Below are 107,567 nucleotides of genomic sequence, written 5' to 3'. Positions count from 1 at the left end.
ATTTTACCCCTCATCGCTTACAAAAGATGCAAAATGCCTGGAATGCATCCTCTTGATAAACATTGTAACATTTGGTAAGCCGTATGCCTTAATAGGGCACGTACGGTTTGATAAGGGGGAAGCCTCGAGAGAGGTTTCCCTACTTTCTTATTAGGAAAGGATTTTTAAATGTATTGACAAATGCTAATGATGTAATTATTATAATTACATGTAATTAATTTAGTTACAATAGAATTGTAATTATGGGAGGAATGTAAAATGAAAATTGGAATCATTGGTGCAAGTGGTAAAGCAGGTAATTTTATTTTGAAAGAAGCAGTTAGTCGGGGACATGAAGTAACTGCGATTGTAAGAGAGGTGTCAAAACTTAAAGATAAAAGCATTGCGGTAATTGAAAAAAATATATTTGACCTCACATCTGATGATGTTAAAAAGTTTGACGTATTGGTCAATGCATTCGGTGCTCCTCTTGGTGAAGAGCAGGCACACGTGGATGCAGGACATTCTTTAATTGAGGCACTAAAAGGAACAAATACAAGAGCAATCATTGTTGGTGGAGCTGGAAGTCTTTATGTAGATGAGAATAAAACCGTTAAGGTAATGGATACACCTGATTTTCCAGATATATTTTTCCCAACTGCAAAAGGGCAAGGAAGAAACTTGCAAGAATTACAAGAAACATCTACTATTACATGGACATTTATCAGTCCGTCTGCGGTATTTGATGCGGAAGGAAAAAGAACTGGATCTTATCAGTCAGGAAAAGATCATCTTCTTGTTAATTCAAAAGGTGAAAGTTATATCAGTTATGCAGACTATGCTATTGCTGTATTGGATGAAAGTGAAAATCCACAACATATAAATGAACGTTTCACTGTTGTCGGTGAAGTAGAATAAATTTTCTAACCAATTAAATATACAAAGTACCATTAGTGTTTGCGCTAATGGTACTTTACTATTTAGGAATATGTAATAAGGTATAAGTCAAAACGCCTGGTTAATAACAGTTTATATATTTTTAATATTGATTAAGACTCAAAAATCATCTGGACATCCAAATCATTTTGAAAAAATCATATTTAACGTGTTCAGTAATGGAGATTATGATGAATACTCAAATGTGTTTACCCAATGAAGTTCCATTAAAAAACCCGACCACTATAATTTGTTCCCTATTTTAAGTATAATATTTTTATAATTAAAAGAATTACATGAAAACAAGGATAAGGTAGGTGACTGTGATTGTCTATAAGTAGTCGATTTGCAGTTGGAATTCATATATTAACGCTTATTGAAATTAATAAAGAGGGAATCAGTTCATCAGAATTTCTAGCTGGAAGTGTAAATACAAACCCAGTCGTGATAAGGAAAATTATGGGAATGCTTAAAAAAGCCGGGTTAGTCGAAGTACATCCTGGTATTGCGGGAGCGAAACTAGCCAGGGATTTATCTGATATTACTTTACTTGATGTATATAAGGCAGTGAATGTTGTACAAGAGAATGAATTGTTTAGTGTCCATGAAGAACCCAATCCCGCTTGCCTGGTGGGAAGGAATATCCAAGATGCAATTGGCCCGTTATTTACCTCTGCTCAAGTAGCTATGGAGAAAACCTTGGAAAATGTGACTCTTGAAGATGTTGTGAAGGATATTGTTAATAAAGAAAAATTAAAGGACTAAGCAGATGATTAATGTATCTGCTTTTTTTAATTTACACATTGAAAAACTCACTTAATCTGTCCTCCATTAAAAATCCACTTTATGGTCAAATAAAATATTAAGTCATAAAATCAGCCCATTTTCAAAAGATAATAGTTAGGATGCACTATGACATGAGGTGTTTTGAAATGGGCAAAATTTGGCACATCTATCGATCAGATTGGAAAAATATATTCAGGGTTCCTTCCGTTGCTTTGTTGGTAGTAGGACTTATGATACTGCCTTCTATGTATGCATGGTTTAATATCAAGTCGATGTGGGATCCGTATGGGAATACATCTGGAATACAAGTTGCCGTTGCGAATGAGGATGAAGGTGCTAGAATCAGTGGAAAAAATATTAATGTAGGAAATGAAACAGTAAAGAATTTAAAAAAGAATCATAAACTGGGCTGGGTGTTTGTGAGGACTAATGAAGCCAAAAGGGGAGTGGAGGAGGGAGACTACTATGCCTATCTTATCATTCCAAAGGAATTTTCTAAAAAAATAACTAGCATTATATCCGCGAATCCTGAAAAACCGGAAATTATTTTTGGGGTAAATGAAAAAATCAATGCCGTTGCACCAAAAATTGCTAGCTCAGGTGCATCAAGTGTGACAGCTCAAATTAGCCAGGCTTTTATTAAAACCGTTGGAGATGCGATTTTTTCAGGATTTTATAAGGCTGGAGTGGAACTAGAAAAAGATTTACCGTCGATTCTAGATGTAGAAAAACAAGTTTTTGCACTAGAGAAGGCACTTCCGGTCATCGATCAGATGGGGAAAAAAGCAATTGAACTCGAGGGTAAACTTCCTGAGATTCACAGGAAAGGTCAACAAATTATTGAATTGGAGCAAAGAATATCAGAGCTAGAACGGGCAGGTGCAAGTATTTTAAAAGTTAAAGATAATTTACAGCTTGTAAAGGATGCAGGCGATAAGGTGCTCGCCCTCCAAGGAAAGCTTTCGGAAATACAAAGAACATCTTTAATTGTAGCAGATGTAGTAGCAAATCTTACTGAGATCGAAACAAAAATTAAGGATGCGATGGAACAAGCGAAGGCTGCAAACGAGGCAGATACCAAGGGTAATCAGGAACAGTTGAACCAGGTTTATGATGAACTAGTAAAAATCCAACATGACGTCCAAGCTACCAGAGTTGATTTACAACAAAAAGTAGATAAAGTAGTAGGGGGAATTAACACAGCTTCGGCATTTGTAAAAAATGAGTTACCAACAATTGAACAAAAAATCGATAAAGCTGCCGATTTTGTCCGGAATGATTTGCCAGGACTAGAAGAGGATATTCGAAAAGCAGCGGATCTTGTCAGGACCAAGCTTCCGGAAGTTGAAAGGGTGATTCACAAAGCAGCGGATTTGGCCAGAAATGATTTACCTGGATTTGAAGAAAAAGTTAGAACAGCTGCAGATAGAATTAGACAGTTTAAAAATAGTGCCAATATTTACGATTTGATACAATTTTTAAAGCATGACCCGACGAAGGAGAGCAATTTTTTGTCCAATCCAGTTCTGTTAAAAACAAAGCGGATTTTTCCTATCCCCAATTACGGTTCTGCGATGTCTCCATTTTATACGATGCTTGCTTTGTGGGTAGGAGCTACGCTCCTTGTGGCTTCATTAAGAGTAGACGTAGAAAATCTGGATAATCGCTATAGGGACTATCAGCTTTATCTTGCTAGACTATTAACTTTTCTAACAATCGGTATATTTCAAGCAGCAATTGTTTCTTTTGGAGATTTGTTTATCATTCATACCTATGTGGTGGATAAAGGATGGTTTGTGTTGTTCAGTATCTTCATAAGCATGGTGTTTATCGTTATTACCTACACATTGTGTTCAGTGTTTGGCAATATCGGGAAAGGATTAGCCATTATTCTTTTGGTCCTGCAAATTTCCAGTTCTGGCGCAACATTTCCCGTAAGTGTGACATCAACCTTTTTCCAAAAGCTAAATCCTTTCATGCCTTTCACGTACGGTGTTAGCATGCTGCGGGAAACAGTCGGTGGAATGATAAATAAGATTGTTGTCAAAGACTTTTTTGCCCTACTTGTTTTTGTAGGTATTAGTTTTCTGATTGCGTTTGTCTTAAAGAAACCATTAGGAACTCGAATCCAGAAAACAGCTGAAAAAGCGAAAGCTACTAAACTGGTTCCTTGATTGTACTATTTGAATTACATGTAGATTTATGGGAAGCCAGAGGCAAGCACGATTAAAATTTGAATTTAACTGAGCCTGCCTCTAGATACATTTCACACCATTTGTGTGCTTGGTTGTTTTTTTATATATCGGTATAAATTTACAGCCAAATGAAGGTTAAGTACCTGTTTACTGTCCGTTAAATCCATCGATAGAATTTCTTCAATCCTTTTTAAACGATAGCTTAAAGTATTGATGTGGACATGTAAGGTATCTGCCGTCCTTTTCACATTTTGGTTTCCCTCTAGATAGATATAAAGGGTTTTGAGAAGGTCTCCTTTTCGAGAGTTTTCATAGTCAATGAGGGGACCAAGCACCTCATGGATAAACTCCATCACTTCTTCTTCGGGATTTTGCAGTATAAACCTTTGAATCCCAAGATCTGAATAACTAAGAATTGAATTTTCCCAGTGAAAATGGCGAATAAAGTTCAAACAATTCTCAGCTTCTTTGAGAGATTTGTGGACATTCTGCAGCCCTTGTTTGACTCTGCCTATTCCAAAAGCGACCTCAACCTCCCAATTTCTCGACATTATTTCCTGTTGAATCCACTTTATCTTTTCCTTTACCCGCGAAACAATGAAAGAATTGGCAGTATTAGAATGATCGGAAAGAAGCACTACGATTTGATGATGATATGTTACTGTCATACCCTTTGTATAAGGTCCCAGAAAAGCCTGGTTCGTAAGTTGAATCATTTTTCTAATTATGCCTTCTTTAGGCTGATTCTTCTGGTTAGAATCCATTGAAAATTCAATAATAGTTGCAATGTAGTTATCTCCTGGATTTAGGTCCAGGCTTTTTGCTCTTTGTAAAAGCGCCTCGTCCATTTGCTCAGTAAAGAGCATTGTCACAAATTCGTCTTTTAAACGCTGTTGGGTCTCGAATACGGTCTGCTCTTTAAATACTTGTAAGGAAAGAACCGTGCAGGCATGTTCAAGAGCGGCCAAATCCATTTCGTCCAATTTTTTCGTTGAAAGAATCATTAATAAACCAAGGAAATTCGGTTTCGAGCCAAGTGGTAAGCTGACCAACTGATATGGGACACCGACCACTTCAACTTCCTTAACGGAAAGAGAATTTTCAGTTAATTTCATCAATATAGCAGCTTGATGCTTAACATACATTAGAATCTCGGTGGAAAGAACGGGATCATAGGAAGAGGTTATTTGGTCTCCTAACTCATCGAAAAGAAACGTGTTTTGTCCAATCCACCGGTGTATGTATTGTAATATAGAATGAAGGTCCTCTCCTTGAAGAACAAGATTCGCTAGGGTTCTATGCGTTTCAATAGAATACGAAAGGTTTTTGACAGTCTGCTCTTTTTCCTTGTAGAGACTGGATCTTTCTAATGCAACAGCCGCTTGATGGCAGATTGCTTCTAATAGATGAAGGTCTTCCGGCTTAAAGTTTAAAGACTGTTGGAAAGAATCTAAAGTAAACACCCCAATGCATTCACCCTTCAAAAAAATCGGGGCAGAAATAACCGTTGAAAAATGGAAACTTTCAGGTATCGATCTGCTTAATAAACCTGAATTTTTAAAAGATAATGTTGCTAAGGCTGTTTTAATTTCATTCTCGTTTTTATAAATAACCGATTTTCTTTTTTCAAATGTTATCCCAGTCATGGATTCTCCAGGTTGAAGACGGATTTGTCGGAAAATTTTAGGGTAAAAAACACCTTGTGCGGATTGAGCAATTAAGCAATCTTGTTTTTTATTATATAACCATAATGAGCCGCCTTCCGCAGCTTCAACCACTGAAATGGTTTCACGCATAATTAATTCAATAATGGTTTCAATATCGAATGAGGTATTGAGGACATTCGAAATATGTATTAAGGACTGAAGCTGGCGATGTGTTAATGTATCTTCCATTTTGGTCCTCCTGAAAAGATTAGTGTGTTTATTACTAAAATCAAAAATTGCTAATTCCGTAGAAACCAATGCTTAGTCTAACAATCTGCTAAAAAAATATCTCTATAGTAAAATTATAGAAGTAAATTGAAAGCGTTTCAATTCTTGTTTTTGTATAAAACCCACAAATTTTATCGAATCATTTTCATGAAGATTGACATAGTATTCTGAATTTTTTGCGTTATAATTATTAGAAGATTAAGAAATATGTTAATGGTATTCATCAAGAAACCTTTTTCAAAAGGTTGCATCAAGATTTGGTTACTCTATTCAAAAAAATGAGAGGCTGGATGCGAAGATGAATTTTGACTTAACAGAAGAACAGGCGATGATACGAAAACTAATTCGTGATTTTGCAGAGGCGGAAGTAGCGCCAGGTGCAGATGAAAGAGACCGGACCGGAGAATTTCCAAAGGAAATTTTCAATAAGTTAGCCAAGTTAGGAATCATGGGGCTGCCTTTTCCTGAACAATATGGCGGCGGTGGTGCAGATACCGTTAGTTTTGCCATAGCAGTAGAAGAATTAAGCCGTGTATGCGCGTCAACGGGAATTACATATTCTGCCCATATATCCTTAGGAGGGGCACCAATCCATTTATTTGGAACACATGAACAAAAGGAAAAGTACTTAACACCACTTTGTACGGGAGAATATTTGGGTGCTTTTGGACTGACAGAGCCGAATGCAGGGTCTGATGCCGGGGGAACGCAAACAACGGCAATGTTAGAGGGGGATCAGTGGACAATTAACGGCTCCAAATGTTTTATTACGAATGCAAGCTTTGCTAAAAATCTTGCGATTACAGCCGTAACCGACCGCTCAAAAGGTACCAATGGAATTAGCGCTTTTATTGTATCGACAGAAGCTCCAGGATTTAGGGTCATTAACAATTATGAAAAGATGGGCCTACACGCGTCGAATACAACAGAACTAATCCTTGAAAATGTAAGCGCATCCAAGGAGAATCTTTTAGGTGTGGAAGGCAATGGTTTCAAGCAGTTTTTAGCTACACTTGATGGCGGAAGGATTGGCATTGGCGCAATGGCTGTTGGGATTGCTCAAGGCGCCTATGAGAAAGCCCTTCAATACGCAAAAGAAAGAAAACAATTTGGTCAAAGCATATCGAAGTTTCAAGCAATTCAATTCAAACTGGCTGACATGGCAATGAATATTGAATTAGCTCGGAATATGGTTTATAAAGCCGCTTGGCTAAAGGATCAAGGCAAGAAATTTAAAAAGGAAGCTGCTATGGCGAAATTATTTGCTTCAGAAATCTGCATGCGGGTTTGTGATCAAGCGGTCCAAATCCATGGCGGATATGGGTATATGAAGGAATATCAGGTGGAACGTTTTTTCCGGGACGCAAAGCTTCTAGAAATTGGGGAAGGAACCTCCGAAGTACAAAGAATGGTTATTGCACGTGAAATTGGCTGCTAAAGGATTTATATAGCAAGCTGTGTTGAAGGACCATGTTGATTATTGGAGCGGAAATCAACAGGATGAAAAAATAGATAAGGGAGCAATTTTACATGGATGTCAGTGGAATTTTACAAGTAGTTTCAAATAGTAAACTCGTTTATCCAGATGTAGAAAAAGTGCGTTCAACCTCTATTGGAAGCAGCGAAGCTTTTCAAGAACTTCTTAAACAATCTCAAGAAGATCCTGTTGCCTTTTGGGATCGTGCAGCCCGTGAACTTGTTTGGTATGAACCGTGGAATGAAACCATTAGTGGGCAACTTCCTGATTTTCGCTTTTTTGTCGGCGGTATTAGTAACCCGAGTGTAAATTTACTTGATCGACATATAGAAAATGGGGCAGGAAACCGGACCGCTCTCATTTGGGAAGGCGAAAACGGGGACACCAGATTTTACACTTATAGTATGCTTCTTGCTGAAGTAAATCGATTTGCCAATGTTCTTAAATCATTTGGTGTAAAAAAAGGTGATTGCGTAGCTATTTATCTTCCAAATCTAGCCGAAGCCTTTATTGCCGTTTTAGCTTGTTTTCGTATTGGTGCGATTTATAATACGATTTTCTCAGGTTATTCCGAAAAATCATTAACAGACCGGCTCATCAGTTTTGAACCAAAAGTATTGGTCACTGCAGATGCAACGGAAAGACGGGGAAAAGTCATTCGTTTAAAAGAAAAAGTCGATAATGTAGTGCCATCTATTTCTTCGATTGAGGCAGTCATTGTTGTAAATCGATTAGGTTCAGAGGTTCAAATGAAAGAAGGCCGGGATTACTGGTGGCATGAAGAGACAAAAGCGGCAAGTATCTTATGTGAGCCTGAAAGAATTGAAGCGAATGAGAGCGGTATTGTGTTCTATACGAGTGGTACGACCGGTAAACCGAAAGGTGTTGTGCATTCCGGTATGGCATTTGTCACTCAAAATTATACCTATGCTAAGTATCATATGGATCACCGTAATGACGATGTTTTCTGGTGTACCGCGGATATCGGCTGGTTAACGATGCATATTTGGGGAATTGCAGGTGCTTTAGCGAATGGTGTAACAACTGTTGTCTATGAAGGTGCAGTTGATTATCCAACAAAGGACCGTTTTTATCAAATTATTGAAAAATACCGGGTGAATAAGTTGTTTACTGCCCCAACAGCATTAAGAATGTTAAAAAGTATGGGAGAAAAGGCATTAGAAAAATTTGATTTATCCTGTCTCGATGTCATATCTCTAGTTGGTGAACCTTTCGATCCCGAAACATGGCACTGGACATATGAAGTTTTAGGAAAGAAAAAGATCTATATCAATAATACTTGGGGCCAAACGGAAACAGCCGGATGTCCGATCGCTGGGGCAGCCTGGCTAACGCCAATGAAACCGGGATCCTCAGGCACTCAATTTTTAGGAGCAGTTTTAGATGTTGTGGATGAAGAAGGAAATCCAGTGGGACCTTGTAAGTTAGGAAATCTTGTAATCACAAAACCATTTCCTATGCTGTGCCGGACACTTTGGAAAGAACCGGAGCGTTATTACGGTTCCTATTTTAGCCAGGTAGAAGGCAATTATTATGCCAGCGATCTTGCATTAATCGATGATGATGGCCATATATGGGTAGTTGGCCGTTCAGATGATGCCTTTAATGTAGCCGGACACCGTTTAAGTACAATGGAGATGGAAAGCGCGGTCCTAGAATGTCAGGGTGTCGCTGAAACCGCCATTATTGGAATTCCTGATGAAATAAAAGGAGAAGTTCCACTCGTATTTGTCCGTCTGGCTGATGGCTTCAATGGAACAGCTGAATTAAAACAACAAATAAATGATCAGATCATAAAACAAATTGGTAAAATTGCTGCTCCAAAATCAATTGTTTTTACAGATATGCTGCCAAAAACAGTAAGCGGAAAAATTATGCGCCGCTTATTAAAGGAGATTGTTGTATCAGGTAGTGTTCATGGTGATATTACAGGACTAGAAGATCCGGCGTCCGTTACTCAAATACAAAAAATAGTTGCTGAAAAATCGACAGTCAAATAGTCATAAATTAGAACCAGTCATTTTCCATGTAAATGATCGGTAATGACTGGTTCCAATATTCTAGATTGGTAGTTAAAGATAGTCGTATAGAATATTGCAAAATGAATGATTAGTTTTTACATATCTCCTTAATGATATTAGAAAGGGTGGAAAGGTATGTTCAAAAAAGTATTAATTGCCAACCGCGGTGAAATTGCCAGACGTGTGATCCGAACGTGTAAAGCATTGGGAATACAAACGGTTGCGGTTTATTCCGAAGCGGATAAGGACGCTCTTCATGTGACGGCAGCGGACGAAGCTTATTTACTTGGTCCAGCAAAGGTCTCCGAAAGTTATCTTAATATCGATAAAATTATTGAAATCGCACATACGTCAGGCGCAGAGGGCATTCACCCTGGATACGGACTGCTTTCAGAGAATGCTGAATTTGCCCGCAGGTGTGAGGAGGAAGGTCTTGTTTTTATTGGACCGTCTCCAGAGGTTATCTCCAAAATGGGCAGTAAAATTGAAGCTAGAAAGCTAATGGAGCTGGCGGGAGTTCCAGTTGTTCCAGGAATTACATCGCCCTTAGCCGATGTCGAAGAAGCGGTGGAAACGGCAAAGAGAATCGGATATCCGGTGATGTTAAAGGCTTCAGCAGGCGGCGGAGGCATTGGTATGCAGATCGTCCGAGGCGAGGATGAAATTAGAAAAGCATTTGAGGGAAATCAGAAACGTGCCGTTAGTTTCTTTGGTAACGGAGAAATGTTTATTGAAAAATATGTGGAAAATCCTAGGCATATTGAAATTCAAATTCTTGCTGATGGAGAGGGAAACACTGTTTATTTATGGGAACGAGAATGTTCCATTCAACGGCGTCATCAGAAAGTCGTCGAAGAAGCACCATCCCCATTTTTAGATGAAGAGACTCGCAGTAAGATGGGGGAAGCAGCTGTAAAGGCGGCCAAATCGATTGGTTATAAAAATGCCGGCACGATTGAATTTTTAGTGGATGAGAATAAAAACTTTTACTTTTTAGAAGTAAATACAAGGCTGCAGGTGGAACATCCCGTGACGGAAGAAATAACGGGAATAGATTTAGTTGCTGAGCAGCTTCAAATTGCATGGGGAGACACATTACGCTTTAAACAATCGGAGATCAAGCGTAATGGGCATGCGATTGAGGTCCGAATCTATGCGGAAGATCCAAAAACCTTCTTCCCATCTCCAGGGAAAATTACCAAATTTGTGTTACCGGAAGGTCTTGGCATCCGTCATGAATTGGGTGTGAGCGAGCAGTCGGTCGTGACCCCATTTTATGATCCTATGATTGCCAAACTTGTTGTGAAGGGAACGGATCGCAATGAGGCGATTGAAATCTTAAAGGATGCTCTATCCCACTATGTGGTGGAAGGGATTAAAACCAATATCCCGATGCTTCAAAAAGTAGTGGAGCACGATTCCTTCGTTTCCGGTGATACGACCACAAATTTTGTTGAAAAGTATCTGCAAGAAAATAAAAAAACAGTCACGAAATAACACAGGGAGGGTTAATTAATGAATAAAATTGTTGCAGTGATGGCAGGAAATGTATGGAAGGTATTAGTTCAACCGGGTGATAAGGTTGAGGAAGGGCAGGATGTGATCATTTTGGAATCGATGAAGATGGAGATTCCGATTACGGCTGAAGTTAGTGGCACGGTTAAGGAAGTAAAAGTAAATGAAGGCGACTTTGTGAATGAAGAAGATGTTTTAATCGAAATAGAATAAACCTTCAAGGGAGATGTGAGCATGAACTGGCCCATAAATGTAACCATTAAGGAAGTAGGACCAAGAGATGGGCTGCAAAACGAGCAGTCCTTTCTTTCCACAGAGGATAAAATTAACTGGATTAATCAATTGTCCCGAACGGGCCTTCAATCTATTGAAATTACCTCTTTTGTCAATCCAAAGTGGATTCCGGCATTGGCCGATTCATTGGAAGTAGCAAAAGGTATTGAGCGCATGCCAGGTGTCACGTATACGGCTCTCGTCCCAAATCGGCGGGGGCTGGAGAAGGCCTTAGAAGGAAATGTTGATGAAATGGCTGTGTTTATGTCAGCCAGTGAAACACACAATCAAAAAAATATTAACAAATCAATTGCTGATACCTTTCCCATTTTGGAAGAGGTCGTAAAGGAAACTTTGTCGGCAGGAAAATCTGTTCGCGGCTATGTTTCAACTGTTTTTGGCTGCCCCTATGAAGGCCAGGTCTCGATTGATAACGTAATTCGGGTATCAGAGCATTTATTTGAGATGGGCATTCAAGAACTGTCACTCGGAGATACCATTGGCGTGGCAAATCCTAAGCAGGTTCAAGAGATGTTAAATGTCCTTTTAAAACGATTCCCGATTGAAAAATTAGCACTGCACTTTCATGATACACACGGTACAGCCGCAGCAAATATTTTAGCAGCATTAGACATGGGCATTACCACCTATGACGCTTCTACGGGTGGATTAGGCGGCTGTCCCTATGCACCGGGTGCTTCAGGTAATGTAGCGACGGAAGATGTTTTGTACATGCTGGGCAATATGGGAATTAATACAGGCGTCAACTTAGAAAAACTACTGGGAGCAGGACGCTTTATTCAAGAAAAAATCGGAAGAAGTTTACCTAGCCGAAATCTTCAAGCATGCTTGACCAATGAAAGAGGTGAGTGATATGGATCAGGTTTTACAGGTTTTAACACGAGAAGACGGTATTGTTGTGATTACCTTAAATCGTCCTAATGCGGCTAATGCACTTTCAATCAAGCTTCTGGAAGAATTTAAAAATGTAATCGATACTTGTAAATTTGACCCTTCAATCCGTTGTTTAGTCGTAACCGGGGCAGGAGAAAAAGCATTTTGTGCCGGAGCTGATTTAAAGGAACGAGCTGAAATGGATGCGCAGATGGTTAAGAAAACTGTTTCCTTGATTAGGGAGTGCGTCAACAGCTTGGAAACATTACCACAACCTGTGATTGCTGCTGTAAATGGTGCGGCATTCGGCGGGGGAACGGAATTAGCCTTGGCCTGTGATATTCGTGTTGCTTCAGAAACAGCAAAATTCGGACTGACCGAGACTTCACTCGGAATTATCCCTGGTGCAGGCGGTACACAACGCCTCCCAAGGCTCGTAGGAAAAGGTAGGGCAAAAGAGCTTATTTTTACGGCTAGACGTATTGATGCACGAGAAGCAAAGGAAATTGGCTTGGTTGAGTTTGTAGAACGGCCGGAATCATTGTTAGACAAGGTACTGGAAATCGCAGCACAAATTGTTAAGAATGGTCCAATTGCTGTTCGGCAGGCTAAATTTTCCATTGATAAAGGATACGATGTGGAATTAGCGACAGGGCTTGCCATCGAACAAAATGCCTACGAGGTCACAATCCCAACAAAGGATCGTTTGGAAGGACTTCAGGCTTTTAAAGAAAAGCGGAAACCTGTCTACAAAGGGGAGTAACATGAGAGGGAGGATCACTTCATGACTACAGAAGTTCATTCAGAGAATCTTACATTACAAGAACGCCTTGAAAAGATTTATAAAGGCGGTGCCGCAAAATACCACGAAAAAAATAGCGAGCAGGGAAAACTCTTTGTTCGTGACCGCTTAAAGCTTTTGTTTGACCAAGATTTTGTCTTGGAGGATGCAGCATTTGCCAATTGCATGGCAGAAGATCTTCCAGCGGATGGTGTCGTAACAGTGATCGGAAAAATAAACGGACAAGTTGTTTGTGTTATGGCGAACGATTCGACAATCAAGGCAGGCTCCTGGGGGGCACGGACGGTTGAAAAAATCATACGTATTCAAGAAACTGCTGAAAAACTGAGAGTTCCATTAATTTATCTCGTCGATTCCGCAGGAGCTCGGATTACCGATCAGGTAGAAATGTTTCCAGGACGCCGCGGAGCAGGACGGATTTTCTATAATCAGGTGAAATTATCCGGGAAAATACCACAGGTCTGTGTGCTGTTTGGACCATCTGCAGCGGGTGGAGCGTATATCCCGGCATTTTGTGACATCGTGGTCATGGTCGATAAAAATGCTTCTATGTATCTAGGGTCACCACGGATGGCGGAAATGGTCATCGGTGAGAAAGTAACGCTTGAGGAAATGGGCGGTGCGCGGATGCACTGTTCGATTTCAGGCTGCGGTGATGTTTTGGCGAAAACCGAAGAGGAAGCGCTTGAAATGGCCCGAAAATACCTTTCTTATTTTCCCGCAAATTTCTCAGAAAAGCCGCCGACCAAAGTGACATTACCGCCTAAGTCATTTGAAAAAACAATCGAAGACCTGATTCCAACAAACCAAAATTCACCTTTTAATATGTATGATTTAATCGACCGCATCATTGATGAAGGATCTTTTTTTGAAATTAAGAAGCTTTTTGCTGCTGAATTAATCACCGGCCTTTCCCGTATGAATGGAAAACCAGTCGGTATTATTGCCAATCAGCCGCGAGTGAAAGGCGGAGTATTGTTCCACGATACGGCCGATAAAGCAGCAAAATTTATTAATCTATGTGATGCATTCCATATCCCGATTCTTTTCCTTGTAGATGTTCCTGGTTTTATGATTGGGACAAAGGTGGAGCGCGCAGGCATCATCCGCCATGGGGCAAAAATGATCTCGGCGATGGCGGAAGCGACGGTGCCAAAAATTTCTGTCATTGTCCGTAAAGCCTACGGTGCAGGTCTTTATGCAATGGCAGGCCCTGCATTTGAACCGGATTGCTGCCTTGCTTTACCAACGGCCCAAATTGCCGTAATGGGACCAGAGGCTGCAGTAAATGCTGTCTATTCCAATAAAATTGAACAATTGCAAGATTCCGAGAAGGCTGCCTTTATTCAGCAAAAACGTGAAGAATATAAAGAGGACATTGATATTTACCGCCTTGCTTCTGAGATGATCATTGACGGCATTATCCCAGGAAACGCTTTACGTAAGGAACTGGTTAATCGTTTTGAAGCGTATGCTTCAAAGTATACTCAATTCTCTGAACGAAAACATGCAGTCTATCCAGTATAGATTTTAATAGAAATCTATTTAAAAGGAGGTTATTTCTTTGAATAAGGGTAAAATCGTAGACTCTTTTACACAAGCGGTCCAAGATATTCCGGATGGAGCGACCATAATTGTTGGAGGCTTCGGATTGTGCGGAATTCCTGAAAAAGCCATCATGGCTTTACGGGATAAAGGTACAAAGGATTTAACCATAGTCAGCAATAATTGTGGCGTTGATGATTGGGGACTAGGTCTTTTACTAGCTAACAAGCAAATTAAGAAAATGATTTCCTCCTACGTGGGTGAAAACAAGATTTTTGAACAGCAGTTTTTAAGCGGAGAACTAGAAGTAGAGCTCGTTCCACAAGGGACACTAGCTGAAAGAATCCGTGCAGGCGGTGCAGGAATTCCTGCTTTCTATACTGCAACAGGTGTAGGAACAGCGATAGCCGAAGGGAAGGAACATAAGGTTTTTAACGGTAAAACTTATATTTTAGAAGAGGGTATCGTTGGGGATTTTGCTCTTGTAAAAGCATGGAAAGCAGATCCATTAGGCAATCTAATCTATCAAAAAACAGCACGTAACTTTAATCCGCTAGCGGCAATGGCTGGCAAGGTCACAATCGCAGAGGTAGAGGAGATAAAGGAAGCCGGGGAGTTAAACCCGGATGAAATTCATACCCCTGGAATTTATGTACAACGGTTGCTGCTTGGTGAAAACTATGAAAAAAGGATTGAAAGGCGGACAGTTGTCCACGTTTAGTTCAATAAAAGGAAGGAGGATATTCTATGAGTAATGCACGGTCGTTGATAGTGAAAAGGGCTGTTCAGGAGATTCAAGACGGAATGAATGTCAATCTTGGTATTGGAATACCCACCTTGATTGCCAATGAAATTCCAAGTGGGTATAATGTTTTGCTTCAATCAGAAAATGGGTTATTAGGGATCGGACCCTATCCTTTCGTGGGCAATGAAGATCCTGACCTAATTAATGCTGGAAAGGAAACCGTAACTGCTGTTAGAGGAGCCTCTTTTTTTGATAGTGCTGAATCTTTTGCCATGATTCGAGGCGGACACATCGATCTCGCCATCCTGGGAGGTATGGAAGTTTCAGAACAAGGAGATTTAGCTAACTGGATGATTCCAGGAAAAATGATAAAAGGTATGGGCGGCGCCATGGACTTAGTAAATGGGGCAAAACGGGTTGTCGTCGTTATGGAACATGCTAATAAAAACGGGGAATCTAAAATTAAAAAATCCTGTACTCTTCCATTAACAGGAAAACAAGTGGTACACCGTTTAATTACAGATTTGGCTGTATTTGATTTTACACCGGAAGGAATGGTTCTTGTCGAAACACAGCCTGGCATAACAGTTGAGGACGTAGACAAAAACACAGAAGCAGCTTTCATTGTAAGTCAGGAATTAATGATTAAATAAGTAGGAAGGGTCAGTAACCCGCCGCCTGTTTAAAGCGAAACTTGGAAGAGGAGACTGACCCTATGTAATCATTCATAATGAAATCCCTTGTTTATTTCCAGGAATGGATTAAACAAGGGATTAAGTGCATAGATCATTCATTCGATGTACCTGCCGTTTCTAATGGTTTTTATACGAATACGGTTATCTCTTCTTCAAGAATATCTTTCTCGACAATCTCCCACCAATTTTCCGAACATGTTAATCTTGAATCCGGAATTACTTCAGTCGCTAACTGATTTACTTCAACTTTTCTCATACTTTTCGATTTTTCAGTCGGATCAAAGTTGCAACAAATTTGATAAATATCATCAAAATCAGCCATTGACATGGTTAAAGACCTCCTTTCTTAATAGGTTAGGGCTAAGAAAGGTTTAACCCTTTAATTTATTTATAGTCCCATTTGATTAAAAATAGAAGGAAAGTTCGTGGCAGATTTTTGAATTTTTTTTAAAATTTTCTTAAAAATAAAAAACGAGACTCCTTATCGGAAGTCTCGTTTTGATTTCATTTTAGGATTAAATATTTTCGACGATAGTGGCTACGCCTTGACCGCCGCCAACACAAAGTGTTGCTAAACCATAGCGGTTTTCTCTTTTCTTCATTTCATGAATTAAAGAAACAAGGATTCTTGCTCCGCTGGCACCGATTGGGTGACCAAGGGCAATTGCTCCGCCATTTACATTCAATTTTTCTTTGTTAAATTGAAGCTCACGGTCTACAGCGATTGACTGAGCAGCAAATGCTTCGTTTGCTTCAATTAAATCGATCTCTTCTAATGAAATAGTTGCTTTATCAAGCGCTTTTTTGACAGCTGGTACAGGACCAATCCCCATAATACTTGGGTCCACGCCAGCTGTTGCATTGGCTTTAATCGATACCAATGGCTTAAGACCTAATTCTTCCGCCTTTTTACGACTCATTACAACGAATGCTGCTGCACCATCATTAATTCCTGATGCATTACCCGCAGTAACTGTACCATCTTTTTTGAAGGCCGGGCGAAGTTTTCCTAAGCTGTCAGCAGTTGTTCCAAATCGAGGGAACTCATCTTGACTAAAGATTGTTACTTGACCTTTACGTCCAGGAATTTCTACAGGAACAATTTCATCGGCAAAACGGTTGGATTCAATGGCTGCCTGTGCTTTTTGTTGGCTTGCAGCTGAAAATTCATCTTGTTCTTGACGAGAGATTTCATATTTCTCAGCAAGGTTTTCTGCAGTAATTCCCATATGGTAGTTATTTTCAGCACACCATAAGCCGTCTGCAATCATACTGTCGACAACTTTCTGGTCGCCCATTTTAAATCCATCGCGTCCGCCTTTTAAAAGGTAAGGAGCTTGACTCATGTTTTCCATTCCGCCCGCAACAACAATCTCGGCATCTCCTGCAAGAATTGCTTGTGTTGCTAGGTGAACAGCTTTTAATCCTGATCCACAGACTTTATTAATGGTTGTAGCTGGTGCTTCTTGCGGAACTCCTGCTGCAAGGGAAGCTTGTCTCGCCGGATTTTGGCCAGCTCCTGCTTGTAGTACGTTCCCCATGATGACTTCATCAACATCATTTGCACTAATTCCTGCTTTTTGGATGGCTTCTTTGATTACAGTCGCACCTAATTGAGTGACTGGGACGTTTTTTAAGCCCCCAAGAAAACTTCCAATTGCTGTTCTTACTGCACTTACAATTACAACTTCATTGATTGCCATTTTATTTCCTCCCAAAAAATTTATGTATTATCAATTCCCCCTTAAAATAATACAGTAAAAATACCACAATTTTTTGAATTATTATTCGACAAATTTAGCGTTTTCTTATAAATGAAGATTCATTCATTTTATTTATGGATGGGGGTAAAGCAACTCTTTATTGAAATGGAACTAGAATTTAGTTAAAAATGAACTTTATAGAATAATAGGGAACTTTGTTAAAAATTGTCGAAAAATATCAGGGTTTTTCAATCAAAGAAAAGGAGAAACATTTAATTGTTTCTCCAGGATTATTTACCTCTATGGGAAAGGATAACGTATTTGCTAACGTTTACTTATATGACTAATCCGCCATCAACACTTAAAATTGTTCCATTAATGTAACCTGCTTGATCAGAGGCTAAAAACAAATAGGCTGAAGCAATATCTTCGGGTTTTCCAATTTTTCTAAGAGGGGTTTTTTCCTTCATGAAGTTTAGAACCTTGTCTGGTACTGCTGCTGTCATGCCGGTTTCAATAAAACCAGGAGCAACCGCATTTACTCGAATTCCCTTAGGACCGAACTCTTTTGCCCAGCTCTTTGTTAAGCCAATTACGCCGGCTTTTGTTGCTGCGTAGTTTGTTTGACCGATATTGCCGTATAACCCCACTACTGAGGATGCGTTCAGGATGACTCCGGACCCCTGGTTAAGCATAATAGGGGCAACGGCCTTTGTGCACTTAAAAACCCCAGATAAATTCACACTTATAACTTTTTCCCAATCGGTTTCTTTCATTTTTGTAAGAAAACCATCCATCGTTATCCCTGCATTATTAATTAACACATCAATTCGCCCGTGCTTTGCCATTGTAGATTGAACCATATCCTGAATCTGAGAACTGTCTGTTACATCAACTTTAAAAAAGGTAACATTCTCAGACTGAAGTTCTTCAAGAGCTTCCCTGCCTGAAGATTCATTGTAATCACAGATGACAACACTTGCTCCATCTTGAAGAAATTGCCTTGCTGTTTCCTTTCCTATACCCTGTGCGCCCCCAGTAATTAAAACAACTTTTCCAGTAAATTTCAAAATTTCCCCACCTCTAGTTAAAATTTCATTTGCTGACAAACTGTTGTTTTTCTAAAAGGTCATGTCAAATAAGGGTTATTTAAAAATACAGGAATTGCAACCGTGGCAAGTCAACACAATTTTCAATATTCATACTATTCCTGAAATCAATAAAAAAGAACAGAGGAAATTCCTCTGTTCTACTATTTCTACTTAAAAAGAGCAAAAGCAGCTTTTGAATTTGTTTCAAAAATATCAAAAAGAACTTTTTGGGATGCTTTGATTTGTTCTGTAATTTCATCACGAACTTTTTGTTGTTGAGAAATTCCATTTTTAATAGTTTCTTGGAAACGTTCTTGAGACTGATTAATCAATTTTAAACTTTCTTTGTATGGAGTTTCGATTAATTGTAAGGTGCGGTTTGAAACTTCATCCAATTGAGTATTCCACTGTTCATAAACTTGACCTGCTGAAGGACCAAAGTTCTTTTGCAAGTTTAGCTTTGCATTTTCTCTTAGTTCATTAAATAATTTCTTTTGTTCTTCTTGAATAAGAGTAACATCGTCAGTCATTTTTTCTAGAGTTGATTTTTGTTTTTCAAGGGATTGCAGAAATAATTCTTCCAAATCCTTCTGTGCATTGGTAACTCTGTCCAAACTATTTACCCATGTGTTAAAAAGTGATTCTCCAATACGAACTTGTTCTTGTTCTTGTTTTTTTACATTTTGTGCCATGTAAAAACCCTCCCATTTTATAATCATTGCAGCTAATTAACTGCAGTGTTAACAATTTTAGTTTTGAAAATATTATTTATCTTCTGTTCCTTCTTGTTGTTTGCGCGATGGGGGAAGAAACATATCCATGTAAATACTAAAAAAGCGATTGATCATGGATTGATATTGCTCAAGTGTAGTAAAACAGGTTTTCAAATAATCTTCACCGGCTTTTGTAATCGAATAAATTCGTTTTGCCGGACCTTCAGTTGTTGTATCCCATTCAGAATAAACTAATTGATCTTTTTCAAGCTGCCTTAATGTCCGATATACATTGCCTTGGTCTATAGTAGCAAATCCGAACTGTGCCAGCTCTTGAATTAACTTATAACCATGTAAATTTACATTTTGTAAACTTAACAGCAGAAACGGAACCATTAAGTTTTTCGGCATCGTATTCATCGTGCGATCTTGATGCGAAGCAGTTGTGTCTTTAGCAGATTCATTTTGATGGATGGTCAAATCATATCACTCCAAAAAATATAATCTATACGTGTAATTTACACCTATAGATTATATTTGTCAAACATTTCTATATGTGTAATTTACACTTAGTTGAAAAGTTTCTTAAAATATTAAAATGAATAAAGATTCATGTAGGATTTTGTCGAAAAAAGCAGTAATATTTTGCGATTATTTCTAATATTTTATCTTCATTTCTTGTGAAGTAACTAGTATGATTAATATGTCCAAAACGAAAAAGGAGGAGAAATCATGAGTTCTGAAACCAATATTTATGAAATGTGGAAAGATTTTTATTCAAAGTCTAGTAGTTTTTTTGACGATAAGGTGAAAGAGGATTTTCCGTCTAAAGGAATGGGACAAATTTTAGAAATGAATCTTATGTTTAAAAAGATGATTGATGAGAGTACAGAAAAATACTTGGAATTTGTAAATGTTCCTTCACGTACTGATCTTGCAAATCTATCTTCATTGATTGTGAATGTGGATGCAAAAGTTGATAATTTAGAAGAATTATTGGAAGATGCGGCAGACAAAACGATTGACCCAGCAAGTTATCAACGTGATTTAGCAGCAATTAAAAAAGATATGAAAAATCTTGATAATAAGCTTAATCAAATTCTTGCAGCACTTAAATTACCGGAAACTTCAAAATAATCCGGTAGTACATAAATAACGAGAAACATTGTGAAATCTCAAACTAATTTACATCAGGAGGAAAAGAAAATGACTGAACTAAAAAATAAAGTAGCAATCGTAACAGGTGGAAGCAGAGGAATTGGAGCAGCAATTTCATTGGAATTAGCAAAACAAGGTGTGAAAATCGTTCTTAACTACGTGAGCCGTCCAGAATTAGCCGAAAAAATGGTTGCAGAAATCCAGGAATTTGGCGGAGAAGCTTTTGCCGTTCAAGCAGATGTTTCCAACAGCGATGATGCAGCGCGCCTAGTTCAAGCAGCGGTAGAGCACTTTGGTAAATTAGATATTCTTGTAAATAATGCAGGAATTACACGTGACAGTACGTTTAAAAAGCTTAGCGAAGAAGACTGGAGAAAAGTCATCGATGTGAACTTAAACAGTGTTTTCAATACTACTTCGCCAGCTCTTCAGCACTTGCTTGAATCAGATGGTGGCCGCATTATTAATATTTCATCCATTATTGGCCAGGCTGGCGGATTCGGTCAAACCAACTATGCAGCAGCTAAAGCAGGTTTGATTGGTTACACGAAATCACTTGCTCTTGAATTAGCGAAATCAAATGTAACGGTAAATGCAATTTGCCCAGGATTTATCGGTACTGAAATGGTTCAAGCAATTCCTGAGAAAGTTCTTGATGGAATTGTGGCTAAAATCCCACAAAAACGTTTAGGGACTCCTCAAGAAATTGGCCGTGGTGTAGTATTCCTATGTAAAGACGGTGCCTATATTACTGGACAACAATTAAATATTAACGGCGGACTTTACATGTAATTGTCATGAAAAGTTTGATTTAAAGATATATTTTATAGACAGAATAAATGATGTAAGGAGTGAGCAATCATTAGCATTTTAGTTACAAAAGAATGGGAAGAGTATGCCAAAATGGTTCCCGAGGAATATAAGCAGGTAATGAACCGTGTTAAAAGGGCTACTGAAGTGTTAACAACTGAGGCCGAACCGGAAGTAGGTCCAACGCCAAAGGAAGTGATTTGGACAAAGAATAAAACAAAGCTTTATCGTTTTATTTCTGATCATCCGAAAAAACATAAAGTTCCACTTCTTATGGTGTATGCCCTTATCAATAAGCCGTATATTTTGGATTTAACCAAGGGCGGCAGTTTAGTTGAATATTTAGTGAATCAAGGTTTTGATGTGTACATGATTGATTGGGGAACATTTGGTTATGAAGATCGCAATCTGAAATTAGATGATTTCATTATGGATTATATACCGCGTGCTGTTAAAAAGGTCATGAGAACTTCAAAAGTGGATGAAGTCTCCATCTTAGGATATTGTATGGGCGGTACCATGACATCTATTTTTGCGGCCTTGCATCCTGAATTGCCAATCCGTAACCTTGTGTTTATGACCAGCCCGTTTGACTTTGCAGATTCTGGTCTTTACGGTGCAATGCTTGATGAGCGATATTTTGATATTGATAAAGTAGTAGATACTCTAGGAGTAATTCCTCCTGAGATGATTGATTTTGGAAACAAAATGATTAAGCCAATGGCAAACATTTATGGACCTTTTATTAGTCTTGTTGATCGTTCAGATAATGACAGATTTGTTAAAAGCTTTAAGCTACTGCAAAAATGGCTGAATGATGGTATTCCGTTCCCTGGTGAGGCGTATCGTCAGTGGATTAGAGACTTCTATCAGAAGAACAGACTGATTAATGGCGAACTTGTTGTCCGCGGCCGAAAAGTCGACCTAAAGAATATTAAAGCGAATGTTCTAAACCTGGCAGGTAAGAGTGACCTTATTGCTCAACCACATATGGTAGAGGCATTGATGGGAAAAATATCTAGCAAGGATAAAGAATATAAGAATCTGCCTGTTGGTCATACGTCCATTACATTTGGCAGTCAAGCTACGAAAATTACTTATCCTACTATCGGTGGATGGCTTGCGGAACGTTCAAACTAAATAATGAAATGAATGATTAGGGAGTGTTCCATTTAAGGAGCACTCTTTTTTATATGAGAAAACAACATATATGTATTGGTAATCATATTATATTTGTTTTTTTCTGACAATTCAAGTAGATTATGAAAGGGTTTTCAAAAAATAATAGGCAGAAATGAATGAAGAGGGAGAATAAAGGTTATACAATTCTCCCCATTTTTAAATGAAAGTGTTGAAATTTCTAACAATCTAGCAAAATACATAAATTCTGTGGAAAAATTATTTCCATTATGACTGCGCAATGGAATTTGGGGTAATGCATCGGAATGAGACCGGTGATGATAAAACGATGGAAGTATTCACATTTCCGTAAGGAGTTAGGCGATCAATTAGATTACTCAGATGGTCCATCCCTGTCACGGCAGCCTTAAGTAAATAACTGACAGATCCGGTTAAACGATGACACTCAATGATATCAGGGTCGTCCCTTAGCAAATTTTCAAAATCTGAATAGGAAAGGATTTTCATTTCGCTGACCTGTATGAAAACGATTACATCTCTGCCGACGGCTTTTGGACAAACCCGTGCACTGAATCCCTCTATAATTTCTCGCTCTTGCAGCCGCTTTAAACGCTCGGTAATACTTGGACGGCTAAGAGATAATTTCTTCGATAATTCACTTAAGGTTATTCGTCCATCCATTTGAAGAAGTTCAAGAAGACGAATGTCTAATGGATCCATTGAATGTTCTCCTTTCAAAATGTAGATAAATATCAAAAAATTTATGCAAATAGAAAACTAACCACCTGAATCTTATGCGATTTGTTATGTTTTCCGATTACATTATACCTTATTATTTAATAGAAACATAATCTTTGTAATTATTAAATAACTAAAAGTTCAGTTTGGGTAACATCTTTTCAGAATATGTAAACGTTGTCAAATGAGGGGATGTATCGAAAAGTTTTAACCATTGAGAAAGACTTTGATTTTTCTCTTTTTTTAGGAATAATTTCTACTATAATCACAGTGATAATGGGGGTAAAACAATGAACACAATCCAACCATCTTTAGAAACAACCGCAACAGTAATTGATAAAATGCATGAGCATCAGCAAATTGTTTTTTGTAATGATCCGGCAACAGGGTTAAAAGCGATTATCGCTATCCATAATACAACCCTTGGCCCTGCTTTGGGAGGCTGCCGTATGCGGCCATATCGAACGATGGATGAGGCATTGGAGGATGTACTTCGCTTATCTAAAGGGATGACCTATAAATGCGCTGCCGCAGATGTGGATTTCGGAGGTGGAAAAGCAGTTATCATAGGAGATCCAGCAAGGGATAAAACCCCTGCACTATTTAGGGCTTTTGGTCAGTTTGTTGATTCTTTAAACGGCCGTTTTTATACAGGGACAGATATGGGAACTTCAATGGATGATTTTATCCACGCTGCAAAAGAGACTAATTGCATCGTAGGAATTCCAGAAGCATATGGAGGAGGCGGCGATTCATCTATTCCAACTGCACTTGGAGTTATTTACGGTTTAAAAGCATCCAATAAAGTCGTTTTTGGTACAGATAATCTTTCCCATAAAAAATATATCATCCAAGGGCTTGGGAAGGTAGGTTACAAAGTAGCTGAGCAATTGCTAGAATCTGGTGCCGATTTATATGTAAGCGATATCAATGAAGAAGCAGTCAAGGCCATTCAAAAACATGCAAAACAATTAGGAGGCAATGTCGTTCGTGTAACCGGAGACGAAGTGTATTCAGTTGATGCCGATGTATTTGTTCCATGTGCTTTCGGCGGAATTATTAATGATGAAACGATAGACCTGTTAAAGGTTAAGGCAGTCGTAGGATCGGCGAACAATCAGCTTCTAATGGAAAATCACGGAGAAGCACTAAAACGAAAAGGGATTTTATATGCTCCAGACTACATTGTAAATGCCGGTGGGTTAATTCAAGTAGCAGATGAACTTTACGGCTACAATCAAGAGCGTGTGCTAGCCAAAACGAGCTCCATTTACACGTCTTTATTGGAAGTTTACAAGCAGGCAGAGCTGGATAATATCACAACGATTCAAGCTGCAAACCGGTTCTGTGAAAAACGAATGGAAGACCGACAAAGGCAAAATAGCTTCTTCTCACATACAAAACGCCCTAAATGGGATATTTGTAAATAAAAATTCTCCTAATGAGGTGATTGGATGTCAATGTCAATAGAATTTCCAATTTTTCAAATTGTCGATGAAACTGGGCAATTAATAAATGAACAGTATAAAGACCAATTAACAGAAGACCTTGTCAAACAATTCTACTATCATATGGTTCGCATCCGAACTTTTGATCGAAAAGCCATCAGTTTGCAGCGTCAAGGGAGACTTGGAACGTATGCCCCATTTGAAGGGCAGGAAGCTTCTCAAGTTGGAAGTGCTCTGGCGCTTGGCAAAGAGGACTGGGTATTCCCTACCTACCGTGATCACGGAGCTACCTTAACATTCGGTGCTAGCATGGCTCGTACTCTATTATATTGGAACGGTCGAGTGGAAGGTTGTGTACCGGAAGAAGGTAAAAAGATTTTCCCACCTGCCGTACCAATTGCCACACAAATCCCGCATGCAGCGGGAGCGGCAATGGCAGAAAAAAGAAAGGGAACGAAGAATGCAGCAATAGCTTATTTTGGAGACGGAGCTACTTCAGAGGGTGATTTCCATGAAGGATTGAACTTTGCCAGTGTATTTCAAGCACCCGTAATCTTTTTTAATCAAAATAACGGATTTGCCATTTCCGTTCCGATCGAAAAACAAATGAATTCCAAAACCATTGCCCAAAAGGCACTTGGTTACGATATGCCAGGTGTACGTGTGGATGGAAACGATATATTTGCTGTCTATTTCCAGACAAAAGAGTACATGGAACGTGCACGTAATGGAGGAGGACCGACTTTAATTGAAGCGATCACATGGAGGTACGGTGCCCATACCACTGCGGACGATCCAAGGAAATACCGCAATCAATCAGAAAGCGATACCATTAGGGAAAAGCAGGATCCTCTTCTTCGTGTCGAGCGCTTTATGAAGGTAAACGGTTTTTGGGATGAAGAATGGGCGCTTAAGGTTAAAGAGGAAACGGAAAGCGAAGTAGAGCAAGCAGTAAAAGATATGGAAAGTTTTCCAAAACCAAATATCAATGATTTATTTGATAATGTGTTTGAAAAGCCAACTTGGACGATTGCAAAACAAAAAGAACAGTATCTTCAATTAATTGGAGGGGAAGTGTGATGGTGATGACTTTAGAGAGACCGTTAGAACAAACTGCCGTAAAAACGAATCAGCTGACACTTGTTCAAGCGGTTACAGATGGATTGCGCATAATGTTAAAAGAGGATGAAAATGTCCTTTTACTTGGCGAAGATATTGGAAAAAACGGAGGGGTATTCCGCGCTACTGAGGGCCTGCAGGAGGAATTCGGTGAAGATCGTGTAATGGATACGCCGCTAAGTGAAGCGGGCATTATTGGTACTTCTATCGGAATGGCAATCAATGGATTCAAACCTGTAGCGGAAATGCAGTTCTTAGGGTTTATCTACCCAGCGTTTGAGCAGATCATGACACATGTATCACGGATTCGGATGCGAACTATGGGGCGCTATTCGGTTCCGATGGTGATTCGGGCGCCATATGGTGCAGGCATCCGTGCTCCTGAGGTGCATTCAGACAGTATGGAAGCATTGTTTGCGCATATGCCTGGAATAAAAGTTGTTTGTCCTTCTTCGGCATACGATGCAAAGGGGCTGCTGATTGCTGCCATCGAAGACCCGGATCCTGTTTTATTTTTAGAGTCGATGAGAATCTACCGTTCAGAGCGGGAAGAGGTTCCAGAAGGAAAATACATCGTTGAAATCGGTAAAGGGAAAAAGCTTAAAGAGGGGAAAGACGTAACGGTTATCGCATGGGGAGCAATGGTGCCGGTAGCTTTGAAAGCAGTAGAACAGGCAGAAAAACAAGGGATCACCTGTGATGTGATTGATTTGCGAACCCTTTATCCTATTGATAAAGACATAATTGCAGAGTCTGTTCAAAAAACAGGACGTGCCGTAATTGTTCATGAAGCCCATCAAACAGGCGGCGTGGGGAATGATATTGTTTCCATTATTAACGATACATCGTTTCTCTTTATGAAGTCTCCGGTTGAACGTGTTACAGGTTTTGATGTGCCAGTTCCGCTTTTTGCGCTTGAGGAACATTATTTACCAACACCTAAGCGGGTAGTAAACGGAATCGAAAAAGTTATGTATTTTTAGGAGGGGAAAACATTGGTTGAAGTAAAACTTCATGATATTGGGGAAGGAATGACAGAGGGAGAGATTATTCACTATTTTGTTAAGGTTGGCGATAGAGTAAAAGTTGATCAGCCTCTGGTTGAGGTACAAACAGATAAAATGGTGGCTGAGCTTCCATCTCCTGCATCGGGAAAAGTAAAAGAAATTGTGGTCGATTATGGAACCACTGTATCTGTTGGTACAACACTTCTTGTGCTGGAAGCAGAGGAGACAAAAGAAGCAAAAGAATTGATGGAAATGAAACTGGAAGAAACAGCACCCCTAGAAAAGGATATACCTACAACACAACCACAGCCAACAAAGCAAGCTAAGGGAAAAGAAGAAAAACAATTTATCATTGCAGCCCCATACACAAGGAAAATTGCTCGCGAGTTTCAAGTAGATATTAACGAAATTTCAGGCACAGGAATAAACGGACGGATCACAGTAGAAGATATATACAATTTTGTTAAAAAACGCGACTTGGTGCAGTCTTCCAAGGAAATGAAAGCGATTTCCGCAGAATCGATAGAACAAATAAAAAAGCCAAACGTAGACAATCGTGGACGGGAAGTCCGAAATGAAAAGGAAACAAAAGGTGAAGAGATTCCTTTTAGAGGCCGCAGGAAGCAGATAGCAAAGAAAATGACCCAATCTCTTTATACCATTCCACATGTGACACATTTTGAAGAGGCCGATTTAACGGACCTGCTTGCTTATAGAATGGATTTAAAAGAAATAGGGATCCATGTTTCGGCAGTTGCTTTCTTTATTAAAGCCATTGCCGTAGCATTAAAACAATTCCCAGTATTCAATGCAAAACTCGATGAAGAAAACGAAGTGATTCGTTTAGAAAAAGAATATAACATTGGAATTGCTACAGATACTGAAGATGGTTTAATTGTCCCAATCATCCATCATGCAGATCAATTAACGGTTCGTCAAATTCATGACAAACTAAAAGAATTGACTAAAAAAGCACAAGAAAATCAGCTGACACCAGCGGATTTAAAAGGCGGAACATTTACCATCAGTAATGTTGGTCCATTAGGAAGTATCGGGGCAACACCGATTATTAATTATCCGGAAACGGGATTAATTGCTTTTCATAAAACGAAAAAAATGCCTGTTGTCGTGGAGAATGATGAAATTGCGATTCGTTCAATCATGACGATGTCGATGGCGTTTGACCACCGCGTGGCTGACGGTGCTACGGCCGTGGCCTTTACAAATCGTTTTAAGCAATTAATTGAAAATCCAAAGCTATGGCCAATTGAATTAACATAAAAAACTAGAAATCTAAAAATACGAAACGTCAATAACGTGGTATGATAGAAAGCATGGATTGAATCGTTTGATCGAGTGAAGGAGGAGTATGTTTGAAATCTGCATCACTGCAAAAAAAGTTATTGCCACGCCATATTAGCTTAATGGCAATGGGAGGAGCAATCGGGACCGGGATTTTTAAAGGGAGCGCGGAAACGGTATCAATAGCCGGACCGGGAGTAATCTTTACCTATGTGTTCGCAGGTCTGTTGCTGCTTGTTGTGATGGGTGCTATAGCAGAAATGGCAATTGTCTATCCAAATACAAATATGAAAGGTTTTGTTCGGAAAGCCTTCGGTAAGCGTGCCTCTTTCGTAATTGGCTGGATGTATTGTTTTATGTGGCTGGCTGTGTGTGTCATTGAAATTGTCGTGGCCGGCAGTTTCTTACAATATTGGCTTCCCTCTATTCCACTTTGGGAATTAAGTTTGGGCTGTGCTGCATTGGTTATTGGCATTAACATGATGAATGTGAAAAATTATGGGGAGTTTGAATTTTGGTTTGCCGGCATTAAAATCACCATGATTATCGTATTTATCATTTTGGGAGCTTGTATTCTATTTGGACTTATTCCAAGTAATCAATCGAACTATCTGCAAAATTTTACGGAACATGGTGGATTTTTTCCAAAAGGATGGACGTCCATCTTTTCAGCGCTGTTAATTGTGATGTTTTCGTATGGCGGTTCAGAACTGATCGGGTTAACGGTTACAGAAGTAAAAGATGCAGATCGTATATTACCCAAGGTGATTAAGAGTTTTATTTGGCGCATTATATTGTTTTATACACTTCCGATACTAGTCATTTGTGGTTTAATTCCTTGGGATAAAATAAGTGATCACGCAAGTCCATTTGTCCAGGTATTGTCGATGACTGGTCTTCAGGGCTCCGCGCATCTGATGAACTTTATTTTAATTACCGCAGTATTATCTGCAGCGAACTCTGGAATTTATGGATGTACGCGAATGCTGCATTCTTTAGCGGTAGAAGGGGAAGCACCGAAGTCCTTCTCTTATGTAACAAACAAAGGTGTACCATTATACAGCCTAATGCTAAGTGCCGTGGTTTTAATCGGCGGTTCGATGATTGCTTATGTTGCTCAGGATCAAGTATTTATGTTATTAATGGCGGTTCCGGGATTTGTCGTATCATTAGTGTGGATCAGCATTTGTTTGGCACAATTAAAACTTCGGAAAACCTATCCAATGAATCCGAGCTTCAAATTGTGGGGTTTCCCCTATATCACAGCGATTACCGTTTTAATTTTAAGCTTTATATCCGTGATATTTGTGTTTAACGTGCAAAACCGCGTCAGTATTATTACTAGTCTAGTTGTTTTGGCAGTGTTAGTTGCGATCTCAATTTTGAAATTTAAAAACTCGGAAGACCAGGATACTAAGATTCAAGAAGAGAATGTCGTATAAGATAGAACAATAAATATTTTAATGTATTACAGGGGCGGTTTATTCGTCCCTTTTTATTTTATTTAAGGTACTTAACCGCTGTTGCAGCATATATTTCAGCAGATTCAACCAAGTTCCGAACTAAAACTCGCTCATCAAAACCGTGAAGTGTATTTAGAATACCAGGTCCGTATAGGACTGTGTCAATTCCATTACTCCGGAAGTGACGGGCATCGCTGGAAGCAAGTAGCAATTTACTGAAAATTGGTTTTTCATTTCCAAGGACTCGTCGAATCCCTTTTTCTAATGCCTGTACGATTGGACGATTCTCCAAGGTCCAGTTTGGGTTTAATAGGGACCCCATTGGCTCCACAATCGAGCCTGGTGCAACTTGTTCAACAAGATTTCTGGCCGTATTTAGTACAAACTCAGGCTTCATACCGAATGGGACTCGTGTATCAACCTCAATCACGCATTTTTCAGCTACGACATTTACCTTGGTACCGCCCATGATTATACCCGGATTGTAAGATGGGCGATAAAGCAGCTGTGCAAGTGAGGGATTTCCTGACTCCTGGGAAAAGAACCACTCGCTTTTTTTTAAAAGAGGAACAAGTTCCGCTGGTGGAGATGCCTTTAAATCCCATAACCTTGCCAGTGCCTCAACCACTAATGCTCCTCTTCTAATAGCGGAGATTCCTGAAATCGGCTGTTGGCTACCATGCCCGGGCTGACCAGGAATTGTCACCCTAAACCATAAGCTTGCTTTTTCTCCAACATCCGGGTTGCGAGGGTACGATGGCTCGCCAATTAGACAGGCATTCCCTTGAATCATTCCTTGGTCGATGAATTTCGCGGCAGCATAGCCGCCAGTTTCTTCATCTGGCACAACAACAACACCCAGTTTCCCCCTAAGATTAAGCTTTTGGGCTAGTTCTTGAATTATTCCAGCTGCAAAGACTAGAGCTGCCAGACCGGCCTTCATATCGGAGGCCCCTCGACCTAATAACATACCTGCTTGAACTTCCCCTGAAAACGGGTCAAAGGACCAATGTGTTCGGTCTCCCGCAGGAACGACATCTGAATGTCCGCAAAAAAGGAGCTTTTGCCCTGCGGCACCGGCTAATGAAGCATCTCCGACAACCGTAACAAGCCCACTTTCTTGGTGGATGTATTCTGAAATCGTGAACCCTTTTGCCTTTAAATACTCACTAATATGCTGTCCAACTTCTCGTGAATATTTAGTAAACTCAGGGGATGGATTTTCGGATGGTATTCGGATAAGCGCAGACGCAAGGTCGATTAATTCTTGCTGTCTTTCTCTGACCAGTTGGCGAATCATGTTGCCGCTCATATGCTAAACCTCCCATTAAAACACTTATAATTTACACTATGCTATTCACTGGAGTTGGGTACTATGCTAAGGAGTAGAAAGGGATATTGAAATAGGCATTATTTATTAGGTATTCGCCGTTTCGTATCAAAATTGGTTACATATTAATAGGATATTCAACTATAAAGGAGCGATGCTCAGATGTATCCTTATGGAAATTATTCAATTCCGCAAGTTCAGTACAACTATAATCCTTATGTACAACAGTATCAATATGAGCCTGAACGACAAATGCCGCAATTATCGCAGTTGCTTCAATTACCCCAATGGCAGCAGCTGGAACGCAGATTGAATCAACTAGAAAGGCAAAATGACCGGCAGGATCGAGAAATTGATCAGCTTCAATTCCGTCTTCAACGGGTGAATCAGCGGCTTCGGGTGGTAGAAAACAGGTTACATGTACCATTTACTTCACATGATGAATTTTAAGGAAAAGCAAAGGAACTGGGAAATTCCCAGTTCCTTTATTGAAGTTGGTTGAGAAAATTTTTCTGAAGGCCAAAACTAGCGGGGAACACTGGAAAAATGTCCTTCATAGAGTGGATGAAGAACAAAACCAGAGAGGATCCACAAAGAAACGGCCTTCATAAGGTCAATGAAGGCCAAAACTAGTGAGGATCCACAAAGAAACGGCCTTCATAAGGTCAATGAAGGCCAAAACTAGTGAGGCCCCGCAAAGAAACGGCCTTCATAAGGTCAATGAAGGCCAAAACTAGTGAGGACCCGCGAAGAAATAACCTTCATAAGGCCGATGAAGGTCAAAACTAGTGAGGCCCCGCAAAGAAACGGCCTTCATAAGGTCAATGAAGGCCAAAACTAGTGAGGCCCCGCGAAGAAATAACCTTCATAAGGCCGATGAAGGTCAAAACTAGTGAGGACCCGCAAAGAAACGGCCTTCATAAGGCCGATGAAGGCCAAAACTAGTGAGGCCCCGCGAAGAAATGTCCTTCATAAGGTCGATGAAGGCCAAAACCAGAGAGGACCCGCGAAGAAATGTCCTTCATAAGATTGATGAAGGACAAAACCATCTTGGCCCCCCAAGAAACGGCCTTCATATGCTAGCAAAAACAAATCAAAATAAAGCCCTAATCCTCATTTCCAACAAAAGCCTGACTTTTACGATATACCATTGCTTCCATTGTAGCAATTAGCTCCTTGCCACTAAAAACACGAATAGCATACCACCCCAGTTTATGATTTTTCTTAATTTCCTCAGCAGTAGCCGTGAGTGTTTCCCCTAATTTTCCTGCAGACATGAAATTTACATTGGTTGTCACACCAACAGCTGTTTTTCCATATGAGTTACTGGCTGCGGCAAATACATAATCAGCAAGAGAAAAAATTACCCCACCATGGACAGTTCCATGCGCGTTTAACATATTTTTGCCCGGAGTTAACTCAGCTTCTGCTGTACCGAGTCCGAGTTTTGTCAATTTCATGCCAAGGAATCGACCATAAGGTTCATTTTTCATTAGGTCTACAATCTGTTCATAATGTTTTTCGTGAATCGCTTTTTCTTCGATATGAGTACTCATAGAATCCTCCCTTTTATTTAATTAGTTAATAAAACGTTTTTGGAACGTTGAGTGTTATAAATGAAATATATCATTTTGATAGAGTAGTATCAATTTAAAAATGAACATAATGGGTATAAAATTCAGTGAAAAGGGTGCTTTTTTTGCTAAAATCACTGTTTTTAACGGATTTAAAGGGTGAAATAAATATTTTTACATAAAATTAAAATTTTCAGTTATTATCATTGACACGGTGTGAATATGGTATTAATCTATAACTATGTTACATTAATTTTAATTATCGTGTAAATTGTGTTATCCAAAAATTTGATGATGATGAAAGTAAGGGGGATTATAGTATGTACAATCCGGAAATAGAAACAATGAGTCGTTCTGAAATGAAAGCGTTACAATTCCTGCGACTTAAACAAACCGTAAAAAGGGTTTATGAAAATGTACCATTTTATAAGCAAAAGTTTGATGAATTAGGAATTACACCAGATGATATTCAATCATTAGAGGATGTAAGATTGCTTCCATTTACGAAGAAAAAAGATTTGCGCGATCAATATCCATTTGGATTGTTTGCTGTACCAATGGAAGAAGTTAATCGAATCCATGGTTCATCGGGGACAAGCGGTAAACCGACTGTTGTTGGTTATACGAAAAACGATATTAGTAATTGGGCTAAGATTGTAGCACGTGCTATCGTAACAGCAGGGGGAAAAAAGTCCGATATTTTCCACAACGCTTACGGATATGGACTTTTTACAGGCGGACTTGGCCTTCATCATGGAGCGGAAGAGTTGGGAGTGGCAGTAGTTCCTATTTCTGGAGGAAACACTGAAAGACAAATAACTGTTATTGAGGATTTTAAGCCTAGAGGAATTTGTGGAACCCCATCTTATATTTTAAATATTGTGGAACAAATGGAACATATGGGATTGGATCCGCGTGATACCAGTTTGGAATATGGCATTTTTGGCGCTGAACCATGGACAGAAGAAATGCGTGCTACACTTGAGAAAAAGTTGAATATTAAAGCGATTGATATTTACGGTTTAAGTGAAGTAATGGGTCCTGGTGTAGCGATTGAATGTTATGAAGCGCAAAATGGTTTGCATATTGCGGATGATCATTTCTTAGTAGAAGTATTAAATCCTGAAACATTAGAGCCTGTCGAAGATGGTCAAGATGGAGAACTTGTATTTACCAGCTTAACGAAGGAAGCGCTTCCTATTATTCGCTATCGTACAGGAGATATTGCTTCGATTACGCACGAAAAATGTAAATGTGGAAGAACACATACGCGTATGTCCCGGTTAAAAGGACGGACAGATGACATGCTGATTGTCCGCGGGGTAAATGTTTTCCCTTCTGAGATTGAACGTGTACTTTTACAAATTGAAGGGCTTTTCCCGAATTATCAAATTCACCTGACTAAAAAGGGAAGTTTGGATAGTGTAGAACTCCATGTGGAAATTGAGAAGCATCTTTATCAAGAAGTTGGTGAAGATTTAGGACATGCAGCCGTTCAAGCATTAAAACGTACAATCCAGCATCAAATGAAATCAACATGCTTAGTATCAATGGATACGATTATTAATAAACCGGGGAGCCTGCCTCGATCTGATGGGAAAGCGAAAAGAGTTGTAGATAAACGGAAGGCAACACCTGTAACAAATTAAGTTGACATATAATTAAATTGTAAACGTTTAATCTATGCTTGCATCTCTATACGCACGGGATTGCAAGCATAGATTAATTGATAAGTTATGTACTATAAAAATAGTAGAATTTTCTTGCTTTTTATATAACAATAAAATATAATTACGTTAAATAAACGTTATATAGAGAAAGGCGGTATAGATGTGAGCGTCCTTGAAAAAGATTTAAACGAACAAGCACAATTAGAAAAGTTTATTGCTCGAATTGAAGCGGGCGACAAAATTGAAGCAGATGACTGGATGCCGGAAGAATACAGAATTGCATTAATCAAATTAATTTCACAGCACGGAATTAGTGAGATTATGGGTGCGTTACCTGAAAAAGAATGGGTGCCAAAAGCACCATCGCTTAAAAGAAAATTGGGGATTATGGCCAAAGTTCAAGATGAAATGGGTCATGGTCAGCTGCTCCTTCGTGTGGCAGAGGACTTATTAAAACCTTATGGAAAAGATCGCGGCGATTTAATGCAGGATCTGTTTAATGGAGATTTAAAATTTCATAATGTCTTCCATATGGCAACAAACACTTGGGCTGACGCTGGAATGATTGGCTGGCTTGTTGATGGTGCAGCGATTATCACGCAAACAAACATGCTTGGTGCTTCTTACGGTCCATATGCAAGAGCATTGCACCGCATTTGCGCAGAGGAAGTATTCCATGCACAGCATGGGGAAGCGATTATCATGGCGCTTGCAGAAGGAACAGAGGAACAAAAACAAATGATCCAGGAGTCATTAAATGACTGGTGGGAAGCGCTTCTGATGTTCTTTGGACCGGCAAGTAGTACGACAACTGGTACAAGTAAACAGGATGTAACGATCAAATATGGAATCCGCACAAGTACAAACGAAGAATTACGCCAAAGCTTTTTTACAAAGTACATTCCGCGAATTTTATCATTAGGTTTAACGATTCCGGATCCAACTCTTCATTTTGATGAAGATCAACAGCTTTGGGTTTACCAACAGCCTGATTGGAATAAATTCAAACAAATTATTAAAAACAATGGCCCTCGCTCACAAGCACGCTTGAACTTGCGGAGAGTTTCTTATGAAAACAACGCATGGGTACGCGATGCCTTAGCTGCAGCGATTAATTAACGAAAGGGGAAGAGAAAAATGGATCAAAAGAAAACATTTTATCAGGAATTCGAAGTCTTCAGTAAGCGGACACCTTCTTCACCCTTTCAGCACCAATTTAGCTTGTTAGCTCCAAATGCTGAAATGGCGATGGTAATGGCTCAAGAAAACTTTATGCGACGCGACCCGGTTGCAGATATTTGGGTCGTAAACCGTGAAGATATCCGTGGTATGTCAAAGGAAGAAAAGCTTACCTTACAAAGATTAGACAATAAAGATTATCGTACAACGAAAGGCTACGGCTACTTAAAGAAAAAATGGCGGCATTATGAGCAACAAATGCTCGATGAAAAAGAAATTCTTTCATGGGCGGGAGGGAACAAAAAATGACAGAACAAAATGTAACTATCACTCCTGAATTAAAGGAATCAGTTGTAAATTTATTATTTCAACTTGCAGACGATGACTTCTTATATTCGTATCGAGGATCAGAATGGCTTGGGCTAGCACCCCATATTGAAGAGGATGTTGCCTCCTCCTCAATTAGTCAGGACAGCATGGGGCATGCTGCAATGTTCTATCAATTATTAGAAGAAATCGGAATTGGAAACGCCGATGCACTCGCCCACCTAAGACCTGCTAATGAAAGAAAAAATAGTATTTTAGTAGAAAGGCCGAATGGTGAGGGCTATTACATGGAAGTTCCAAAATACGATTGGGCTTACGCAGTCGTTCGGAATTATTTCTACACAACAGCAAAGAAAGTGAAAATTGATTCAGTGAAAAATAGTTCCTATGACCCGCTGGCTAAAGTTGCCATTAAAGTAAATATGGAATTGTACTATCATTTGCTTCACTGGAAAACATGGTTCGTCCAACTTCTAAGTTCAACAGACGAAGCAAAGCAAAGAATGAATATCGCAATTGAACAAGTCATGAGTGATTTTGGGGATGTCTTTTCACTTGGCAAGGATGGAGAAAAAATTGTTGAACTAGGTTTAATTGAAAAAAGCGATGTTCTTATTCACCGCTGGAAACAACAACTGGAGCAAGTGCTTCAATCGGTTGGGTTAAGTCTTCCTGAAATTCCGGCAAACCCAGAAAGAAATGGCCGTAATTTAGAACATACAGAAGATTTAGTTTCAGCGATTGAGACACTTTCAGAGGTTTATCGTTTAGATACAGCTGCATCATGGTAATGTAAACATAGAAAAGAGGTGTGATCATGCAAATGTCTATAAAATCACTGGAAAAGCAGGTATTAGATGTATTAAATGAGGTTAAAGATCCTGAAATCGATACAGTGAGTATTATTGACTTGGGTATGGTAGAGGAGGTAATGGCCGAAAACGGTGTGATTGAGATAAAGATCCTGCCGACCTTTTTAGGATGTCCGGCCCTTAGCATTATTCAAAAAAATATCGAAAATGCCGTGAAGGCCATTGAGTATGTAGAAAAGGTTAAGGTAGAATTTATCAACCACCCGCCATGGACGTCAGATCGGATATCTGAAAAAGGCAGAAATGGACTTAAAGCATTCGGAATTGCTCCTCCACCTCGTTTAATGGACAGTGATGGATCGTGGCATGTTGATTGCCCGTTTTGCGGTTCTACCTATGTGACCATGGATAACATCTTTGGGCCGACAGCTTGCAGAAGTATTTTATACTGTAAAAATTGTAAAAACCCATTTGAAGCAATGAAACCGATATCAACTTTAATGTAGATAAAGAGAATGTGAGGAGAATCGATTATGGCTAAATTAATTGCTTTATATAAACAACCGGAAGACAAGGCTGCATTTGATGAACATTATAATAATGTACATGTTCCAATCACGGAAAAAATTCCTGGCTTGCGTGAAATCAAAGTAACAAGATTTACTGGAACGCCAATGGGCGGGGAGCCTCCTTATTATTTAATGTGTGAAATGCGTTATGACAGCCATGAGGATTTACAAAAGGGCATGCGTTCCGAAGAAGGTAAAGCTTCTGGAAAAGACTTAATGAAATTTGCCGGTAAGCTAGTTACTTTGGTTATCGGAGAAGACGATTAATGAAAGCTTATAAATTTATTGAAGCTTCACATCAAGACGGTGTAGCGCTTATTGAGCTAAATAGACCAGCTCAATATAATGCCTTAAATCGAACAATGGTACACGAAATTGTTGATGCGATGGAAACTTTCGACGGGGATGAGAAAGTTCAGGTTATCGTGATCACGGGGAAAGGACGGGCGTTTTCAGCAGGTGCAGATATTGATGAAATGGCAGGGGATGATCCAATTCGATTGGAGCTATTAAATCAATTTGCCGAGTGGGACCGTCTATCTTTAATCAAAAAGCCAATCATTGGTGCGGTAAAAGGCTTTGTTTTTGGCGGGGGATTTGAGTTGGCACTGAGCTGTGATTTATTAATTGCAGCCAGCGGTACGGAATTTTCATTCCCGGAAGTGAACCTTGGGGTTATGCCGGGAGCGGGTGGCACCCAGCGCTTGACAAAAATTGTCGGCAGAACGAAAGCGTTGGAATGGTTATGGAACGGCACTCGAATTTCAACAGAAAGTGCCTTTCAGCACGGATTAATTAATCGAGTTGTCTATCCTGAATTATTAATGGAAGAAACGATGAAAACAGCAAGATTTATTGCAAACCAAGCGCCGCTTTCAATTCGTTATATTAAAGATGCAGTCAATAAAGCGGTGGATTATTCTCTTTATGAAGGAATGCAATATGAACGGAAAAATTTCTATTTATTATTTGCTTCCGAAGATCAAAAAGAAGGTATGAACGCTTTTATTGAAAAGCGGAAGCCGGAATTTAAAGGGAGATAACCATATGTACGAAACGATTTTGTATGCTGTTGAAAACGGTGTGGCCTGGATTACGTTAAATCGGCCAACTACATTAAATGCATTCGTGGCTCAAATGAATAGAGAAATTACTAAAGCCATTAAAATAGCTTCTACAGCTGAAGAGGTCCGCTGCATCGTTATTACCGGTGAAGGACGTGGTTTTTGCTCCGGTCAAGACCTGTCAGAAGTAGATGAAAATATGGATCATGGGCAGGTATTAAGGGAGAAATACGGGCCGATGATAAAGCAAATTTATCAATGTGAGAAACCGATTATAGCGGCTGTCAACGGGATTGCTGCCGGTGCAGGTTTTAGCCTTGCATTAGCCTGTGATTTTCGTATTCTTTCAGAACGCGCAAGCTTCTTAAATGCTTTTATTCACATTGGTTTAATCCCAGATTCAGGTAATAGTTACTTCCTTACTAGATTAGTAGGAGAAGCAAAAGCATTGGAAATTTCGATTTTAGGTGAAAAAATCCCTGCGGATCAAGCGCTTTCATTGGGGCTGGCGACTAAAGTGGTATCTACTGATAACTGGGATGCTGAAGTCACCCAATTTGCAGAGCGAATTGCGGCATTACCAACAAAAGCAATTGGATTAATCAAACGCACAATCAAATCTACAGGTGAAAAATCCTTTACTGACTACTTAGAAGAAGAGGCGCAAGCCCAAAGAATTGCTGGTCTAACAAAAGATGCTCGTGAAGGCGTTCAGGCCTTTATGGAAAAAAGAAAACCAACCTTTATCGGCAAATAAGAGGAGGATCAACTCATGACAACACAAGTAACTGAAGCGGTTTCTTTAAAAAGAGATTACTATCATTTAATTATAAACGGCGAAAAGGTAGAAAGCTCCAATGGAAAAACGATTAAAACTTATAATCCAGCTACTGGTGAATTAGTTGCTGAAGTAGCAAAAGCATCACAAGAGGATGCAGAGAGAGCCGTTTTAGCAGCACGCGAAGCATTTGATCACGGAAAATGGCGTAAATATCCAATTAACCGTCGTTCACAAGTGTTAAATAAGATTGCCGCAATTATGCGCTCCCGGTTCAATGAATTGGTAGAATTAGAAATTTTGGACACTGGTAAATCTTTAGCTGCTGCACAAGGGCAAGTATCACAAGCGATTGAAGATTTTGAATTCTATGCAGGGGCTATTGTCGGACACCGCGGTGTCGTTAATAATATGCCTGGCCAATTTCATAATTTTACTGAAAAAGAGCCTGTTGGCGTATGTGCGCAAATCATTCCTTGGAACTATCCATTGATGATGGCTGCTTGGAAAATCGCTCCGGCGATTGCAGTTGGTTGTTCTGTTATTGTAAAACCAGCTAGCTTAACTCCGCTTACTGCGATTATTTTAGGTGAAATCTGCTTAGAAGCAGGCGTACCAGCTGGTGTTGTCAACATTGTTCCTGGATCAGGTTCAGAGGTTGGAAACTACCTTGTAGAACATCCAAAAGTAAATAAAGTGGCTTTCACTGGTTCTACACCAATCGGTAAAGATATTATGGCAAAAGCTTCTGAAACATTAAAACGTGTTACGCTTGAATTAGGCGGTAAATCTCCTAATCTCGTATTTGAAGATGCGGATATCGATGCTGCCGTTGATGGATCTCTTTTCGGAATCTTCTATAACTCTGGACAATCCTGTGAAGCACGTTCACGTTTATATGTTCATGAAGATATTTACGATGAATTCATCACGAAGTTTGTTGAAAAAACAAAGAAATTAGTACTTGCGAATCCATTTGATAAAGGCACTCATATGGGTGCAATCATTGATCAAGCACAATTAGAAGTTATCGATGGCTTTGTAAAATCCGCAATTGAAGAAGGCGCAGAGATTTTAGCAGGAGGAAAGCCTGCTGTTGTAGAAGGATATGAAGGTGGATTCTGGTATGAGCCGACTGTCATTGCAAATGTCAATCACGACATGACAGTTGTAAAGGAAGAAATCTTTGGGCCTGTTGTAGTAGTTATGAAGTTTAAGGATGAAAAAGAAGCAATTAAACTTGCAAACGACACAGAATTCGGATTAGGTTCAGCAGTTTGGTCAAAAGATGGCGCGCGCGCAACTCGTGTGGCAAAGCAAATTGAAGCAGGAATCGTGATGGTAAACTGCCCATTCTCGGCCTTCCCTGGTACACCATTTGGCGGTTATAAGCAATCAGGTTTCGGCCGTGAGTTATGCATTGAAACACTCGATCTTTATACCGAAACAAAGAGCATTGTTTCTTACTTTGGAAGTCGTCCAATAAATCCACTAGGTGTTTAATATCCCACACGTACGAATGAGACTTCCACGTCTCATTCGTACGTTTTAATTAGACAAAGGAGAGATCTTTGATGAAAAACATCGTTGTTGTTGGTTCTGGTGTAATGGGTAGAGGGATTGCCTATGTATCTGCACTTGGTGGATTTTCCGTTACATTGGTTGATGTGAATGAAAATGCGCTTAAAAGTGCCGAAGGTGAATTAAATTCCATTTTTGCAAAAGGACGCGAAAGAGGAAAAATTTCTTCTGAACAGGAAAATTTCGCGAAAGCGAATCTATCCTATGCGAGTGATCTGCCGCAGGCATGTTCTATTGCTGACTTAATTATTGAGGCTGTCCCTGAAAAAGCAGTAATTAAAAAACAGGTTTTTGAAACAATGGAGCAATTTGCACCAGAACATTGCTTATTTGCTACCAATACTTCTACCATGAGTCCAACAGAAATTGCATCATATGGTAAACGCGCGGATCAAACGATTGCAATGCACTTCTTTAATCCGGTTCACAAAATGCCGCTTGTAGAAATCGTCCGCGGTCTTGAAACGAGTGATGAAACCGCTGAAACGATTAAAAAAGTGGCGGAACAAATGGAGAAAGAAACGGTTGTAATCAATGAATTCCCTGGTTTTGTCACTAGCCGTATCAGCTGTCTTGTCGGTAATGAAGCTTTTTATATGCTTCAAGAAGGACTTGGAACACCTGAAGACATTGATAAAGCTATCAAACTTGGATTGAACTATCCAATGGGCCCATTTGAATTAGTTGACCTTGTTGGATTGGATGCCCGTTTAAATAACTTGAGATACTTGCATGAAAAATTAGGCGAAAAATACCGTCCAGCACCATTACTTGAACAATATGTAGCTGCAGGCAGACTTGGCCGTAAAACGGGTAAAGGTGTTTATGATTATACCAAAAAAGAAGAGTTGGTGAAAAAATGAAAGAAGTTGTAATTGTCGACGCAGTTAGAACGCCGATTGGAAAATATAAAGGTGCTTTAAAAAGTGTTCGCCCAGATGATTTAGGCGCCATCGTCATCAAGGCTCTTCTTGAAAGAAATCCTAACCTTCCTCCGGAACAAATCGAAGATGTCATTTTTGGAAATGCCAATCAAGCAGGGGAAGACAATCGAAATGTTGCCAGAATGTCAGGACTTCTTGCTGGACTGCCGATTACTGTAGGTGGCACAACGATTAACCGTCTTTGCGGTTCAGGTTTAGATGCTGTAATTCTAGCAGCTAGATCAATCGCTGTGGGTGAAGGAGATATCTATATTGCTGGTGGAACGGAGAGCATGACACGTGCTCCTTATGTCATGGGCAAGCCTGAGGTTGACTACCCAAGAGGTTCCATGGAACTTCAGGATACGACGATTGGCTGGCGCTTCACAAATAAAAAATTAGAAGAAATGTACGGGGCAGAATCGATGCCTCAAACAGCTGAAAATGTAGCGCAGCGCTGTTCGATCACACGTGAAGAACAAGATGAATTTGCGCTTCGAAGCCAGCAACGAGCCAAAGTCGCTATGGAAAACGAACGGTTTGCGAATGAAATTGTTCCTGTCACCTTTAAAGATCGGAAAGGGAACGAGGTAGTGGTAACAAAGGACGAGCATCCACGCCCGGATACTTCCTTAGAAAAGCTATCAAAACTTCGGCCTATTTTTGAAGGAGGTACGGTCACTGCGGGAAATGCATCCGGTGTAAATGATGGTGCTTCTGCCGTATTGTTAATGAGCGCTGAAAAAGCAAAGGAACTTGGCTTAAAGCCGCTTGCTAAATATGTAGTGGGAGCAGTTGCGGGTCTTGAACCATCTGTAATGGGATTAGGACCTATCTATGCTTCAAGAAAAGCCCTTACAAGAGCGAATCTATCAATCGATAAGATTGGGTTAGTTGAATTAAACGAAGCCTTTGCCTCCCAGTCCATCGAATGTATGAGACAATTGGAGCTTGATGCGGATAAAGTAAATGTTAATGGCGGTGCCATTGCTTTTGGCCATCCGCTTGGAGCAAGTGGGGCCCGTATTTTGACTACCCTTGTCCATGAAATGAAAAAACAAAACGTTCAATATGGTCTGGCAACCATGTGTATTGGTGTTGGACAAGGAATTGCCGCAATCATTGAAAATATTGAAAATTAACTATTAATGCCCTTATATAGTCTGACTATAAGGGCTATTTTTTCTTAATAAAGGAGCGGAATTGTTTTATGGAAAATGTCTTATATAAAGTAGAAAATCATATTGGTTATGTTACCGTTAATCGACCTGACGTTTTAAACTGTTTTAACTATGCTACACTTTCCCAGCTTCAAGAAGTGGTGAATGAAATCTCGTTAAATCCCGATGTTCACGTCGTTATTTTTACCGGAGCTGGAGAAAAGGCTTTTAGCGCAGGCGCTGATTTGAAGGAAAGAAAAACATTAACAGAAACAGAAACCAGAAGAAATGTAAAAGCCATTCGCGATGTGTTTAACAGTATTGCATTGCTACCGCAGCCAACAATTGCAGCTGTTAATGGCTATGCGCTTGGCGGTGGATTTGAATGGCTGCTATCCTGTGACTTTGCTATTGCTGTAGAAGGAATCTCTTTGGGATTAACCGAAACAAGCTGGGCAATTATTCCAGGAGCAGGCGGAACACAGCGATTGCCGCGATTAGTTGGCGAAACAAAGGCAAAGGAATTAATTTTCACGGCAAAGAAATTGTCTGCCCAAGAAGCACTAGAATTGGGTATAGTCCTAGAGGTAGTGTCTCGTAACGAATTAATGTCTGCTTGTGAGGAATTTGCTGCAAAAATAATGAAAAATGGGCCAGTTGCCATCAGACAGGCAAAATATGCGATTACAAGAGGGCTTAACACCGATTTACAAACAGGGCTTGAAATTGAAGCAAAAGCATACGAACTAACGATACCGACGGAAGATCGCGTAGAAGCCTTAAATGCATTTAGTGAAAAAAGAGCCCCTCGTTTTTCAGGGAAATAGCTTGCTTTTTTGAGTAAAATATATAAAAATTATAACGCTCGTATAAATTATGTGATAAAAAGAATGGGGGGGTGAAATGAATGGGTGAAAATACACGCTCCATGATTTTTACAATATACGGTGATTATATTCATCACTATGGGAATAAAATTTGGATTGGCAGTCTAATTGGACTACTAAAGGAATTCGGTCATAATGAGCAGGCCGTTCGGGTAGCCGTTTCCCGTATGTTGAAACAAGGGTGGATCCAATCTGAAAAGGTCGAGAATCGCAGCTATTATTTTCTAACAAAACAGGGTATAGACCGAATTGAAGAAGCAGGAAATCGTATTTTCAAGCTGAATCCAAGTGAATGGGATGGAAAATGGCGTGTTCTTATGTATACCATTCCCGAAGAGAAGAGACAGATTCGGGATGAACTTCGTCAAGAATTATTATGGAGCGGCTTTGGCAGCTTTTCAAATGCCTGCTGGATTTCTCCGAATAACTTGGAAAAAGAAGTGAAACTCCTTATTGAAAAATATGATATCAGCGAATATGTAGACTTTTTCGTCTCTGAATATATCGGTCCAAGAGATAATAAAACTCTAGTTGAAAAAAGCTGGCCGTTAGAAGATGTGGTTGAGAAATATGAAGAATTTATTATCACGTACAGCAAGCAATTTTTTGCCAATCAAGAGATTATTAGTCGCGGTGAAATGACCGATGCCCAATGTTTTGTTGAACGGACTAAGCTTGTCCATGAATATCGCAAATTTTTGTTTATCGATCCCGGACTTCCAAAAGAACTATTGCCGGAAAATTGGAATGGAAACCTTGCAGCCACATTATTTAACCAATATTATCAACTTCTTGCGGAACCGGCCAGTCGTTTTTTTGAAAGCATTTTTAAGGAAAATAATGATTTATGTAAAAAAGACGACTCCTATGATGCTAAACACCATCCGTATATGATTCAGTGACAAACAAAGCAGCTTTTCAACCATTTTTTTGAAGAGCTGCTTTGTTGTAAATGGAACCGTGCAATTTCTTTTTAATGAGAGGAGAATTTGTGTGAAATCAGTAAATGAATTGCTATCGATAAAATATCCAATTATCCAAGGAGGAATGGGTAATATCAGTAATGCTCAACTGACAGCAGCTGTATCGAATGCTGGAGGGCTTGGGACGATTGGATGCGGAACGATGACCCCTGCGCAGGTTGAATCGATTATTCTGGAAACGAAGGATCTGACAGATCAGCCTTTTGCAATCAATATACCTATCAATGTTAGTCCCTATACTGATGAAATGATTCAACTTGTCATTAAACACAAGATACCTGTTGTTTCATTGTCTGCCGGCAATCCTGCACCTTATATTGGACAATTGCACGAATATAACATAAAGGTGATTGTTATTGTTGCGGCTGTTAAACATGCACAAAAGGCAGAAGAGGCTGGTGCCGATGTTTTGGTTGCGGAAGGATTTGAAGCAGCCGGAATTAATTCCAATCTAGAATTGACCACTTTTACGCTGATCCCGCAAATTTGCAAACATGTTTCTGTCCCTGTCTTAGCTGCAGGGGGGATAGGCGATGGACATGGTTTAGCTGCTGCATTAATGCTCGGGGCGTCAGGAGTACAGATGGGGACACGCTTAATTGCAACAATGGAAGCACCTTTCCATTCTACATATAAAAATCGATTGATTGAGGCTAGCGATCAGGAAACGGTGATTTTGGGCCGTTCGGTTGGCCAGGTCAGGAGAGTACTAAAATCAGGCTATGCAAAACAAATTATTGATTTGGAACGTCACGGTTTATCAGAAGAACAATACCGTCAGATGACATCGGAGGATTTCCATCTGAAAGGTGCCCTGCGTGGTGACGGTGAAAATGGCTTCATGAACAGTGGACAAATTGCTGGGCTTATTGAAGATGTTCCAACTGTACAGGAATTATTAGATGGAATGATGAGTGAGGCACGTGCAGTTATGGAGGAGCGCCTGCGTCTTTTTACCATGTAAAAGTTCTTGAGAGGAGTTTGGGGATGGGGAAAATAAACAAGGAATTTGATCTTTTGAAGGTTGTAACAGATGGCGCTGCACCACCTCCATGTGATTTGACTTTGCAAATTGAAGTGACATCGGCGGAGGATGGGGTCGCACAGGGCATTTGGAAAGTCAATGAGCAGTTTATGAACGGACTCGGTGTGGCAATGGGCGGCTTTGTTTCATCAGCGGCAGACATTATGATGGCCTATGCAGTTGCATCTAAGTTGAAGGGTGAACAAAGCTTTACTTCTATTGACCTGCATACGACCTTTCATAGACCCATTTTAAAGGGAGAGGTCATGGTTGAGGCAAGGGTGGAAAGATTGGGAAGGAAAGTTGCCTACGTCGTGTCCGATTTATTTCAAAATGAGAAAAAGGCAGCAAGTGTTGTTTCTTCGGTGATGATTATTGGTGAGTGAGGTTATTTGAAGGACAAATTTTTGTTGATCAAGAGTGGAAGTGTCCTTCAAAGGGTGCTGGAAGGACAAAGTCATGTAAAAAAGAGGAAAATTGCCTTCAATAGAGCGGCTGAAGGATAGAAAGAAAATGATTAACTTGTTCTTCAAATCTTCTTGTTATTTTTTGAAAGAAATATAAAACTACTCTAACCTCTATGAAATCACCCGACGAATAACAAAAAAATAAAAAGCTTGCAGACTTATCTAGGATCTAGAATTTGCCTGCAAGCTGAAGCCTTTAAAAGAGCTTATTTCATTCCATTAAAACTTACTGCTATTTTAGCTCCAACAACTGCATTGTTTTTCACAAGAGCAATGTTTGCATCTAAACTTTTTCCTTCGGTTAATTCTTTTACTTTTCCAAGCATGAAAGGTGTTACATCTTTACCGGAAATATGTTTTTCATCAGCTTCTTTTAAAGCTGTTTCGATTACGCTATTAATCTTTTTTTCATCCATGGCATATTCTTCAGGAATTGGGTTGGCAATAACAGCTCCGCCTTTAAGATTCAAATCCCATTTTACTTTTAATGTGGAGGCAATAGTTTCCACTTCATCAGCACGTAAGTTTAGAGCAAATTCACTAGTGCGGGTATAAAAGGCAGGAAGTACATCCGTTTGATATCCAATTACCGGAACGCCTTTTGTTTCAAGATATTCCATTGTCAGGCCTAAATCTAGAATCGACTTTGCACCGGCGCAAATAACGGCAACGTTTGTTTGTCCAAGTTCTTCCAGGTCCGCCGAGATATCCATTGTCGTTTCGGCACCACGGTGAACACCGCCAATACCGCCGGTAACAAAGATATTAATTCCCGCAGCCTCAGCGCAAATCATAGTAGCAGCGACGGTTGTAGCTCCTAGTTTTTTTGTTGCAATTAAATACGCTAAATCACGTCTTGATGCTTTTGCTACATCTGAGCTTTTACCGAACATTTCTAACTCTTCATCGGATAGTCCGATTTTAATTTTTCCATCCACAATTGCAATTGTTGCCGGAACGGCCCCATTATCACGGACAATTTGTTCCACTTCACGCGCTGTTTGGACATTTTGCGGATAGGGCATACCATGTGAGATAATAGTTGATTCTAATGCTACGATTGGTTTTCCTTGTTCCTTTGCGGCACGTACTTCTTCAGATAATTCAATATATTGTTTCATGGTGATTCCTCCATATCTTTTAGTAGTTTTTCAGCTGATAAATCCTGACGGACGGTATACGGGGTTTGAAGCGTTTTTGCAGCATTCACATTTCCGGCTTTAGCAATCTCGGGTAATGATTTCCCCTCTAACCAGGTGTAAATAACAGCAGAAGAGAAGGCGTCTCCTGCTCCTGTTACATCGATGATTTCCTTTATTTCAATTGAAGGGACATGGAAAATTCCTTCTTCTTTATTACCGATCATTGAACCTTCTTTACCGTTCGTAATAATCACATTGGATATTCCGAGTGATAACCAATTTTCTAATGCTTTTTTCCAGTCCGCTTCAGTCTTGATTTCAGTATGAAAGTAAGTTTCCGTTTCATCACAGTTTGTAATTAACCATGATACACCTTCTAAATCTTCTGGTAATCGATTCATCTTTGGAGATGAAACAGGTATTAAAACAATCGGAATTTCATGACTTTTTGCGAAATCACACAAAAATTGAATGGTTTCCTTAGGACAGTTTAAATCCGCCACTATACATTTTGCTTGGCTTAAATAAACATCGTTTTTAAGAAGTAATTCAGGTGTGATTGCTTCGTACACTTCCATATCTGCCAAAGCAATAATTAATTCTCCGTTAGAGTCTAGAACAGCCGTGTATGAACCAGTAGATTTTTCTGGATATTGGGTGACCGTTTCCAAATTCATGTATAAAGACGATGCTTCCTCAATAAAAGACCAGTCTTTGTCAGCACCGCTTGTTGAGATAAGGTCCACTTCCATACCAATCCGACCTAGGTTTTCTGCTATATTTCTAGCTACACCACCTGCATTATGAGTGGCGTAAATCGGATTAGATGTACCTAATTGGGCTTTCTCTTTCATATGGAATTTACGGTCCATATTCGCTCCACCGATACAAATTACATGCTGTGATTCACTTAAAATATAGGCTCTTCCTATAATTTTTCCTTTTTTAGTTAAACCGGAAATCATATTCGCAACAGAGGGTCTGGATAATCCTAATATTTCCGCAAGTTCTTGCTGGGAAACGTATGGGTTCTTTCGGATTAAATCTAAAATTAATTGTTCTTTCTCATTCATTTTTTCAGGCACAAAACTCACCTCGTTCCTAAACAGTACGATTATTTTGGATTAAAGGTTTTTAATTCTTTCTGATTTTCAGGAACTTTTACTTTACCGTCTTTTATTTTTTTTACCCATTCTTTTACAGCTGCATCAATATTTGTTTTGTTAGCAGCTTTTTCATTGATTGGTGCTAAGCCGACACCATCTTCAGTTAAACCGTATAACGTAACCTTTCCGCCAGGGAAATTTCCATCCTTGGCTTTCTGAGAAAGGTCTTGGACTGCTACATCAACGCGCTTAAGAGCGGATGTAAGAACGACATCCGGTCCCATATCGGCTTGGTCACGGTCAACCCCAATTACCCAAATTTGTTTGTTGGGGTCTTTTTTCTTTAAATCATTGGCTTCTTTGAATACACCAACACCTGTGGCTCCTGCAGCGTGAAAAATTACATCCGCGCCTGTTGAATACATTTTAGCAGCGATGGCTTGTCCAACCTCAGCTTTGTCAAAAGCACCTGCATATTGAACATCGACTTTCACTGTAGGATTTGCAGCCTTTACTCCAGCTAAGTAACCAGATTCGAATCGTTCGGTCACAGGGATTTTCATCCCGCCAATAAATCCAATATGGTTAGATTTTGTTGAAAGTGCAGCCGCTATACCTGCAAGGAATCCTGCCTCTTGCTCTTTAAAAAGAATACTAGCAACGTTGGGTTGTTTAACCTCAGCATCAACGATGGCAAATTCAGTATTTTTTTGCTGCTTTGCAATTGCTTCTACCGCATTTGGCATTAAGAAACCAATCCCATATACCAGATCAAACCCTTGACGAACAAGTGTATTTAGGTTTGTAGTATAATCTGCATCTGATTGGGATTGAAGGTAATCATAGCCGCCTTTACCTTTTGTCAGACCATTTTTTTTACCGAAGTTTTTAAGCCCTTCCCAAGAAGACTGGTTAAAGGATTTATCATCGACACCACCGATATCCGTAACCATTGCTACTGAGAAGGTTTTTCCTTTCGCAGTTTCGGTCTCATTGCTTTTTCCACAGGCTCCTAATAGTGTACCAGCTGCGAGTACAAGCGATAAGGCCATTCCGATTTTACGCTTTTTCAAAATATGCTCCCCCTAAGATGTAATAAGATTAGCAGATAATCTTTTTAAACTTTTGTTTGTAAATTAAACTTATGTTTGTATTATACTTCGGATTTATTGTTTGGTCAACAGCATACTTTCTAGATATAATTTCATTAAATACATACTTGAAAAGAGGATACATAGATGGAAAAAGATTTAATGGGAAAGCGTATTGCCATTACTGGATCAAGGAAAACAGAAGAAATCAGCATGCTTATTAAAAAACAAGGCGGTATCCCGCTTGTACGGTCATTACAAGGAACGGTTCTTTTATCGGAAAAGGAAGTGGAGCCGGATTTAAAAAGGTTTGTTCGTGACGGAGCAGATTGGGTGATTTTTACAACAGGTATGGGCACAAACACTCTATATGAATTGGCTAAAAAATTGGATGTTGAAAACGAGTTTTTACAGGTTATTCGTCTGGCCAAAGCGGCTTCTAGAGGTTATAAAACCTTATCAGCATTAAAAGAGCTTGGGGTTAACCCTTTAGCCGTAGATCAGGATGGGACAACTCGGGGATTAATTCAATCACTAGAAGGATTTGATTTCTTCAATAAAAGAGTGATGGTTCAGCTCCATGGTGAACAAGCTCCGAAACTAACCAAGTTTCTGGAGGATAGGGGAGCTATTGTCACTAAACTTCTACCCTATAAACATATTGCCCCCGAGGCAGAAACCATTACAACAATCTGTGATGAGTTGTTAACAGATAAGCTAGATGCCGTATGTTTTACAACCGCAAATCAAGTCCGTTCTCTCTTTGATTTTGCAAAAAGAATGGGAAGCGTTGATGGAATCTTGAAGGCCTTCGAGTTTAATACTCATGCTGTTGCTGTTGGAAAGGTCACTCAAGAGGCTTTAAGGGAAGAAGGGATAGACCGAGTAATTACTCCTGAAAATGAAAGAATGGGGGCGATGGTGGTAGAGTTGTCACGTTATTATCGTACCGTGAACATTAGTAACAACTACTAATAATCCTTTATCTTTTGCATAAGTTTTAACAAAGGGTTTATCAACAAGGGGGGAGTTGATGTTTAAATTTTTTTCTTTTAAAAAAAAACCGAAAGAAAAGCAGCCATCCCTCCATTTACCCCATATTCTTATGAAACTGGATCGAATTATTGAGCTCCTTGAAAAACAACAACAGGAGAAAGTCAAAGAAGAGAAAAAAGAAAAACAAGGTGGAAATATCCACCTTGAACATGTACAAATTGATCATCTAGAGAACATTAATTTTCAGCTTGAGAATATTGAAATTGACGAATTAAGCGGAAAATTATTAATTGGTAATAATATTAGTGGGACAGAAGAATTAGCCAAATCCATAATTCAAAAAATAGAGAAAGAAAACGAAAAGGAAGCAATGGTAGAAACTGCTTCCGATGATGAACAAAAAATAATGAAAACTCCAAAAGGGTATCGTTTTCAAAATAAATTCTGATTAATCCCAATTGGTATTGGCGATTTTGATATCTTGATCATCTATTATTGCATCAATCATATCCGGGTCATTATTGATACTTAAATTTTTAGTAATATGATTCATATTTCCATAAGTATTACCGTGTGAGACATTTTGTTTTTGATTAGCATCTATTCCATTTATCTGACCTTTCCCGACGAGCAGGGAGGAATTATTGAGCATCGTTGTCACATTAACAGAATCAAGGCTAATATTCGATTCGTTTTCATTACCAGGAGTCTCAAATGAAAAATTGATATCCCGGTCATCGATCGGCGTATCAATAAAATCCGGGTCATTCAAAATTGAGATATTATGCAAGAGAATATTACATTCCCCGCTAACATCACCAAAAACTTTATTTTCCTTCCCGTGCGCATTCCAGCCAACCGCCGTATTTTTTTCAGCGATAAAGATTCCTGCCTGCCTCTCCATGGTTTGGACATTAATATTCCCTGTAAATTGAAATTGTGAAGATTTTAACATTTTCTCACCACATTTTTTCATTTCTGCTTTACAGTATGACCTGGATGTAAATAATGTGATAAATGCCCACTTTTTTAATGGTGGTTTGTGTCATCTCATCAGTAACGGAATAGGCTGATAAAAATGGAAAAAGGGGATTAGCGGATGAATATTCGTTTTGACCATGTAACTATAGCAAGTATGAAAAATTCTGCTGGTGTATTTTTAGGGGAAAAGAATATGATTAAAAAATTTCGAAGCGATCAGACTGTTACTGAAGTAATTGGAACGTTGTCAGGTAAAGAAAATTTAATGATGGACAATTTATGGGTAAACAACAAAGAGAAGGGGGAGGCTGATTAAACGATGGGCTCCTCTTTTTTATCTCCATCAGTTCATATCGGAACCATCAAAATCGGGAGTATTGGTGAGGCGTCATGTTTTAGTATCGGAAATAATTTTATCGACGATTTTAAAAGCAATAAAAAACATAGCCAGGGGTTAGGAAACATCCACGGGGACCGAAATAATTTATCTCATTCAAGAGCTTCGTTAACTACTATGCAGGAGGATCAGAATAAAAAGAAGCCTAGTGATAAAATGGATAAAGCTCCAACTGATAAAGCGGAAAAAAACCTTTCATGAAAGGTTTTTTTCTTTTGAAATTTATATATTTGCACCAAAATTTGGTTTTATATCTTGGTCAAAGATTACTCCATCAATTCCATCCAAGTTATCCAAATTATTCGCGACATTTAGTGTAAGGACATTAAAAAAGCCAAAGGTACTACCAAAACCTTGATTAAATTTTCTGTTGGAATCCATCCCTGTAATAATGGATTCGCCGATTGATACATTGGCGTTTTGTTGGGGAGTGTTAACATTTAATACTCCTAAATTAATGACTGAAGGCATTCAAATTTCCTCCATTCCTCGGTACTATTATTTATTATATGATTTATCCCTTTTTATGTTCAGTAAATAACGAAATTGTGTTCATGAAAAACAAAATCTACGAAACATCAATAAGGATAAATAACTTTTCAAAAAGGAAAACTCCCCAAAATACCGCTATAATGTAGAATAGAATTCGCATTTTTGTATGGGGGGATCCTGCCTGAACACAATAAAAATATCTCTGCAGACGAAAATCTTTGGGCTGGTACTGTCACTGGGATTATTATTAATCGTGCTGCTGACGGCTTTTTACAGCTACATGGAAAGTAAGCAAATCGAAGAAAACCGGGGCAGAATGGCACTGGAAATTTCAAAAACGGTATCCTTTATACCGACTATTATCGAGGCTTTTCAATCAAAAAATCCATCGCAAACCATTGAGCCGCTAGCTGAAAAAATTCGCAAACAGACCGGTGCTGAATTTGTTGTAATAGGAAATAAAGAGGGAAACCGATATTCTCACCCACTAAAATCGAAGCTCGGGAAAAAAATGAGGGGCGGAGATAACGAAAGAGCCCTTCAAAAGGGAGAATATTATGTATCCACTGCAAAGGGGTCACTCGGTCCATCTATTAGGGGAAAGTCACCTATATTTAATCAAAAAGGTGAAATCATTGGGATTGTTTCTGTAGGATTTTTGCTAGAGGATATCCATCAGCAAATCATGAAAAACGTGATCAAGGTCCTGTATGTCGCAGTTTTCGCTCTCATCATCTCGTTAATTGCCAGCATTTTACTAGGGAGGAATATTCGTAAGGATACAATGGGGCTTGAACCCTATGAAATTGCCTGGCTTTATAAAGAAAAAAACGCAGTATTACATGCGGTGAAAGAAGGGATTTTGGCAATCAATCAAAAAGGGTTCATCACGATGATGAATCAACCAGCCAAAAAACTCCTAAATATTCATGGTTCAGTAAGACTCATGAAGGTGGATGGACTATTTCCTTCAGACTATTTATATGAAGTTTTAGAAACAGGAACACCTCAAATTGATAAAGAAATGGTCTGGAAGGACCGAACAGTGATTGTAAACTGCACACCCCTTTTCAATCAACATGAAATAACTGGCGTAGTTGCATCATTTCGGGATAAAACTGAAATTGAGCAAATGTTAAACACGATATCGGAGGTTAAAAGTTATTCTGAAGACCTTCGTGCGCAGACACATGAATTTACCAATAAATTATACGTGTTGCTTGGTCTGCTTCAGCTGGGCGAACATCAACAGGCGATTGAAATGATTCAATTGGAAACACAGGCACTGCAATTTCAAAATTCTGTTGTTTTTAACCAGATTAAAGATACAAAAATCCAGGCTATACTCTTAGGAAAGCTGGGAAAAGCATCGGAAAAGAAGATTCATTTTGAAATTGCTTCTGATAGTTATTTGGAAAACTTACCGCACCATATAAAACTTTCCAACCTCATTGTCATCCTTGGAAATTTAATCGATAATGCCTTTGAAGCGGTATATGGGTTAGAATCTTCTACCGTTAAATTCTTCGCAACGGATATTGGTAGTGACATTATCTTTGAAATTTCAGATAATGGTAAGGGAATCAATGAAAATGAAATACCGCTTCTCTTTCAAAAGGGTTATACCACGAAAGAAGGGACCGAGTCGAGAGGATTTGGTCTATCAAATGCAGAAAAGGCTGTAATAGAGATGGGTGGAATGATTGAGGTACAAAGCAGTCCAGGGAGTGGAACTGTTTTTACTGTGTATCTTCCTAAAGATAGCGAGAGGGGGAGAAAACTTGAATAAGATCAAGGTAGTGATTACGGAAGACGATTTTCGAATTGCAGATATTCACGAGAAATTTTTACAGAAATTCAAGGAAATTGAAGTAGTTGGTAAAGCCTTGAACGGGGATCAAACCTTGCAAATACTAAAAAAAGAACAGCCTGATTTACTACTTTTGGACGTGTACATGCCGGACATGCTCGGGGCTGAACTATTGCCTGTCATTCGTGAGAGTTTCCCTAAGATGGGGGTTATCATGATTACAGCTGCAACCGATAAAGTTTTTCTTGAAAAAGCATTAAGTTATGGAGTAGAGAATTATTTAATCAAACCGGTTAACCGGGAACGATTTGATGAGGTAATTTTGGAATATGTTCAAAAACACACCCTGTTAATGTCCAAACAAGAGGTGAATCAAAATTATGTAGACCTTTTATTTGGAAAAGGAAAACAGGAAAGAACAGGGAAAAGTGCTGGATTGCCTAAAGGAATTGATGATATTACGCTTGGAAAAGTGAAAGCAGTTATACATTCCAAAAATGGAGGACTATCTGCAGAAGAAGTCGGACAGGAAATCGGTGCATCACGGATAACGGCTCGCCGTTATTTAGAATATTTATCCGCTATCAAAGAAGTGAAGGCGGAAGTGGTTTATGGAATTGTAGGAAGACCGGAAAGAAAATATTATCCCGTGTAAGAAGGATTGCGAAAAAGTAGTCCTTTATTTTTTGGGATATGTTAAATAACATAGTTGATTTTAAACAAAGTTGATTGGAGCGGAAATCAACAACCAAGTTATCAAGTCATATTTCTAAAAGAAACAATTTCAGGAAAAATATCCCTGCTGTGAACAATATGTACAAAATGTAATTTAATTTACGATATTAACATTATTTTGAAAACGTTTTCACTATATAAAATTTTGATTATTATTAATTTACAAACAAAAGGGGTGAAGACAATGTTAGCAATTTTAGGATTTTTAATGATTATTATTTTCATGGTTTTAATTATGACAAGACGTCTTTCAGCTATGATTGCCCTCATGGTCGTTCCAGTAGCCTTTGCTTTAATCGGCGGGTTCGGAAAGGATATGGGTCCAATGGCATTAGAAGGGATCAAGAGTGTGGCACCAACTGGGATTATGATTCTATTTGCCATTCTATTTTTCGGAATTATGATTGATGCAGGAGTATTCGATCCGATTATTCAAAAAATCTTAAAAGTGGTGAAAGGGGACCCAGTAAAAATAGCAATTGGTACAGCTGTACTTGCACTATTAATCTCCCTTGATGGAGATGGAACCACCACTTATATGATTACCATTTCAGCAATGCTCCCGTTGTACAAGCGAATTGGGATGAAACCATTAGTCTTAGCGGGGATTGCAGTATCAGCTTCCGGAGTTATGAACCTGCTTCCATGGGGAGGTCCTACTGCCAGGGTTATGACGGCATTACATCTTGAAATGGGAGATGTATTTACTCCAGTCATTCCAAGTATGATTGGCGGAGTGTTGTTTGTATTGTTTATGGCATATTGTCTTGGAAGAAAAGAGCGTAAACGGATAGGAGTATTGGAAATTGATTATAGCACAATGGCGCAGATGGCAGCTACAACTGAGGATGCTTACCTCAAACGTCCAAAATTAATTCTAGTAAACTACCTTCTTACGATTATACTTTTATATGCTTTAATTCAAGAAGTGCTTCCAACAACTGTTTTGTTTATGATTGGTTTTGCGATTGCGATCACAATCAATTATCCGAATTTGAAAGAACAAAAAGAACGAATCATGCACTATGCTGATAATGCCTTATCTGTCGTTTCAATGGTTTTTGCGGCTGGTATTTTTACAGGAATTCTTACAGGAACGAAAATGGTTGATGCCATGGCAAGTAGCATGATTTCTCATATTCCTGATGCACTTGGTTCACACTTTGCGCTGATCACAGCCATTATTAGTGCACCATTTACCTTCTTTATGTCAAATGATGCATTTTACTATGGAGTATTACCTTTGTTGGCAAAAGCGGCAAGCGGTTTTGGAATTGACCCGGCGATGATTGGACGAGCCTCATTATTAGGATTACCAGTCCATCTCTTGAGTCCGCTCGTTCCTTCTACTTATTTACTAGTAGGGATGGTTGGTGCGGATTTCGGAGACCTGCAGAAATCCTTCTTAAAATGGGCTTGCGGTTCAACGGTTGTCATGATTTTAGTTGCTCTCGTTTTAACGATTATACCATTCTAAAAGTTTCTCAAAAGAGCTCCTTCTTAGGGGCTTTTTGGATTTTTAAAATAGGAGTTTATTATGTATATATTTTTTCAAATCTTATTAAATGTTGTTTTGCCAGTATTCATCTTAATTGGAATTGGGGTATTCCTGCACCGGAAATTTCATTTTGATATGAACACCTTATCTAAATTAAATACGTATTTTTTAATGCCCGCTGTAAGCTTTACAAATATTTATCAAAATAATGTGGGCGGAGAAACAATGCTGCATATTCTTGGATTCTTAAGTTTGCAAGCAGTTAGTTTGATGATATTCAGTTCATTCATTGGTAAAGTGGCAAAATTTGATAACGGTTTATCATCTACTTTTAAAAACAGTATTGTCTTAAATAATTCCGGGAATTTTGGCCTGCCTGTCAGTCAATTGGTGTTCCACCAGAACCCATTAGGGGCATCCATTCAGATTGTGGTAATGATTTTTCAAAATTTGCTAACCTATACCTATGGGCTGCTAAATTCTGTTTCCGTTGATAACAGCAAAGTAAAAGCAATCAAAGAATTTTTGAAAAATCCGGTGATCTATGCTTTTTTATTAGGTCTTCTGCTCCATACGCTTCATATAAAAATTCCCGAGTTTTTATGGTCGCCTGTTAAAAATACATCTAATGCTTTTATTGCAGTAGCGCTTATAACACTTGGAGCACAAAGTGCCTACTTGAAATTTAGCCGGTTCTCGTTGCCGCTAGTCCTAAGTTTGCTTGGCCGCCTAGTCCTTTCTCCGGTTATCGCATTCCTTATTATTATTATATTAAAGTTGGACGGTACTACAGCGCAGGCTTTATTTATCGCTAGCTCATTTCCTACATCAAGAAACAGCGCACTTTTTGCCTTAGAATATGGAAATCATCCGGAATATGCGGCACAGGTGGTATTGATGTCTACGATTTTTAGCATGATTACCGTCACGACAGTGGTGTATTTATCTTCGATTTTATTTTAGTTTGATGAGGGCAGTTCAATGAATAGAACGGTCTTTCTAAAGTTTTGCTTCAGTTCGATTTCTTCCTGCTCTTTTGGCAAGATATAAGGCTGTGTCTGCTTCTTTAATTAAAGTATCTAAGGTTTTTCCATCTGCACAGCCGCTTATGCCAATCGATATAGTTATTTTGCCGGAAGGCTGTGTTTCTTCACCGTAAAATTTATAAGATTCAATCTTAGTGCGGATTCGTTCCCCAACCGAAATGGCTTTTTGTACATTTATGACGTTGTTAAAACAGATAATAAATTCTTCCCCGCCGTAGCGGGCAAAAATATCCTCTTCCCGCATGCTATCAGATAACAGCTTGCCAATCGTTCGTAAAACTGCATCCCCAGCCAAATGTCCATGTGTGTCATTATAGTTTTTAAAGTAATCTACATCGAACATTGCAATTACAAATGTTTTTTTTTGTTTGATCATTTCCTCGACTTTTTTCCGGAAATAGCGCAAATTATATAAATTTGTCATTGCATCGTGTCTCGCTTGAAATTCAAGTTCCTTCCTTAATAAAATATTTCTTTTTGCGTCGTTTTGCATAACCGCGATGCTTAATAAGCCAATCGTTTCAAAAAAAATCCTGGTTGCAACTGTTTGATAGGTTACAGGGGTTGTCCAAAGCATAAGGACAGATCGAATGCAATGTAAAACTAAAAAGGCAGTAATCATATGCTTCAAATGAATAATAGTATAAGGAGGATTAAAAGATGCTTTTTTATGGAAAAGGAAACCGATAAGAGAAGGGAGTAGGATCCCTTGAGTAATTCCTTCGAAAGTGGTCGATCCACCGAGGTAAAAACGGTATATGGTTGGTAATATAATGGCTATAAGGCCAAATTTCCAGCCTCCTAAATAAGCTGTGTAGAAAAGTGGAACAGCTCTTAAATCAATCCGCATTCCTTTGTCTTCAAAGGGGAAGCTCATAATAAACAGACTTAACAGGCTGCTGAGAAGCGGAGAAATCCAAATATATTTAGAAATCTTTTTGACCTTTAATCCAATAAATTCACTTATTTTATTAGCGAGAAACATAAAGGAGATGATAAAGGTCATATTTTCCAAAAATGTCTTGATAATTGTGTTCATTATTAAAATCCTCATCCTAAAAATTCATTTATTTTAGTATGCCAATTTAGCTTTAAAGTAAAAGATATTTTGGATAAATTTCCCTAAAAAAACTCCCATCTCATATAATTCTTCAACAAAATAGAGCTCCAAAATCTTTTTTATCAAGAATAATAAGATCGATTGTTGTTGAAACCCAAAGAAGTATTAAATTTCCTGTCTAAAAAATATAAAAATAGTGACAATCTGACTCGAAAATTGATTATAATTAATACAAAGTTATTATTTTTGTGATTTTTGTTAAATTGGCCTGCAACAAAGGAGGTTTTTCATATGAACATAAGGCAAAAGAAATATAATTTTTTTCAACGAATCGGACGTGCGTTTAGGTTGAATTTCTTAAAACTGTTTCGTTCTCCTGGCGGGGCCAAAAAAGTGTCATTAGGTTTTGCGATTGGCTTTGGTTTGGAAATGTTGGTGATATCATCTGCGTCACTTATCTATATATTATTTATCCCGATTGTACGTCTGGCCAAAGGATCCTTTCCGGCTGCAATCATTGGAAATGTTATTGGCAAACTAACCTTTCTGCCTGTGATCCTGTTACCTTTTGCAAAAAAACTCGGGAAAGCGGTCTTTCCATTGAAAGTACAGATTGGACAAAGTACACCATTTTCATTTGAAAAACTACTACATGGCGATTTTAGTGTCATTATCAGTATCCTCCACGGGGGAGTCCATGTTTTAATTGGAATGACCATTTTTGGTATCGTTCTTGGGATTATCTCTTACTTTATAGTCTACTATTTGTATGAAAAGCAAAAAACGAAACGACTAACAAGAATTCGTGATAAACAGGCACTTCGGAAAAATAGCCTAAATAAAAATTTAGTATGATTTTTGATGAAAAAACGGACACCGATTCCTCATGTGGTGACCGTTTTTTTTTGACTTCTCGAATCTATTTAGTTTTCTCATGTGTTAACGTATAATGAAATAGTGATAATTATGAATTTTCTCAGCAATTTAATTTTTCATCATGCGGAGGTCCATTAGATGCTGCTTAATACCTTTAAAAATGAAGTAAACCAACTAAAATACGAGGTAATCGGGTGGAGGAGATATCTCCATCAAAATCCTGAATTATCATTTCAAGAAGAAAAAACGGCACAATTTGTGTACGAAACACTCGCATCCTTTGGGAACTTGGAGCTTTCCCGCCCGACAAAGACAAGTGTGATGGCTCGCCTCATCGGTTCACAGCCTGGTAAGGTCCTTGCAATCCGAGCTGATATGGATGCCTTGCCGATTCAAGAAGAAAACACGTTTGAATTTGCATCTTGTACTCCCGGGGTGATGCACGCCTGCGGGCATGATGGACACACGGCAATTTTACTTGGGACTGCAAAGATACTTTCGGGAATGAAGGAGCGCATCCAAGGGGAGGTTCGTTTCCTCTTTCAGCATGGGGAAGAAATGTTTCCGGGCGGCGCCGAGGAAATGGTGGAAGCAGGGGTAATGGAGGGTGTTGACCTCGTAATAGGAACCCATCTTTGGTCGCCGATTGAAGTAGGCAAGGTTGGGATTGTTTATGGTAAAATGCAGGCCGCGCCGGATACCTTTGATATTACAATTAAAGGGGCCGGTGGACATGCCGCTGAGCCGCATCATACTGTTGATGCGATTGCAATTGCTACACAGGTAGTTGGCAACTTGCAGCATATTGTTTCTAGAAACACAGATCCACTCGATAATCTTGTTGTTTCAGTTACGAAAATCATGGCGGGAACCGCTCATAATGTGATTCCGAATACTGTAGAAATCGGCGGGACGGTCCGCAGCTTTGATGCTAAACTGCGCGAGTCTATCCCGCCTCTAATGGAACGAATCATAAAGGGGATTACGCTGGCACACGGTGCTGACTATGATTTTTCCTACAATTACGGCTACCGCCCTGTTGTAAATGATGAAGCTGTTACAAGGGGAATAGAGGAAACTGTTCTTGAACTGTTCGGGGAAGAGGCTTTAGCGTCAATTAAACCGGATATGGGCGGAGAAGATTTTTCCGCTTTCCAGCAAAAAGCACCCGGAGCGTTTTTCTATATTGGGGCAGGGAATGCTGAAAAAGGAATTGTCCATCCCCATCACCATCCACGTTTTACGATTGATGAAGAATCATTGGAAATGGCGGTTAACATCTTTGTTCATGCCGCATTTAAATTTTTGAATTAAAAATAGGGTCTTCCCCAAGCTATTGGGGAGACCCTTTTTAATATCCGCGTTTTCGATCCACTATTCCGTGTAAAGTTTCCCCATTTAAATATTTAATTACATTATCCACAAAAAATTGAGTCACACCTTCAGTAGTGCTAGGTCCAGACAAATGCGAAGTGACATAGACATTTGGCATCGAATAAAAACGATGATCCTTTGGCAATGGCTCTGTTTCAAAAACGTCAAGAATAGCTGCTTTCAGGTGCCCTTCCTCAAGAACGGATTGTAAATCATTTTCAGCGATCAGTGCACCTCTTCCCACATTTACAAGACAGCTATCAGGCTTCATCGAGAAAAGGATCTCACGATTGATAACATGGTAGGTTTTTTCTGTTAAAGGAAGCGTAAGGACAAGGTAATCAAGATCTTTAACAAAATCCTTCCATTGGTTTGCAGTAAAGTGCTGGTCCACGATTTCGGCATTCTTCCCGCTAAAACTTAATCCGTGAACCTTCATATCAAATGCTTTAGCCTTACGGACGGTTTCAGCTCCAATCGATCCCAGTCCAGCTACTCCGATGGTTTTTTTTGCAAGGGAGTCAGAAATAAAGGAATCCCAGTTCCGTTCTGTTTGTGCTTGTCTCATTCGCGGAATGTCCTTAACAATATGTAGAAGATAGGCAAAAATATATTCAGAAATATATGTGCCAAACTGATCGACAATTCTAGTAAGGAGGATGTCATCAGGGATGGAAGAATTGGCCACTAAATCATTCACACCTGCGCCCATCGACTGAAACCAACGGACAGATAAGGCATTTGGTGTATGAAGGAGTTGGGTAGGGAACTTCCAGCCTAAGATAATCTCAGTACCGGGTAAAAACATTTCTGCTTCCTCGTAAGTTGCTGCTGCCTTCACAGCTTTAAAACCACATTCACGTACGCAGTTCGCATATTCTTCAGCGTGGTGGGGGTCAAATACTAATATATTCGGTTGTGACGAATTCATAAATATCACTCCTATACAATCTATCTAATGAGACATTGCCATAATCAATATAATTAAAGTTAACAATAGATGTAATAAGAATTCAAGATAAAAAGGGATCAGGAGTTGATATATTATTTATAGTTAATATCCACATTTTAAAAGGAAATTTATCTATAAAGCTCTATTTGTGGGAATCTATCCTGGTCTTATATCCTTAATTTTCACACCCGAATATTTCGGGAATGAAAATAAAACCGCTCTGTGTTATGATGGCAATATCAAACCGATCGGATGTAAGGTGGACTCCATCTTTGTCATTCAAAGGAAATAGTGGGAGTGCGATTAGAATGGAAACGTGGAAACGGAATTTATGGGTGCTTTGGATTGGCTGTTTCTTTACATCGGCCAGCTTTTCGATGGTCATTCCTTTTTTGCCCCTTTTTCTACTGCAAATTGGCGTTCATCAACATACTGAAATGTGGTCAGGGCTGCTTTTTAGTTCGGCCTTTTTTGCCGGTGCAATTGCTTCTCCTTTCTGGGGAAGGGTAGCAGATCGGTACGGAAGAAAGCCAATGATTATTCGGGCCGGATTTGTTCTTTTTGTCATTTATACATTAATGGCCTTCGTAACGAATCCTTATGAGATCTTAGCATTAAGAATAATGCAGGGATTATTGAGTGGATTTATTCCTGGCTCAATCGCATTAATTGGAACCAATACACCAAATGAAAAAATTGGGTATGCCCTTTCTTTAATCTCCACCGCTACGGCTTCGGGGGGGATTCTTGGACCATTACTCGGAGGTGGAATTGCTGATCTCGTCGGAAATCGTTTAGCTTTTGCTAGCGCCGGAATCTTCGTCTTTATTGCCACATTTCTTATTATTTTCTGGGTGAAAGAAGAAAACTTTACTCCTAGTAAAGAGAAGGGATCCGTTAAAAATGATTTCAAGGTGGCATGGACCAATCGGACGTTAATGATGGTTCTCACCTTAACCGTTGTAACAAGCTGTTCGGTCATGACGATTGAACCGGTTCTCCCATTATATATTGTGAAATTAGGGAGCTCTTCTGAAGATGCTTCATTACTAGCAGGTATCGTATTCTCTCTTCCGGGGATTGCCAGTGCCCTGTTTGCTCCCTATTGGGGAAGATGGGCTGACAAGGTTGGCTTCCAAAAAGTGCTTGTCATAGGACTGCTCGGCGGTGGAGTTGGAACATTGGCACAAATCCTATTCGGAGAAATTTGGGGATTTTCAGTCATTCGTTTTGTTTATGGTGTGTTTTTCTGTGCCGTATTTCCAGCATTAAATGGGCTTGTCGTAAAATCAACACCAGACGATTTCAGGGGAAGAGCATTTGGATTAAACCAAACTGCCAATCAAATTGGCGGGATGGTCGGTCCAATGATTGGCGGTTTTATTGGTGGAATCTTTCCCGTTCAAATTGTATTTATTGTAACAGGACTATTACTATTAACTGCTACGGGTATGGCGTATAGAAAAGGGAATATGTTAAACAGACCAATAAAGAGAAATACATTGGCAGAAAAATAAATGAGCTTAAAACGTCACAAAAGAAGTGGCGTTTTTTTTGTTCACATTTTTATGAAAGCGCATACATTGATAATAAGGGGGTGATTATATGTTGTATCCATACGGGAACGATTATATTAAATATTTAAACGATGAAGGTTCCTACGGTATGACTTATGATCAATGGAAGGACAAGAATTCGAAAATGGATTCGGATCATTACCATCAAGCGGGGGAAAGTAAAGGTCCACTTAAAAAATATTCAAGTTTTAAATAATGGCACCGTATTGGTGCTTTTTTTATGTCAAAGCAATTGACAATTTTTTTAAAAAGAGTATAGTGTTAAATAGTTACCTTAGGTAACTAATTAGCGCGAGATGTGGTGTTTTCAAATGCAAGGTTTTTTTCAACAATATATAAGGGTATATCGCCCTCTTATAAGCAAATTAAATGAGACACTCGGAGAATATGAGCTATCGTATTCCTTGTGGCAAGTTATTTGGTATATAAACAAAAATCAACAGTCAACCCTAGTAGATATTTCCAATTATTATAATGTGGAAAAGCCTACGGTTACAAGGGCTGTTAAACGATTAGAGGAGAAGCTCATTATAAAAGTCATCCCTGGGAAAGATAAGCGTGAGAAAGTGATCCAGCTCACGGATATAGGGGAAGACCTTTATCAGATTATTAGACAGAAAATAACCGAGCTCGAGTACAGTGTCATGAGTGGGATTTCGAAAGAGGAACAAAACGCCGCATTTCAATTACTCCCAAAATTAAGAAAAAACATTCTTAAAGAAGGTAGAAAAGATGAATAAACCAAAATTATGGACAAAGGATTTTTTAATTGTCTCAGCAGCAAACTTTTTTCTTTACTTTACATTTTATTTATTAATGGTAACCATCACTATATTCGCTTCAGAGAAATTTCATGCATCTCCAAGTCAAGCTGGGCTTGCTTCTGGAATATTTGTAGTAGGCACATTGATTGCACGATTATTTTCTGGAAGATCAATCGACAGTGTCGGCTGGAAAAAGATGTTATACATTGGCTTTATCTTATTCTTACTTACCACATTATTATATTTTGCAGTAAACAGTCTTACCTTTCTTCTTGTGAATCGTTTCTTGAATGGCGCCGCAATGGGGGTTGCTTCCACAGCAACAGGAACAATCGTTGCGAAAATTATCCCAAATGCAAGACGCGGTGAAGGCACTGGTTATTATGCATTAAGTGTAACGCTTGCTGCAGCGATTGGGCCTTTCTTAGGGATGTTCCTTATGCAGCATTCAAGTTTTAATATGAATTTTATTGTTTGTCTTATTTTTTTAGTCATGAGTTTTGTTGCGATATTCTTTTTAAATGTTCCAAAAGTCGAACTATCGCATGAACAATTGTCCAAAATGAAGGGGTTCTCGATTCATCAATTCTTTGAAGTAAAAGCCATACCGATTTCGATTATCGGTGCATTGGTGGGATTTGGGTACTCAAGTATCCTTACATTCTTAACTTCCTATGCAAAAGAAATCAATTTAGTAGATGTCGGAAGTTTCTTCTTTATTATTTACGCTGTTTTCACTCTGATTTCAAGACCATTTACCGGCAAATGGTTTGATCAAAAAGGTGAAAACTTTGTGATGTATCCATCCTTTTTATTCTTCGCGGTTGCTTTAATCCTGCTTAGCCAGGTTCATCAGGGGATAATGCTATTAGTTGTTGGTGCCTTAGTCGGTCTTGGATATGCAACATTTTCGTCAAGTGCCCAAGCGATTTCCATCAAAGTATCGCCAAAAAATCGGATGGGGCTGGCAACTTCAACTTTTTTCATTTTTGTTGATGGTGGAGTTGGAATTGGGCCTTTCATCCTCGGCTTTTTCGTTCCTTTAATTGGCTACCGAGGTCTGTATTTTAGTGTTGGTGTCGTTGTTTTTGCATGTATCTTCTTATATTATTTCTTACATGGCAGAAAAAATCGTCAGAGAAGAAGTGAACTTGTTGAATTACATTAATAATTTTTTTCAGTTTTGTATGAAATAACTAGGATACCTTTCCAGCAGTAAAAAAGTACGCAGAATTATCTTGCGTACTTTTTTTACCCTTTCATTGCTCCGATTAAAATAAAACAAACCCCCAGAAATATCCATGCAATTTTGTAAAGCGAAATGTTTCCAACCATCCCTAAAACGCCAATAGTGGTGGTAAGGATTAAGATAATGGGTCCCACAAGTGCAAGAGAGCTATTCACCATTAAGGCTTTTTCAACTGAGTTAAATTTGATCATTAAAATGGCGGCAAATATTTCGATGCTGCCTGAAAGAACTCTTAATAATGCCATTCCTAATACGGCTTTTTCAAGAAAAATAAACATTTTTGCCTCCCGAAGAAAAAATATATCTAAAAAAGTATATGTCGTATTCTTCAAAATAAGGACAGGTCAAAAAATGTTTTGAAGTTCAAAAGAAAAACGGCTGGGTACAGCCGTTTTTTATATCAACTTAAATCCGCTAAATAAGATAATCAATGCCATGATCGTCCGTAATGGTTTCGCAGGGAATTTTGAGGATAAGGTGCTCCCTAAAAGGACTCCTGGAATGGAACCAAGCAAAAGATTAAACATTAATGAATAATCAACATTCCCAATCCCTGCATGCATTAAGCCAGCGGCAGTGACCAATAAAAAAGCGTGAGCAATATCTGTTCCAACTAATTCAGAAGGAGTCATTTTATACAAATAAAGCATCGCCAAGGCAAATAATGAGCCCGACCCAATCGAAGTTAGCCCGACAATAAAACCCAGTATTGCTCCGATTGTAATGGTTAAAGCACGTTTTTCCTCCAAGGGTTTTATTTGAAAGGGATTCCATTCGAATTTTTCCTTGATAAAGGTTTTAATCAGGGTGGTTAAAGCAACCAATATTAACACATAGCCCAAAGCATGTTTAATAACAAGTTCTTGATTATGAAAAAAGGCATCGAAAAGATGAAGAGTCCCTACAGCAATGATTGTACTTGGAATACTGCCAATGGCGAGGTATTTCACAAGCCTAAGGTTAATCGTCTTTTGCCGCCAATGTTGAAAAGATCCGAAAAATTTTGTTATGGAATTATAGGCAAGGTCCGTTCCAACTGCAATTGCTGGATTGATCCCTAATAAAACCAGGATGGGTGTAAGTAATGCAGCGCCGCCTACCCCTGTAAGTCCGACCAAAATGCCAATAAAAAGCCCCATCACTATAATGCCGATACTCATAAGGCAAACACTCCAAATTATTTAAATCTATTATTTATCCCTAAATTATGAAGTGGATAAATGCCTTGTTACAAACCTTTGCTGGTAAAAATAAAAAGGGGCTTAATCTAGTATGAACCAGGTTAAGCCCCATCAGTAAATAGGTTTATTTTTGTTCTTCCTCATTTAACTTAATTTTTTTACAACCAACATACAAGCATGAGAAAATGTCTAAGCCATGCTTTGCTTTTACCAATCCTTTTAAATAAGGAGTAACTAAATCCTTAAAGTCAGCGGCAACTCCTTCTTCCTCCAAGATTCCATATACATAGAGCTTTTTTTCGTCAAAGAGAAAGGCCACATTTCCAACGGCTTTATTAGTGGAATCAACCACATTTAATACTTGAAATTGGGGGGTAATTACTTCGGGTGAAAAATAAATTTGCAATTAAATCTCATCCTTTTTTAATCGTCTAGCTCCAGCGCTGTGGAAGGCACTTTCGCTTTAAGTAAATTGTAATTTTTCAAACAATGTGTCGGTTTCTTTTGATGGATCTTTCTTCGCTACATGAATTAACACTATGCAAAGAAATGCACAGATTAAGGTTAATCCGGCGGTGATCAGGAACATTCCTGTACGGGACCAAGCCATTAACGTACCAAAAATCGGGGGGCCAATTGCAACACCTAAAAATCTGACTGAACCATATAAGGAGGTGACAAAGCCTCTCCGGTCAGTCGGAACCGCCCCAGTTATAAAACTGTTAATACAAGGGAGTACTAGTCCTGTTCCAATACTGCTGATTACTAAAACAGCAAAGAATGGAATTAGTTTTTTTAAAAAAATCAGCGATGCGAAAGAAGATGTCATTAATAAAAGTCCTAAGATAATCAAAGCTTTCATTAATTTCATTTTTTTTCCGATTTTACTGCCTGTTATGTAAGAAGTTGTCGTCATGAATAAAAGTGGGATCGCGAGAATGCCTCCTTTTAAGACACCATCGATGTGATGATCTTTTTCAAGAATATCGGAAATGTAAAATAAAATTCCAAATAAGGTAAATAAGCAAACTGCTCCAGTTAAATAGGCAGCAAACAGCCAGCGTCCCTCTGTTTTAAATACAGAAATAAGCCCTTTTACATATTTGCCAAGAGAAGGAGGCTCTTTTTCCTTTTTCTTTTCTTTAATAAAAAATATGGTCAAAAGGACAGATATGAGACAAAAAACCGGGAAAGCAAAAAATGCTGCGTACCAAAAGAGAAGAGCTAAGAGAGAACCTATGATTGGACTAATGACCTTTCCCAAACCATTAGAGGCCTCTACTAATCCAAGCACTTTGCTTTGTTCGCTGCCTTTAAATAGATCCCCTGTTAAGGCCATTGCAATTGGAGCAGTTCCGGCTGCACCAATTCCCTGCATGATTCTTCCCGCCATTATCCAGAGATAAGCATTTGAAAACCAAGCCGCGGCGGCGCCTGCAAGTAACCCTCCACTTCCATATAAAATAAGTGAAGGTATAATGATTGCTTTTCGTGAAAACCGATCTGATAAATAGCCAAGAACAGGAATAGAGATGGCTGCAGCAATCGAAAAAGCAGAAATAATTAAACTAACTTTAAATTGTGAAATATCGAGAATTGACCTCATTTTTGGAAGAATTGGAATCAACATCGAATTACCCAAAACCAAGATTAGCGGGATTGAACCTATTGCAAATATTGTCATGCCTTTATGTTTTTTTTTAGGCAATGGATGTACACCCCTAACTATTAGATTGAAGCCTTTTTTTATTGTTTGAAAGGAGTCGTATGTTTATTCAGTGGCAAATGCCTATATTTCGAGGGAATCAGCCCATTATTTACACATTCACCCATTTAGTGAATAATCTATCCTAGATAAAAAGAGGAGGCGTTTTCCCTATGGATTTTCTTTCCTTGCCAAAAAGGACATCCGGTAATCGAACTTTTGGTTTGACGTCAGTTGTCGATTTTGGAACCCCACTGGGAGAATTAAAAAATATTTTAGCTGATTACAGTCATATTATCGATATCGCAAAATTAGGGATTGGTTCAGCTTATGTAACGCCTAATATAAATAAGAAGGTTCAGCTCTATCAGGAGTACAATGTAAAGCCCTATTGCGGTGGGACATTATTTGAAAAAAGTTACTTTCAAAATAAAATTCCTGAATATCTATCGTACTTACGCAATCTGGGGATTGAATGGATTGAGGTATCGAATGGTACCTTAGAGATTCCGCTTCGAGAACGCCTCCAAATCATCTCTGAATTAAAGGAAGAATTTCATGTAATTGCAGAGGTGGGGTCAAAGGATGCCGATAAAGAAATGCCAATTTCCGAATGGAGAGAAGAAATCAATCTTTTACTAAATGCTGGCTGCAAATATGTTATTACGGAAGGAAGAGATTCAGGGACCTCTGGGATATATGAGAAATGTGGGACGATAAAAACTGACTTAATTCAAGAATTACTTCAAGATATCGATCCAAACAAGATCATTTTTGAAGCACCTTCTTCAAAGCACCAAATGTATTTTATTAAGGAAATTGGACCAAATGTTAACTTGGGAAATGTAAAAATTATCGATGTGTTAATCCTCGAGGCACAACGCCTTGGATTAAGGAGTGAAACGTTTTATTTGGAGGACATTGAATGCAACTTACTCTAATCAGGCATTTGCCAACGGAATGGAATAGAAAAACATGGCTCCAAGGAAGAAAAGATATTGAAATTTCGCAGCTAACCGAGGAATTTCAAATAGACATTACTGAAAATCGATTGCTTTTAAAAAAAATTGAACCATTTGATCTCGTTTTGGCGAGTACGCTAAAACGGACACATCAAACTGCACAGCTTTATGGATATGTTCCTGAAGTAGAAGGATTGCTCGATGAACTAGATTTCGGTCCATTTGAAGGTTTACCGAAGGAAAAATTGGTGGAACACCAAAACCGTCTATGGATTGAAAAACCAAGTGAACTCATTTTAGGCGAAAGCTTAACAAGCTTTGAAGAAAGGATTGTTCTTTTTCTAGATAAATATCATGATTTACACAATATTTTAGTGTTTGGTCATGGATCTTGGATTCGTGCTCTAATTTCCTATATTAAGTATGGTCATATCAATGAAATGAATAAAATTACTGTAAAAAATAATTCCTGTATAACGTTATCATTTAATCATAATAAAAAGGAGGGGTGAAAAATGACTGAGATTCTAACATATGAAAATTGGGATGAAAAGAGGCTAGATACATTTTTAGATACTCAGCCAGATTATTTTGATGTATTAAAATGGGCCTATCAAGAATATGGGGATGAAATCGTTTATGCCTGTAGTTTTGGAGCGGAAGGCATTGTGTTAATTGATTTAATTTCTAAGGTGAATAAAACAGCGAAAATTATTTTCCTAGATACTGGACTTCATTTTCCGGAAACCTATGAATTAATTGATAAAATAAAAAAACGCTACCCTTCTTTGGATATTAACATGGTGAAACCAAAGCTAGCATTAAAAGAACAAGCCAAAGAACATGGAGAAGCACTTTGGACTGACAATCCCAATCTTTGCTGCCACATCAGAAAAGTCCTCCCCTTACAAGAATCGTTAAAAGATGTAACAGCATGGATCTCTGGACTAAGGAGAGAACAGTCTCCTACAAGAAGCCAAACTCAGTACATTAATAGGGATGAAAAGTTTAAAAACATCAAGATTTGCCCCCTTATCCATTGGACGTGGGAAGATGTTTTAACCTATATCCAGCTTTACAACCTTCCATATAATCCTCTCCATGATCAAGGTTATCCAAGTATTGGCTGTTTCCCATGTACTTTGCCTGTAACAGACGCTGCTGATTCTCGATCCGGGCGCTGGACAGGGACTTCGAAAACAGAATGCGGACTACATCCATCGTAGGGGTTTGAAGCTTGAATCGCAAATAAACTGCTGGATTCGAAATAAACAACTTCAGATTCGCAAATACACATACAAATGCGGAAATAACTGTCTTTTTTGTGGGAAAAGCTAGGGAGGGAAAATAAGTGGTTGTAAGTGTACCGCACGGCGGTAAATTGGTAAATCGTATCAATCTGAACACTCCAATTGATTTATCCAATCATGTTGTTGAACTAGATAAAATGGCATTAAGTGATTTAGAGTTAATTGCTAATGGAGCCTACAGTCCACTCGAAGGATTTATGGTGAAAGCCGACTATGACTCTGTCGTTCAAAATATGAGACTCTCAAACGGACTGCCCTGGTCGCTACCAATTACACTGGCGATTGACCGATTAAAAGCAATGGAATTGAATATTGGTGAAACCATTAATTTAATTCATCAAGGTACTGTCTATGGTGTGATGGAGCTAAAGGAAATCTATCTTCCTGATAAAAGAGTAGAGGCAGAGAAGGTTTACCGAACAACAGAGAATGTTCATCCGGGGGTTAAAAAACTTCTTGAGCGAGCGGAAGTCTATATTGGAGGTCCGATCATACTTACAAAAAGACCAATTAAAATTCAGTTTGAAGATTATTACCTAGACCCGATTGAAACAAGACAAACATTTGCAGAATTGGGCTGGAAAACCGTCGTTGGGTTTCAAACACGAAATCCTGTTCACCGGGCCCATGAATATATTCAAAAATCCGCACTAGAAACCGTTGATGGTCTTTTCTTAAATCCGTTAGTAGGAGAAACGAAGTCAGATGACATACCGGGAGCAATCCGGATGAAAAGTTATCAGGTATTACTTGAAAACTATTATCCGAAGGACAGAGTCTTTTTATCTGTTTTCCCGGCAGCTATGCGTTATGCTGGTCCAAGGGAAGCGATTTTTCATGCCATCGTCAGGAAAAATTTTGGCTGTACCCACTTTATTGTTGGCAGAGACCATGCAGGGGTTGGCAACTATTATGGAACATATGATTCACAAAAAATATTCAGCTATTTTACAGAAGATGAATTAGGAATCAAGCCTCTCTTTTTCGAACATAGTTTTTATTGTAGAAAATGCGAAAACATGGCATCTGAAAAAACATGCCCTCATGACCGGGAGCACCGAGTGGTATTATCTGGAACAATGGTTAGAGGAATGTTAAAAAACGGGGAACTGCCGCCAAAAGAGTTTAGTCGGCCTGAAGTTGTACAAATATTAATCCAAGGGATGAAACAGGTCTATACAGAAAAATAAAGGGTGTAGGGGAATGAAGAGAAATATTATTTGGCATCAATCGGCTGTAACAAAATCAGACCGGCATCAGTTGAATGGCCATAAAAGTTGCGTGCTTTGGTTTACCGGATTATCAGGTGCAGGAAAATCAACATTGGCAAATGCGGTCGATTATGCCTTGTTTCAACATGGGATTAAAAGTTATGTATTGGATGGGGACAATGTCCGTCACGGGTTGAATCGGGATTTAAGCTTTCGTGAAGAGGATCGAAAGGAAAATATTCGCATAGTCGGGGAAGTCTCGAAGCTTTTTGTAGATAGCGGTCATATCGTTTCCTCTGCATTTATTTCTCCCTTTCGCTGTGATCGGGCGCTTGTCCGCAGCATGTTTGAGAACGGCGAATTTATCGAAATTTTTTTAAAATGTCCAATACATGTCTGTGAGAATCGGGATCCTAAAGGATTATATAAAAAGGCGCGAAACGGTGAAATTCCTGATTTTACTGGAATTTCGTCACCGTATGAAAGCCCCGATCGTCCAGAAATCTTAATTGAAACGGATCGCTATACGATTGAGGAATCAGTAAACAAAATTCTATTTGTTTTAAAAGAGAGGAAGATCCTTTAATCAGGCTTCTTCTTATTTTTTTCTCCAATTTGCCGTGAAAATATTTATTTTTTGCAGCTTTAACGTATAAATATAGTCGATAATATTCGTCGAGAAAAATTGACAAATAATTGCGTAAATGACGATTTTATAATCAATCACAAGCGCAGTTAAGATAAAAATCATCAGGTTTATCCCCATCATCACTTTTCCCGGACTCCATTTCTTGTAGTTGGCAATCATTAGGGCCGGGATTACCATTCCTCCGCTCGATGCCCCTGCCCGGATAAGTAGTCCAACACCAATTCCAAAAAAAATACTTCCTGCTGCTAAATCAAAAACGATATTGATATGGGGAAGTAAAAATTTAGTGGTCAGGATTCCGACGGTTGTTGAAGTGGTTGCAACAGCTAGAATGGTGCGTAAAGTCCAGGTATAACCGAAATAGTTTAAAGCAAATAGTAAAAAAACAATATTAGCAAGCCATAATGAAAAACCAAGCGATAAATGAAACCAGTGATTCATCAAAATAGCCAGGCCTGCCGCACCGCCGGAGGGGATAGAGTGTGGAAATAAAAACAGGGACATAGACATTCCCTGGAGGGTGGCTCCAACCAGTAAACAAAAAAAGGTAAGGATTTTTTTTTTCATGGTTGTTGATAATTTTCTTCAATATGTATAGTAATTAATGCCACTTTTAATCCCCCCATAACTGCTCTCCTTGTCCATTTTATGAGGTTTGGAAGTAGATTATGAAGTAACTTTTATAGATATTTTCCAATTAACCAAAAGCATTTTTAAGCGGAGGGATGCTAACTCTATCCTAAAGACGCTTAAATAATTCGTAAACGAAAGGAATTGAGTAGATGTCTGCATCCAAATCATTTCAACCCGGACAAATTGTCTATGTAATTATTCGAAACCCCCACGCTCAGGATGTGGCAAATGTCCAAGAAGCAGCAGTTGTCCAAAATCCCGAATCACCTGAGGAGCTATCGCTTTTTCTCTATGAAACCTATTATCCTTTAACCGATGAAGTGGCCGCTTATCAAACCGCAGACGAGGCGGAAACAGCTTACCGTGAAGCCTTTGGATTCTCGGAAGAAACGGAGACTTATTTTGGTTAAGTCTATTGTTCTCCAACTCGTCTACATAGAACACTTTACATGACGAAGGAATCCAGAAGGGTTCCTTTTTCGCTTTGTTTAAAATAGTTGACGAAACCATTTTAAATATGTTATTAAATTATGTGTTAGCACTCCTGATAATAGAGTGCTAAAATAATGATATAATTGACAATATACCCCTTGAAAGGAGCAATTTTGATGGAAACCAAACAATTTCAGGCTGAATCGAAAAGATTATTAGATATGATGATTCATTCCATCTATACACAAAAAGAAATCTTTCTAAGAGAGTTAATTTCAAATTCCAGTGATGCAATAGATAAAATCTATTATAAATCATTAACAGATGATAATTTAACTTTTGATAATGACCGCTACTACATAAAAGTAGCCGCTGATAAAGAGAATCGACTGCTCAAAATTACAGATACCGGTATTGGGATGACAGCGGAAGAGCTTGAGAATAATCTTGGAACGATTGCCAAAAGCGGTTCATTAGCCTTTAAAACGGAAAATGAATCAAAGGATGGCCATGATATTATTGGACAATTTGGTGTTGGCTTTTATGCTGCTTTCATGGTTGCTGATGTTGTAACAGTCATCAGTAAGGCCTTAGGCAGCGACCAAGCGTATAAATGGGAATCAAAAGGTGCGGAAGGATACACCATTGTCCCAGTTGATAAAGATGAAGTTGGGACTGAAATTATTTTAAAAATCAAAGAAAATAGCGAAGATGAGAATTACGATGAATTTTTAGAAGAATACCGCCTAAAATCCATCATTAAAAAATATTCAGACTTTATCCGCTATCCGATTAAAATGGATGTGACCTCAAGAAAGCTTAAAGAGGGCAGTGAAGATGAATATGAGGATGATGTAGAGGAACAAGTGATCAACAGTATGGTTCCAATTTGGCGTAAAAATAAAAGCCAGTTAACGGATGAAGATTATCAGAATTTTTATTCCGAAAAACATTACGGCTTTGACAAACCGCTTAAACATATCCATATTAGTGTAGACGGGGCTGTAAGATATAATGCAATTTTATATATTCCGGAGAAAACCCCATTTGATTTTTACTCACCGGAATATGAAAAGGGCTTAGAGCTATATTCAAATGGCGTGTTAATCATGAACAAATGTGCTGATTTGCTCCCGGACTATTTCAGTTTTGTTAAAGGAATGGTGGATTCTGAGGATCTATCGCTTAACATTTCTAGAGAAATGCTTCAGCACGATCGTCAGCTTAAGCTAATTGCAAAAAATATAAATAAGAAAATTAAGAGTGAACTGCAAAGCTTATTAAAGAATGAACGTGAAAAATATGAAGAATTCTATAAGTCCTTCGGCAGACAATTAAAATTTGGTGTGTATAGTGATTACGGCATGCACAAAGAAGAATTGCAGGATTTATTATTATTCCACTCTTCTAAAGAGAAGAAAATGGTGACCTTAGATGAGTATGTATTGAGAATGCCTGAGGACCAAAAATATATTTATTATGCATCTGGTGAAACCATTGATAGAATTGATAAGCTGCCACAAACTGAATTAGTTGCAGATAAGGGCTATGAAATTCTCTACTTCACTGATGATATCGATGAATTTGCCATCAAGATGTTAATGGCTTACAAGGACAAAGAATTCAAATCGGTTTCTAGTGGTGATTTAGGAATTGAATCTGATAAGGATAAAAATAACACCGAATCAGAGGAAAAGGAAAATAAAGAGCTATTTGAAGCGATGAAAAAAATCTTAGCTGACAAGGTGAAAGATGTTCGGATATCAAAACGGTTGAAGAGCCATCCTGTTTGCATCACAAGTGACGGGGAAATCACCTTGGAAATGGAAAAAATTCTAAAATCGATGCCAGGTAACCAAAATGTAAAGGCTGACAGAATTTTAGAAATCAATGTTCAACATGAGGTATTTACTTCACTCAAAGAAGCTTTTGAAAAGGATCAAGAGAAACTATCGCTATATACTAATCTTTTGTATAATCAAGCATTGCTTATTGAAGGGCTTCAGGTTCCTGATCCTGTAGAATTTACAAATGATATTTGTAAAATTATGGTATAACTAAAGGGGAGCTGTCATGATGGCAGCTCTTTTTTTAGCATTTTTACATTTCCTGATGCATGGTAATGAAAATAATTAAAGATCTCCAGCTGATAGCCTGTACCATTTGGAACCGTAAAGGTATAGTTAATACCTTCCTCACCTGAGTCCCCGTAGAAAGTTACACTATCAAAATATTCAATTGAAGTGCCTAACTTGGTGATTTTAACGATTGAATACTTAATGGGTGAGTACTCATCGTGAGTGGTTTGAATTCCATGAATCGTAATGGTTTCATCATGGACGGCAAACTTTGAACTGAAGAAAAACGGAACAGCTATCCCGAGGCCCCATTTTAATCCCCCATCTTCTTCCTTGTCCTTTTTAAATCCCCCCTTGAAAAGCTTGTATAATCTGCGAAAGTACGACCCTTCCTCTCCCATTGGTCTCTCTCCCTGATTGAAATTAAAGCTATTATATTATTTGCATCCAATAAGAGAAAAGGAACGGCATTGTCCCATTCTTGTCCAAAATTTTTCCATCCTGCCCATTTTTAGACAAGTTGCTTCCATTCAATTAGAACAAGCATATGATGTGTAGTGCAAAAACCATTGAATCGGAGCGTTTTAACTATTCTATTGAAAGAGGCTGACAGTATTTATGGAGGGAGAAATATGTTTACAATCGAACAAATACAGGTAAGCCATTTTTTGTTCGCAATGGGCTGCCTGCTGGCGTTAGCGCATATTCTTGGCTACCTTTGTGAGCGGATCTATATTCCGAGGGTAATTGGGGAAGTTGGAGCGGGAATTATCCTTGGACCAAGTTTATTAGGCTATTTTTACCCTCAAGCATATCAATGGCTGTTTCACGGATTTCCATTGGAGGATCAATTATTCGGGCTCATTTATCAAATCGGTTTAATTCTTTTGATGTTCGTGTCAGGATTAAAATTTCATACTGAATTTGAGAAGGATGATTTAAAAATCACCTCTGCTATTACGATTGGTTCCAGTGTTCTTCCGTTTATTATTGGATGGTTGGTTACAAGTTTTATCGACTTGAATAAATTTGTGGGTGCAGCTAATGATTTGCTTGCACTTAAATTAATCGTTTGTATTTCGATTGCAGTCACTTCAATCCCTGTTATTTCTAAAATTTTTATTGATCTTGGAATTATGAAAACAAGGTTTGCAAAACTCGTTGTTATTATTGCCGGACTGCACGATATCCTTCTTTGGGTGGTATTAGGTGTAGCGACAAATCTTGTTGCCCATCATAGCAACCAATTATCCTATAGTGATGTTCTTTTAAGTATTGGAACGACTTGTTTGTTCTTATTGGGAATTCTCTTTGTGCTAAGAGTGCTTTTTAAACATTTAACCATGAATGACAGAAACATATTTTTCCAATCTTCAAACCTCGGTTATGTTTTAGTGATTCTTTTTATCGCTTGTGTACTTGCTTATTTTTTTCACGTCGAAACCATCTTCGGTGCCTTGCTGGTCGGGATTGCGGCAAAGCTTTATCTTCCGGAAACGGTCTCTGAGAAGATCGAAGAAGGCGTTTCTAATTTATCCTTTTCTTGGTTTGTGCCCGTTTATTTTGCAACAGTTGGGCTTCAATTAGATTTAGCCAAGTCATTTGATATTTATTTCTTTATCCAGTACTTATTAATTGCAACCTTTATTCAAATGACCATTGTTTACTTTACCTGCCGATTAATTAAGCTTAATTCTCTGACAAGTTTAAACTTTGGCTTCGCTATGAATGCAAGGGGAGGCCCAGGAATTGTTTTATCGACAGTGGCTTTCATGTCAGGGATTATAAATCAGGAGTTTTTTGCGATACTAGTTATGCTTGCCCTTGTTACTTCCTGGATGACAGGAACTTGGCTTAGATTTGTAATTAAAAACAAATGGGATTTAATGTGACAAATGAATAAATTTCATACTCTTACACAAGATATAAAAAACTAAAGGAGTGTGAGAGTATGAAAAAAATAGTTCTCTTACTGGTTTTACTATTCCCAATCAGTTTTGGCAGTTTTCAGTTTGCCCATGCGAAAGTAATGGGGGAACTGCGAGCCGAAAATAAGGTGATCTCTGAAAAAGAAGCAGGGGATATTGCTTTAACAAAAGTAAAAGGTGAAATTGTTAAGGTTGTCCTAGAAGAGGATGATGGAAGATCCGTTTACGAAGTAAAAATTAAAAGTGCAGGCATTTTTTATGAAGTTGAAATCGATGCGAAGACAGGTAAAGTTTTAGAGGTAGAAAAAGAAGGGGCATCTAACGGTGATGATGATCGTCATCATGGTGACGATGACCACGGTCATGACCACGACGACGATGGACCTGGTGACGACGATCAGGGAGAAGACTAATAGAAATTTTAAAAAAGCTGCACGTCATAATTGATGTGCCGTTTTTTATATTGAGAAAATTACTTATAGGAGAAAATTAATGATAAAAAAATACGTAAGTCTTATATTTTTTCTCTTTTGTTTTATCGCCGCCGGATACCATGCCAATGCAGAAAAGGATTATGAAAAAAAGGATAACGAGTTAGAAAAAGTGATGCCTCTGCCTAATAAGGAAAAGGAAAGCGAATTAGATGAAAAAAATAATTCCGAAAAAGAATCAGATGGTGAAAAAAAAGATAGTGAAAAATGGGATTCGGATTTAACTTGTACAAAGGATATTAAATATACTTTGGCACAAAAGCAGAGTCTCGACCAAATCTATCATCGTATTTATATGGATTATATCAGCCTGATTGAAACATATGCCTGGGCAGGTGCCCTTACCCAAGATGAAAAAAATCTACGCTATAACATGTTAAGAAACTACATACTTACCTTTCAAAAAAGAAACTACAAATGGTGCAGTGAATTCGAGGAAGATGAATGGGAAGAGGAATGGTTTAACAGTGATAATGATTAAGAAATATTTAAGGGACAATTCAAAATAAGGATGGTCCCTTAAATAGAGCAACATTTTTGACATGATTACCTTTTATTACGTAAGCTTAATGAGTTGTAGCATACAAGTATTTAGTTGAAGGGGAGGAAATAGCTGTGAAACTAGTAGCAATCGTTGGAAGTATTCGGAAGGAATCGTATAATCTTAAGTTGGCGAAATATGTGCAAAGAACTTATAAGGACCGCTTTGACCTTGAAATTTTAAATATTCGTGACCTTCCTCATTATGATCAGGATATCGAATTAAACCCGCCGCAGGTGGTATTTGATTTTAAGAAGAAAGTTGCTGAAGCAGATGCCGTTCTTTGGGTTACTCCGGAATATAATTATTCGATTCCAGGGGTATTAAAGAATGCAATGGATTGGTTATCACGGGTGGATAAAGTAATGATTGGTAAACCATCTTGGATCATGGGTGCAACAATGGGGACGCTCGGAACTGTTCGTGCTCAGAACCATTTGCGTGATATTCTCTTCTGCCCGGGTATTGGTTCACTACTAATCCCAGGAAATGAAGTCTATGTTGCCCAGGTCCACGAAAAAATAGATCAGGATGGAAACCTTACCCACGAACCTACCATTAAATTTTTGGATCAGGTGGTAAATAACTTTATTCAGTGGTTTAACCAACAAAAACAACTTTGTGCCACAAAATAACTTTAAAAACCAACACCGTTGAACGGTGTTGGTTTTTATTTGGTTATTTTTTCAAAATAATGGAAAATGAATAATTTGTCCTATTTTTGATTCTGACCCATATACATATAGAGGGCTTGTTTTTTTATATAAAAAATGGGGAGGGTCAACATTGAAGTTAAAGAAATCTTTAGCGTTATTGTTAACGGGAGGATTGGCGGCAAGTTTATTTTTAGCAGGCTGTAGCTCAAAGTCAGGTGACGACGGAAAAAGTAGTTCGAATTTGATCAAAATTGCCACACAAACACCACTTTCAGGTGGAAGTGCGACCATTGGGGAGGCCATTAAACTGGGTGCCCAGCTTAAATTAGACGAAGAAAAGGCAAAGTTTAAAGAATTAGGCTATAATCTGCAGCTAGTTCCTTATGATGATCAAGGAGATCCGAAAAAAGGAGTGGCGAATGCCCAATTAATTGGTGCCGATAAATCAATTTTAGCAGTTGTCGGTCACTTTAACTCAGGGGTTGCGATTCCATCATCTGAGGTCTATGAAAAATATGCGATCCCTATGGTATCACCTGCCAATTCTGCAGTTGAAGTAACGAGCAGAGGATTAAAAACGGTCAACCGAATTGTAGCCCGTGATGATTTCCAGGGACCTGCCGGTGCCGAATATGCAGTGAATACCTTACATGCGAAGAAAATCTTTATTGTTCAAGATAAAACAGCTTATGGAACAGGTCTAGCTGAAGCCTTCAAGAAAGCTGCAGAAGAAAAAGGCGCGCAAATTCTTGGCTTTGAAGGAATTACCGTTGGTGAAAAAGATTTTAATGGAGTCCTTAACCAAATTGTCTCCAAAAAACCGGACCTCGTTTATTTTGGCGGAATCTATGCTGAAGGCGGTTTGTTAATCAAACAAGCACGTGAAAAAGGCATCAATGTTCCATTCATGGGCGGGGATGGACTGGATGCGTCCACACTTGTTGAAATTGCTGGTGACGCGATTAAAAATACTTATATTACTTCACTTGCAGGGGATTCAACGAAATCTCCAGAAGGTCAAAAGTTTATCGAAACCTATAAAGCCAAATTTAATAAGAATACAGAGTCCTATTCCGTGTATGGTTATGACACGATGGGCGTAGTTTTAAAAGGAATTGAGGATGCGATTAAATCCAATAACAACAAATTGCCAACTCGTGAGCAAGTAAGAGATGCAGTCCGTGGTGTCCAGGATTATCAAGGTGTGTTAACGAAGGTTAGCTTTGATGATATCGGGGACAACAAATATGCAAAAGTGTTTATTTATAGCTTTAAAGAAGCAAAATATCCGGCAGAATTTGTTGGTGAAGTGAGTAAATAAGGGGTAACAGATTGAAAAGGGTACACTTTAGAGGGAGAGTACCCTTTTTCTTCTATATTTTGGGACAAGGAGGTTTACTATGCTGAATGAAATAGTCCAGACAATTCCGCAGGTGCTGATTGATGGACTTACGTTAGGGGCAGTTTATGCTGTTATTGCATTAGGTTACACAATGGTTTATGGGATATTGGAATTAATTAATTTTGCACACGGGGAAATCTTTATGTCAGGTGCTTTTATGGGAACAGCCATTTTACTCGTTTTTACAGGAATGGGCTGGGTTTCTGCCGTACCGGCCATTGTAATGCTAATTACGGCACTTCTTTTAACAGCACTATTAACGGGATTACTAGGAATGGGGATTGAACGAGTTGCCTATCGGCCGCTCAGAAATGCACCACGGCTAATTCCGTTGATTACGGCAATTGGGATTTCCTTTTTATTGCAGGATATTGTGAGATTCATAGCTGAATTGAAAAAGGGAAATTATATTGTAACGGGTCCAAGTATGTTTACCCACCAGCTATCGATCAAGGCTTCATCGATTAGTTCTATGTTTAATGATGCGAATATTAAAACTTCTTTTGTGATTGTCATTGTCACGGCTGTGATCATGATGATTGGGCTTGACTTATTTGTCAATCGTACAAAATGGGGTATGGCGATGAGGGCAGTTGCGCAGGATCGTGAAACTGCTTCCTTAATGACGATTAACGTAAATAAAGTGATTTCAATGACCTTTTTTATCGGTTCCGCCCTTGGTGGGGCCACAGGTGTTTTATTTGCTGTGCAATACGGGACAATTGACCCCTATATTGGCTTTATCCTTGGTTTAAAAGCATTTACTGCTGCAGTTTTAGGTGGTATAGGAAATATCCGCGGTGCGATGCTCGGTGGTTTATTGCTGGGGGTCCTAGAAATGTTTGCATCTGCCAATTTAACGCTGCTTTCCGGTGGTGTCTTCGGGGCAGAATATAAAGACGTTTTTGCGTTTATCATTTTAATCATCGTATTACTGTTTAAACCGGAAGGCCTATTAGGCAAGCCGGTCACTGAGAAAGTGTAGGTGAGAAGATGAAAACTTTATGGAACAACTATAAAAATAATAAAATCTTCCAGGGAATCTTTCTTCTCGTTTACATTGGCGTTACATCTTTAAGTTTATTTTTAGCTCAAAAGTCAGTTATTGCATTCTTACTACTGCTAACCTCTCTATTACTCTTATATTTTACGAATTTTAAGAATCTCACAAAATGGTTGATTGCAGGGGTTGTATTGGTATTTCTCCTCCCATTTACCGCAAGCAACGGGGATGCGTATCAATCCTATATGGAAGTTGCCACACTGGTTGGAATCTATATTTCCATGGCTCTGGGCTTAAATATTGTCGTCGGAATGGCAGGACTCCTAGATTTAGGGTTTATAGCCTTTTTCGCGGTTGGAGCTTATACGTACGGGATATTTGCCACTGCACAGGCTAATAATTTTATGCCATTTGGGCATTTCCCGCTTCCAGGGGAAAGCTTTTGGTTCTTCATTATCATTGGCTGTTTAGTCGCGGCATTGTTTGGGGTTCTGCTCGGGATCCCGGTTCTTCGCGTAAAAGGGGATTATTTAGCAATTGTTACCCTTGGGTTCGGAGAGATTATCAGAATTATTTTTAATAACCTGGATCGTCCGGTTAATATTACAAATGGTGCCATGGGGCTTGCCTCTGTTACCCCGCCCCGTCTGTTTGGAATTGATTTTCTCTATCCTAGCCAATTTTATTATGTGGTTCTCGTCATTTTGTTGTTTACGATTTTTACCGTTCGCCGTTTCGAACACTCAAAAATTGGCCGTTCTTGGAAGGCTGTTAGGGAAAATGAAATTGCCGCACAGGCGATGGGGGTTCCGTTAGTTCGGACGAAACTGATGGCCTTTGCGATTGGAGCTTCTTTTTCAGGGATGATGGGGGTTGTTTTTGCTGCAAAACAAGCCTTTGTTGACCCCACTAGTTTTACGCTGCTGGAGTCAATTACCATTTTAGTTATGGTTATTTTAGGAGGGATGGGAAGTGTTCCAGGGGTCATTCTCGGTGCAGCCGTAATGACTATACTGAACCTTCAAGTATTAACAGAAGTGACGAATTGGCTGAATCAGTTAAGTTCGACGGGGGTCATTTCGATTCCAGATGCTCTTTCCCCTTCAAAAATGCAACGGCTGATTTTCGGTTTACTGTTAATCCTTTTTGCATTATATCGACCCAAAGGGCTATTGCCTGCTAAAAATCGTAAATATAATGAAAAAGAATTACGAGATGGTAGCAAGGAAACAAAAACTGCGATCACTCCTGATCCATCACAGCTTGAAAAAGCTCAGGAGGTGTAAGGAATGTCCATTTTAGAAGTGAAAAACTTAACGAAAACCTTTGGGGGACTAACCGCGAACAATGATGTATCGATGGCGGTTGAGAAAAATTCGATTACCGCTGTTATTGGTCCGAACGGTGCCGGAAAAACAACTTTTTTCAACATGATTACAGGAGTTTACCAGCCAACTTCTGGTTCAATTTTACTGGAAAATGAAATATTAGTCGGATTAAAACCGCATGAGGTATGTAAAAAGGGAATTGCCAGAACCTTTCAGAATATACGCTTATTTAATGAGATGGCTGTCCTTGAAAATGTTATGGTTGGAATGCATACACATTTAAGGGCAGGACTCTTTGGGATCTTATTTAATCTTCCCGGGATTCGGAAGGAAGAGAAGGTTTCTGAAATAAAGGCCTATCAATTATTGGAATATGTAGGGCTGGCAGATTTGCTAAATGAAAAGGCCTGCAATTTAAGCTACGGGGCACAAAGAAGATTGGAAATTGCAAGGGCTCTTGCTGCAGGTCCAAAGGTACTTTTATTAGATGAACCAGCTGCAGGGATGAATCCAAAGGAAACAAAGGAATTGACCCAGCTGATTAAAAAAATGAGAGATGAATTTAATCTGACCGTCATTTTAATTGAGCATGACATGAAGCTTGTAATGGAAATCTCTGAACATATCGTTGTGCTCGACCACGGGGAAAAAATTGCGGAAGGAAAGCCGGAAGACATTCGGAAAAATCCGAAGGTCATCGAGGCCTACCTTGGGTCAGGTGCCGTTCATGCTGGATAGGGGGAAAGAGATGCTTCAATTAAATAATGTTGAAACCTTTTACGGCGGGATTCAGGCTTTAAAAGGGATTGATGTTTCCGTAAATAAAGGGGAAATCGTCACCCTGATTGGCAGTAATGGAGCCGGAAAATCAACAACTTTAAAATCCATCAGCGGACTGGCGAAAGTAAAGACAGGAAGTATTGTTTATAATGGAACGGATATTTCGAATAAACCTGCACATGAAACAACCCTGTTAGGGATTGCTCATGTTCCCGAAGGCAGACGAATCTTTCCAAGACTTTCGGTAAAGGAAAATCTGTTAATGGGGGCATTTTCAGTTAAAAACAAGAAGGTGATCGAGAAAAGAATGGAGAAGGTGTTTCATTATTTTCCGAAACTAAAAGACCGGCTCGAGCAAAAGGGCGGGACCATGAGTGGCGGTGAACAGCAAATGCTCGCCATTGGAAGAGCCCTAATGATGAAACCCGATTTACTCATGCTAGACGAGCCCTCCATGGGCCTTGCTCCCATCATCGTCGAACAAATCTTCGAAATCATCAAAGAACTCAACGAAGAAGGCATCACCATCCTGCTCGTCGAACAAAATGCCTACCAAGCCCTGCAAGTCGCCCACCGGGGCTACGTCATCCAAACCGGCGAAATCAAACTCCAAGGAAACGGCTATGACCTAATCACAAATGAAGAAGTGAGAGAGGCATACTTAGCTTAAAGGTAAATCGACATAATTCGAGCGGTGCCTGTCACCGCCCGAATTATGTCGATTATTTTTTGTTTTTGGAAAATTCCTGACTTTCATTAAATTTTTACTTTAATTCACTATTAATTTACCACTTTACCAAACTAAAATATCGTAGTATAATTTTTCACGTAATCAATTAGATGAGGTGATTTAGTATGATGATAACAATTAACTATGAATTCCATTCGATGAACTACCACCATCGTTATCATCATCATTCTTGTTGATGTTAACTCTATGACCACTAATGAAACTGCATAATAAATTTGAGAGTAAAACTTACAAGAGAGGAATTACCATCATGGAAAATAAAAAATGGGGATTATGGATTTTAACAACATTTGTTGTTGGGAATATGGTTGGCGGGGGCATTTTCATGCTTCCTAGCAATATGGCGCAAGTGGCTAGCCCTTTTGGCTCAATGGCCGCTTGGGGTATCACGGGTTTAGGCGTATTATTTATCGCACTTGTTTTTGGAAATTTGTCTACTAGAAAACCAGAATTGAAAGCAGGTCCGCAAAGTTATGCGCAAGCGATGTTCTCATCACCGAAGGCGGGACGCATTGCGGGGTATAGCATGGCATGGGGATATTGGGCAGCAAACTGGGCAGCAACTGCCTCAGTCATCATTACATTCGCAGGGTACCTATCCACATTCTTCCCGATTATGCAAAGCTCAAAAGTACTTTTTACTGCAGGATCTTTCTCACTGGAATTGGGTAAATTCATTAACTTCATGGTTTGTACGGTTATGCTATGGGGCATTCAAGCGATTTTATCCAAAAGCTTCAATGACGGCGGTAAATTGAACTTTATCGCAACTGCTGCAAAAGTAATCGGGTTCGCCTTATTCATCGTCATTACTTTGTTTATTTTTGACTCTGCAAACATTGGTAATGGGAAAGAGTTCATTGATAAAGCAGGAAAGTCCGTTTTATTTGGCAGCCAAATCAATTCTGCCGCGATTTTAACCCTATGGGCCTTTATTGGAATTGAGTCAGCGGTGATGTTATCGAATCGGGCAAAGTCACAGAGAGATGTAAAAATGGCAACCATTATTGGTTTAATTATTTCGCTTGTAATCTATATTGGAATCACACTTTTAACAATGGGAGCACTGCCTGTAGAAGCGTTAAAAACTTCACAAAAACCACTAGTAGACGCAATTGGACAAGTAGTTGGTTCAAGCGGCGGAAAAATCATGGCCTTGCTTGCCCTTGTTTCACTATTTGGATCAACTGTCGGCTGGATTGTCGTCAGTTCTGAAGTCCCATATCAGGCGGCAAAAGCTCAATTATTCCCAGCGTTTTTCGCGAAAACGAATAGGAAAGGTAGTCCAATTAATTCATTAACCTTAACAAATATCATGACGCAAATCTTTTTGTTTTCAACGATTTCCGGTACGATTTCTGAAGCCTATAATTTTGTTATTGTCGTCGCAACTCTAGCCTATTTGATTCCTTATTTGGTATCGGCACTCTATCAATTAAAATTAGTCCTTACCGGTGAAACCTATGACACGATTAAGGGTTCCAGGGTGAGGGATGGTGTGATCACTGTTTTAGCCTTGGTTTATTCACTCTGGGTAATCAAAACCGGAACAGCTGACATGAAAACATTCTTTTTAGGAATTGGATTATTTGTAGTGGGTTTGGTTTTATATCCGTTTGTGATGAAGGAACGGAATGTGATGGAAAAAGTAAAGGAAACAAAAGCAGCTTAATAATAGATTTCAAAACAGGATGACCTATTGGGGGCATCTTGTTTTTTTATTACAATAACAAATAGTAGATAAATTTATAGAAAATTTGTAAAATTTAAAAATATTATTGACGAAGGTTTTCACTATCGATATGATTAAAATAGGAAAATATCCATAAGTATTCCATAAATAAAAGGGAGGGGATTGGATGTAGAAAGGACCCACCAGTAAATTTACCTCATTTCGTTGGATTCATTCAATAATAAGGGGCTGATATTACTTGAAAATTGAAAACCATTTCATTGACTTTATTCCTGAAGAGGAAAGGCATGGAAGTGTCCGAAATCTATTTTCGATCTGGTTTAGTGCGAATATGCATATTCTCACGATTGTCACCGGGGCTCTTGCAATTGTATTTGGACTAAATCTCTTTTGGGCAGTGGTTTCCATTCTATTAGGAAACCTTATCGGGGCTATCTTTATGGCCACACACTCCGTTCAGGGACCCAATCTTGGAATCCCGCAAATGATCCAGAGCAGGGCCCAATTTGGTATCATCGGGGCAATCATCCCGCTTTTAATTGTAGTAATCATGTATATTGGATTTTTTGCAAGTAATGCTGTTGTCAGTGCACAGGCGCTTTCAAGTGCTTCTTCCATTCCAATTAATATCGGAATTGCCCTTATTTGTATTACAGGGTTTATGATCGCCCTTTATGGATATGATTTAATTCACATAATTGTTAAGTATTTGACCATTGCCTTCACAGCCGTATTTTTCTTTGTAACGATTGCAGCCTTCGGTCTAGACCTTCCGGCTGGAAGTTGGTCACCAAGTGAATTTAAGCTCGCACCATTTTTATTAGGTGTGAGTGTTTTTGCTGCGTGGCAATTGTTATACGCGCCCTATGTTGCGGATTATTCCAGATATCTTCCTTCTAAAACACCTTCATCAAAAACATTTTTCTATACTTATACCGGAACTGTAATTGGTACGGTTTGGATGATGGTTTTGGGGGCTGTATTAGCTACTGCGATACCAAAATTTTTAGATAATCCCGGGAAAGAAGTTTCCCATCTTTTAGGCCCTATTTTTGTTCCGATTATTTATGCGATTATCATTATGGGACTTGCCGCTATCAATGGACTAAATCTATATGGAGCATTTATGTCCATTACCACCATCATAGAAACCTTCACAAAATTAAAGGGTACCATTCAAACAAGATTTTGGCTGATGCTAAGCTGCTTAATTTTATGCGGCGGGCTTGCCATTTGGGGAAATGGGGACTTTCTAAATAATTTCACAAACTTAATTCTTTTCCTTTCCTACTTTATGTTCCCATGGACGGCCATTAATTTAATTGATTATTATTTTTTGAAGAAAGGCCATTATAATGTTACAGCCCTCTTTGATTTAAATGGCCAATATGGAAAAATTAACTGGATTGCCCTTGGAGCTTATATTATTGCGATCCTGTTGGAAATTCCATTTATCAACAGCTCTTTTTATGTTGGCCCGCTTGTTGATAATTTAGGTGGAACCGACCTGGCTTGGATTGTCGGGCTAATTGTACCGGTCCTTTTGTATTATTATCCTATGAAAAAATTAAAATCAAAGTCTATTTCGAACGAGCTTGATGTAAATGAACAATTGACAACCCGCATTTAAAAAAGCCTATTTTATAAAGGAGTTAATGGACAAATGATACACGCAGATATAATTATATCAAGCAACTCTATATTTACAGGCTTGGCAGATAAGCCGGAACCAGCATCCATTGCAATCAGGGATAATAAAATTATCGGTATGGGCTCAATGAATGAAATGCTGCCACTTATAAATGAAAATACAGAAATCTATCAATTTGAAGATGAATTGGTCATGCCCGGTTTTCATGATTTTCATCTTCATTTAATGATGGCCGGGCTCCAATTGGTTAGTGTCGACCTCGCTTCAGCTCGTTCTGAGGAGGAAGCAGCTAAAAAAGTATTTGAATTTGCTCAGGAGAATCCTGATGAAGAATGGATTATTGGGATGCAGTGGGATTCAAGTTATTGGGGTCCACAGCAAATGCCGACTCGACACTCACTTGATCAAGTGATCCTGGACCGCCCTGTGTTTTTATTACATGCGGAGGGACATTTTGCCTGGCTCAACAGCAAGGCACTTGAGGTATTACAAATTAATGAGTTTACACCGGATCCAGAATTCGGCTCCTATGAAAAAGTAAATGGTAAATTAACAGGAATTTTATATGAAAATGCTGTGACTACCGCCTCCGAAAAGGCATTAAATTTTTCAAAAGAAAAAAAATCCCGGATTCTAGAAAGGTTTATGGAGGAGGCGGCTAAATATGGGATTACGTCCGTAAATGATATGTTTGCTCCATTTGATGAAGTTCTTCGGGATTATAAGCTATTAGAGGAAATGGATTTGAATGATCGTTTATCAGTGAGAATCCATTTGACCCCCGAAATAAAGGAAGATATAACCTTTGCACAAAAAATGGGTGAAGAGTTAAACTCCGGAAAATTAAAATATTCCGGTTTAAAAGGATTCCTTGATGGGGTAATAACTGGGTACACTGCTTTGCTGTTAAAACCATATGAAGATAAACCGGGTTTTTGCGGTGAACCTGCAATGCCACCTGAAAGGGTAATCAATTGGGTTGTGAATGCGGATCGGCAGGGGCATCGAGTTCGTTTTCATGCAGTCGGGGATGGAGCTGTCAGGCTTGCGCTTGATGCATTTGAAGAGGCACAAAAAATAAATGGGAAACGGGATGCGCGGCATACAATTGAACATATCGATATTATCGACCCAAATGACATTCCTCGCTTTAAAGAACTAGGTGTGATCGCTTCCTTTCAGCCGGATCTAATTGCGATTGTGGAAAGGGGGGTATACGAAAAGCTTGTTGGTAAACAACGATTAGAATATGTTTACCCGATTCAAACCTTCCAAGAGTCAGGAGCACAAATTGCTTTTGGAACGGATACACCGATTGCTCGTTCCCTTAATCCTTTAACGCAAATCTTTTCAGCGGTGACTAGAATGGATTGTAGCGGTGTGACTGTATGGAATTCTAACGATTGTATCTCCTTATCGGAAGCATTGAAAGCTTATACAATTGGACCGGCCTACGGTAGTTTCAGAGAGCATGAACTTGGGACATTAGAAGTGGGAAAGCTTGCTGATCTAACCATACTCGATCGTAATATTTTTGAAAAACCAATTGGAGAATTATTGGAGACAAAAGTTAAAATGACGATGGTCGATGGGAGAGTAGTCAGCAAAGAGATGAAATCTTCGACTACCGGCACCGTTTAATACTATAAACAGGGACCTTCCGAATGGAAGGTCCTTCGTTATTCACTATTAACATAATAAATTTTTCTTGGTCTGCCCTTTGAGGTAGGTGCCTCTTCTCCGATGATTTCCGCAATTCCCTGTTCGACCAACCCGTTAAGAATCCTTCGGGCATTTCTCGGTGTCATCTTCAGCCAATCTGCGATATTTGCAGCAGTAATCGAGTTTGTCCCTAAGCGTTTTTGAACAGATATAATTTTATTGAACGTAGTAATGGTGATTCCGCTATCTTTCAGTTTATCGCTCATTTCCTTGTTATCCGTTCGATAGCTGTATGTAATATTTTCCCCTTCTTTTAAAGGTCCTTCGATGGTTCCGTTTGTATCTACTAAAAAGGCCGAAAAGGTACCATAATTTTGGGCATGATTTAAGGCTAATCTGGCATTCTCCTCTGCGGCAAGTGCAGAATCCCCATAGCCAATGCCGATATTCGCAGGTAAATCGGTTATTAAAGCTAATTCCTCCAATAGGGAAGGTATTTGTTGCCGTGAATCATGTAAAGAACCTCTCGTTGAAAAAATCATAAACGTACCCACACCAATCGACATAAACGATCCTGAAATGGATTCGGAAAAATTTAATACGGCTGACTGTAATTCCAAGTTCAAGCGATGAAGATCATAGGACACGGTGTGGAAATCGGATTTTTTCTCCATTCTTTGTATTTGGATCAGTAGCGAAGCAATTTGTGACTGTTTAAAATGCAGCATCTCCCACTGCTGAATCGCCTTCTTTAAGGTTTCGCGAATATTGCTCCTAGTCGGCGTCACACGATAGGCAGGGATGCCTTGAGAACGGAGAGTCTCATAGATTGAGTATAGGCAGGTTACACATAAGTTAACTTTTCCGTTATTAAATAGTTTTTGATGAAAGGCCAAAAGATCCACGTGAGGAGTGTCGTGTAAGTATTCGTGAACATAAACCTGATTGCTTGATATTCCTAAATCACGGTAGGTTTCATTCACATCACGTTCTGTCAGCATATCAATACTTACCCGTTCAAGACTTGCCCCGTCCTTATAACCGATTTCAACGAGTGTTTTTGTTAAACTCGCTCCATCCAACCCCAGGAAAAAAAACGGCTGATTCGTTCCGCTTCTTTGCGCAGCCTTATAAAGGCCAGGTCCTGCAAAAATCCATAAATCCGTCCGATGTTGATTTTGCAGTAAGATATTCGTTGCTTCTTCCATATTTTGATAGGTAAACGGAATTGCCTCAATTTGGTCACTGTATTCAGCGGCAATGTCGCAGATTAATTGGACAAAATCACTTGGTCCCACAATACCGGCTCTAGGTTTCAAAAAAGCCACCACCAATTCATGAACTAAATATATTTTCCAAGTAGTTACATTATAGCAATTCATCACACCATTCGTAACTATTATTCATTTTCGCAAGAATATCCAAAAAAAATGAAAAGAATTTTTTGAAAATTCAATTGACAATCATTTCTCATATTTGTATAGTGTTGATAAGGGAATACATTGGGAATATTTCCATAAATGATTAAAGGAGGAAAATGGATTGAAGGGAAACGAACTTTTGCCTTTAGAAGATAAAGAGAGATTTAGAAATGTCATTGGTCATTTTGCCAGCGGGGTGTCCATTATTACCGTTAACCATAATGGAGTGGATTTTGGAATTACGGCAAGCGCGGTTAGCTCACTAGCGTTAGAACCTCCGATGCTGCTCGTTTGTGTCAACAAAAGCACAGGAACTTGTCACGCAATTTCAGACGAAGGATCCTTTACTGTAAATATTCTTGCCGAAAATCAAAAGGAATTGGCCTTAAAATTTGCTAGAGCAAATACGGACAAATTCAACGGTGTTTCCTTTAATTATGGAGAGCTAGAAAATCCCATTTTAACTAACACGCTTGCGCAGCTAGAATGCATGGTTGTAGAAGAAGTAACAGGGGGAACTCATTCCGTATTTCTTGCGGAGGTTCTGAAAGCGCATGCCGAAGAAGGTGAGCCGCTCGTCTATTTTCGAGGAAAATTCGGTCAATTTTTGGAAACATAATAATGAATCTATTAAATTTATGAAAATATGGAGGAGGATTTTAGATGGCGTTAATGACAGGGAAGCAATACCGGGATTCATTAAATGACGGAAGGGAAGTTTATATCGATGGGGAAAAGGTCAAAAATGTCGCTGATCACCCCGCATTTAAACCAATCGTGGATGTCAAAGCCAGGATGTATGATCTTAATCATGAGGAAAAATATGCTGACAAAGTAAAGACCGTATTGCCGGATGGTGAGGAAATCTGCAGGGGCTACAAAACACCTGAAACGAAAGAAGACCTGGCAGCGATTCGTACGTATGTCGAAACGGTCTTAGATGATCTTGGCGGTGTAGTTTACCGGGTTGGGGATGAGACAATTGGAGAAATGTGGTCCTTATATGATGCGCAAGATAAGTTAAATGAAATCGATCCTGCTTATGCTAGAAATATTAAATACCATGTTGACAGGGTCGCAAGAGAGGATCTTTTCCATGTTTCGGCCAATACCGATCCAAAAGGTGACCGAAGTAAGTTATTCAGCGGAAAAGATGGTGGAACCCTGCTCCATGTAGTGGAGGAAAACGATAAAGGAATTGTAGTAAAAGGGGCTAAATTTGAAACAGCAGCAGCTTATGCGCACCAGGCGTTCGTAAAACCAACGATATTAGATTGGGAAGCAGGGCAGGAGGCAATGGCACCATTTGCTTGTGGATTTATCTGCGATATGGGGTCACCAGGACTAAAACATATCTGCCGTTCTTCACTTGGGGCAGGGAAAAATCCGGAAGATTATCCTGTATCTACCAAATTTGAAGAGATTGATACATTACTAATCTTTGATAATGTCCTGATTCCATGGGAAAATGTGTTGTTCCACCGTTCCTTACAATCGGCTGCCTACATTCGCTCCACCTTACATCGCTATTCAGCCTTTAATTACACCCTTAGGGTTTTACGGAGAGCAGATTATTTACTAGGTGCAGCTCTATTGAATGTAGAACAAACTGGGTTGACAAAGCTTCAAGCAGTAAAGGAAAAAATCGCTCAATTAATTACGTATCGTGAAGGAATTAATGCACATTTAACCGCTGCCGTAGCAAATGCAGAACGCAGCCCTGGCGGTTTAATGATGCCTAATCAATCCTTACTCTATACTGGAAGAATTTTTGCCCTAACAAATTTCCCGGCGATGGCTCACTTGACGAGAGAGTTAGTTGGCGGACAGCTAGCTGTCACACCTGATACGACTACAATGTCGGATCCGGCAATTATTGATTATATCGATCGTTATTATTCAGTAGGAGAATGGTCAGCAGAGGATCGTGGGAAATTACTTTATTTTGCTCGGGATTTGCTCAATTCTTCTTACGCAGGCCATAAGGTGACATTTGAGTTATTTGCTCAAAGTCCGCCATTTGCCCAATATATGGCTGCTTACAGTAGCTTTGATGCAGAGCCAATGCGTGATTTGGTACGAAAAGCAGCGAATCTTAATCCAAAAACATCACTTACCGTTTAAGAATAATGGAAGGGAGCGGTACAATTGCAAACATTTTTTGACGGAGCTTTACAGCTTTCTGCATCGGTACTCACCATTGGGGCGCTCGATGGAGTGCATAAAGGACATCAAGCATTAATTAAAACCGCAAAGGGGAGGGCAATTGAGTTAGGGGTTCCACTAGTTGTGTACACATTTGACCCGCCGCCAAGGGTTTATTTTAAAAATGCGCTGCTGCTCTCCTCTCTGTCTGAAAAATTGTTGAAGCTTCAATCTCTTGGAGTAGACATTTGTATCATTGCTCCCTTCAATGAACACTACATGACAAAGGAAGTAAGTTCGTTTATTGAGGAAATTGGCGAACTTAACCCAGTGGAAATTTGGGAAGGACCTGATTTTCATTTTGGAAAAAATCGTGAAGGAAATATTTCTACTTTACAGAAATATTTTTCCGTAAAGATCACAGAGTCACTGCGCTGTCCATCGGGAGAAGTTATTTCCTCGAGCAGAATACGCAGTCTTATAAAAGAAAATAAGCGGGTGCAGGCTGAACAACTTCTAGGCTGGAACCATGCCGCGTCGTATTAATGGAGAATCACTATATTTAGATTAAATAAAAAGGAGAATTGGAAAATGACACATGAAAGATTTCGAAAATTTGAAACGAATAATTTTTATCCAACTAGTTTTGGAGAAGAGTCCCATCACGTAGCTAATGAATTTTGTATGGTAGTGCGTGCCGGCAATCATATTTATATGAGAGGCCAGACTGGTTTTGACTTAGAAGGGAATTTCCATGGCATTGATAATGTAATTGAACAAACAGAAAATGCATGCCGCTGCATTAAAAAGCTTTTAGAAGAAGCAGGGGGGGAAATGACAGATATTTGTAAAATTACTACTTATTTAACGGATCGTTCCTATCGCAAGGATGCTTATAGTGTAATTGCCAAGCATTTTAAAGGGGTTTACCCTGTCAGCACAGGTCTTGTTGTGAACGGACTTGCGCTTCCGGAAATGCTGGTAGAGATTGATGTCGAAGCAGTTATCAGTGATGAGGGATAAAGATTATTGATAAAAAATCATGGTGCAGCAGTAATTAGGCAAGGGTTTAGCTCTGCTGTCCATTTTTAAAGAGGAGGAAGAGGTTTGACGTTTTCTGTAGCAGGCCGCTGTTCAAAAACCGGTGCCCTTGGTGCGATTGTGACATCCAGCAGCCCAGCAGTCGGTGCACGATGTCCTTGGATAAAATCAAATATAGGTATTGTTCTCACCCAAAATGTAACCGATCCTAGATTAGCAGATGTCGGATTTTCAACAATAGAAAATGGATATAATGCTGAGTCTGCCATTAGGACGATGATAGCAGCGTCTGATTTTCCTGAGTACCGGCAATTAGCCGTAGTAGATGCGCAAGGTCAAGCAGCTGTATTTACCGGGGAAAAAGCACTTGGCGTCCATGGGGATTATTATACAGATAATGTTGCTTGTATTGGAAATCTATTAAGTGATCCAACTATTCCGGAAGCAATGGGCCGATATTTTAATCAACATGGTGGGAAGTCTTTGGAAGAGAGATTGATCTCAACGATTGAAGTTGGTTTTGAAATGGGTGGAGAATTAGATCAAGAACATTCAATCGCATTATTAATCTACCATCCTGATACTCCGTTTGCCTATATTGACCTCCGGGTTGATTATAGTGAAGATCCTTTTGGTGATTTAAAGAAGCTTTGGGAGATTTACGGTCCGCAGGCTGAAAGCTATAAGGTAAGAGCGATTCGGCCTGACGATGCCCCGTCCTATGGGGTAAAGGGGGATGAGTAATTTTTATCTATTTTGTATAAGAGTAAGGAAGTGACAAATCCATGCAAATTCATCTCGAAAGATTACTTGCTGATATCGAAACCTATGGAAAGTTTGGTGCAAATCAATATGGTGGTATAACAAGGCCAAGTTTTTCAAAGGAAGATCAAGAAGTTCGGAATCGATTCATTCAAGAACTTCTTGATTTGGGCTTAACCGTAACAATTGATGGTGCAGCAAATATTTGGGGGAAATGGGAAGGGAACGGGAGTAAAAAAGGAAGTATTGTCATCGGATCACACTTAGATTCAGTGCCAAATGGCGGAAAATATGATGGTCCACTGGGAACGCTTGTTGCAAAAGAAATTGTACGAACCTTGATTGAAGATGGGATCCGTTTGGACCATGATCTTGAGATTGTATCTTTTACTGCCGAAGAATCCAATGATTTTCACTTATCAACATTTGGAAGCCGTGCATTTGCAGGTAAATTATCGGCTGTGGAATTGGAGCATGTTATAGATTCAAAGGGAAATCACCTTAAATATGAGCTGGTTAAGGTTGGAGGAGATCTGGAAAGGTTTCCGCAAATGAAGGAATTGGCAAAGGAAAAAAAGGCCTTTATTGAACTTCATATTGAGCAGGGGCAGCGGCTTGAACACCAAAATATTTCAGCTGCGGTGATTGATAAGGTTGTAGGGATGTATCGCAGTAAGGTTACTGTTACCGGAGAGACAAATCATTCGGGTACAACGATGATGCAACACCGAAGGGATGCTCTGGCGGCGGCAGCAGAAATGGTTCTTGAAGTAGAATTTCTTTGTAATAAAGATGAAACAGATATAGTTGGTACTGTCGGTAGAATGCAAGTATTTCCTAATGCAACGAATATTGTCCCCGGTCAAGTTGTTTTTACCTTTGAAATTAGAGGAGAATCAACAGAAAAGATTGATGAAATGGTCCGCAAGATCCAAGAAGGATGGAAGGGAATTGCCAAGAGAAGGCAGGTTCAACTCCAGGAAGATATTTTTTTAAAGCAAGCTCCGATTACTTTGGATTCAGAGGTGGTTCGAATCCTTCAAAAAACTGCACAAGAAATGAGTGAGCCCATTTTGACATTGGCAAGTATGGCTGTTCATGATGCCGCACAAATGGCAACGGTTACAAAATCGGCGATGATTTTTGTCAAAAGTATCGGTGGGAAAAGTCATTGTCCAGCGGAGTATAGTGTTCCCAAGGATATCGAGAGGGCTGGAAATCTTATGTTGAAAGGAATTTTAAATTTGGACCGAGAACTTATTTAGTTGGCATAGTTGTTAATTTAAGGTCTATAGGATGACTTTACCATTCGTTAAGGAGAGTGATGGAATGAAACATGAAAAAGCCGTAAATGAATTACCTTCCGTATGGATGGCGCTCATCCCGATTGTTTTTATGGGAGCCTCCCTTGCACTGGGAATTGGTGTGTACGGTGCTGATCCGCATGTACCTCTTTTGTTGAGTACTGTGGTCGCGGTAATGGTTGCCTTGAAGTTGGGACATTCTTGGAAATCCATTGAAGAGGATATTTCAAAAACAATTGCTGTATCCATTAAAGCCTTGCTTATCTTAGTGATCATTGGAGCATTTATTGGCGCTTGGATGGCTGCTGGAATTGTTCCTTCAATGATTTATTACGGAATTGGCATTCTATCGCCCACCTACTTCTTAGTTACAGCCTGTATAATCTCTGTGTTAGTAAGTATGGCTGGGAATGCTTGGTTCGCCGCCGGGACGATTGGCGTTGCCTTAATGGGGATTGGCCAAGGATTAGGTATTCCGTTACCAATGGTAGCAGGAGCGGTTGTTTCCGGAGTGTATTTTGGAGATAAAATGAGTCCTTTATCAGACGTAACCAATTTTACTTCAGCGGTAGTAGGAGTAGATCTCTTTGAACATATTCGTAACCTTATGAACACCACAGTTCCTACACTGATCATTTCACTTTTGTTATATACATTGTTGGGGCTTAAATTTCATGGAGAGCATGCAGATTTGTCCATGGCAGCAAATGTTCAAAACATCCTATCAGAACATTTTACCATTTCGCCATGGTTATTGGCGCCTCTAATTTTTATCTTTTTAATTTTTGCCTTAAAGATTCCTGCTATTCCAGGATTATCCGTGGGTGTCTTGATCGGAGCCATCATTGCTATATTCGTTCAACATATTTCCTTAGGTAATATGCTTTCCATCATGAATAACGGCTTTTCCACTGAAACGGGAAATAATGTTACGGACGAACTGCTGAATCAAGGCGGGATTCAAAGTATGATGTATACGGTTTCCTTAATTCTTATTGCTTTATCTTTTGGAGCAACGCTTGAAAAAGCAAGGGTTCTAGAAGCCATTCTAGGCGGAATGCTTAGAAAAATTAAAAGGACAGGAAGCCTAATTGGGGCAACAGCTGCGACGTGCATTACATCCAATATTGTCGGCTGCGACCAGTTTATGTCTGTCGTGATCCCGGGGCGGATGTATTTAAATGAATATAAGAAACGAGGTTTCCACCCAAAATTGCTCGGACGGACTTTAGAGGATTGCGGGACTGTAACCGCCTGTCTTCTTCCTTGGACAACATGCGGGATCTTTATGTTCTCTGTCCTGAAAGTTTCAGCCTTAGACTATGCACCATATGCCTTTTTCTGCTACATCAGCACCCTAGTCGCCATCACCTACGGCTACCTCAACATAAGAATCAACCGCCTGCCAGCCGAAGAACAAAAAATCACCATCGATCAAACAGAAAACTCAACCGTTACCACCTAGCTTTGGTGACAGGCACCATTCGTGGACAAATTGCCATTTTTGTCCGTATGGGGTGGACATTCGTTAGAATAATTTTATTGACAATTATCTAAATATTTTGTATTTTTTAATATGGAAGTATTCCTTAATATGTCCGTAAGTTGTTTGCACTATATTCAATTTGGTAATAGTTTTTAAGAATTTGATAGCTAAAAAAGCAGCTAATGTAAAACCCCAATAGATGAATCAATTAATTTTAGGAGGTAAATACCCATGGTAAGTCCACAAACAGTTTCTCAAATTGAAAAGTTAATTGAAGCCGATAAGAAGCATTATTTACACCCAACAACGGTGCCAAGCTTGTTCCAAAAAAATGGTCCGAAAATCATTTTCCAGGAAGGAAAAGGGATCCGTGTCACCGATATAAAGGGAGACACCTTTATCGATGGTGTTTCGATGCTTTGGAATGTCAATTTAGGACATGGAAATCAGGAGCTTGCACAAGCTGCCTATGATCAAATGAGCTCCATTGCATACAGCTCGTCTTTTTATGGTTATACAAACCAAAATGCGGTTCGCTTAGCAGAAAAAGTAGTTTCCCTCGCTCCTGGGGATCTATCAGCCGTTTTCTTTACTTCCGGAGGCTCCGAATCAAACGATACAGCCTTTAAGCTGGCGAGATTCTATTGGAATTTAAAAGGACGTCCTAGCAAGAAGAAAATTATCTCAATCACCCGCAGCTACCATGGTGCAACGGTTTCAGCAGGTACTGCAACCGGAATAGATGCCTTCCACAATTTTGCCGGTTCAAGGGATATTGACATTATCAATGCGAGGGGCCATGTAACCAATTGTGAATTGGGTGATAAGACCGATCCGAATTATGTAGGCTGTATTCGTGACACCATCGAAAAACTTGGTTCTGAAAACATTGCAGCCGTCATTCTTGAACCAATTCAAGGGGCAGGCGGAGTTCATGTTTCACCGGATGGTTATTTAAAAGCGGTAAAAGACTTATGCCAAGCGAATGATATTTTATTAATCGCTGATGAAGTTATTTGTGGCTTTGGCCGTACCGGTAAGTGGTTCGGTATGGATAACTGGAATGTTGTTCCGGATATTATGAGTGTCGCAAAAGGGATTACAAGCGGCTATGCCCAATTAGGCGGAGTTTTGGTGAATCAAGAAATTCGGGACACCATTGTGGAATATGATCAAATTTTAGGGCACGGATTTACATATAGCGGACATCCGACTGCCTGTGCTGTAGCTTTGAAAAATATCGAAATTTTTGAACGCGACAACCTTCTTGAAAATGTAAACAATATGGAGACTGTACTGAAAAAGGGATTTGCTTATCTGGCAGATAAGCATCAGCATTTCACGAAACCAAGAGCAGTTGGCCTTCTTGCTGGTTTTGACCTACAGGCTGACCGTGACACTGATACACCTTTTGAACAATCAATCCGCGCTGCAGCTTTTGTGGTTGAACATTGTTTTAACAATAAATTAATTCTGCGGGCTGCTGATTTTGAGGAAGGAAAAAATATTGTTGCGATTGCACCTCCGCTCATTATTAATAAGGAAGAAGTAGAAGAGATAATCAGTATTGTAGACGATGCCCTAACTGCTTTTGAAAGAACACTTTAATTTTAAGAACAATTACAGGTCAGCTGAAAGCCACGGAAGCGGGCTTCCTGACCTGTTTATTTACATAGATTAGGAGGAATTTACGTGCCAAATCAACTATTAAAAATAAGCAGTAAAGTCACTGAGTTTTTAAAGGGGATAAAAAGACTATATATAAATGGTGAATTTGTAGAATCTTTTTCTTCTAAAACATTTGAAACCTATAATCCTGCCACGGGAGAGGTTTTAGCAACTGTCTACGAAGCGGGTAGAGAAGATATTAATCTTGCAGTCAAAGCGGCCAAGACCGCTTTTGAACAGGGACCCTGGTCGAAAATGTCAGCCGCAGAACGGGCGAGAATCATCTATAAATTGGCGGATTTGATAGAGGAACACCAAGAAGAATTTGCTCAATTAGATACGATAGACAATGGAAAACCAATTCATGAAACGCGGGCAGTCGACCTCCCTGGTACGATTGAGCAGTTTCGATATTTTGCGGGTTGGGCGACAAAGGTAATGGGACAAACCATCCCTGTTTCCGGTCCTTTTTTAAATTATACTCGCCATGAACCGGTTGGAGTGGTAGGACAGATTATTCCTTGGAACTATCCCATCAATATGGTCTCTTGGAAAGTGGCTCCTGCTTTAGCTGCCGGCTGTACGATCGTATTAAAGCCAGCTGAACAGACGCCACTATCAGCCCTTTATTTTGCAGAGCTTGTTGAAAAAGCTGGTTTCCCACCCGGTGTCATCAATATTGTCCCTGGATTTGGTGCAATTGCCGGGAACGCGATTGTCGAGCATCCGGATGTGAATAAAATTTCGTTTACAGGTTCAACGGCGATTGGAAAGCAAATCATGAAAAAAGCAGCTGATACGATGAAGCGGTTGACACTTGAACTTGGCGGAAAGTCCCCAAATATTATCCTCCCAGATGCCGACCTTTCCAAAGCAATAACAGGTGTGTTTAACGGAATTATGTTTAATCAAGGCGAAGTTTGCAGTGCCGGATCACGCGTATATGTTCATCGGGATCAATTTGATGAAGTGGTAGCAGGTATGATTGAATTGGCGAAAAAGGTTAAGCTCGGGAACGGGTTGGAGGAAGAAACATCCATGGGGCCATTAGTATCAAAAAGGCAGCAGGAACGAGTTTTTGAATATATTAATACAGGTATTCAAGAAGGGGCAAAAGTGGTGTCAGGTGGCGGAAAATCTGATATAGGGTACTTTATTGAGCCAACCATCTTTGTAAATGTCGAAGAAAACATGATGATTGCCAAAGAAGAAATCTTTGGTCCAGTGGTCGTCGTCATGGCTTACGATACGGTTGAAGAAGTCATTGAACGTGCGAATAATTCACCATATGGATTAGGTGCAGGGGTCTGGACAGAAAACGTTAAAACGGCCCACAAAATCGCTGGCCAACTAAAATCAGGCAGCGTCTGGATCAACTGCTACGATGCCATCGACCCCGCCTCCCCATTTGGAGGATACAAACAATCTGGATTCGGCCGGGACCTAAGCGCCTACGCACTAGAAAGCTACACAGAAATCAAAAGCGTTTGGGTCAACTTGGAATAGATTGATAGCATTCGACAAAATTCGGGTGGTGCCTGGCACCACCTGAATTTTGTCGAATGATCATTTTGGGGCTACCATCATTGCATGGCTCCCTAATGCTTTGTAGCTGGAGAAAAACTTTTTGCTGTCGTATTTGACATGTCCTTTTAGGGGGTTCATGACATATACATATTTATCGTCGTATCCATTAAGGACAACGGCATGCAGGTTCACGGGGGCATGGAAATATTTTTTGGTTCCGCTCAGATACCAGCCGTATTTAATTTTAGGTTTACTTAAATCTAAGGTGACCCAAATGACTATAGGGACGCCTTTATCCAATTGATCAAGCATTACATCTATTTTTCGGCCGCTTAAATCCTTTGCTATGTATTTTCCCTTTACCTTCTTTATATAATTGTTCGAAGCTTTTACAATAGGCGGCGCATAAGAAAAAAAACCATGTCGGGATCTTGGGTTCCCGGAAAAATATTTGTAGGGATCAGGACCATAACGTTTACCCTTTTTGAAATAAAAAGGCTTTTTGGGCAAGTATTGATCTGACATTTTTGTTTTCGAGACATTGTAATGGTAATAATTTAATACAGCTGTAAGGGAGGTGATTTCACAGCCATTCGGTAATTGGGGTTTTTGCCTAAGAGATTTTACAGGAATATATACCTTTTTGACATCAAATCGCCCATTTGATAAATACTTATATTCTTTTATATAAGAAAATACCCGATTGGTCTGCCGGATGTCACTATTGGCTGTTTTCACTTCAATCAAAAACTCTTTACTGCTAACTTTAAAGGGCAGTAGGGCCTTTAATTGTTTCAGTTTATATTTAGAACCAATTGGCAGAGGTTTTGATATAGCTTTTCTTGATTATTAGTTGATAAGACTTGAACTACTTTTTTCGTATTAACATCGAACAGTTGGTATTGGGTATTTTTAATCGGCTTCTTTGTACCTGCGTCTGTATTGATAATAGTGATCGTTCCTTCAGTCACTACATTTGGTTGATTAGGGTCTGTCGCTGCATAAACTCTGTCAAATGAAAAACACATCATAACCGGAAAAATCAAAAAGAAAAATAGAATCTTCGTTACCCGTTTTATCATTACAAAAATACCTCACTAATAGTTTAAAGTGTTGAATTATTCCTTCGCTCTCCTAATTATTCCATATTTATCTTGTAAACTCAAAAACTTCATTTCTACATATATTGATTTTTTAAAATCCTTCATATTTTTATCTATTGAGGCATTACCTAAAAAAAGGGGGTGCTAACATTGAAAAAACAACCAGGGAACCTTCCGCCTTTTGTAATTGTCCAATCTCGAATCGACGGTTATTCGAGAACGAAAAAATTAGTGTTAGGCTCTATCCTTGCGGCTATTGCCACCATTTTTCAATCGGCCGGTATTTTTGTCGGGATTGGATATGCTTTTAGTATTTTAGCTACTATGCCCATCGTTCTTTCCGCAATGATTTCAATTCATCTTGGCATAATGTCGTATTTCTTAACCATCTTGCTGCTTCTCATCCTTCAACCCAGTTAAATATTCGTTTTTCCATTCACCACAGGTCTTTTAGGATTGTCATTAGGAATAGCCTTCAGATGGTGGAAAAATTGGATTGCCATTACCTTTTTTGGAGGAGTCTCATTAGCCGCTGGGATACTATTTCTACTTTATATCGTTAAATTTCCTGTTTTAGGTCCTTCTGTTTCCCATACAATCTATGTTCCGGTGGTTCTCATGATTTTGTTGTTTTCCTTGTTCTACAGCATGGTGTGGATGGGATTGAGCAAAAAGATTTTTGAACTCCTGTTTAAAAACAGGAGTAAACGAACGAGTCATTAAAAAAGGGGGAATGCAAATGTCTCGCTTATTAGAATTTCGAACCATCTTCCAATCCATTAAACGGGCATGGGAGATGAAAAAAAAGACTGTCATTGTCATGCTAATTGGAGTCAATGGGTCTGCTTACCGGCTTCCAGGTACAAAAATGATGATGACAACCGATGGAGAAATGAACGGTTCGATAAGCGGTGGATGTTTGGAAAACGATCTTTTTGCCTATGCTGAACGAGCTTTGAAAGAAAATACTGCACTAATCAAGAATTATGATTTAAGTGAAAAAGAAATATGGACTTTAGGAATTGGCTGCAAAGGTTCATTAGAAATTCTTATTCTTCCGGTTCAAGAGGAGGACCTATTTTGGAAGACGACGGAGCAGTTCCTCCAAAAGAATGAGGAATTTTCTTTTATCCTTGAGGTTCCAACGGGTATAAAGGCGATAATAGCAAAAAATGGTGAAATGGTTGAAACGAAGGGTTCACTGCCTCATAAAGTCTATGAACAGGCATTAACAAGTATGAAATCACAGAGACGTGCTGAAATTATGGAAGTGGAAGGCCGACGCTTTGTCATCGATATCATTCGTTCAAGTCAACGGCTTATCATTGCTGGTGCCGGTAAAGATGCAATCCCGGTTGCAGACCTGGCAGCAAAAACCGGGTTTACAGTTACTGTATTAGACCCACGCAGCGAATTTAATAACAAACGCTATTTTCCAAATGTTGTACATATTACCCAAAATCCCGAATCCCTTAATCCAGCGGATGTCAGTGACGCCTGGTGGGTCATTATGAATCATTCGCAAAATCGAGATGAAGCCGCACTCCTTCTCGCATTAAAAAGTAATCCAAAATATATCGGTGTTTTGGGTCCCGTATCAAGGACGAAAGAAATGCTTGAAAACTTAGGTGAAAATCTGCCCGTTTTGGATAAAATTCATGCCCCGGTAGGTTTAGATATTGGAGCTGAAACAATGGAGGAAGTTGCAGTCAGTATCATTTCTGAACTTATGATGGTGCGGTCAATGAAATCTGGTACATCATTGCAAGGAAAAATGAAGATTCATGCCTAAAATAGGAGCCATTATTTTGGCTGCTGGAATGTCCAGTAGAATGGGGAACCCCAAGCTTTTGCTGCCATTAAAGGGAAAACCGCTTTTTCGATACTCGATTGAACTTACTAAAAGGCAGCAGCTTCATCCAATCGTATTTGTTGGAGGGAAATATCTGGAAGATTTTCAAACAAGTGCAGCAGATTTAGATGGAATAGAATATATCAAAAATAATAATTACCTGCAGGGGATGTCTACTTCTCTAAAATTAGGAATTGATAAAATTAAGGGTCGAGTGGATGCCGCATTTATTTTTTTAGCCGATCAGCCCCTTGTTTCGGATCTAGTTGTTCAATCACTAATTCAAGATTATAAAAAGGAAAGGCAAAAAGGAATCAGGATTGTCAGGCCTCAATATAATGAGAATCTTGGTCATCCTATCTTAATTGGCAGCAGTTTATTTTCAGAATTTCTCGATTTAGAGGGAGATCAAGGTGGAAAAGAAATTATCAAAAAATATAATGCCTATACAAAGATTCAGGTTTTTGAGTCATCATTTTGGGGGATGGATATTGATACGGCTAAGGATTATAAAAAAGCAATTTCTATTAGTAATGAAATTTAAAATGACGCTCCAATATTTTTCCATTTTGAAAAATGAAGAATATGTTCCTTTATAGTTTTAAAATAATTTATTAGATGTAAACCTGTTTAAACGCAGGTTTTTTCTTTTGCCTCCCAAAAGAGAATTTAATAAAAAACAGTAATCCGAGATATATTTTATATATAAAACGGAGTTTGTGTCTACAAATAAATCTTATAATCGACAGTTTTAAATGTCAATGAAGAATTCTGAAAAATCCAAAGATTACATAGGTATTCATCAAATAATTAATAATTTAAAAGTTTTGTATATAAAACATAATTTATTATTTAAAACTATTTTATCGAAATCTATTGACTAAATATTTAAAAAATTATAAAGTCCTATTATTAAAACTATGTTTTTTAATGTCAACATAGTGGAAAGGGGGTAAAAGAGACTTTTTCGGTAAGTTAAATTTTGCAACGACCATAAGGAGGTAAAAAATGTTCACGAACAACAAAAGATGGATTTATGTAGCAGTTCCTATTTTTTTCTTTTGGTTTTTTGGACAAATTGACAAACTAGGAATCTCAATCATTCAAACGGACCCTGGATTTCTAAAAGATTTAGGATTGACTGGTGCGGATCATAATGCAAAAATTGGCTTCCTAACATTTATTTTTACGGTCTCCTATGCAATATCGAATATTTTTTGGGGGTTTGTCATTGATAAACTCGGAGCACGAAAGACAGCATTTATTGGTATTACCATTTGGACTATCACGATGATCATGGGTGGTCTGGCAGATTCATATGGAACCTTTATGACGAGCAGAATTTTACTTGGAATAGGGGAAGGGATTATGATTCCTGTCTGTGGAAAGCTTATTTCCAATTGGTTCAACAGGAAAGAAATCGGAAGAGCACAGGCTTCCTGGATCAGCGGTAACTATCTTGGCCCTGCAATTGGCGCCTTAGCATTATCTGCGATTATCGCTAGTTTACATTGGCATGCTGCATTTTTCTTTCTTGCTTTTTGTAATCTATTAATCAATATTCCGTTGTTTATATTCCTCACACGTGAAACACCAGAACAGCATCCTGGAATAAGTGAGAAAGAGCTTAAGATGATTCGCGAAAATGATTCAGCTGAAAGTGAAACAATAAAACAAGGTTTTACACAAGACTTTCGTTATTGGGTAGTTTTCGTTGGAAACCTTATGGCATCTTTTATCTTCTATGGAATTAGCATCTGGCTCCCAACCTACTTAATTCAAGCAAAGCATTTTGAACGAGAGACGATGGCAGGAATTACATCTTTTGCCTTCATCTTTGCTTTAGGGTTTGTACTCATATCCGGTTTTCTTTCAGATAAAACAAAACGCCCGAATTTACTTGCGGTTATCTGGTTTGGTTTATGCGCAAGTTTCTTATGGATTGCAGCATCATCGAATAGCGCTTTATTAGCAGGCGTTTGCATGGCCCTGGCAATTGGCACCTTGGGCGGTATTTTCCATGTGACCAATATGCTGACAGTAAAATATTCAACCCCAAAAACAGCAGGACGAGCTGCCGGCTTAATGGGTTTCACAAACATTTTAGGCGGATTCTCCAGCTACATAATGGGCTGGATGCGCGACCTAGCCCATGGTGATTTCTTACCATCCATCATCATGTTAATCGTCGTCGCCCTAATCGGAATGGTCGTCTACATGCTCTCCTTAAGAAAAGAATCAATAGAAGTAGCCGAAATAAAAACGAACCAAGTCATCCTTTAACAACTCGACAAAAAACGGGTGGTGCCTGGCACCACCCGTTTTTTGTCGAAAAACCTTCTTATGAATCCATAAGACTTCTGATAATTCTGTTGACTTATTTAAAAGATGTTTTATTATAATAAATATAAAACACCGTTTTACCAATAAAACAACAAAAAATGAGGAGGAGGAAAAATGGCATTTGTACAGGTGGAGGATTTAACTATTCATTATGAAATAGAAGGTAATGGTAAGCCTTTGATCATTTTACACGGGATGGGGAATAATTCACAATCGTGGAAAAAACAACTTAAAGGGTTATCCGAGCAATATACAGTGATTGCATGGGATGCTCCTGGATATGGTTTGAGTTCTGATCCAAAAGTGGAATTCAAGGAATTTAAGGAATTCGCGGATGTCTTAAAGGGTTTTATTGAGAAGCTTGGGCTTAAATCCGTCATACTTCTTGGGCACTCAATGGGGTCGGCGATTGCGCTTGATTTTTGTTACCGTTTTCCGGATTTAGTAGACGCATTAATTATTTCAGATGCAACAAGAGGTTCAGCAGCGTTAACTAAAGAAGAAAATGAAAGCAAATTAAAAAATCGTTTGAAGAACATCGAAACCTTAACACCGGAAGAAATTGCCAAACTTCGTGTGAAAAGCCTGCTTTCACCGGAGCCGAGTCCTGAAGTTTTAAAAGAAGTGGAAAGAATCTATTCACAAATACGGCCAATGGGCTTTCGCTCAGTTGCTTACTCACTTTATCATTTAAATAATATGGATATACTGTCTTGCATTCATGTTCCTACCCTTGTAATTTGCGGAGAATTGGACAAAGTCACACCGGTAAAAGAGTCACAAGTTTTTCATGAAAAGCTTCAAGATTCGAAATTTGTGATCATCCCTGGGACTGGACATTTGTGTTATCAAGAGGCTCCAGAGACCTTTAATACAATTGTCCTCGACTTTGCGAACACTTTAATAAAGCAAACGGAAGTCCCTATCAAATAATAAAATATTTTGATGGACCTCTATCCATTTTTGATGGAAATTTGATAAAATTGTAAGACAAGCTTGTTATTAACAATAAGATGGTGAAAGTTTATGGCAAAAGAAGAAAAAGAACGTTATAATGCCAATGCCTTAGTTAGGGGATTGGAAATATTAAAACTTTTTAATGAGGAGCGCCCAACTTTATCCTTAGTGGAAATTGCAAAAGAATTAGAAGTAAGCCGTACCGTTCCATTTCGATTGTTGTATACGCTTCAATCACTTGGATACCTTCATCAGGATGAAAATACGAAGCGCTATAGTCTTACGCCAAAGGTTTTAGAACTAGGTTTTTCTTTTTTGAGCACATTAAAGCTTCCTGAAATTGCTCAGCCTTATATGGAAAAATTAAGGGATGAGACCGGAGCATCCTGTCATTTATCGATTCTGGATGGCAATGAGGTTGTTTATGTTGGCAGTGCACCAGCTAGAGGAGTTTCTGCTGTTACAGTTAATATCGGCTTGAGACTTCCAGCGCATGCAGTGGCAAATGGTAAAGTTCAGCTAGCATATCAGCCGCAAGAGCGTTTAAGCCAAATTTTATATGGTTCAAACTTAAAACCATTCACGGAGCGTACACAAACTGATTTTGTTGATTTTCAACATGAATTAGCGATGATTCGTGAACAGGGATATGCGATGACAAAAGGTGAACTGCATCAAGGGATTCAATCTGTAGCAGCCCCTATTTTTGATCGCAGCGGGAAAGTAATGGCCTCAATTAATGTGGTAGCAAACGAGACCATTTTTCATAGCGAATTTATTGAAAAAGTGGCAATTCCTAAGGTACTTGAAACATCTCAAATTCTATCTGGATTTTTGGGATTCCATGCATAAATAAAAAAACTTGCGATTGCGCAAGTTTTTTTATTTTATAAGCGTTTTATATATAAAACTAATTTTAATTTACAA

At 39.0% G+C, this 107,567-nt stretch carries 109 protein-coding genes; 83 read left to right on the top strand and 26 right to left on the bottom strand.

What is annotated here, in order from left to right; translation table 11 throughout:
• Nucleotides 1-258 precede the first annotated feature (258 nt).
• The 3 genes from E2K98_RS08185 to E2K98_RS08175 all read left to right on the top strand — a co-directional run bounded on the left by E2K98_RS08185 (nucleotide 259) and on the right by E2K98_RS08175 (nucleotide 3,875).
• The gene (locus tag E2K98_RS08185) at nucleotides 259-897 is read left to right on the top strand and encodes an NAD(P)-dependent oxidoreductase (RefSeq protein WP_133333742.1); all 639 of its coding nucleotides are present in this window, start codon (nucleotides 259-261) and stop codon (nucleotides 895-897) included.
• A 345-nt stretch (nucleotides 898-1,242) separates the two neighbouring features.
• The gene (locus E2K98_RS08180) at nucleotides 1,243-1,680 is read left to right on the top strand and encodes an Rrf2 family transcriptional regulator (protein WP_133333741.1); all 438 of its coding nucleotides are present in this window, start codon (nucleotides 1,243-1,245) and stop codon (nucleotides 1,678-1,680) included.
• 167 nt (nucleotides 1,681-1,847) lie between these two features.
• Nucleotides 1,848-3,875, top strand: coding sequence for a YhgE/Pip domain-containing protein (locus tag E2K98_RS08175; protein ID WP_165976207.1), 2,028 nt, complete (start codon nucleotides 1,848-1,850; stop codon nucleotides 3,873-3,875).
• A 92-nt stretch (nucleotides 3,876-3,967) separates the two neighbouring features.
• Here the strand turns inward: E2K98_RS08175 and E2K98_RS08170 are convergent, their stop codons facing one another.
• Nucleotides 3,968-5,791: a helix-turn-helix domain-containing protein gene (locus E2K98_RS08170; protein ID WP_133333739.1), complete on the bottom strand. Its 1,824-nt coding sequence runs from the start codon at nucleotides 5,789-5,791 to the stop codon at nucleotides 3,968-3,970.
• Nucleotides 5,792-6,128: 337 nt separating this feature from the next.
• Between E2K98_RS08170 and E2K98_RS08165 the strand changes: the two genes are divergently transcribed.
• The 9 genes from E2K98_RS08165 to E2K98_RS08125 all read left to right on the top strand — a co-directional run bounded on the left by E2K98_RS08165 (nucleotide 6,129) and on the right by E2K98_RS08125 (nucleotide 15,776).
• Nucleotides 6,129-7,268 (top strand): acyl-CoA dehydrogenase, encoded by a 1,140-nt coding sequence (locus E2K98_RS08165; RefSeq protein WP_133333738.1) that lies wholly within the window; start codon nucleotides 6,129-6,131, stop codon nucleotides 7,266-7,268.
• A gap of 92 nt (nucleotides 7,269-7,360) precedes the next feature.
• Nucleotides 7,361-9,328 carry an acetate--CoA ligase gene (locus tag E2K98_RS08160; protein WP_133333737.1) on the top strand — a complete coding sequence of 656 codons (1,968 nt, stop codon included), beginning with the start codon at nucleotides 7,361-7,363 and terminating at the stop codon, nucleotides 9,326-9,328.
• Between the two features lie 156 nt (nucleotides 9,329-9,484).
• Entirely contained in the window at nucleotides 9,485-10,846 is a 1,362-nt protein-coding gene (gene accC, locus E2K98_RS08155; protein WP_133333736.1) for an acetyl-CoA carboxylase biotin carboxylase subunit, read from the top strand.
• Nucleotides 10,847-10,864: 18 nt separating this feature from the next.
• Complete coding sequence (locus E2K98_RS31620) at nucleotides 10,865-11,077, top strand: acetyl-CoA carboxylase biotin carboxyl carrier protein subunit (protein ID WP_133333735.1); 213 nt, start codon at nucleotides 10,865-10,867, stop codon at nucleotides 11,075-11,077.
• Nucleotides 11,078-11,098: 21 nt separating this feature from the next.
• Nucleotides 11,099-12,010, top strand: coding sequence for a hydroxymethylglutaryl-CoA lyase (locus E2K98_RS08145; RefSeq protein WP_133333734.1), 912 nt, complete (start codon nucleotides 11,099-11,101; stop codon nucleotides 12,008-12,010).
• Between the two features lies 1 nt (nucleotide 12,011).
• Nucleotides 12,012-12,794, top strand: a complete 783-nt coding sequence (locus E2K98_RS08140; protein WP_133333733.1) for an enoyl-CoA hydratase — start codon at nucleotides 12,012-12,014, stop codon at nucleotides 12,792-12,794.
• Nucleotides 12,795-12,815: 21 nt separating this feature from the next.
• On the top strand, nucleotides 12,816-14,360 hold the full coding sequence (locus E2K98_RS08135; protein ID WP_133333732.1) for an acyl-CoA carboxylase subunit beta: 1,545 nt from the start codon (nucleotides 12,816-12,818) through the stop codon (nucleotides 14,358-14,360).
• 52 nt (nucleotides 14,361-14,412) lie between these two features.
• Nucleotides 14,413-15,099: a CoA transferase subunit A gene (locus E2K98_RS08130; RefSeq protein WP_372512758.1), complete on the top strand. Its 687-nt coding sequence runs from the start codon at nucleotides 14,413-14,415 to the stop codon at nucleotides 15,097-15,099.
• Nucleotides 15,100-15,125: 26 nt separating this feature from the next.
• Nucleotides 15,126-15,776: a 3-oxoacid CoA-transferase subunit B gene (locus E2K98_RS08125; protein WP_133333730.1), complete on the top strand. Its 651-nt coding sequence runs from the start codon at nucleotides 15,126-15,128 to the stop codon at nucleotides 15,774-15,776.
• A 169-nt stretch (nucleotides 15,777-15,945) separates the two neighbouring features.
• Here E2K98_RS08125 and E2K98_RS08120 read toward each other — a convergent pair whose 3' ends face one another.
• From E2K98_RS08120 to phaQ, 5 genes are all read right to left on the bottom strand, one after another.
• Complete coding sequence (locus E2K98_RS08120) at nucleotides 15,946-16,146, bottom strand: hypothetical protein (RefSeq protein ID WP_133333729.1); 201 nt, start codon at nucleotides 16,144-16,146, stop codon at nucleotides 15,946-15,948.
• A 187-nt stretch (nucleotides 16,147-16,333) separates the two neighbouring features.
• Nucleotides 16,334-17,521 carry an acetyl-CoA C-acetyltransferase gene (locus tag E2K98_RS08115; RefSeq protein WP_133333728.1) on the bottom strand — a complete coding sequence of 396 codons (1,188 nt, stop codon included), beginning with the start codon at nucleotides 17,519-17,521 and terminating at the stop codon, nucleotides 16,334-16,336.
• Nucleotides 17,522-17,856: 335 nt separating this feature from the next.
• Nucleotides 17,857-18,591: a 3-oxoacyl-ACP reductase FabG gene (gene fabG / locus E2K98_RS08110; RefSeq protein ID WP_133333727.1), complete on the bottom strand. Its 735-nt coding sequence runs from the start codon at nucleotides 18,589-18,591 to the stop codon at nucleotides 17,857-17,859.
• A gap of 188 nt (nucleotides 18,592-18,779) precedes the next feature.
• On the bottom strand, nucleotides 18,780-19,304 hold the full coding sequence (locus tag E2K98_RS08105) for a hypothetical protein (protein ID WP_165976206.1): 525 nt from the start codon (nucleotides 19,302-19,304) through the stop codon (nucleotides 18,780-18,782).
• Nucleotides 19,305-19,376: 72 nt separating this feature from the next.
• A complete protein-coding gene (phaQ, locus tag E2K98_RS08100; protein ID WP_268884049.1) occupies nucleotides 19,377-19,799 on the bottom strand; it encodes a poly-beta-hydroxybutyrate-responsive repressor in 423 nt (140 codons plus the stop codon).
• A 258-nt stretch (nucleotides 19,800-20,057) separates the two neighbouring features.
• Here phaQ and E2K98_RS08095 point away from each other — a divergent pair, with 258 nt between their 5' ends.
• The 3 genes from E2K98_RS08095 to phaC all read left to right on the top strand — a co-directional run bounded on the left by E2K98_RS08095 (nucleotide 20,058) and on the right by phaC (nucleotide 22,433).
• Complete coding sequence (locus tag E2K98_RS08095; protein WP_133333725.1) at nucleotides 20,058-20,462, top strand: hypothetical protein; 405 nt, start codon at nucleotides 20,058-20,060, stop codon at nucleotides 20,460-20,462.
• A gap of 69 nt (nucleotides 20,463-20,531) precedes the next feature.
• Nucleotides 20,532-21,275, top strand: coding sequence for an acetoacetyl-CoA reductase (gene phbB / locus E2K98_RS08090; protein WP_133333724.1), 744 nt, complete (start codon nucleotides 20,532-20,534; stop codon nucleotides 21,273-21,275).
• 69 nt (nucleotides 21,276-21,344) lie between these two features.
• Nucleotides 21,345-22,433 carry a class III poly(R)-hydroxyalkanoic acid synthase subunit PhaC gene (gene phaC, locus E2K98_RS08085; RefSeq protein ID WP_133333723.1) on the top strand — a complete coding sequence of 363 codons (1,089 nt, stop codon included), beginning with the start codon at nucleotides 21,345-21,347 and terminating at the stop codon, nucleotides 22,431-22,433.
• A gap of 267 nt (nucleotides 22,434-22,700) precedes the next feature.
• Here the strand turns inward: phaC and E2K98_RS08080 are convergent, their stop codons facing one another.
• On the bottom strand, nucleotides 22,701-23,153 hold the full coding sequence (locus E2K98_RS08080; protein WP_026575059.1) for an Lrp/AsnC family transcriptional regulator: 453 nt from the start codon (nucleotides 23,151-23,153) through the stop codon (nucleotides 22,701-22,703).
• 308 nt (nucleotides 23,154-23,461) lie between these two features.
• Here E2K98_RS08080 and E2K98_RS08075 point away from each other — a divergent pair, with 308 nt between their 5' ends.
• From E2K98_RS08075 to E2K98_RS08055, 5 genes are all read left to right on the top strand, one after another.
• Nucleotides 23,462-24,601 carry a Leu/Phe/Val dehydrogenase gene (locus tag E2K98_RS08075; protein ID WP_133333722.1) on the top strand — a complete coding sequence of 380 codons (1,140 nt, stop codon included), beginning with the start codon at nucleotides 23,462-23,464 and terminating at the stop codon, nucleotides 24,599-24,601.
• A 30-nt stretch (nucleotides 24,602-24,631) separates the two neighbouring features.
• Nucleotides 24,632-25,699, top strand: a complete 1,068-nt coding sequence (gene pdhA, locus E2K98_RS08070; RefSeq protein WP_133333784.1) for a pyruvate dehydrogenase (acetyl-transferring) E1 component subunit alpha — start codon at nucleotides 24,632-24,634, stop codon at nucleotides 25,697-25,699.
• A 5-nt stretch (nucleotides 25,700-25,704) separates the two neighbouring features.
• Nucleotides 25,705-26,721: an alpha-ketoacid dehydrogenase subunit beta gene (locus E2K98_RS08065; protein ID WP_133333783.1), complete on the top strand. Its 1,017-nt coding sequence runs from the start codon at nucleotides 25,705-25,707 to the stop codon at nucleotides 26,719-26,721.
• Between the two features lie 12 nt (nucleotides 26,722-26,733).
• Complete coding sequence (locus E2K98_RS08060) at nucleotides 26,734-28,026, top strand: dihydrolipoamide acetyltransferase family protein (RefSeq protein WP_133333721.1); 1,293 nt, start codon at nucleotides 26,734-26,736, stop codon at nucleotides 28,024-28,026.
• 143 nt (nucleotides 28,027-28,169) lie between these two features.
• A complete protein-coding gene (locus E2K98_RS08055; protein WP_133333782.1) occupies nucleotides 28,170-29,489 on the top strand; it encodes an amino acid permease in 1,320 nt (439 codons plus the stop codon).
• A gap of 58 nt (nucleotides 29,490-29,547) precedes the next feature.
• On the opposite strand, the gene E2K98_RS08050 is transcribed toward E2K98_RS08055, so the two are convergent.
• From E2K98_RS08050 to E2K98_RS08040, 3 genes are all read right to left on the bottom strand, one after another.
• Nucleotides 29,548-30,822, bottom strand: a complete 1,275-nt coding sequence (locus E2K98_RS08050; protein WP_133333720.1) for a M20 family metallopeptidase — start codon at nucleotides 30,820-30,822, stop codon at nucleotides 29,548-29,550.
• 136 nt (nucleotides 30,823-30,958) lie between these two features.
• Nucleotides 30,959-31,267, bottom strand: a complete 309-nt coding sequence (locus E2K98_RS31425) for a hypothetical protein (RefSeq protein ID WP_208025332.1) — start codon at nucleotides 31,265-31,267, stop codon at nucleotides 30,959-30,961.
• Nucleotides 31,268-31,946: 679 nt separating this feature from the next.
• Entirely contained in the window at nucleotides 31,947-32,396 is a 450-nt protein-coding gene (locus tag E2K98_RS08040) for a PaaI family thioesterase (protein ID WP_133333718.1), read from the bottom strand.
• 338 nt (nucleotides 32,397-32,734) lie between these two features.
• Between E2K98_RS08040 and paaK the strand changes: the two genes are divergently transcribed.
• From paaK to E2K98_RS07965, 15 genes are all read left to right on the top strand, one after another.
• Complete coding sequence (paaK, locus tag E2K98_RS08035; RefSeq protein ID WP_133333717.1) at nucleotides 32,735-34,063, top strand: phenylacetate--CoA ligase PaaK; 1,329 nt, start codon at nucleotides 32,735-32,737, stop codon at nucleotides 34,061-34,063.
• Nucleotides 34,064-34,246: 183 nt separating this feature from the next.
• Nucleotides 34,247-35,203 (top strand): 1,2-phenylacetyl-CoA epoxidase subunit PaaA, encoded by a 957-nt coding sequence (paaA, locus tag E2K98_RS08030; RefSeq protein ID WP_372512640.1) that lies wholly within the window; start codon nucleotides 34,247-34,249, stop codon nucleotides 35,201-35,203.
• Nucleotides 35,204-35,221: 18 nt separating this feature from the next.
• Nucleotides 35,222-35,572 (top strand): 1,2-phenylacetyl-CoA epoxidase subunit PaaB, encoded by a 351-nt coding sequence (gene paaB, locus E2K98_RS08025; RefSeq protein WP_133333715.1) that lies wholly within the window; start codon nucleotides 35,222-35,224, stop codon nucleotides 35,570-35,572.
• Nucleotides 35,569-36,381 (top strand): 1,2-phenylacetyl-CoA epoxidase subunit PaaC, encoded by an 813-nt coding sequence (gene paaC / locus E2K98_RS08020; RefSeq protein WP_235824748.1) that lies wholly within the window; start codon nucleotides 35,569-35,571, stop codon nucleotides 36,379-36,381. The genes paaB and paaC overlap by 4 nt, the downstream gene beginning before the upstream one ends.
• A 26-nt stretch (nucleotides 36,382-36,407) precedes the next feature.
• The gene (paaD, locus tag E2K98_RS08015; protein ID WP_133333713.1) at nucleotides 36,408-36,908 is read left to right on the top strand and encodes a 1,2-phenylacetyl-CoA epoxidase subunit PaaD; all 501 of its coding nucleotides are present in this window, start codon (nucleotides 36,408-36,410) and stop codon (nucleotides 36,906-36,908) included.
• A gap of 27 nt (nucleotides 36,909-36,935) precedes the next feature.
• Complete coding sequence (locus tag E2K98_RS08010; protein WP_133333712.1) at nucleotides 36,936-37,238, top strand: EthD family reductase; 303 nt, start codon at nucleotides 36,936-36,938, stop codon at nucleotides 37,236-37,238.
• Nucleotides 37,238-38,014: an enoyl-CoA hydratase/isomerase family protein gene (locus E2K98_RS08005; protein ID WP_133333711.1), complete on the top strand. Its 777-nt coding sequence runs from the start codon at nucleotides 37,238-37,240 to the stop codon at nucleotides 38,012-38,014. Before E2K98_RS08010 ends, E2K98_RS08005 begins: the two co-directional genes overlap by 1 nt.
• A gap of 4 nt (nucleotides 38,015-38,018) precedes the next feature.
• Nucleotides 38,019-38,792, top strand: coding sequence for an enoyl-CoA hydratase-related protein (locus E2K98_RS08000; protein WP_133333710.1), 774 nt, complete (start codon nucleotides 38,019-38,021; stop codon nucleotides 38,790-38,792).
• A 15-nt stretch (nucleotides 38,793-38,807) separates the two neighbouring features.
• Nucleotides 38,808-40,316: an aldehyde dehydrogenase family protein gene (locus E2K98_RS07995; RefSeq protein WP_133333709.1), complete on the top strand. Its 1,509-nt coding sequence runs from the start codon at nucleotides 38,808-38,810 to the stop codon at nucleotides 40,314-40,316.
• A 68-nt stretch (nucleotides 40,317-40,384) separates the two neighbouring features.
• Complete coding sequence (locus E2K98_RS07990) at nucleotides 40,385-41,257, top strand: 3-hydroxyacyl-CoA dehydrogenase (RefSeq protein ID WP_133333708.1); 873 nt, start codon at nucleotides 40,385-40,387, stop codon at nucleotides 41,255-41,257.
• Nucleotides 41,254-42,459 (top strand): thiolase family protein, encoded by a 1,206-nt coding sequence (locus E2K98_RS07985; protein WP_133333707.1) that lies wholly within the window; start codon nucleotides 41,254-41,256, stop codon nucleotides 42,457-42,459. Before E2K98_RS07990 ends, E2K98_RS07985 begins: the two co-directional genes overlap by 4 nt.
• A gap of 68 nt (nucleotides 42,460-42,527) precedes the next feature.
• Nucleotides 42,528-43,304: an enoyl-CoA hydratase-related protein gene (locus E2K98_RS07980; RefSeq protein WP_133333706.1), complete on the top strand. Its 777-nt coding sequence runs from the start codon at nucleotides 42,528-42,530 to the stop codon at nucleotides 43,302-43,304.
• 80 nt (nucleotides 43,305-43,384) lie between these two features.
• Entirely contained in the window at nucleotides 43,385-44,266 is an 882-nt protein-coding gene (gene paaX / locus E2K98_RS07975; RefSeq protein ID WP_133333705.1) for a phenylacetic acid degradation operon negative regulatory protein PaaX, read from the top strand.
• Between the two features lie 91 nt (nucleotides 44,267-44,357).
• Nucleotides 44,358-45,311, top strand: a complete 954-nt coding sequence (locus tag E2K98_RS07970) for an NAD(P)H-dependent flavin oxidoreductase (protein ID WP_133333704.1) — start codon at nucleotides 44,358-44,360, stop codon at nucleotides 45,309-45,311.
• Nucleotides 45,312-45,334: 23 nt separating this feature from the next.
• Nucleotides 45,335-45,757: a PaaI family thioesterase gene (locus tag E2K98_RS07965; protein WP_208025331.1), complete on the top strand. Its 423-nt coding sequence runs from the start codon at nucleotides 45,335-45,337 to the stop codon at nucleotides 45,755-45,757.
• Nucleotides 45,758-46,044: 287 nt separating this feature from the next.
• Here the strand turns inward: E2K98_RS07965 and E2K98_RS07960 are convergent, their stop codons facing one another.
• The 3 genes from E2K98_RS07960 to E2K98_RS07950 are packed head-to-tail and all read right to left on the bottom strand — an operon-like array spanning nucleotide 46,045 to nucleotide 49,159.
• Complete coding sequence (locus E2K98_RS07960) at nucleotides 46,045-46,959, bottom strand: pseudouridine-5'-phosphate glycosidase (protein WP_133333703.1); 915 nt, start codon at nucleotides 46,957-46,959, stop codon at nucleotides 46,045-46,047.
• Nucleotides 46,956-48,053: a carbohydrate kinase gene (locus tag E2K98_RS07955; RefSeq protein ID WP_133333780.1), complete on the bottom strand. Its 1,098-nt coding sequence runs from the start codon at nucleotides 48,051-48,053 to the stop codon at nucleotides 46,956-46,958. The genes E2K98_RS07960 and E2K98_RS07955 overlap by 4 nt, the downstream gene beginning before the upstream one ends.
• 41 nt (nucleotides 48,054-48,094) lie before the next feature.
• On the bottom strand, nucleotides 48,095-49,159 hold the full coding sequence (locus E2K98_RS07950; RefSeq protein WP_133333702.1) for a BMP family lipoprotein: 1,065 nt from the start codon (nucleotides 49,157-49,159) through the stop codon (nucleotides 48,095-48,097).
• 165 nt (nucleotides 49,160-49,324) lie between these two features.
• Here E2K98_RS07950 and E2K98_RS07945 point away from each other — a divergent pair, with 165 nt between their 5' ends.
• Nucleotides 49,325-50,152 carry a uroporphyrinogen-III synthase gene (locus tag E2K98_RS07945; protein WP_133333701.1) on the top strand — a complete coding sequence of 276 codons (828 nt, stop codon included), beginning with the start codon at nucleotides 49,325-49,327 and terminating at the stop codon, nucleotides 50,150-50,152.
• Between the two features lie 58 nt (nucleotides 50,153-50,210).
• Nucleotides 50,211-50,621 carry a hypothetical protein gene (locus E2K98_RS07940; protein ID WP_133333700.1) on the top strand — a complete coding sequence of 137 codons (411 nt, stop codon included), beginning with the start codon at nucleotides 50,211-50,213 and terminating at the stop codon, nucleotides 50,619-50,621.
• On the opposite strand, the gene E2K98_RS07935 is transcribed toward E2K98_RS07940, so the two are convergent.
• Nucleotides 50,622-51,128 carry a hypothetical protein gene (locus tag E2K98_RS07935; protein WP_133333699.1) on the bottom strand — a complete coding sequence of 169 codons (507 nt, stop codon included), beginning with the start codon at nucleotides 51,126-51,128 and terminating at the stop codon, nucleotides 50,622-50,624. It lies immediately after the preceding gene.
• A gap of 144 nt (nucleotides 51,129-51,272) precedes the next feature.
• On the opposite strand from E2K98_RS07935, the gene E2K98_RS07930 reads away from it, so the two are divergent.
• Together E2K98_RS07930 and E2K98_RS07925 are read left to right on the top strand one after the other, a co-directional pair.
• A complete protein-coding gene (locus E2K98_RS07930) occupies nucleotides 51,273-51,470 on the top strand; it encodes a hypothetical protein (RefSeq protein ID WP_133333698.1) in 198 nt (65 codons plus the stop codon).
• A gap of 3 nt (nucleotides 51,471-51,473) precedes the next feature.
• Nucleotides 51,474-51,752, top strand: a complete 279-nt coding sequence (locus E2K98_RS07925) for a hypothetical protein (protein ID WP_133333697.1) — start codon at nucleotides 51,474-51,476, stop codon at nucleotides 51,750-51,752.
• Between the two features lie 21 nt (nucleotides 51,753-51,773).
• Here E2K98_RS07925 and E2K98_RS07920 read toward each other — a convergent pair whose 3' ends face one another.
• Nucleotides 51,774-52,022, bottom strand: a complete 249-nt coding sequence (locus E2K98_RS07920; RefSeq protein WP_026575096.1) for a hypothetical protein — start codon at nucleotides 52,020-52,022, stop codon at nucleotides 51,774-51,776.
• Between the two features lie 187 nt (nucleotides 52,023-52,209).
• On the opposite strand from E2K98_RS07920, the gene E2K98_RS07915 reads away from it, so the two are divergent.
• The 4 genes from E2K98_RS07915 (at nucleotide 52,210) to E2K98_RS07900 (ending at nucleotide 57,049) form a co-directional block, all read left to right on the top strand.
• A complete protein-coding gene (locus E2K98_RS07915) occupies nucleotides 52,210-53,832 on the top strand; it encodes an ATP-binding protein (RefSeq protein WP_235824747.1) in 1,623 nt (540 codons plus the stop codon).
• Entirely contained in the window at nucleotides 53,825-54,508 is a 684-nt protein-coding gene (locus E2K98_RS07910) for a response regulator (RefSeq protein WP_133333696.1), read from the top strand. Before E2K98_RS07915 ends, E2K98_RS07910 begins: the two co-directional genes overlap by 8 nt.
• A 264-nt stretch (nucleotides 54,509-54,772) precedes the next feature.
• Nucleotides 54,773-56,065 carry a CitMHS family transporter gene (locus E2K98_RS07905; protein ID WP_235824746.1) on the top strand — a complete coding sequence of 431 codons (1,293 nt, stop codon included), beginning with the start codon at nucleotides 54,773-54,775 and terminating at the stop codon, nucleotides 56,063-56,065.
• Between the two features lie 60 nt (nucleotides 56,066-56,125).
• On the top strand, nucleotides 56,126-57,049 hold the full coding sequence (locus E2K98_RS07900; RefSeq protein ID WP_133333695.1) for an AEC family transporter: 924 nt from the start codon (nucleotides 56,126-56,128) through the stop codon (nucleotides 57,047-57,049).
• Nucleotides 57,050-57,085: 36 nt separating this feature from the next.
• Here the strand turns inward: E2K98_RS07900 and E2K98_RS07895 are convergent, their stop codons facing one another.
• Nucleotides 57,086-58,171, bottom strand: a complete 1,086-nt coding sequence (locus E2K98_RS07895; RefSeq protein ID WP_235824745.1) for a diguanylate cyclase — start codon at nucleotides 58,169-58,171, stop codon at nucleotides 57,086-57,088.
• 312 nt (nucleotides 58,172-58,483) lie between these two features.
• Between E2K98_RS07895 and E2K98_RS07890 the strand changes: the two genes are divergently transcribed.
• Together E2K98_RS07890 and E2K98_RS07885 are read left to right on the top strand one after the other, a co-directional pair.
• Nucleotides 58,484-59,047, top strand: a complete 564-nt coding sequence (locus E2K98_RS07890; RefSeq protein ID WP_035424195.1) for a DUF2062 domain-containing protein — start codon at nucleotides 58,484-58,486, stop codon at nucleotides 59,045-59,047.
• A gap of 159 nt (nucleotides 59,048-59,206) precedes the next feature.
• On the top strand, nucleotides 59,207-60,382 hold the full coding sequence (locus E2K98_RS07885; protein WP_133333694.1) for a M20 family metallopeptidase: 1,176 nt from the start codon (nucleotides 59,207-59,209) through the stop codon (nucleotides 60,380-60,382).
• Between the two features lie 37 nt (nucleotides 60,383-60,419).
• On the opposite strand, the gene E2K98_RS07880 is transcribed toward E2K98_RS07885, so the two are convergent.
• Nucleotides 60,420-61,373 carry a D-2-hydroxyacid dehydrogenase gene (locus E2K98_RS07880; RefSeq protein WP_133333693.1) on the bottom strand — a complete coding sequence of 318 codons (954 nt, stop codon included), beginning with the start codon at nucleotides 61,371-61,373 and terminating at the stop codon, nucleotides 60,420-60,422.
• Nucleotides 61,374-61,702: 329 nt separating this feature from the next.
• On the opposite strand from E2K98_RS07880, the gene E2K98_RS07875 reads away from it, so the two are divergent.
• From E2K98_RS07875 to E2K98_RS07865, 4 genes are all read left to right on the top strand, one after another.
• Entirely contained in the window at nucleotides 61,703-62,911 is a 1,209-nt protein-coding gene (locus E2K98_RS07875) for an MFS transporter (RefSeq protein WP_133333692.1), read from the top strand.
• 88 nt (nucleotides 62,912-62,999) lie between these two features.
• Nucleotides 63,000-63,167: a hypothetical protein gene (locus E2K98_RS30840; RefSeq protein ID WP_165976205.1), complete on the top strand. Its 168-nt coding sequence runs from the start codon at nucleotides 63,000-63,002 to the stop codon at nucleotides 63,165-63,167.
• A gap of 115 nt (nucleotides 63,168-63,282) precedes the next feature.
• Nucleotides 63,283-63,711: a MarR family winged helix-turn-helix transcriptional regulator gene (locus E2K98_RS07870; protein ID WP_133333691.1), complete on the top strand. Its 429-nt coding sequence runs from the start codon at nucleotides 63,283-63,285 to the stop codon at nucleotides 63,709-63,711.
• Nucleotides 63,704-64,903: an MFS transporter gene (locus E2K98_RS07865; RefSeq protein WP_133333690.1), complete on the top strand. Its 1,200-nt coding sequence runs from the start codon at nucleotides 63,704-63,706 to the stop codon at nucleotides 64,901-64,903. Before E2K98_RS07870 ends, E2K98_RS07865 begins: the two co-directional genes overlap by 8 nt.
• Before the next feature lie 83 nt (nucleotides 64,904-64,986).
• Here E2K98_RS07865 and E2K98_RS07860 read toward each other — a convergent pair whose 3' ends face one another.
• The 4 genes from E2K98_RS07860 to E2K98_RS07845 all read right to left on the bottom strand — a co-directional run bounded on the left by E2K98_RS07860 (nucleotide 64,987) and on the right by E2K98_RS07845 (nucleotide 67,849).
• Entirely contained in the window at nucleotides 64,987-65,262 is a 276-nt protein-coding gene (locus E2K98_RS07860; RefSeq protein WP_133333689.1) for a YqhV family protein, read from the bottom strand.
• Nucleotides 65,263-65,379: 117 nt separating this feature from the next.
• A complete protein-coding gene (locus E2K98_RS07855) occupies nucleotides 65,380-66,144 on the bottom strand; it encodes a sulfite exporter TauE/SafE family protein (protein WP_133333688.1) in 765 nt (254 codons plus the stop codon).
• Between the two features lie 145 nt (nucleotides 66,145-66,289).
• The gene (locus E2K98_RS07850; RefSeq protein WP_133333687.1) at nucleotides 66,290-66,571 is read right to left on the bottom strand and encodes a hypothetical protein; all 282 of its coding nucleotides are present in this window, start codon (nucleotides 66,569-66,571) and stop codon (nucleotides 66,290-66,292) included.
• A 57-nt stretch (nucleotides 66,572-66,628) separates the two neighbouring features.
• Entirely contained in the window at nucleotides 66,629-67,849 is a 1,221-nt protein-coding gene (locus E2K98_RS07845) for an MFS transporter (protein ID WP_235824761.1), read from the bottom strand.
• Nucleotides 67,850-68,043: 194 nt separating this feature from the next.
• Between E2K98_RS07845 and E2K98_RS07840 the strand changes: the two genes are divergently transcribed.
• From E2K98_RS07840 to cysC, 5 genes are all read left to right on the top strand, one after another.
• Nucleotides 68,044-68,811, top strand: a complete 768-nt coding sequence (locus tag E2K98_RS07840) for a phosphosulfolactate synthase (protein ID WP_133333685.1) — start codon at nucleotides 68,044-68,046, stop codon at nucleotides 68,809-68,811.
• Nucleotides 68,796-69,344, top strand: coding sequence for a histidine phosphatase family protein (locus E2K98_RS07835; RefSeq protein WP_133333684.1), 549 nt, complete (start codon nucleotides 68,796-68,798; stop codon nucleotides 69,342-69,344). The genes E2K98_RS07840 and E2K98_RS07835 overlap by 16 nt, the downstream gene beginning before the upstream one ends.
• A gap of 3 nt (nucleotides 69,345-69,347) precedes the next feature.
• Complete coding sequence (locus E2K98_RS07830; RefSeq protein WP_133333683.1) at nucleotides 69,348-70,058, top strand: phosphoadenylyl-sulfate reductase; 711 nt, start codon at nucleotides 69,348-69,350, stop codon at nucleotides 70,056-70,058.
• A gap of 125 nt (nucleotides 70,059-70,183) precedes the next feature.
• Complete coding sequence (sat, locus tag E2K98_RS07825; protein WP_133333682.1) at nucleotides 70,184-71,332, top strand: sulfate adenylyltransferase; 1,149 nt, start codon at nucleotides 70,184-70,186, stop codon at nucleotides 71,330-71,332.
• 13 nt (nucleotides 71,333-71,345) lie between these two features.
• A complete protein-coding gene (gene cysC / locus E2K98_RS07820) occupies nucleotides 71,346-71,939 on the top strand; it encodes an adenylyl-sulfate kinase (RefSeq protein WP_133333681.1) in 594 nt (197 codons plus the stop codon).
• 12 nt (nucleotides 71,940-71,951) lie between these two features.
• On the opposite strand, the gene E2K98_RS07815 is transcribed toward cysC, so the two are convergent.
• A complete protein-coding gene (locus E2K98_RS07815) occupies nucleotides 71,952-72,569 on the bottom strand; it encodes a YitT family protein (protein ID WP_133333680.1) in 618 nt (205 codons plus the stop codon).
• A 215-nt stretch (nucleotides 72,570-72,784) separates the two neighbouring features.
• Between E2K98_RS07815 and E2K98_RS07810 the strand changes: the two genes are divergently transcribed.
• Both E2K98_RS07810 and htpG read left to right on the top strand, forming a co-directional pair.
• On the top strand, nucleotides 72,785-73,045 hold the full coding sequence (locus tag E2K98_RS07810) for a transcriptional regulator SplA domain-containing protein (protein ID WP_133333679.1): 261 nt from the start codon (nucleotides 72,785-72,787) through the stop codon (nucleotides 73,043-73,045).
• 198 nt (nucleotides 73,046-73,243) lie between these two features.
• The gene (gene htpG, locus E2K98_RS07805) at nucleotides 73,244-75,124 is read left to right on the top strand and encodes a molecular chaperone HtpG (RefSeq protein WP_133333678.1); all 1,881 of its coding nucleotides are present in this window, start codon (nucleotides 73,244-73,246) and stop codon (nucleotides 75,122-75,124) included.
• 14 nt (nucleotides 75,125-75,138) lie between these two features.
• On the opposite strand, the gene E2K98_RS07800 is transcribed toward htpG, so the two are convergent.
• Nucleotides 75,139-75,546, bottom strand: a complete 408-nt coding sequence (locus tag E2K98_RS07800; RefSeq protein WP_133333677.1) for a hypothetical protein — start codon at nucleotides 75,544-75,546, stop codon at nucleotides 75,139-75,141.
• 231 nt (nucleotides 75,547-75,777) lie between these two features.
• Here E2K98_RS07800 and E2K98_RS07795 point away from each other — a divergent pair, with 231 nt between their 5' ends.
• From E2K98_RS07795 to E2K98_RS07740, 12 genes are all read left to right on the top strand, one after another.
• Complete coding sequence (locus E2K98_RS07795; protein ID WP_133333676.1) at nucleotides 75,778-77,037, top strand: cation:proton antiporter; 1,260 nt, start codon at nucleotides 75,778-75,780, stop codon at nucleotides 77,035-77,037.
• 59 nt (nucleotides 77,038-77,096) lie between these two features.
• Nucleotides 77,097-77,486, top strand: a complete 390-nt coding sequence (locus E2K98_RS07790; RefSeq protein ID WP_133333675.1) for a PepSY domain-containing protein — start codon at nucleotides 77,097-77,099, stop codon at nucleotides 77,484-77,486.
• A 79-nt stretch (nucleotides 77,487-77,565) separates the two neighbouring features.
• The gene (locus E2K98_RS31420; RefSeq protein ID WP_208025330.1) at nucleotides 77,566-78,045 is read left to right on the top strand and encodes a DUF2680 domain-containing protein; all 480 of its coding nucleotides are present in this window, start codon (nucleotides 77,566-77,568) and stop codon (nucleotides 78,043-78,045) included.
• Between the two features lie 134 nt (nucleotides 78,046-78,179).
• Complete coding sequence (locus E2K98_RS07780; RefSeq protein ID WP_133333674.1) at nucleotides 78,180-78,740, top strand: NADPH-dependent FMN reductase; 561 nt, start codon at nucleotides 78,180-78,182, stop codon at nucleotides 78,738-78,740.
• A 151-nt stretch (nucleotides 78,741-78,891) separates the two neighbouring features.
• Nucleotides 78,892-80,082, top strand: a complete 1,191-nt coding sequence (locus E2K98_RS07775; RefSeq protein ID WP_133333673.1) for a branched-chain amino acid ABC transporter substrate-binding protein — start codon at nucleotides 78,892-78,894, stop codon at nucleotides 80,080-80,082.
• Nucleotides 80,083-80,161: 79 nt separating this feature from the next.
• Nucleotides 80,162-81,148 (top strand): branched-chain amino acid ABC transporter permease, encoded by a 987-nt coding sequence (locus E2K98_RS07770; RefSeq protein ID WP_133333672.1) that lies wholly within the window; start codon nucleotides 80,162-80,164, stop codon nucleotides 81,146-81,148.
• Between the two features lie 8 nt (nucleotides 81,149-81,156).
• Nucleotides 81,157-82,452 (top strand): branched-chain amino acid ABC transporter permease, encoded by a 1,296-nt coding sequence (locus tag E2K98_RS07765; RefSeq protein ID WP_133333671.1) that lies wholly within the window; start codon nucleotides 81,157-81,159, stop codon nucleotides 82,450-82,452.
• A 3-nt stretch (nucleotides 82,453-82,455) separates the two neighbouring features.
• The gene (locus tag E2K98_RS07760) at nucleotides 82,456-83,232 is read left to right on the top strand and encodes an ABC transporter ATP-binding protein (protein ID WP_133333670.1); all 777 of its coding nucleotides are present in this window, start codon (nucleotides 82,456-82,458) and stop codon (nucleotides 83,230-83,232) included.
• A gap of 10 nt (nucleotides 83,233-83,242) precedes the next feature.
• On the top strand, nucleotides 83,243-83,944 hold the full coding sequence (locus tag E2K98_RS07755; protein WP_133333669.1) for an ABC transporter ATP-binding protein: 702 nt from the start codon (nucleotides 83,243-83,245) through the stop codon (nucleotides 83,942-83,944).
• Nucleotides 83,945-84,275: 331 nt separating this feature from the next.
• Entirely contained in the window at nucleotides 84,276-85,697 is a 1,422-nt protein-coding gene (locus E2K98_RS07750) for an amino acid permease (RefSeq protein ID WP_133333668.1), read from the top strand.
• 259 nt (nucleotides 85,698-85,956) lie between these two features.
• Entirely contained in the window at nucleotides 85,957-87,348 is a 1,392-nt protein-coding gene (locus E2K98_RS07745) for a purine-cytosine permease family protein (RefSeq protein ID WP_133333667.1), read from the top strand.
• A gap of 33 nt (nucleotides 87,349-87,381) precedes the next feature.
• Nucleotides 87,382-89,010 (top strand): amidohydrolase, encoded by a 1,629-nt coding sequence (locus E2K98_RS07740; RefSeq protein WP_133333666.1) that lies wholly within the window; start codon nucleotides 87,382-87,384, stop codon nucleotides 89,008-89,010.
• 38 nt (nucleotides 89,011-89,048) lie between these two features.
• Here E2K98_RS07740 and E2K98_RS07735 read toward each other — a convergent pair whose 3' ends face one another.
• Nucleotides 89,049-90,350: a helix-turn-helix domain-containing protein gene (locus E2K98_RS07735; protein ID WP_133333665.1), complete on the bottom strand. Its 1,302-nt coding sequence runs from the start codon at nucleotides 90,348-90,350 to the stop codon at nucleotides 89,049-89,051.
• A gap of 223 nt (nucleotides 90,351-90,573) precedes the next feature.
• On the opposite strand from E2K98_RS07735, the gene E2K98_RS07730 reads away from it, so the two are divergent.
• From E2K98_RS07730 to E2K98_RS07690, 9 genes are all read left to right on the top strand, one after another.
• Complete coding sequence (locus E2K98_RS07730; protein ID WP_133333664.1) at nucleotides 90,574-91,071, top strand: flavin reductase family protein; 498 nt, start codon at nucleotides 90,574-90,576, stop codon at nucleotides 91,069-91,071.
• Between the two features lie 44 nt (nucleotides 91,072-91,115).
• Nucleotides 91,116-92,576 (top strand): 4-hydroxyphenylacetate 3-hydroxylase family protein, encoded by a 1,461-nt coding sequence (locus tag E2K98_RS07725; RefSeq protein ID WP_133333663.1) that lies wholly within the window; start codon nucleotides 91,116-91,118, stop codon nucleotides 92,574-92,576.
• 24 nt (nucleotides 92,577-92,600) lie between these two features.
• Nucleotides 92,601-93,143, top strand: a complete 543-nt coding sequence (locus E2K98_RS07720; protein ID WP_133333662.1) for an FAD synthetase family protein — start codon at nucleotides 92,601-92,603, stop codon at nucleotides 93,141-93,143.
• Between the two features lie 45 nt (nucleotides 93,144-93,188).
• Entirely contained in the window at nucleotides 93,189-93,620 is a 432-nt protein-coding gene (locus tag E2K98_RS07715) for a RidA family protein (protein ID WP_133333661.1), read from the top strand.
• An 84-nt stretch (nucleotides 93,621-93,704) separates the two neighbouring features.
• Nucleotides 93,705-94,382, top strand: coding sequence for a DUF1028 domain-containing protein (locus E2K98_RS07710; RefSeq protein ID WP_133333660.1), 678 nt, complete (start codon nucleotides 93,705-93,707; stop codon nucleotides 94,380-94,382).
• 41 nt (nucleotides 94,383-94,423) lie between these two features.
• The gene (locus E2K98_RS07705; RefSeq protein WP_133333659.1) at nucleotides 94,424-95,665 is read left to right on the top strand and encodes a Zn-dependent hydrolase; all 1,242 of its coding nucleotides are present in this window, start codon (nucleotides 94,424-94,426) and stop codon (nucleotides 95,663-95,665) included.
• 64 nt (nucleotides 95,666-95,729) lie between these two features.
• The gene (gene nhaC / locus E2K98_RS07700) at nucleotides 95,730-97,169 is read left to right on the top strand and encodes a Na+/H+ antiporter NhaC (protein ID WP_165976204.1); all 1,440 of its coding nucleotides are present in this window, start codon (nucleotides 95,730-95,732) and stop codon (nucleotides 97,167-97,169) included.
• A gap of 252 nt (nucleotides 97,170-97,421) precedes the next feature.
• Complete coding sequence (locus E2K98_RS07695) at nucleotides 97,422-98,798, top strand: aminotransferase family protein (protein WP_133333657.1); 1,377 nt, start codon at nucleotides 97,422-97,424, stop codon at nucleotides 98,796-98,798.
• 84 nt (nucleotides 98,799-98,882) lie between these two features.
• A complete protein-coding gene (locus E2K98_RS07690) occupies nucleotides 98,883-100,364 on the top strand; it encodes an aldehyde dehydrogenase family protein (protein WP_133333656.1) in 1,482 nt (493 codons plus the stop codon).
• 60 nt (nucleotides 100,365-100,424) lie between these two features.
• Here the strand turns inward: E2K98_RS07690 and E2K98_RS07685 are convergent, their stop codons facing one another.
• Complete coding sequence (locus tag E2K98_RS07685) at nucleotides 100,425-101,123, bottom strand: C39 family peptidase (RefSeq protein WP_235824760.1); 699 nt, start codon at nucleotides 101,121-101,123, stop codon at nucleotides 100,425-100,427.
• Between the two features lie 56 nt (nucleotides 101,124-101,179).
• Nucleotides 101,180-101,467 (bottom strand): hypothetical protein, encoded by a 288-nt coding sequence (locus tag E2K98_RS07680; RefSeq protein ID WP_133333654.1) that lies wholly within the window; start codon nucleotides 101,465-101,467, stop codon nucleotides 101,180-101,182.
• A 171-nt stretch (nucleotides 101,468-101,638) separates the two neighbouring features.
• Here E2K98_RS07680 and E2K98_RS07675 point away from each other — a divergent pair, with 171 nt between their 5' ends.
• The 6 genes from E2K98_RS07675 to E2K98_RS07650 all read left to right on the top strand — a co-directional run bounded on the left by E2K98_RS07675 (nucleotide 101,639) and on the right by E2K98_RS07650 (nucleotide 107,492).
• A complete protein-coding gene (locus E2K98_RS07675) occupies nucleotides 101,639-101,908 on the top strand; it encodes a hypothetical protein (RefSeq protein ID WP_133333653.1) in 270 nt (89 codons plus the stop codon).
• A 319-nt stretch (nucleotides 101,909-102,227) separates the two neighbouring features.
• Nucleotides 102,228-103,280, top strand: coding sequence for an XdhC family protein (locus E2K98_RS07670; protein ID WP_133333652.1), 1,053 nt, complete (start codon nucleotides 102,228-102,230; stop codon nucleotides 103,278-103,280).
• Complete coding sequence (locus E2K98_RS07665; protein WP_133333651.1) at nucleotides 103,273-103,884, top strand: nucleotidyltransferase family protein; 612 nt, start codon at nucleotides 103,273-103,275, stop codon at nucleotides 103,882-103,884. The genes E2K98_RS07670 and E2K98_RS07665 overlap by 8 nt, the downstream gene beginning before the upstream one ends.
• A 464-nt stretch (nucleotides 103,885-104,348) precedes the next feature.
• Nucleotides 104,349-105,623 (top strand): MFS transporter, encoded by a 1,275-nt coding sequence (locus E2K98_RS07660; protein ID WP_133333650.1) that lies wholly within the window; start codon nucleotides 104,349-104,351, stop codon nucleotides 105,621-105,623.
• Nucleotides 105,624-105,797: 174 nt separating this feature from the next.
• Nucleotides 105,798-106,616 (top strand): alpha/beta fold hydrolase, encoded by an 819-nt coding sequence (locus E2K98_RS07655; RefSeq protein WP_133333649.1) that lies wholly within the window; start codon nucleotides 105,798-105,800, stop codon nucleotides 106,614-106,616.
• 93 nt (nucleotides 106,617-106,709) lie between these two features.
• Nucleotides 106,710-107,492 carry an IclR family transcriptional regulator gene (locus E2K98_RS07650; protein ID WP_133333648.1) on the top strand — a complete coding sequence of 261 codons (783 nt, stop codon included), beginning with the start codon at nucleotides 106,710-106,712 and terminating at the stop codon, nucleotides 107,490-107,492.
• The last annotated feature ends 75 nt before the right edge of the window (nucleotides 107,493-107,567 follow it).

It is taken from the genome of Bacillus salipaludis, from assembly GCF_004358205.1.
Note: the sequence above shows the minus strand (reverse complement) of the source record. Positions and strands in the feature narration are given on the sequence as shown.

Coding starts and splice junctions, on each gene's coding strand:
- E2K98_RS08185 (WP_133333742.1), top strand. CDS start 259: ATGAAAATTGGAATCATTGGTGCAAGTGGTAAAGCAGGTAATTTTATT.
- E2K98_RS08175 (WP_165976207.1), top strand. CDS start 1,848: ATGGGCAAAATTTGGCACATCTATCGATCAGATTGGAAAAATATATTC.
- E2K98_RS08170 (WP_133333739.1), bottom strand. CDS start 5,791: ATGGAAGATACATTAACACATCGCCAGCTTCAGTCCTTAATACATATT.
- E2K98_RS08165 (WP_133333738.1), top strand. CDS start 6,129: ATGAATTTTGACTTAACAGAAGAACAGGCGATGATACGAAAACTAATT.
- E2K98_RS08160 (WP_133333737.1), top strand. CDS start 7,361: ATGGATGTCAGTGGAATTTTACAAGTAGTTTCAAATAGTAAACTCGTT.
- accC (WP_133333736.1), top strand. CDS start 9,485: ATGTTCAAAAAAGTATTAATTGCCAACCGCGGTGAAATTGCCAGACGT.
- E2K98_RS31620 (WP_133333735.1), top strand. CDS start 10,865: ATGAATAAAATTGTTGCAGTGATGGCAGGAAATGTATGGAAGGTATTA.
- E2K98_RS08145 (WP_133333734.1), top strand. CDS start 11,099: ATGAACTGGCCCATAAATGTAACCATTAAGGAAGTAGGACCAAGAGAT.
- E2K98_RS08140 (WP_133333733.1), top strand. CDS start 12,012: ATGGATCAGGTTTTACAGGTTTTAACACGAGAAGACGGTATTGTTGTG.
- E2K98_RS08135 (WP_133333732.1), top strand. CDS start 12,816: ATGACTACAGAAGTTCATTCAGAGAATCTTACATTACAAGAACGCCTT.
- E2K98_RS08125 (WP_133333730.1), top strand. CDS start 15,126: ATGAGTAATGCACGGTCGTTGATAGTGAAAAGGGCTGTTCAGGAGATT.
- E2K98_RS08120 (WP_133333729.1), bottom strand. CDS start 16,146: ATGTCAATGGCTGATTTTGATGATATTTATCAAATTTGTTGCAACTTT.
- E2K98_RS08115 (WP_133333728.1), bottom strand. CDS start 17,521: ATGGCAATCAATGAAGTTGTAATTGTAAGTGCAGTAAGAACAGCAATT.
- E2K98_RS08105 (WP_165976206.1), bottom strand. CDS start 19,304: ATGGCACAAAATGTAAAAAAACAAGAACAAGAACAAGTTCGTATTGGA.
- E2K98_RS08095 (WP_133333725.1), top strand. CDS start 20,058: ATGAGTTCTGAAACCAATATTTATGAAATGTGGAAAGATTTTTATTCA.
- phbB (WP_133333724.1), top strand. CDS start 20,532: ATGACTGAACTAAAAAATAAAGTAGCAATCGTAACAGGTGGAAGCAGA.
- E2K98_RS08080 (WP_026575059.1), bottom strand. CDS start 23,153: ATGGATCCATTAGACATTCGTCTTCTTGAACTTCTTCAAATGGATGGA.
- E2K98_RS08075 (WP_133333722.1), top strand. CDS start 23,462: ATGAACACAATCCAACCATCTTTAGAAACAACCGCAACAGTAATTGAT.
- pdhA (WP_133333784.1), top strand. CDS start 24,632: ATGTCAATAGAATTTCCAATTTTTCAAATTGTCGATGAAACTGGGCAA.
- E2K98_RS08065 (WP_133333783.1), top strand. CDS start 25,705: ATGACTTTAGAGAGACCGTTAGAACAAACTGCCGTAAAAACGAATCAG.
- E2K98_RS08055 (WP_133333782.1), top strand. CDS start 28,170: ATGGCAATGGGAGGAGCAATCGGGACCGGGATTTTTAAAGGGAGCGCG.
- E2K98_RS08050 (WP_133333720.1), bottom strand. CDS start 30,822: ATGAGCGGCAACATGATTCGCCAACTGGTCAGAGAAAGACAGCAAGAA.
- E2K98_RS31425 (WP_208025332.1), bottom strand. CDS start 31,267: ATGGTACATGTAACCTGTTTTCTACCACCCGAAGCCGCTGATTCACCC.
- E2K98_RS08040 (WP_133333718.1), bottom strand. CDS start 32,396: ATGAGTACTCATATCGAAGAAAAAGCGATTCACGAAAAACATTATGAA.
- paaK (WP_133333717.1), top strand. CDS start 32,735: ATGTACAATCCGGAAATAGAAACAATGAGTCGTTCTGAAATGAAAGCG.
- paaB (WP_133333715.1), top strand. CDS start 35,222: ATGGATCAAAAGAAAACATTTTATCAGGAATTCGAAGTCTTCAGTAAG.
- paaC (WP_235824748.1), top strand. CDS start 35,569: ATGACAGAACAAAATGTAACTATCACTCCTGAATTAAAGGAATCAGTT.
- paaD (WP_133333713.1), top strand. CDS start 36,408: ATGCAAATGTCTATAAAATCACTGGAAAAGCAGGTATTAGATGTATTA.
- E2K98_RS08010 (WP_133333712.1), top strand. CDS start 36,936: ATGGCTAAATTAATTGCTTTATATAAACAACCGGAAGACAAGGCTGCA.
- E2K98_RS08005 (WP_133333711.1), top strand. CDS start 37,238: ATGAAAGCTTATAAATTTATTGAAGCTTCACATCAAGACGGTGTAGCG.
- E2K98_RS08000 (WP_133333710.1), top strand. CDS start 38,019: ATGTACGAAACGATTTTGTATGCTGTTGAAAACGGTGTGGCCTGGATT.
- E2K98_RS07995 (WP_133333709.1), top strand. CDS start 38,808: ATGACAACACAAGTAACTGAAGCGGTTTCTTTAAAAAGAGATTACTAT.
- E2K98_RS07985 (WP_133333707.1), top strand. CDS start 41,254: ATGAAAGAAGTTGTAATTGTCGACGCAGTTAGAACGCCGATTGGAAAA.
- E2K98_RS07980 (WP_133333706.1), top strand. CDS start 42,528: ATGGAAAATGTCTTATATAAAGTAGAAAATCATATTGGTTATGTTACC.
- paaX (WP_133333705.1), top strand. CDS start 43,385: ATGGGTGAAAATACACGCTCCATGATTTTTACAATATACGGTGATTAT.
- E2K98_RS07965 (WP_208025331.1), top strand. CDS start 45,335: ATGGGGAAAATAAACAAGGAATTTGATCTTTTGAAGGTTGTAACAGAT.
- E2K98_RS07960 (WP_133333703.1), bottom strand. CDS start 46,959: ATGAAACAATATATTGAATTATCTGAAGAAGTACGTGCCGCAAAGGAA.
- E2K98_RS07955 (WP_133333780.1), bottom strand. CDS start 48,053: ATGAATGAGAAAGAACAATTAATTTTAGATTTAATCCGAAAGAACCCA.
- E2K98_RS07945 (WP_133333701.1), top strand. CDS start 49,325: ATGGAAAAAGATTTAATGGGAAAGCGTATTGCCATTACTGGATCAAGG.
- E2K98_RS07940 (WP_133333700.1), top strand. CDS start 50,211: ATGTTTAAATTTTTTTCTTTTAAAAAAAAACCGAAAGAAAAGCAGCCA.
- E2K98_RS07935 (WP_133333699.1), bottom strand. CDS start 51,128: ATGTTAAAATCTTCACAATTTCAATTTACAGGGAATATTAATGTCCAA.
- E2K98_RS07930 (WP_133333698.1), top strand. CDS start 51,273: ATGAATATTCGTTTTGACCATGTAACTATAGCAAGTATGAAAAATTCT.
- E2K98_RS07925 (WP_133333697.1), top strand. CDS start 51,474: ATGGGCTCCTCTTTTTTATCTCCATCAGTTCATATCGGAACCATCAAA.
- E2K98_RS07920 (WP_026575096.1), bottom strand. CDS start 52,022: ATGCCTTCAGTCATTAATTTAGGAGTATTAAATGTTAACACTCCCCAA.
- E2K98_RS07915 (WP_235824747.1), top strand. CDS start 52,210: ATGGGGGGATCCTGCCTGAACACAATAAAAATATCTCTGCAGACGAAA.
- E2K98_RS07905 (WP_235824746.1), top strand. CDS start 54,773: ATGTTAGCAATTTTAGGATTTTTAATGATTATTATTTTCATGGTTTTA.
- E2K98_RS07900 (WP_133333695.1), top strand. CDS start 56,126: ATGTATATATTTTTTCAAATCTTATTAAATGTTGTTTTGCCAGTATTC.
- E2K98_RS07895 (WP_235824745.1), bottom strand. CDS start 58,171: ATGAACACAATTATCAAGACATTTTTGGAAAATATGACCTTTATCATC.
- E2K98_RS07890 (WP_035424195.1), top strand. CDS start 58,484: ATGAACATAAGGCAAAAGAAATATAATTTTTTTCAACGAATCGGACGT.
- E2K98_RS07885 (WP_133333694.1), top strand. CDS start 59,207: ATGCTGCTTAATACCTTTAAAAATGAAGTAAACCAACTAAAATACGAG.
- E2K98_RS07880 (WP_133333693.1), bottom strand. CDS start 61,373: ATGAATTCGTCACAACCGAATATATTAGTATTTGACCCCCACCACGCT.
- E2K98_RS07875 (WP_133333692.1), top strand. CDS start 61,703: ATGGAAACGTGGAAACGGAATTTATGGGTGCTTTGGATTGGCTGTTTC.
- E2K98_RS30840 (WP_165976205.1), top strand. CDS start 63,000: ATGTTGTATCCATACGGGAACGATTATATTAAATATTTAAACGATGAA.
- E2K98_RS07870 (WP_133333691.1), top strand. CDS start 63,283: ATGCAAGGTTTTTTTCAACAATATATAAGGGTATATCGCCCTCTTATA.
- E2K98_RS07865 (WP_133333690.1), top strand. CDS start 63,704: ATGAATAAACCAAAATTATGGACAAAGGATTTTTTAATTGTCTCAGCA.
- E2K98_RS07860 (WP_133333689.1), bottom strand. CDS start 65,262: ATGTTTATTTTTCTTGAAAAAGCCGTATTAGGAATGGCATTATTAAGA.
- E2K98_RS07855 (WP_133333688.1), bottom strand. CDS start 66,144: ATGAGTATCGGCATTATAGTGATGGGGCTTTTTATTGGCATTTTGGTC.
- E2K98_RS07845 (WP_235824761.1), bottom strand. CDS start 67,849: ATGACAATATTTGCAATAGGTTCAATCCCGCTAATCTTGGTTTTGGGT.
- E2K98_RS07840 (WP_133333685.1), top strand. CDS start 68,044: ATGGATTTTCTTTCCTTGCCAAAAAGGACATCCGGTAATCGAACTTTT.
- E2K98_RS07835 (WP_133333684.1), top strand. CDS start 68,796: ATGCAACTTACTCTAATCAGGCATTTGCCAACGGAATGGAATAGAAAA.
- E2K98_RS07830 (WP_133333683.1), top strand. CDS start 69,348: ATGACTGAGATTCTAACATATGAAAATTGGGATGAAAAGAGGCTAGAT.
- cysC (WP_133333681.1), top strand. CDS start 71,346: ATGAAGAGAAATATTATTTGGCATCAATCGGCTGTAACAAAATCAGAC.
- E2K98_RS07815 (WP_133333680.1), bottom strand. CDS start 72,569: ATGAAAAAAAAAATCCTTACCTTTTTTTGTTTACTGGTTGGAGCCACC.
- E2K98_RS07810 (WP_133333679.1), top strand. CDS start 72,785: ATGTCTGCATCCAAATCATTTCAACCCGGACAAATTGTCTATGTAATT.
- htpG (WP_133333678.1), top strand. CDS start 73,244: ATGGAAACCAAACAATTTCAGGCTGAATCGAAAAGATTATTAGATATG.
- E2K98_RS07800 (WP_133333677.1), bottom strand. CDS start 75,546: ATGGGAGAGGAAGGGTCGTACTTTCGCAGATTATACAAGCTTTTCAAG.
- E2K98_RS07795 (WP_133333676.1), top strand. CDS start 75,778: ATGTTTACAATCGAACAAATACAGGTAAGCCATTTTTTGTTCGCAATG.
- E2K98_RS07790 (WP_133333675.1), top strand. CDS start 77,097: ATGAAAAAAATAGTTCTCTTACTGGTTTTACTATTCCCAATCAGTTTT.
- E2K98_RS31420 (WP_208025330.1), top strand. CDS start 77,566: ATGATAAAAAAATACGTAAGTCTTATATTTTTTCTCTTTTGTTTTATC.
- E2K98_RS07770 (WP_133333672.1), top strand. CDS start 80,162: ATGCTGAATGAAATAGTCCAGACAATTCCGCAGGTGCTGATTGATGGA.
- E2K98_RS07765 (WP_133333671.1), top strand. CDS start 81,157: ATGAAAACTTTATGGAACAACTATAAAAATAATAAAATCTTCCAGGGA.
- E2K98_RS07760 (WP_133333670.1), top strand. CDS start 82,456: ATGTCCATTTTAGAAGTGAAAAACTTAACGAAAACCTTTGGGGGACTA.
- E2K98_RS07755 (WP_133333669.1), top strand. CDS start 83,243: ATGCTTCAATTAAATAATGTTGAAACCTTTTACGGCGGGATTCAGGCT.
- E2K98_RS07750 (WP_133333668.1), top strand. CDS start 84,276: ATGGAAAATAAAAAATGGGGATTATGGATTTTAACAACATTTGTTGTT.
- E2K98_RS07740 (WP_133333666.1), top strand. CDS start 87,382: ATGATACACGCAGATATAATTATATCAAGCAACTCTATATTTACAGGC.
- E2K98_RS07725 (WP_133333663.1), top strand. CDS start 91,116: ATGGCGTTAATGACAGGGAAGCAATACCGGGATTCATTAAATGACGGA.
- E2K98_RS07715 (WP_133333661.1), top strand. CDS start 93,189: ATGACACATGAAAGATTTCGAAAATTTGAAACGAATAATTTTTATCCA.
- E2K98_RS07705 (WP_133333659.1), top strand. CDS start 94,424: ATGCAAATTCATCTCGAAAGATTACTTGCTGATATCGAAACCTATGGA.
- nhaC (WP_165976204.1), top strand. CDS start 95,730: ATGAAACATGAAAAAGCCGTAAATGAATTACCTTCCGTATGGATGGCG.
- E2K98_RS07695 (WP_133333657.1), top strand. CDS start 97,422: ATGGTAAGTCCACAAACAGTTTCTCAAATTGAAAAGTTAATTGAAGCC.
- E2K98_RS07680 (WP_133333654.1), bottom strand. CDS start 101,467: ATGATAAAACGGGTAACGAAGATTCTATTTTTCTTTTTGATTTTTCCG.
- E2K98_RS07670 (WP_133333652.1), top strand. CDS start 102,228: ATGTCTCGCTTATTAGAATTTCGAACCATCTTCCAATCCATTAAACGG.
- E2K98_RS07665 (WP_133333651.1), top strand. CDS start 103,273: ATGCCTAAAATAGGAGCCATTATTTTGGCTGCTGGAATGTCCAGTAGA.
- E2K98_RS07660 (WP_133333650.1), top strand. CDS start 104,349: ATGTTCACGAACAACAAAAGATGGATTTATGTAGCAGTTCCTATTTTT.
- E2K98_RS07655 (WP_133333649.1), top strand. CDS start 105,798: ATGGCATTTGTACAGGTGGAGGATTTAACTATTCATTATGAAATAGAA.
- E2K98_RS07650 (WP_133333648.1), top strand. CDS start 106,710: ATGGCAAAAGAAGAAAAAGAACGTTATAATGCCAATGCCTTAGTTAGG.